This window comes from Methylobacterium phyllostachyos (assembly GCF_900103445.1).
Lineage (GTDB): Bacteria > Pseudomonadota > Alphaproteobacteria > Rhizobiales > Beijerinckiaceae > Methylobacterium > Methylobacterium phyllostachyos.
Map to the genome: position 1 here is coordinate 1 of NZ_FNHS01000001.1, position 113,536 is coordinate 113,536.

101 protein-coding genes (1 of these 101 cut by a window edge) are annotated in these 113,536 nt (G+C 68.9%); 53 read left to right on the top strand and 48 right to left on the bottom strand.

Annotated features, from left to right (window positions below; translation table 11 throughout):
- Window positions 1-16: 16 nt before the first annotated feature.
- From BLQ49_RS00005 to BLQ49_RS00020, 4 genes are all read right to left on the bottom strand, one after another.
- Window positions 17-960, bottom strand: a protein-coding gene (locus tag BLQ49_RS00005; protein WP_091712264.1) for an IS630 family transposase whose coding sequence is annotated in 2 segments (ribosomal slippage) — window positions 17-624 and window positions 624-960 — 945 coding nt in all. Because the reading frame shifts where the segments join, the coding sequence is not laid out codon by codon here.
- Between the two features lie 90 nt (window positions 961-1,050).
- Window positions 1,051-2,649, bottom strand: coding sequence for a bifunctional phosphoribosylaminoimidazolecarboxamide formyltransferase/IMP cyclohydrolase (purH, locus tag BLQ49_RS00010; protein WP_091712267.1), 1,599 nt, complete (start codon window positions 2,647-2,649; stop codon window positions 1,051-1,053).
- Between the two features lie 69 nt (window positions 2,650-2,718).
- Entirely contained in the window at window positions 2,719-4,467 is a 1,749-nt protein-coding gene (locus BLQ49_RS00015) for a heparinase II/III family protein (RefSeq protein WP_091712269.1), read from the bottom strand.
- 155 nt (window positions 4,468-4,622) lie between these two features.
- A complete protein-coding gene (locus BLQ49_RS00020) occupies window positions 4,623-5,570 on the bottom strand; it encodes a metal ABC transporter substrate-binding protein (protein ID WP_091712271.1) in 948 nt (315 codons plus the stop codon).
- A 157-nt stretch (window positions 5,571-5,727) separates the two neighbouring features.
- On the opposite strand from BLQ49_RS00020, the gene BLQ49_RS00025 reads away from it, so the two are divergent.
- From BLQ49_RS00025 to BLQ49_RS00055, 7 genes are all read left to right on the top strand, one after another.
- Window positions 5,728-6,261: a Spy/CpxP family protein refolding chaperone gene (locus BLQ49_RS00025; RefSeq protein WP_091712273.1), complete on the top strand. Its 534-nt coding sequence runs from the start codon at window positions 5,728-5,730 to the stop codon at window positions 6,259-6,261.
- A gap of 94 nt (window positions 6,262-6,355) precedes the next feature.
- Window positions 6,356-8,116, top strand: a complete 1,761-nt coding sequence (locus BLQ49_RS00030; RefSeq protein WP_091712275.1) for an ABC transporter ATP-binding protein — start codon at window positions 6,356-6,358, stop codon at window positions 8,114-8,116.
- A gap of 160 nt (window positions 8,117-8,276) precedes the next feature.
- Entirely contained in the window at window positions 8,277-9,296 is a 1,020-nt protein-coding gene (locus BLQ49_RS00035; protein WP_425283963.1) for a branched-chain amino acid aminotransferase, read from the top strand.
- 258 nt (window positions 9,297-9,554) lie between these two features.
- Window positions 9,555-11,384, top strand: coding sequence for a DEAD/DEAH box helicase family protein (locus tag BLQ49_RS00040; RefSeq protein WP_091712279.1), 1,830 nt, complete (start codon window positions 9,555-9,557; stop codon window positions 11,382-11,384).
- A gap of 242 nt (window positions 11,385-11,626) precedes the next feature.
- Window positions 11,627-12,913, top strand: coding sequence for an oxalate/formate MFS antiporter (gene oxlT / locus BLQ49_RS00045; RefSeq protein ID WP_091712281.1), 1,287 nt, complete (start codon window positions 11,627-11,629; stop codon window positions 12,911-12,913).
- Window positions 12,914-12,959: 46 nt separating this feature from the next.
- Complete coding sequence (gene oxc, locus BLQ49_RS00050; protein ID WP_091712286.1) at window positions 12,960-14,705, top strand: oxalyl-CoA decarboxylase; 1,746 nt, start codon at window positions 12,960-12,962, stop codon at window positions 14,703-14,705.
- A 530-nt stretch (window positions 14,706-15,235) separates the two neighbouring features.
- Window positions 15,236-15,943, top strand: coding sequence for an alpha/beta hydrolase (locus BLQ49_RS00055; protein ID WP_091712287.1), 708 nt, complete (start codon window positions 15,236-15,238; stop codon window positions 15,941-15,943).
- On the opposite strand, the gene BLQ49_RS00060 is transcribed toward BLQ49_RS00055, so the two are convergent.
- The 3 genes from BLQ49_RS00060 to BLQ49_RS00070 form a co-directional block, all read right to left on the bottom strand.
- The gene (locus BLQ49_RS00060) at window positions 15,925-17,103 is read right to left on the bottom strand and encodes an HPP family protein (RefSeq protein WP_091712289.1); all 1,179 of its coding nucleotides are present in this window, start codon (window positions 17,101-17,103) and stop codon (window positions 15,925-15,927) included. The two genes, BLQ49_RS00055 and BLQ49_RS00060, sit on opposite strands and share 19 nt — an antisense overlap.
- An 83-nt stretch (window positions 17,104-17,186) precedes the next feature.
- Window positions 17,187-18,437 (bottom strand): formyl-CoA transferase, encoded by a 1,251-nt coding sequence (gene frc / locus BLQ49_RS00065; protein ID WP_091712291.1) that lies wholly within the window; start codon window positions 18,435-18,437, stop codon window positions 17,187-17,189.
- Window positions 18,438-18,480: 43 nt separating this feature from the next.
- The gene (locus BLQ49_RS00070) at window positions 18,481-18,939 is read right to left on the bottom strand and encodes a PAS domain-containing protein (protein ID WP_244507372.1); all 459 of its coding nucleotides are present in this window, start codon (window positions 18,937-18,939) and stop codon (window positions 18,481-18,483) included.
- Between the two features lie 298 nt (window positions 18,940-19,237).
- On the opposite strand from BLQ49_RS00070, the gene BLQ49_RS00075 reads away from it, so the two are divergent.
- Together BLQ49_RS00075 and BLQ49_RS00080 are read left to right on the top strand one after the other, a co-directional pair.
- Window positions 19,238-19,891, top strand: a complete 654-nt coding sequence (locus tag BLQ49_RS00075) for an ABC transporter ATP-binding protein (protein WP_091712292.1) — start codon at window positions 19,238-19,240, stop codon at window positions 19,889-19,891.
- Window positions 19,892-20,028: 137 nt separating this feature from the next.
- On the top strand, window positions 20,029-21,270 hold the full coding sequence (locus BLQ49_RS00080; protein ID WP_091712295.1) for a KpsE/RkpR family capsule polysaccharide export protein: 1,242 nt from the start codon (window positions 20,029-20,031) through the stop codon (window positions 21,268-21,270).
- Window positions 21,271-21,396: 126 nt separating this feature from the next.
- Here BLQ49_RS00080 and BLQ49_RS00085 read toward each other — a convergent pair whose 3' ends face one another.
- Window positions 21,397-21,999 carry a hypothetical protein gene (locus BLQ49_RS00085; RefSeq protein WP_091712297.1) on the bottom strand — a complete coding sequence of 201 codons (603 nt, stop codon included), beginning with the start codon at window positions 21,997-21,999 and terminating at the stop codon, window positions 21,397-21,399.
- A 244-nt stretch (window positions 22,000-22,243) separates the two neighbouring features.
- Between BLQ49_RS00085 and flhA the strand changes: the two genes are divergently transcribed.
- Window positions 22,244-24,391 carry a flagellar biosynthesis protein FlhA gene (gene flhA / locus BLQ49_RS00090; protein ID WP_091712299.1) on the top strand — a complete coding sequence of 716 codons (2,148 nt, stop codon included), beginning with the start codon at window positions 22,244-22,246 and terminating at the stop codon, window positions 24,389-24,391.
- A gap of 219 nt (window positions 24,392-24,610) precedes the next feature.
- Here flhA and BLQ49_RS00095 read toward each other — a convergent pair whose 3' ends face one another.
- The 3 genes from BLQ49_RS00095 to fliI form a co-directional block, all read right to left on the bottom strand.
- Window positions 24,611-25,678: a lysylphosphatidylglycerol synthase domain-containing protein gene (locus BLQ49_RS00095; RefSeq protein ID WP_091712301.1), complete on the bottom strand. Its 1,068-nt coding sequence runs from the start codon at window positions 25,676-25,678 to the stop codon at window positions 24,611-24,613.
- Between the two features lie 146 nt (window positions 25,679-25,824).
- Window positions 25,825-26,232 (bottom strand): flagellar export protein FliJ, encoded by a 408-nt coding sequence (gene fliJ, locus BLQ49_RS00100; RefSeq protein ID WP_091713051.1) that lies wholly within the window; start codon window positions 26,230-26,232, stop codon window positions 25,825-25,827.
- Between the two features lie 61 nt (window positions 26,233-26,293).
- Window positions 26,294-27,646, bottom strand: a complete 1,353-nt coding sequence (gene fliI, locus BLQ49_RS00105; RefSeq protein WP_091712303.1) for a flagellar protein export ATPase FliI — start codon at window positions 27,644-27,646, stop codon at window positions 26,294-26,296.
- Between the two features lie 418 nt (window positions 27,647-28,064).
- Here fliI and ctrA point away from each other — a divergent pair, with 418 nt between their 5' ends.
- A complete protein-coding gene (gene ctrA / locus BLQ49_RS00110) occupies window positions 28,065-28,766 on the top strand; it encodes a response regulator transcription factor CtrA (RefSeq protein ID WP_091712304.1) in 702 nt (233 codons plus the stop codon).
- 189 nt (window positions 28,767-28,955) lie between these two features.
- Here ctrA and BLQ49_RS00115 read toward each other — a convergent pair whose 3' ends face one another.
- Both BLQ49_RS00115 and cysS read right to left on the bottom strand, forming a co-directional pair.
- Window positions 28,956-29,723 carry a S1 family peptidase gene (locus tag BLQ49_RS00115; RefSeq protein ID WP_091712306.1) on the bottom strand — a complete coding sequence of 256 codons (768 nt, stop codon included), beginning with the start codon at window positions 29,721-29,723 and terminating at the stop codon, window positions 28,956-28,958.
- A gap of 114 nt (window positions 29,724-29,837) precedes the next feature.
- Window positions 29,838-31,232 carry a cysteine--tRNA ligase gene (gene cysS / locus BLQ49_RS00120; protein WP_091712307.1) on the bottom strand — a complete coding sequence of 465 codons (1,395 nt, stop codon included), beginning with the start codon at window positions 31,230-31,232 and terminating at the stop codon, window positions 29,838-29,840.
- A gap of 310 nt (window positions 31,233-31,542) precedes the next feature.
- Between cysS and BLQ49_RS00125 the strand changes: the two genes are divergently transcribed.
- Complete coding sequence (locus BLQ49_RS00125; RefSeq protein ID WP_091712309.1) at window positions 31,543-31,884, top strand: hypothetical protein; 342 nt, start codon at window positions 31,543-31,545, stop codon at window positions 31,882-31,884.
- 30 nt (window positions 31,885-31,914) lie between these two features.
- Here the strand turns inward: BLQ49_RS00125 and BLQ49_RS00130 are convergent, their stop codons facing one another.
- Window positions 31,915-32,430: a CreA family protein gene (locus tag BLQ49_RS00130; RefSeq protein ID WP_091712310.1), complete on the bottom strand. Its 516-nt coding sequence runs from the start codon at window positions 32,428-32,430 to the stop codon at window positions 31,915-31,917.
- A 160-nt stretch (window positions 32,431-32,590) separates the two neighbouring features.
- On the opposite strand from BLQ49_RS00130, the gene BLQ49_RS00135 reads away from it, so the two are divergent.
- From BLQ49_RS00135 to BLQ49_RS00160, 6 genes are all read left to right on the top strand, one after another.
- Complete coding sequence (locus tag BLQ49_RS00135) at window positions 32,591-33,649, top strand: DUF2865 domain-containing protein (RefSeq protein ID WP_091712312.1); 1,059 nt, start codon at window positions 32,591-32,593, stop codon at window positions 33,647-33,649.
- Window positions 33,650-33,728: 79 nt separating this feature from the next.
- A complete protein-coding gene (locus BLQ49_RS00140; protein WP_091712314.1) occupies window positions 33,729-35,786 on the top strand; it encodes an OmpA family protein in 2,058 nt (685 codons plus the stop codon).
- An 88-nt stretch (window positions 35,787-35,874) separates the two neighbouring features.
- Window positions 35,875-36,240: a TetR family transcriptional regulator C-terminal domain-containing protein gene (locus BLQ49_RS00145; RefSeq protein ID WP_208858984.1), complete on the top strand. Its 366-nt coding sequence runs from the start codon at window positions 35,875-35,877 to the stop codon at window positions 36,238-36,240.
- A gap of 128 nt (window positions 36,241-36,368) precedes the next feature.
- Complete coding sequence (locus BLQ49_RS00150; protein ID WP_091712315.1) at window positions 36,369-37,577, top strand: MFS transporter; 1,209 nt, start codon at window positions 36,369-36,371, stop codon at window positions 37,575-37,577.
- Window positions 37,578-37,592: 15 nt separating this feature from the next.
- On the top strand, window positions 37,593-38,360 hold the full coding sequence (locus tag BLQ49_RS00155; protein ID WP_091712317.1) for a class I SAM-dependent methyltransferase: 768 nt from the start codon (window positions 37,593-37,595) through the stop codon (window positions 38,358-38,360).
- 103 nt (window positions 38,361-38,463) lie between these two features.
- Window positions 38,464-39,750 carry a hemolysin family protein gene (locus tag BLQ49_RS00160; RefSeq protein WP_091712318.1) on the top strand — a complete coding sequence of 429 codons (1,287 nt, stop codon included), beginning with the start codon at window positions 38,464-38,466 and terminating at the stop codon, window positions 39,748-39,750.
- A 1-nt stretch (window position 39,751) separates the two neighbouring features.
- On the opposite strand, the gene gltX is transcribed toward BLQ49_RS00160, so the two are convergent.
- Entirely contained in the window at window positions 39,752-41,092 is a 1,341-nt protein-coding gene (gene gltX, locus BLQ49_RS00165; protein ID WP_091713053.1) for a glutamate--tRNA ligase, read from the bottom strand.
- A 154-nt stretch (window positions 41,093-41,246) separates the two neighbouring features.
- On the opposite strand from gltX, the gene BLQ49_RS00170 reads away from it, so the two are divergent.
- Complete coding sequence (locus tag BLQ49_RS00170; protein WP_091712320.1) at window positions 41,247-42,524, top strand: NAD(P)/FAD-dependent oxidoreductase; 1,278 nt, start codon at window positions 41,247-41,249, stop codon at window positions 42,522-42,524.
- A gap of 3 nt (window positions 42,525-42,527) precedes the next feature.
- Here BLQ49_RS00170 and BLQ49_RS00175 read toward each other — a convergent pair whose 3' ends face one another.
- On the bottom strand, window positions 42,528-42,998 hold the full coding sequence (locus BLQ49_RS00175) for a hypothetical protein (RefSeq protein ID WP_091712321.1): 471 nt from the start codon (window positions 42,996-42,998) through the stop codon (window positions 42,528-42,530).
- 7 nt (window positions 42,999-43,005) lie between these two features.
- Entirely contained in the window at window positions 43,006-43,419 is a 414-nt protein-coding gene (locus BLQ49_RS00180; RefSeq protein ID WP_091712323.1) for a hypothetical protein, read from the bottom strand.
- A 32-nt stretch (window positions 43,420-43,451) separates the two neighbouring features.
- Here BLQ49_RS00180 and BLQ49_RS00185 point away from each other — a divergent pair, with 32 nt between their 5' ends.
- The 3 genes from BLQ49_RS00185 to BLQ49_RS00195 are packed head-to-tail and all read left to right on the top strand — an operon-like array spanning window position 43,452 to window position 46,589.
- Complete coding sequence (locus tag BLQ49_RS00185; protein ID WP_244507373.1) at window positions 43,452-44,264, top strand: TadE/TadG family type IV pilus assembly protein; 813 nt, start codon at window positions 43,452-43,454, stop codon at window positions 44,262-44,264.
- Window positions 44,258-44,905: a TadE/TadG family type IV pilus assembly protein gene (locus tag BLQ49_RS00190; RefSeq protein WP_091712326.1), complete on the top strand. Its 648-nt coding sequence runs from the start codon at window positions 44,258-44,260 to the stop codon at window positions 44,903-44,905. The genes BLQ49_RS00185 and BLQ49_RS00190 overlap by 7 nt, the downstream gene beginning before the upstream one ends.
- Entirely contained in the window at window positions 44,889-46,589 is a 1,701-nt protein-coding gene (locus BLQ49_RS00195) for a TadE/TadG family type IV pilus assembly protein (RefSeq protein WP_091712328.1), read from the top strand. Before BLQ49_RS00190 ends, BLQ49_RS00195 begins: the two co-directional genes overlap by 17 nt.
- A gap of 284 nt (window positions 46,590-46,873) precedes the next feature.
- Here the strand turns inward: BLQ49_RS00195 and dksA are convergent, their stop codons facing one another.
- From dksA to BLQ49_RS00215, 4 genes are all read right to left on the bottom strand, one after another.
- Window positions 46,874-47,293, bottom strand: a complete 420-nt coding sequence (gene dksA, locus BLQ49_RS00200) for an RNA polymerase-binding protein DksA (RefSeq protein WP_091712330.1) — start codon at window positions 47,291-47,293, stop codon at window positions 46,874-46,876.
- A gap of 173 nt (window positions 47,294-47,466) precedes the next feature.
- Window positions 47,467-48,483, bottom strand: coding sequence for a hypothetical protein (locus BLQ49_RS00205; protein WP_091712331.1), 1,017 nt, complete (start codon window positions 48,481-48,483; stop codon window positions 47,467-47,469).
- 2 nt (window positions 48,484-48,485) lie between these two features.
- Window positions 48,486-49,859: an MBOAT family O-acyltransferase gene (locus tag BLQ49_RS00210; RefSeq protein WP_091712333.1), complete on the bottom strand. Its 1,374-nt coding sequence runs from the start codon at window positions 49,857-49,859 to the stop codon at window positions 48,486-48,488.
- Window positions 49,860-49,961: 102 nt separating this feature from the next.
- Window positions 49,962-51,209, bottom strand: a complete 1,248-nt coding sequence (locus BLQ49_RS00215) for an Hsp70 family protein (RefSeq protein WP_091712335.1) — start codon at window positions 51,207-51,209, stop codon at window positions 49,962-49,964.
- Window positions 51,210-51,365: 156 nt separating this feature from the next.
- Here BLQ49_RS00215 and BLQ49_RS00220 point away from each other — a divergent pair, with 156 nt between their 5' ends.
- The gene (locus BLQ49_RS00220) at window positions 51,366-52,862 is read left to right on the top strand and encodes a helicase HerA domain-containing protein (protein ID WP_091712337.1); all 1,497 of its coding nucleotides are present in this window, start codon (window positions 51,366-51,368) and stop codon (window positions 52,860-52,862) included.
- A gap of 136 nt (window positions 52,863-52,998) precedes the next feature.
- Here BLQ49_RS00220 and BLQ49_RS00225 read toward each other — a convergent pair whose 3' ends face one another.
- Complete coding sequence (locus tag BLQ49_RS00225) at window positions 52,999-53,427, bottom strand: flagellar assembly protein FliX (protein ID WP_091712339.1); 429 nt, start codon at window positions 53,425-53,427, stop codon at window positions 52,999-53,001.
- 242 nt (window positions 53,428-53,669) lie between these two features.
- On the opposite strand from BLQ49_RS00225, the gene BLQ49_RS00230 reads away from it, so the two are divergent.
- From BLQ49_RS00230 to BLQ49_RS00240, 3 genes are read left to right on the top strand one after another with little or no spacing between them, the layout of a single operon-like run.
- Complete coding sequence (locus tag BLQ49_RS00230) at window positions 53,670-54,794, top strand: flagellar basal body P-ring protein FlgI (protein ID WP_091712341.1); 1,125 nt, start codon at window positions 53,670-53,672, stop codon at window positions 54,792-54,794.
- A gap of 25 nt (window positions 54,795-54,819) precedes the next feature.
- On the top strand, window positions 54,820-55,161 hold the full coding sequence (locus BLQ49_RS00235; RefSeq protein WP_091712343.1) for a rod-binding protein: 342 nt from the start codon (window positions 54,820-54,822) through the stop codon (window positions 55,159-55,161).
- Complete coding sequence (locus BLQ49_RS00240) at window positions 55,148-55,621, top strand: hypothetical protein (RefSeq protein WP_091712345.1); 474 nt, start codon at window positions 55,148-55,150, stop codon at window positions 55,619-55,621. The genes BLQ49_RS00235 and BLQ49_RS00240 overlap by 14 nt, the downstream gene beginning before the upstream one ends.
- Before the next feature lie 6 nt (window positions 55,622-55,627).
- Here BLQ49_RS00240 and BLQ49_RS00245 read toward each other — a convergent pair whose 3' ends face one another.
- The 5 genes from BLQ49_RS00245 to BLQ49_RS00265 all read right to left on the bottom strand — a co-directional run bounded on the left by BLQ49_RS00245 (window position 55,628) and on the right by BLQ49_RS00265 (window position 61,103).
- A complete protein-coding gene (locus tag BLQ49_RS00245) occupies window positions 55,628-55,948 on the bottom strand; it encodes a porin (protein ID WP_091712347.1) in 321 nt (106 codons plus the stop codon).
- Between the two features lies 1 nt (window position 55,949).
- Window positions 55,950-56,210, bottom strand: a complete 261-nt coding sequence (locus tag BLQ49_RS00250; RefSeq protein ID WP_091712349.1) for a hypothetical protein — start codon at window positions 56,208-56,210, stop codon at window positions 55,950-55,952.
- Between the two features lie 147 nt (window positions 56,211-56,357).
- Entirely contained in the window at window positions 56,358-57,923 is a 1,566-nt protein-coding gene (locus BLQ49_RS00255; protein WP_091712350.1) for a flagellin, read from the bottom strand.
- 2 nt (window positions 57,924-57,925) lie between these two features.
- Window positions 57,926-59,779: a flagellar hook-associated protein FlgK gene (gene flgK, locus BLQ49_RS00260; RefSeq protein WP_091712352.1), complete on the bottom strand. Its 1,854-nt coding sequence runs from the start codon at window positions 59,777-59,779 to the stop codon at window positions 57,926-57,928.
- A 34-nt stretch (window positions 59,780-59,813) separates the two neighbouring features.
- Window positions 59,814-61,103, bottom strand: a complete 1,290-nt coding sequence (locus tag BLQ49_RS00265; RefSeq protein ID WP_091712354.1) for a flagellar hook protein FlgE — start codon at window positions 61,101-61,103, stop codon at window positions 59,814-59,816.
- A gap of 300 nt (window positions 61,104-61,403) precedes the next feature.
- Between BLQ49_RS00265 and BLQ49_RS00270 the strand changes: the two genes are divergently transcribed.
- Both BLQ49_RS00270 and BLQ49_RS00275 read left to right on the top strand, forming a co-directional pair.
- Window positions 61,404-61,871 (top strand): BLUF domain-containing protein, encoded by a 468-nt coding sequence (locus tag BLQ49_RS00270; protein WP_091712356.1) that lies wholly within the window; start codon window positions 61,404-61,406, stop codon window positions 61,869-61,871.
- 8 nt (window positions 61,872-61,879) lie between these two features.
- Window positions 61,880-62,338, top strand: coding sequence for a response regulator (locus BLQ49_RS00275; RefSeq protein WP_091712357.1), 459 nt, complete (start codon window positions 61,880-61,882; stop codon window positions 62,336-62,338).
- Between the two features lie 179 nt (window positions 62,339-62,517).
- Here BLQ49_RS00275 and BLQ49_RS00280 read toward each other — a convergent pair whose 3' ends face one another.
- Window positions 62,518-64,131, bottom strand: a complete 1,614-nt coding sequence (locus BLQ49_RS00280) for a peptide chain release factor 3 (protein ID WP_091712359.1) — start codon at window positions 64,129-64,131, stop codon at window positions 62,518-62,520.
- Between the two features lie 179 nt (window positions 64,132-64,310).
- Between BLQ49_RS00280 and BLQ49_RS00285 the strand changes: the two genes are divergently transcribed.
- Together BLQ49_RS00285 and BLQ49_RS00290 are read left to right on the top strand one after the other, a co-directional pair.
- Window positions 64,311-65,840, top strand: coding sequence for a DUF1800 domain-containing protein (locus BLQ49_RS00285; RefSeq protein WP_091712360.1), 1,530 nt, complete (start codon window positions 64,311-64,313; stop codon window positions 65,838-65,840).
- Window positions 65,837-67,024 (top strand): DUF1501 domain-containing protein, encoded by a 1,188-nt coding sequence (locus tag BLQ49_RS00290; protein WP_091712362.1) that lies wholly within the window; start codon window positions 65,837-65,839, stop codon window positions 67,022-67,024. The genes BLQ49_RS00285 and BLQ49_RS00290 overlap by 4 nt, the downstream gene beginning before the upstream one ends.
- 358 nt (window positions 67,025-67,382) lie before the next feature.
- On the opposite strand, the gene BLQ49_RS00295 is transcribed toward BLQ49_RS00290, so the two are convergent.
- Window positions 67,383-68,429, bottom strand: a complete 1,047-nt coding sequence (locus BLQ49_RS00295; protein ID WP_091712363.1) for a threonine aldolase family protein — start codon at window positions 68,427-68,429, stop codon at window positions 67,383-67,385.
- A gap of 221 nt (window positions 68,430-68,650) precedes the next feature.
- Between BLQ49_RS00295 and rpsU the strand changes: the two genes are divergently transcribed.
- Entirely contained in the window at window positions 68,651-68,986 is a 336-nt protein-coding gene (rpsU, locus tag BLQ49_RS00300; RefSeq protein ID WP_091712365.1) for a 30S ribosomal protein S21, read from the top strand.
- A 288-nt stretch (window positions 68,987-69,274) separates the two neighbouring features.
- Here rpsU and BLQ49_RS00305 read toward each other — a convergent pair whose 3' ends face one another.
- Window positions 69,275-69,667 (bottom strand): response regulator, encoded by a 393-nt coding sequence (locus BLQ49_RS00305; protein ID WP_091712367.1) that lies wholly within the window; start codon window positions 69,665-69,667, stop codon window positions 69,275-69,277.
- A gap of 318 nt (window positions 69,668-69,985) precedes the next feature.
- On the opposite strand from BLQ49_RS00305, the gene BLQ49_RS00310 reads away from it, so the two are divergent.
- A complete protein-coding gene (locus BLQ49_RS00310; RefSeq protein WP_091712369.1) occupies window positions 69,986-70,771 on the top strand; it encodes a class II glutamine amidotransferase in 786 nt (261 codons plus the stop codon).
- Window positions 70,772-70,872: 101 nt separating this feature from the next.
- Complete coding sequence (locus BLQ49_RS00315) at window positions 70,873-72,306, top strand: NAD-dependent succinate-semialdehyde dehydrogenase (RefSeq protein WP_091713055.1); 1,434 nt, start codon at window positions 70,873-70,875, stop codon at window positions 72,304-72,306.
- A gap of 7 nt (window positions 72,307-72,313) precedes the next feature.
- Here the strand turns inward: BLQ49_RS00315 and BLQ49_RS00320 are convergent, their stop codons facing one another.
- Complete coding sequence (locus BLQ49_RS00320) at window positions 72,314-72,520, bottom strand: SlyX family protein (RefSeq protein ID WP_091713057.1); 207 nt, start codon at window positions 72,518-72,520, stop codon at window positions 72,314-72,316.
- A gap of 511 nt (window positions 72,521-73,031) precedes the next feature.
- Here BLQ49_RS00320 and BLQ49_RS00325 point away from each other — a divergent pair.
- Window positions 73,032-74,507 (top strand): methyl-accepting chemotaxis protein, encoded by a 1,476-nt coding sequence (locus BLQ49_RS00325; protein ID WP_091712371.1) that lies wholly within the window; start codon window positions 73,032-73,034, stop codon window positions 74,505-74,507.
- A gap of 23 nt (window positions 74,508-74,530) precedes the next feature.
- On the opposite strand, the gene BLQ49_RS00330 is transcribed toward BLQ49_RS00325, so the two are convergent.
- The 3 genes from BLQ49_RS00330 to BLQ49_RS00340 all read right to left on the bottom strand — a co-directional run bounded on the left by BLQ49_RS00330 (window position 74,531) and on the right by BLQ49_RS00340 (window position 80,673).
- On the bottom strand, window positions 74,531-75,682 hold the full coding sequence (locus BLQ49_RS00330; RefSeq protein ID WP_091712373.1) for a GGDEF domain-containing protein: 1,152 nt from the start codon (window positions 75,680-75,682) through the stop codon (window positions 74,531-74,533).
- 221 nt (window positions 75,683-75,903) lie between these two features.
- Window positions 75,904-79,974 carry a Pls/PosA family non-ribosomal peptide synthetase gene (locus tag BLQ49_RS00335; protein WP_091712375.1) on the bottom strand — a complete coding sequence of 1,357 codons (4,071 nt, stop codon included), beginning with the start codon at window positions 79,972-79,974 and terminating at the stop codon, window positions 75,904-75,906.
- Window positions 79,975-80,085: 111 nt separating this feature from the next.
- On the bottom strand, window positions 80,086-80,673 hold the full coding sequence (locus BLQ49_RS00340; protein ID WP_091712376.1) for a histidine phosphatase family protein: 588 nt from the start codon (window positions 80,671-80,673) through the stop codon (window positions 80,086-80,088).
- 96 nt (window positions 80,674-80,769) lie between these two features.
- Here BLQ49_RS00340 and BLQ49_RS00345 point away from each other — a divergent pair, with 96 nt between their 5' ends.
- Both BLQ49_RS00345 and BLQ49_RS00350 read left to right on the top strand, forming a co-directional pair.
- Window positions 80,770-81,744 carry a polyphosphate kinase 2 family protein gene (locus BLQ49_RS00345; RefSeq protein ID WP_091712378.1) on the top strand — a complete coding sequence of 325 codons (975 nt, stop codon included), beginning with the start codon at window positions 80,770-80,772 and terminating at the stop codon, window positions 81,742-81,744.
- 15 nt (window positions 81,745-81,759) lie between these two features.
- On the top strand, window positions 81,760-82,914 hold the full coding sequence (locus tag BLQ49_RS00350) for an AAA family ATPase (RefSeq protein WP_091712379.1): 1,155 nt from the start codon (window positions 81,760-81,762) through the stop codon (window positions 82,912-82,914).
- A 316-nt stretch (window positions 82,915-83,230) separates the two neighbouring features.
- Here the strand turns inward: BLQ49_RS00350 and fabI are convergent, their stop codons facing one another.
- Both fabI and BLQ49_RS00360 read right to left on the bottom strand, forming a co-directional pair.
- Entirely contained in the window at window positions 83,231-84,055 is an 825-nt protein-coding gene (gene fabI, locus BLQ49_RS00355) for an enoyl-ACP reductase FabI (RefSeq protein WP_091712381.1), read from the bottom strand.
- A gap of 105 nt (window positions 84,056-84,160) precedes the next feature.
- Window positions 84,161-85,099: a DnaJ C-terminal domain-containing protein gene (locus BLQ49_RS00360; protein ID WP_091712383.1), complete on the bottom strand. Its 939-nt coding sequence runs from the start codon at window positions 85,097-85,099 to the stop codon at window positions 84,161-84,163.
- Between the two features lie 183 nt (window positions 85,100-85,282).
- Here BLQ49_RS00360 and BLQ49_RS00365 point away from each other — a divergent pair, with 183 nt between their 5' ends.
- Genes BLQ49_RS00365 through BLQ49_RS00380 form a run of 4 tightly spaced genes read left to right on the top strand, consistent with a single transcriptional unit; the run spans window position 85,283 to window position 88,579 of the window.
- Entirely contained in the window at window positions 85,283-85,693 is a 411-nt protein-coding gene (locus BLQ49_RS00365; RefSeq protein WP_425283954.1) for a VOC family protein, read from the top strand.
- On the top strand, window positions 85,690-86,754 hold the full coding sequence (locus BLQ49_RS00370; protein ID WP_091712386.1) for an iron ABC transporter substrate-binding protein: 1,065 nt from the start codon (window positions 85,690-85,692) through the stop codon (window positions 86,752-86,754). The genes BLQ49_RS00365 and BLQ49_RS00370 overlap by 4 nt, the downstream gene beginning before the upstream one ends.
- On the top strand, window positions 86,751-87,806 hold the full coding sequence (locus BLQ49_RS00375; RefSeq protein WP_425283955.1) for a FecCD family ABC transporter permease: 1,056 nt from the start codon (window positions 86,751-86,753) through the stop codon (window positions 87,804-87,806). The genes BLQ49_RS00370 and BLQ49_RS00375 overlap by 4 nt, the downstream gene beginning before the upstream one ends.
- Window positions 87,806-88,579: an ABC transporter ATP-binding protein gene (locus BLQ49_RS00380; protein WP_091713060.1), complete on the top strand. Its 774-nt coding sequence runs from the start codon at window positions 87,806-87,808 to the stop codon at window positions 88,577-88,579. The genes BLQ49_RS00375 and BLQ49_RS00380 overlap by 1 nt, the downstream gene beginning before the upstream one ends.
- A 9-nt stretch (window positions 88,580-88,588) precedes the next feature.
- Here BLQ49_RS00380 and BLQ49_RS00385 read toward each other — a convergent pair whose 3' ends face one another.
- A complete protein-coding gene (locus BLQ49_RS00385) occupies window positions 88,589-89,320 on the bottom strand; it encodes a Crp/Fnr family transcriptional regulator (protein ID WP_091712388.1) in 732 nt (243 codons plus the stop codon).
- A 133-nt stretch (window positions 89,321-89,453) separates the two neighbouring features.
- Complete coding sequence (locus BLQ49_RS00390; protein ID WP_091712389.1) at window positions 89,454-90,338, bottom strand: glycoside hydrolase family 25 protein; 885 nt, start codon at window positions 90,336-90,338, stop codon at window positions 89,454-89,456.
- A gap of 202 nt (window positions 90,339-90,540) precedes the next feature.
- Between BLQ49_RS00390 and BLQ49_RS00395 the strand changes: the two genes are divergently transcribed.
- A complete protein-coding gene (locus BLQ49_RS00395; RefSeq protein ID WP_091712391.1) occupies window positions 90,541-90,978 on the top strand; it encodes a DUF488 domain-containing protein in 438 nt (145 codons plus the stop codon).
- A 267-nt stretch (window positions 90,979-91,245) separates the two neighbouring features.
- Here the strand turns inward: BLQ49_RS00395 and BLQ49_RS00400 are convergent, their stop codons facing one another.
- From BLQ49_RS00400 to BLQ49_RS00415, 4 genes are all read right to left on the bottom strand, one after another.
- Window positions 91,246-91,626, bottom strand: coding sequence for a DUF6894 family protein (locus BLQ49_RS00400; protein ID WP_091712392.1), 381 nt, complete (start codon window positions 91,624-91,626; stop codon window positions 91,246-91,248).
- 47 nt (window positions 91,627-91,673) lie between these two features.
- A complete protein-coding gene (locus BLQ49_RS00405; protein WP_167627591.1) occupies window positions 91,674-91,889 on the bottom strand; it encodes a hypothetical protein in 216 nt (71 codons plus the stop codon).
- A gap of 116 nt (window positions 91,890-92,005) precedes the next feature.
- Window positions 92,006-92,923 (bottom strand): response regulator transcription factor, encoded by a 918-nt coding sequence (locus BLQ49_RS00410; protein ID WP_091712396.1) that lies wholly within the window; start codon window positions 92,921-92,923, stop codon window positions 92,006-92,008.
- On the bottom strand, window positions 92,916-96,281 hold the full coding sequence (locus tag BLQ49_RS00415) for a hybrid sensor histidine kinase/response regulator (protein ID WP_091712398.1): 3,366 nt from the start codon (window positions 96,279-96,281) through the stop codon (window positions 92,916-92,918). The genes BLQ49_RS00410 and BLQ49_RS00415 overlap by 8 nt, the downstream gene beginning before the upstream one ends.
- Before the next feature lie 229 nt (window positions 96,282-96,510).
- On the opposite strand from BLQ49_RS00415, the gene urtA reads away from it, so the two are divergent.
- The 10 genes from urtA (at window position 96,511) to BLQ49_RS00465 (ending at window position 106,391) form a co-directional block, all read left to right on the top strand.
- A complete protein-coding gene (gene urtA / locus BLQ49_RS00420) occupies window positions 96,511-97,782 on the top strand; it encodes an urea ABC transporter substrate-binding protein (RefSeq protein WP_091712400.1) in 1,272 nt (423 codons plus the stop codon).
- 234 nt (window positions 97,783-98,016) lie between these two features.
- Window positions 98,017-98,943, top strand: coding sequence for an urea ABC transporter permease subunit UrtB (gene urtB / locus BLQ49_RS00425; RefSeq protein WP_091712402.1), 927 nt, complete (start codon window positions 98,017-98,019; stop codon window positions 98,941-98,943).
- A 13-nt stretch (window positions 98,944-98,956) separates the two neighbouring features.
- A complete protein-coding gene (gene urtC / locus BLQ49_RS00430) occupies window positions 98,957-100,141 on the top strand; it encodes an urea ABC transporter permease subunit UrtC (RefSeq protein WP_091712404.1) in 1,185 nt (394 codons plus the stop codon).
- Window positions 100,142-100,149: 8 nt separating this feature from the next.
- A complete protein-coding gene (urtD, locus tag BLQ49_RS00435; RefSeq protein ID WP_091712405.1) occupies window positions 100,150-100,935 on the top strand; it encodes an urea ABC transporter ATP-binding protein UrtD in 786 nt (261 codons plus the stop codon).
- A 2-nt stretch (window positions 100,936-100,937) separates the two neighbouring features.
- Window positions 100,938-101,702, top strand: coding sequence for an urea ABC transporter ATP-binding subunit UrtE (gene urtE / locus BLQ49_RS00440; protein WP_167627592.1), 765 nt, complete (start codon window positions 100,938-100,940; stop codon window positions 101,700-101,702).
- Between the two features lie 9 nt (window positions 101,703-101,711).
- Entirely contained in the window at window positions 101,712-102,731 is a 1,020-nt protein-coding gene (locus BLQ49_RS00445; RefSeq protein ID WP_091712407.1) for an alpha/beta fold hydrolase, read from the top strand.
- 62 nt (window positions 102,732-102,793) lie between these two features.
- The gene (gene fmdA, locus BLQ49_RS00450; RefSeq protein WP_050733158.1) at window positions 102,794-104,023 is read left to right on the top strand and encodes a formamidase; all 1,230 of its coding nucleotides are present in this window, start codon (window positions 102,794-102,796) and stop codon (window positions 104,021-104,023) included.
- 182 nt (window positions 104,024-104,205) lie between these two features.
- A complete protein-coding gene (locus BLQ49_RS00455; protein ID WP_091712409.1) occupies window positions 104,206-104,523 on the top strand; it encodes an FmdB family zinc ribbon protein in 318 nt (105 codons plus the stop codon).
- 183 nt (window positions 104,524-104,706) lie between these two features.
- Window positions 104,707-105,762, top strand: a complete 1,056-nt coding sequence (locus tag BLQ49_RS00460; protein WP_091712412.1) for an aliphatic amidase — start codon at window positions 104,707-104,709, stop codon at window positions 105,760-105,762.
- Window positions 105,763-105,821: 59 nt separating this feature from the next.
- Window positions 105,822-106,391, top strand: a complete 570-nt coding sequence (locus BLQ49_RS00465) for an ATP-dependent Clp protease proteolytic subunit (protein ID WP_091712413.1) — start codon at window positions 105,822-105,824, stop codon at window positions 106,389-106,391.
- Window positions 106,392-106,505: 114 nt separating this feature from the next.
- On the opposite strand, the gene BLQ49_RS00470 is transcribed toward BLQ49_RS00465, so the two are convergent.
- The 3 genes from BLQ49_RS00470 to BLQ49_RS00480 all read right to left on the bottom strand — a co-directional run bounded on the left by BLQ49_RS00470 (window position 106,506) and on the right by BLQ49_RS00480 (window position 108,691).
- Window positions 106,506-107,354 (bottom strand): oxidoreductase, encoded by an 849-nt coding sequence (locus tag BLQ49_RS00470; protein ID WP_091712414.1) that lies wholly within the window; start codon window positions 107,352-107,354, stop codon window positions 106,506-106,508.
- Between the two features lie 123 nt (window positions 107,355-107,477).
- Window positions 107,478-107,723: a hypothetical protein gene (locus BLQ49_RS00475; protein WP_244507374.1), complete on the bottom strand. Its 246-nt coding sequence runs from the start codon at window positions 107,721-107,723 to the stop codon at window positions 107,478-107,480.
- A 26-nt stretch (window positions 107,724-107,749) separates the two neighbouring features.
- Window positions 107,750-108,691, bottom strand: coding sequence for a 2-hydroxyacid dehydrogenase (locus BLQ49_RS00480; RefSeq protein ID WP_091712416.1), 942 nt, complete (start codon window positions 108,689-108,691; stop codon window positions 107,750-107,752).
- Window positions 108,692-109,236: 545 nt separating this feature from the next.
- Here BLQ49_RS00480 and BLQ49_RS00490 point away from each other — a divergent pair.
- Window positions 109,237-110,709: an MFS transporter gene (locus BLQ49_RS00490; RefSeq protein ID WP_091712417.1), complete on the top strand. Its 1,473-nt coding sequence runs from the start codon at window positions 109,237-109,239 to the stop codon at window positions 110,707-110,709.
- A gap of 114 nt (window positions 110,710-110,823) precedes the next feature.
- Here the strand turns inward: BLQ49_RS00490 and BLQ49_RS00495 are convergent, their stop codons facing one another.
- From BLQ49_RS00495 to otsB, 3 genes are all read right to left on the bottom strand, one after another.
- Window positions 110,824-111,828 carry a glucokinase gene (locus BLQ49_RS00495; protein ID WP_091712419.1) on the bottom strand — a complete coding sequence of 335 codons (1,005 nt, stop codon included), beginning with the start codon at window positions 111,826-111,828 and terminating at the stop codon, window positions 110,824-110,826.
- Window positions 111,829-111,926: 98 nt separating this feature from the next.
- Window positions 111,927-112,316 carry a DUF4260 domain-containing protein gene (locus BLQ49_RS00500; protein WP_091712421.1) on the bottom strand — a complete coding sequence of 130 codons (390 nt, stop codon included), beginning with the start codon at window positions 112,314-112,316 and terminating at the stop codon, window positions 111,927-111,929.
- A 25-nt stretch (window positions 112,317-112,341) separates the two neighbouring features.
- Window positions 112,342-113,085, bottom strand: a complete 744-nt coding sequence (gene otsB / locus BLQ49_RS00505; RefSeq protein WP_091712422.1) for a trehalose-phosphatase — start codon at window positions 113,083-113,085, stop codon at window positions 112,342-112,344.
- A gap of 132 nt (window positions 113,086-113,217) precedes the next feature.
- Here otsB and BLQ49_RS00510 point away from each other — a divergent pair, with 132 nt between their 5' ends.
- Window positions 113,218-113,536: the 5' portion of a DUF427 domain-containing protein gene (locus BLQ49_RS00510; protein WP_091712424.1), read on the top strand. Its footprint extends 191 nt past the window's final position; only the first 319 of its 510 coding nucleotides appear in the window; it begins with the start codon at window positions 113,218-113,220; its stop codon lies off the right edge, out of view.

The window sequence follows — 113,536 nt, forward strand, 5'->3', positions numbered from 1 at the left end:
CTAGAGCATTTTCGTTTTAATCTGGATCGTAGCCTGCCGCAGCAAAGAAGTTGGCGCACTCGTCTGGGGTGACGGTGTCGATAAGCCGTCCGATGGCTGACCATAGCCCTTCGACGGTGCGCTCGGCGGCCTTGCGCAGCAGCGCCTTGAGCTTGGAGAAAGCCATCTCGATCGGGTTGAAGTCCGGCGAGTAGGGCGGGAGGAACAGCAGTCGCGCGCCCGCTGCCTCGATGGCCGCGCGCGCAGCTGGGCCTTTGTGGCTGCCGAGGTTGTCCATCACGACGATGTCGCCGGGCGTGAGTTCGGGCACCAGCACGCGCTCGACGTAAGTCTGGAAGGCGTCGCGGTTGATCGGCCCGTCCAGCACGAACGGCGCGGCGATCCCGGACAGGCGCAGACCCGCCACCAGGGTGGTGGTCTTCCAATGACCGTGCGGCACGGGTGAGCGCAACCGCTCCCCACGCGGTGAGCGCCCGCGGGTGCGGGCCATATTGGTGGCGGTCCAGGTCTCGTCGAGGAACACGAGGCGGCTGGGATCGAGGTCGGGCTGGCCCTCAAACCACGCCTCGCGGGCGGCCTTCACGTCCGGGCGATCCTGCTCGGTCGCGTGGGCTGTCTTTTTTTGTACGTCAGGCCACGCGCGTCGAGGAAAGCCCACAGGGTGCCCAGCCCGACTGTGAGCGCGTGTTCCTCCCGCAGGCGGACCCGCATCTCCTCCAGGGTGATGTCGTCCCGATCGGCGATCAGGCCGCGCAGGAACGCCTCGTGCGGATCGAGCTTGGAGCGGCGCGCCCGCCCTTGTGGCCGGGCCGCCACTGTGCCGGTCGTGGCCAGTGCCGTCATCCAGCGGACCGCCGTTGCGGCACCGACCCCGAAGCGCTTGGCCGCTTGCCGACGCGAGGTCGCACCTGCCGCGTCCACCACCCGCTCACGCAGATCCTGGCTGTAGGGTCGGCCCATGCTCTGCTCCTCATCTGGAGCGCGCAATGAATCAACTCGACAGCCCGACGTGAACCCCAACTGGCCGATTCAGCTCAAACCGAAAACGCTCTAGTGCCGGAAGTGCCTGTGGCCCGTGAAGACCATAGCGAGACCGGCCGCATCGGCCGCGGCGATCACGTCCGCGTCGCGCATCGAGCCGCCGGGCTGAATCACCGCCGTGGCGCCCGCCTCCGCCGCCGCCATCAGGCCGTCGGCGAAGGGAAAGAACGCGTCCGACGCCACCACCGAGCCGACGGCAAGGCTCTCGGACAGGCCGAGGCGCTGGGCTCCCTCAGCGGCTTTCCAGGCGGCGATACGGGAGGAATCGACCCGTGACATCTGGCCAGCCCCGATTCCCACCGTGGCGCCGCCCTTGGCGTACACGATGGCGTTGGACTTCACGTGCTTGGCGACCCGATAGGCAAAGCGCAGATCGGCGAGTTCCGCCTCGCTCGGCGCGCGCTTGGTGACGACCTTGAGCGGCATGTCGTCGACGACGGCCGCATCCCGGGCCTGGACCAGGAGCCCTCCGGCGAGCGACCGAACGACGTCGCCGGCCGCCCGTGGGTCGGGCAGGCCGCCGGCCAGAAGCAACCGCAGGTTCTTCTTGGACGCCACGATGGCGGCGGCTTCCGGGGTGGCGTCCGGGGCGATGATCACCTCGGTGAAGATCTCGACGATCTTCTCCGCCGCCGCGGCATCCAGGGTCCAGTTGAGCGCCACAATGCCGCCGAAGGCCGATGTCGGATCACAGCTCAAGGCCCGCTCGTAGGCCGCGAGCAGGCTCGTCCCCTCGGCGACGCCGCAGGGATTGGCGTGCTTGATGATCGCCACCGCGGCGGTGCGGGCCGGATCGAACTCGGCGACGCATTCGTAGGCGGCGTCCGTGTCGTTGAAGTTGTTGTAGGACAGCTCCTTGCCCTGGAGCTGGCGGGCGGTCGCCACGCCCGCGCGGGGCTTGCCCGGATTGCGGTAGAAGGCGGCCGTCTGATGCGGATTCTCGCCGTAGCGCAGCCCCTGTCCGAGGCTCCCCCCGAAGGCTCGGAACGGCGCCGGCTCGTCCGCACCGAATCGGCCGGCCATCCAGTTGGCGATGGCGGCGTCGTAGGCCGCCGTGCGGGCGAAGGCCTTCTGCGCCAGGCGTCGACGCAGCTCCGCTCCGGTGGCCCCGTCCTGTGCCTCCAGCGCGGCGAGCACGGCGGCATAGTCCGAGACGTCCGTGACGACGGCCACATCCGCATGGTTCTTGGCTGCCGCCCGAATCATCGCCGGGCCGCCGACATCGATGTTCTCGATGCAATCGGCATCGGGCTTATCGGCCGCGATCGTCGCCTCGAACGGGTAGAGGTTGACCACCAGAAGGTCGATCGCCCCAATCCCGTGGGCGGCGAGCGCGGCCTGATGCTCGGGGTTGTCGCGAATCGCGAGCAGGCCGCCATGCACCGTTGGGTGCAGGGTCTTCACCCGGCCGTCCATCATCTCGGGGAAGCCGGTCAAGTCGGCAACCTCGGTCACCGGCAGTCCGGCTTCCCGCAGCGTCCGGTGCGTGCCCCCCGTGGAGATCAAATCGACACCGCGGGCGTGGAGCGCCCGGGCGAAGTCGACGAGACCGGTCTTGTCGGAGACCGAGAGGAGCGCGCGGGAGACCCGCACCTGATCGTGCGCCATAGCTTCGTGCCGGAGTTCGAGATTTTCGGGCGCGGTAGCATGGAAACGGGGAACCGGGCCAGCCGCGTGTCAGGCTGGCGCTACGCCCCGCAGCGGCGCCGAGGCCAGGCGCTCAAAACTCCAGCGCACCTCGACATCCTCCGATACCCGCAGGTGCAGCACGATCTGATCCGTGCGTCGCGCGCCCGTCAGACCGGAGAAGTAGACGCTCTCCTCCAGGGCGATCTCGGCATTCTCCGCTTGGAACTGCCAGATCTCACCCAGAGCTGAGGCAAGTTCGAGCCCCCCGGGCACCCCGCGCACGGCGATACCGGGATGCAGATGGAAGCGGATCGCCACGTCGTGGGGGCGGCGGCGCACGCGGCTGCCCGCCTTGCCGTGACGCAGGAAGGCATCGCGGCCCTCGACCCGCGCCGTCGCCGGAAAAAGCTGCCAGCGCCGCTCGTGGATGATGCCGAAGTCCGGCGCGAAGCCATCGTGCCGGGCCGCCAGGGTCACGCTATCGGCATCCTCGGCCCGCTCCGCCGCAACCGCGGACGGCCCGCTCAACACCACGGGGCCACGCCGTCGGATCAGCCACTCGGCGAGCTGCCGCTCACCCACCCAGCCGGTCTGGGTCAGGAACCGGCACGAGGAGGCGTGGTCCACGGAGGCGGTGGAGTGGGCCGGCGTCGAGCGGGCCAGCAGACGCAGCTCCGGTCCGCTCGCCGGCAGGCCGCAATTGACGACGATGCGCTGCGGGCCGCTCGACATCTCGAAGGCGAGGCAGCCCGCCCCGGCATGCACCGAGTACGGCAGTGGCGGGCTCGCGCCCACATCGGCCACGATCACGATTCGGCCGCCCTCCAGGCGTTCGTAACCGCTGTTCGGCGCGTGCATCAGCGGCCGGGCGAGTGCCCCATCGTATACCAGCAGTGTCGCGAGGTGGTCGGCGTCGGTGGCGCCCATGCCGTTGAAGTGGCTCAACGAGGCGTCCGGATGGCGCAGCAGGCGCAGCAGTGGCAGCATGCGGTCGACCGCGTGCAGCAGCGCCATCGGCGGTTCGACGCTGCGGCTGAGGTAGCTCTGGCGCAGCGGCAGCAGATCGAGGAGCAGCTCCATGGCGAAGCGCGGATCCCGGGAGCGGTGGCCGCCATCGGGTAGGATCTGCCGTTCGAGTTCCCGCGACAGGATCCGGGTCGCCCGCCGCAGGATCGGCTGAATGCCGTCACAGCACAGGCCGGCGTAGCAGAGCGCCACGGCGGCGTTCAGGCGCCATTGTGGCGGTACGCCCCGCCGCAGGTCGCGTTCGAGCTGCTGCGCGTTGCGCGCGATGGCCTTGAGGAAGCTCTGGTAGAAGGCGTGATCCGCCCCCTCCAGAACCAGAGGGGACTGGCACAGGAACGAGATCAGCCGCCGCGCCGCCACGGGGGTCTGGCGGGCGAGCATCGGGTCACCCCGTCCGGCGATGAAATCCGCCACGAAGGCGCGGGCATTCGCCCGGGCCAGAGCCGTGTCGGCGGCGCGCAGGTGGCGCAGCCAGCCGAAGCCGTAGAGCTCGTCGGCCCATTCCGGCGACGGCGCGGCGTAATCGAAGGGCGAGCCGCCGCTCGCCGCCAGCGACCGACCGGCGAACACGAACAGCCCCGCATAGATGTCGTCGGCGAAGGTCGCGTCGGAGGTCCGCAGATCCTGCGGAGCGATCACCAGCCCGGTCACCCGCATCCGCGCGAGGATGTCGGGCGAGCCGGTCAGGCTGGCGCCGGCCGCGCGGACCGTGCGCGCGGCCTCCCGGGCGAAGAGCCGATAGAAGCGCCAGCGGTCAGGCCCCCAAGCCACGCGATCTCCGAGCTGCGCATTCCGACAAGGCTCCACGGCCCTGAGCCCTCGCGGACGAGGATCGGGTGGCACCCGTGACGTAAGGCTAGAGGGGGCCTCTTAACCGTCGGTTTACGCTATGTCATGCCCGTCGCCATGCAGAGGCGAGGCGGGCATCAACCCGACGCCAGGGCCTTTGCGAAGGCGCGTAGGTTCGCGTGCATCAGATCGAGGTAGGTCGCCGCGGGACCGGCCGGACCCGACAGGGCATCGGAGTACACCTTGCCGCCAATGCGCGCACCGCTCTCCCGGCCGATCTGTTCCATCTGCCGCGGGTCGCTGATGTTCTCCAGGAACACCGCCGGGATGTGATCGCGGCGGATCTGCCGGATGATTTCGGCCACGTCCCGTGGACTGGCCTCACTGTCGGTGGAGACGCCCTGCGGGGCCACGAACGTGAGGCCGTAGGCCGCCGCGAAGTAGCCGAAGGCGTCATGGGTCGTGATGATCTTGCGCCGCTCCGGCGGGATGCCGGCAATCGTCGTGCGCACGTCCCGATCCAGGGCATCGAGCTTGGCGATATAGGCGGTGGCGGCCTCCCGGTAGGCGGCGGCATGGCCCGGATCGACCTTAACGAGACCATCCCGGATGTTGGCGACGTAGATCCGAACGTTGGCGACATTCTGCCAAGCGTGCGGGTCGAGCGCGTGGTCGCCGCGATCGTGGCCGCCGTCTTCGTGCGCATGCTCATCCGCAACGGATAGCGGTGTCACCCCCGCGGAGGCGACAACCACCGGCGCGCGCGTGCCCGAGGCGCGGATCAGCCGGTCGAGCCAGCCCTCGAGCCCGAGGCCGTTGACGAAGACGATATCGGCCCCGGCGAGCTTGCGGGCATCGGCCGGCGTCGGACTGAAACCGTGGGCATCGGAATCCGGCCCGACGAGCGTCGACACGATCACGTGCTCGCCGCCGACAGCCCGGACCAGATCCCCCAGGATCGAGAAGCTCGCCACCGCCCGGACCGGGCTCCCGTCCGGCGCCGCCTGGGCCGGGGTCGCGAGACACAGGGCCTGGAGCGCGAAGCCGAGGACGGCTCCAACCCAGATCCGGATCATTCCCGCCATCCGTGCCACCACGCCACCTCCGCGTCACCAACCGGGGCTGCCAGTAATGTAACATTGTTACATACACAAGCCGGATACAGGCCCGCGCTTCGATAGGCGGCATCGGGTGCCATCGCGGCCGGACCGCGGGCATCGCGAGCGTGAGACGGAGGTTTCCATGTCCCGACGTTTGAGAGCCGCCCTCTTGGTCACCGGTGCCCTCGGCCTGGGGCTGGCGGGCGCTGCGGCGGCACACGAACATGGGCGCGGCGGGTTCCGGGGCCATGGCCGCTGGAGCGCGCTGAGCCCCGAGGACCGGGCGGCCTTCACGGATGCCCGGATCGCCGCCCTCCACGCCGGCCTGAAGCTGAACGCCGATCAGGAGAAACTGTGGCCGCCGGTAGAATCCGCCATCCGCGACATGGCCAAGCTACGCCAGCAGCGGCACGAGGCGATGCGCGACCGGCCGCGGTTCAGCGACGACGCCCCCGCCGCCCTGCGCGCCATGGCGGATGCCGCGACCGCCCGCGGCGAGGCCCTGCGCAAGCTCGCCGACGCGTCGCAGCCGCTCTACGCCAGCCTGGATCAGGACCAGAAGCGGCGCGCCATGATCCTCGCCCGGCCCATGGGACCCATGGGTGGTCACGGGATGCGGGGCGGACGGCATCACGACGAGGGCGACGATCACGGGCCGCACGGCGACGACCACTGACCCAAAAACCTTGATCCGCGGCGGCGGCGGCGGCAAACCCGCTGCCGCCGTGCCTCTTCTACGAGGGCGGCGCTGTTCCGACCCGGTAGGTTTCATGGCGCGCCTTCCCGGCGACACGGCTCCCCTCCTCGCCCGGCTCTGGCGTATCTGGCTCTATCCGCATCGAGCCACCCTCGCGGTGGTGCTGGTGCTGATCGCTCTGGTCGGAGCCTCGACGGGTCTTTACCCGGCACTGATCAAGGCGGCGTTCGACGCCTTCGACCGCAAAGACGCGGCGGCGATCGCCTACGGGCCGCTGGTGGTCATCGTGGTCACCGCCACCCGCGGCTTCGCGCTCTACGGCCAGACGGTGCTCACCAACCGGGTCGTCACCCGGGTCGAGGCCGACATGCAGGCGGCGCTCTACGGCCATCTGATCGATTCCGACCTCGCCCAACTCGGCCGCGAGAGCCCGGCGGCGCTGACCCAGCGCTTCACCACCGACTTCGCCTTCATCAAGGAGGCACTGACCCGCATCTCGACGGTGCTTCTGCGCGACATCGCCATGTTGATCGGCCTCGTGGCGGCGCTGCTCTGGATGGATCCGGTGCTGACCCTCGTGGCCGGCGTCGCGGTGCCGTTCGTCGCCGGTCCGATCGGGCGGATTGGCAAGAAGCTGCGGCGGGTCTCGACCTCGACGCAGGAGCAGATGGGCGCCACCGCCAGCCTGATCTCCGAGAGCCTGCAGGGCGCGCGCGTCGCCAAGACCTACGCGATGGAGGCTTACCTGAAGGGTCGCGCCGCCCAAGCCCTCGACGAGGTGCGCCGCCTCAAGATGAAGGCTGCCAATGCTCGCGGCCGCCTCGACCCACTGCTCGAGATCGGCGGTGGCATCGCAGTGGCGGGCGTGCTGGTGCTGGTTGGGCAGCGGGTGCTGGCGGGAGAGAAGACGGTCGGCGACTTCACCGGCTACGTGGCGGCCCTGCTGCTCGCGGCCCAGCCGGCCCGGGCGCTCGGCAATCTCAACGCCATCCTGCAGGAGGCGGCAGCGGCGCTGCGGCGCTACTTCGACGTGATGGACGAGGCCCCGGCCATCCGCGAGGCGCCCGATGCCCGGCCGCTGACCGTGACCGAAGGAGCGATCCGCTTCGAGGGCGTCCAGTTCCGTTACAGGCCGGATGCGCCGGCGCTGGAGGGCATCGATCTTCACGTCCCGGCCGCGTCGGTCACGGCTCTGGTCGGGCGCTCCGGCTCCGGGAAATCCTCCCTGCTCAACCTCGTGCCCCGGCTCTACGACGTGAATGCGGGCCGGGTGACCATCGACGGCCAGGACGTCCGCGCCGTGACGCTCGCCTCGCTGCGTGCCGCCGTGGCGGTGGTCTCGCAGGAGGTGGTGCTGTTCGACGATACGATTGCCGCCAATATCGGGTTCGGCCGCCCCGAAGCCTCCCGCGCCGAGATCGAGGCAGCGGCCCAGGCCGCCGCGGCGCACGGGTTCGTCTCGGCCCTGGCCGAGGGCTACGACTTCCGGGTCGGCCCCGGCGGCGGACGGCTCTCGGGCGGCGAGCGGCAGCGGGTGGCGCTCGCCCGCGCCTTCCTGAAGGACGCGCCGATCCTGCTCCTCGACGAGGCGACCTCGGCCCTTGATTCCGAATCGGAACGCCTCGTCCAGGAGGCTTTGACCCGGCTGATGCGCGGCCGGACCACCCTGGTGATCGCCCACCGTCTCTCGACCGTGCGGGAGGCCGATCAGATCGCCGTGATGGAAGCCGGCCGCGTCATCGAGATCGGGCGGCACCATGACCTGCTGGCGACCGGCGGCGCCTACGCGCGCCTGCACCGGCTTCAGCTCTCGGAGCCTGCGGCGGCGGAGTGACTCGCGTGTCCGGCATTACCATCATGCGCCGGCTCCGTAGATTCGCGCGCCGGAGCGCGCCATAAGAGCCTCAGTCGATGAGGACCCCACCGTGAGCGACCTGACGTTCGAGATCAAAAGCCACCCGAATCCGCGGAGCGCCGAGGAGCGGGCCGCCGTGATGGCAAATCCCGGCTTCGGCAAGGTGTTCACCGACCACATGGTCGTGGCGCGCTACTCGGCCGGCCGTGGCTGGCACGACGCGCAGATCAAGGCCCGCGAGGCGATTCCCCTCGATCCGGCCGCCGCGGTGCTGCACTACGCGCAGGAGATTTTTGAGGGGCTGAAGGCCTATCGGACCGCCGATGGCGGCGCCGCCCTGTTCCGGCCGGACGCGAACGCGCGCCGCTTCCGCCACTCGGCCGAGCGTCTGGCGATCCCGCCCTTCCCCGAGGACGCCTTCGTCCAGGCGATGCACGAGCTCGTCAAGCTCGACCGCGCCTGGATCCCCGATACGGCGGATGGCAGCCTCTATCTCCGTCCGTTCATGATCGCCACCGAGGCGTTCCTGGGGGTGAAGCCGGCCTCCGAATACCTGTTCCTCACCATCGCGTCAGCGGTGGGCTCGTACTTCAAGGATCCGAACAGCACCGTCACGGTCTGGGTCTCGGAGCACTACACGCGGGCCGCCCCGGGCGGCACCGGCGCGGCCAAGTGCGGCGGCAACTACGCGGCGAGCCTCGCGGCGCAATCGGAGGCGACCGCGCAGGGCTGCGAGCAGGTGGTGTTCCTCGACGCGGTGGAGCGTCGCTACATCGAAGAGCTTGGCGGCATGAACGTGTTCTTCGTGTTCGAGGACGGCACGCTGGTCACGCCGCCGCTCTCGGACAGCATCCTGCACGGCATCACCCGCGACTCGGTGCTCACCCTGGCGAAGGAAGCCGGCCTCACCGTGAAGGAGGAGCCCTACGCGATCGACGCATGGCGCGCCGACGTCCGGGAGGGCCGCCTCACCGAGGCCTTCGCCTGCGGCACCGCCGCGGTCATCACGCCGATCGGCACCGTGAAGGGCCGCGAGGAGAGCTTCACCATCGGGAACGGCAAGGCCGGGCCGGTGGCGCAGAAGCTGCGGAATCTTCTGGTCGATATCCAGCGGGGCAACACGAATGATGCCCATGGCTGGTTCCAGAAGGTTTTTTGAGACTTTTCAGTCACTTGCGTTGGCAGGGAGCGCGGCAGGTTTACCCAGCCTGTTCACTGGCCCTGCCGCGGGCCCTCCCTCCCCCCTTTGCGGGGGAGGGTGGCCCCCGCAGGGGGTCGGGAGAGGGGAACGACGGTGCAGGACCGGGCTCCGCCCTTCATGCCGGTCTCGCTTTTTCCTGAACCCGCGCTCCCCTCTCCCGACCCGGCCTGACGGCCGGCCCACCCTCCCCCGCAGAGGGGGGAGGGAGACGCGCGGATGACCGATCCGGCGGCCACCACATCAGAACTTCCCATCGGCCCCTGGAACCCGGGCGTCCGCTCCGACCTGCCCGCCGCCTTCCTGCCGCTCGTCACCGTTTACCGCCCGGAGCACGTCGAGACGCTGCTGCGTGACGCCCTCGATCTCAGCGACCTGTGCGGCCTGCCGGCCCGTCAGCTCACACGCTTCCGGGCGAGCCGCCTCGTCGTCCACGAGGTGCTGATCCGGGTCATGTCGGATCTCTCCGTGCCGGTGGGCGCGGTCTACGCCGATCTCGGCGTGAATTTTCGCGCGATCGTCGCCACGATCCTGCGCGAGGGCGTCGAGCCCCGCATCGGCGAGGTCGAGGCCGCCCTGACGCGGATCCGCACCGAGGCAGACGCAGTCCTCACCCGCGAGATCGCCGCCATTCTGGACGATCCGCCAGCCCCGCCCCCACCGGAGCCGGGCTGGCTCGACCGGCTGCTCGGCCGGCGCCCGCCCGCGGTCGAAGCGCCGCGCGTGGACCGCGCGACCCGGGCCCTGCTGCACATCGAATCCTGGCAGCGGCGCGCCTCGGAGTCCGGCGACGGCCTTGAGATCGCCGCCTGCGAAGCGCTGCGCACGGTCGTATCGGGCCTCATCGCCCGGCAGAACACGCTGATCCGCGACCCCGGCCTCCTGCGCAGCCTTGCCGGGACGCTGGTCAGCAACGGTTACGGCAGCCGCCGCATCGGCGAGATGATCGAGCCCTGGATCGCCGCCGTGATCGAGGCTCGCGGCTACCGGCGGCTCGCCGCCCAGGCCCATCCGGTGGTGATGAACGTCAAGGGCGCCTCGGCCTCCGGCAAGAGCACGATCCGCCCCTATCAGCTCGGCCTCGCCCGGCGCCTCGGCATGGCGTGGTCCGACTTCGCAGTGATCACCCCGGATGTCTGGCGCAAGTACCTGCTCGATTACGATAGCCTCGGTCCGGCCGCCCGCTATGCGGGAACGCTGACAGGTTACGAGGTCGAGATCATCGACATGAAGCTCGATCGCTACGTCACCCGCAAGGCGGCCGAGCGGCGGATCTCGAACCTGCTGATCGACCGGTTCCGGTTCGACAGCTTCCAGGCCGAGGCCGGCTCGGACGGGGGCGGCCAGCTGCTCACCCGGTTCGGCGATCGGGTCTACATGCAGTTCATGGTCACCCCGCCGGCCGACACCGTGGAGCGCGCCTGGCAGCGCGGCGAGATGTTCGGCCGCTACAAGGCGGTGGAGGACCTGCTGGCCCACAATGTCGAGGCCTATACTGGCATGCCGCGCCTGTTCTTCAACTGGGCGCTGGCGCGCGACAAGCAGGTGGTCTGCGAGTTCCTCGACAACAGCGTGCCACTCGGCGAGCGCCCACGCACCATCGCGTTCTGGGCCGACGGGATTCTCAACATTCTCGACGTGAAGGGGCTGATCGACATCGACCGCTTCCGCAAGGTCGACATCTTTGCGCGCGCGCCCGAAGCGGTTTTCAAGGGCGCCGACCTCGCGGCACCCGCCAATACCGGGTTCCTGCGGGAATGCCTGCGCCGGATGGCGGCGATCCGCTTCGTGCAGGCCGAGACCGGTCGGGCGATCCTGCGGCTCGACCGTGGCCGGCTCACGGGGCTCAACCGCGACGCCTTCGCGGCTCTCGGCGACGGGCCGGACTGGGCGGCCGCTCGGGCGCTGATCGGCGTGCCGGCCGATACGACTGCGATCCCCACCCTAGACGAGACGCTGAATCCGGCCGAGGAGCCCACGCTCGGAGCCTGGGGTCCGCCCGCGGCTTCTGAAGCGGCCTCTCGAACGGTCGGTGCGGATCTGACCTGACGGACACCGCTCGCGCACGCGGTGCCGTGCCCGTGGACGCCGTGCGGTCTACGAGTCAGAGTTGTAGGCTGCGGCGCTGAACACTCGTATTCCGGTCAAGCGGAAAAATATCTCCGGACTGACAGTTCATTCGGACCGTCTCGCTCTGGTATATTGCATGCCTGGAAGGGATGTGCATGATTGAGCCCGCAATCGAGACGCCGCCACCGCAAGGCCGCGCCGCCCAAGAGAGAGGCTTAGGGATGGAACGCCAGGATTCGCCGTCGGCGAAATGGTGGCAGCTCGCCTTCGGCGTGATCTGCATGGCCATGATCGCCAACCTCCAATACGGTTGGACATTGTTCGTCGATCCGATCGATCAGCGCTATCACTGGGGCCGGGCTGCGATCCAGCTCGCCTTTACGCTGTTCGTCGCCACGGAGACCTGGCTGGTCCCGGTCGAGGCGTGGTTCGTGGACCGCTACGGCCCGAAGATCGTGGTCGCCTTCGGCGGCGTGATGATCGCCTTGGCCTGGACGATCGACGCCTATGCCGACAGCCTGTTCATGCTCTACCTCGGGGCGGTGATCGCCGGCATCGGCGCCGGTTCGGTCTACGGCACCTGCGTGGGCAACGCCCTCAAGTGGTTCCCCCATCGGCGCGGCCTCGCGGCTGGTGCCACGGCAGCCGGCTTCGGCGCGGGCGCGGCCATCACGGTGGTGCCGATCGCCCGGATGATCGCCAACAGCGGCTATCAGGACGCATTCCTCTATTTCGGGATCGGCCAGGGCGCCGTCGTGCTGGCCCTCGCCTTCCTGTTGCGTAAGCCGTCGACGATCACCCAGGTTCAGCGCAAGAGCCTGCGCCTGCCTCAGACCAAGGTGGACCGCAGCCCGCGCGAGGCCGTGCGCACCCCGGTCTTCTGGGTCATGTACGCGATGTTCGTGATGGTGGCCTCCGGCGGCCTGATGGCGGCGGCGCAGATCGCCCCGATCGCCCACGACTTCCAGGTGGCGGGCGTGCCGGTGAGCCTGTTCGGCCTCCAGATGGCGGCGCTGACGCTGGCGATCTCGCTCGACCGGATCTTTGATGGGTTCGGGCGGCCGTTCTTCGGCTTCGTCTCCGACCATATCGGCCGCGAGAACACGATGTTCATCGCCTTCTCGACGGCAGCAGCGGCGGTGATCGTGCTGCTCACCTACGGTCACAACCCGATGGTGTTCGTCCTGGCCACGGCCGTGTATTTCGGGGTGTTCGGCGAGATCTACTCGCTGTTCCCGGCGACCTGCGGCGACACGTTCGGCTCGAAGTATGCCGCCAGCAATGCCGGCCTGCTCTACACCGCCAAGGGCACAGCCGCCTTCCTCGTGCCCTTCGCGAGCCTGCTCTCGGCGGCCTACGGCTGGTCGGCGGTGTTCACGCTGATCATCGTGCTCAACGTCACGGCGGCAGCGCTGGCCATGTTCCTGCTTCGCCCGATGCGCGCCCGCTACCTCGCCGCGGATGACGCCCCCACGGCGCTGGCCGCCCAACCGATCCGGGTGGCCTGAACGCCGCCCGCCCCTTCAGACCTGATCCGACCTTCCGGAGACTCCGATGACCGCACTCGCCAAAATCGTCCACCCCGCGCCCGAGGTCGAGGCAGAGCCCGAGCTGACCGATGGCTTCCACCTCGTCATCGACGCGCTCAAGCTCAACGGCATCGAGACGATCTACGGCGTCCCGGGCATCCCGATCACCGATCTCGGCCGCATGGCCCAGGCCGAGGGAATGCGGGTGATCTCGTTCCGTCACGAGCAGCATGCCGGCAACGCCGCGGCGATCGCAGGCTTCCTGACCCAGAAGCCGGGCATCTGCCTCACGGTCTCGGCCCCGGGCTTCCTCAACGGCCTGACCGCGCTCGCCAACGCCACCACCAACTGCTTCCCGATGATCCTCATCTCTGGGTCCTCCGAGCGTGAGATCGTCGACCTGCAGCAGGGCGACTACGAGGAGATGGACCAGCTCGCCATCGCCAAGCCCCTGTGCAAGGCCGCCTTCCGCGTGCTGCACGCGGCCGATATCGGCATCGGCGTCGCCCGTGCGATCCGCGCCGCCTGCTCGGGCCGTCCGGGCGGCGTCTACCTCGATCTGCCCGCTAAGCTGTTCGCCCAGGTGATGGACGCCGAGGCCGGCCAGAAGTCGCTGGTCAAGGTGATCGATCCGGCGCCAGCCCAGCGCCCCGCCCCCGAGGCGATCGCCCGGGCACTCGAGGTGCTGAAATCCGCCAAGCGGCCGCTGATCGTCCTCGGCAAGGGCGCCGCCTACGCGCAGGCCGACGAGGCCATCCGTTCGCTGGTCGAGACCAGCGGCATCCCCTACGTGCCGATGAGCATGGCCAAGGGCCTCCTGCCCGACACCCACCCGCTCTCGGCCGGCGCGGCACGCTCGACGGCGCTGAAGGACTCGGACGTGGTGCTGCTGATCGGCGCCCGGCTGAACTGGCTGCTGTCGCACGGCAAGGGCAAGAGCTGGGGCGAGCCGGGCTCGACCAAGTTCATCCAGATCGACATCGAGCCCCGCGAGATGGACTCGAACGTCGAAATCGTCGCCCCCGTGGTCGGCGATATCGCCTCCTGCGTGCAGGCGCTGCTCGACGGCATGGGCCAGGGCTGGCAGCAGCCCCCGTCCGACTGGATCGAGACGCTCAAGACCAAGCGCGAGGCGAACATCGCCAAGATGGCGCCGAAGCTCATGAGCAACGCCTCGCCCATGACCTTCCACGCCGCGCTCGGGGCGCTTCGCACCATCGTCAAGGAGCGGCCGGACGCGATCCTGGTCAACGAAGGCGCTAACACCCTCGACCTCGCCCGAGGCATCATCGACATGTACCAGCCGCGCAAGCGCCTGGACGTCGGCACCTGGGGCATCATGGGCATCGGGATGGGCTTCGCCGTCGCGGCCGCGGTCGAGACCGGCAAGCCGGTCCTCTGCGTCGAGGGTGACAGCGCCTTCGGCTTCTCCGGCATGGAGGTGGAGACGATCTGCCGGTACGGCCTGCCGGTCTGCATCGTGGTGTTCAACAACAACGGGATCTACCGCGGCACCGACACGGATCCGACCGGGCGTGATCCGGCCACGACGGTGTTCGTGCAGGATTCCCGCTACGACAAGATGATGGAGGCCTTCGGCGGCGTCGGCTACCACGTCACCACGCCGGACGAGCTGACCCGGGCGGTCAACGAGGCGATGAACTCGGGCCGTCCAGCGCTGGTGAACGCCGTGATCGATCCGGCCGCCGGCAGCGAGAGCGGCAATATCGGCAGCCTGAACCCGCAGAGCGGGATCAAGAAGAAGAAGTGAGGGGAGCGGGCGTCTACGCCCGCAACCGTGGTGATGTCTCAGAGTCGGCCGGATCGCTCAGCGGTCCGGCCGTCTTCGGATGCGCGCAGGATGTGCCGGGTACCCCCGCCCCCGCAGAGGCTCGCGGATTCACACATCCTCTTTGGAGATCCAGCCCGGAGGGCAGAGGGTCTCACCTTCCTCCGAGCAGCCACCGGATTCACACATCGTGCGCTCCAATGCGGGCGCAGGATCGAGCGCCGGTCCCCTCTCCCGTGCGGGAGAGGGACAGGGTGAGGGATGCGAACTTTTAGAACGAGGCGCGCCCTGTCGGCGCGTTGATGACGTGCCCTATCCTGCGCCTTCTCGTCCCTCACCCCAACCCTCTCCCGCTCGGGAGAGGGGGCCTGTCGCGCTCTGCCGCCAGCGTCGTTGTCTGCTGGAGATGTGTGCATCCGGTAGCCCGCAGAGGGGGAGGGAGAGAAGCCGATACTACCGCGGGAGTCCTCCCAGCGACGCTTGCATACGAACCCATCCCGCGATGCCCTGATATGATCGATCCCGCCCTCGCCGGCCGCCTGGACTTCCGCCACCGCCTACCCGCTCAGGCCCCCCTCCCGCCGGGAAGGCACAACCTCGACCTGTTCGCCGAGCGTGACGCGGTGCTGGTGGTCCCCGAAGGCGTCGATCCCCACCGCCCCTCCCCGCTCGTGGTGCTGTTCCACGGCGGCGGTGGCAGCGCCGAGCGCATCCTGCCGATGCTGGAGCGCCATGCCCAATCCGAAAAGTTCCTGCTCCTCGTCCCGCAATCGCTGTTCCCAACATGGGACATCGTCATTGCGGGTCACGGTCCGGATCGGGAGCGCGTTGCGGCCGCGCTCGCGCACGTGGCCGACCGGTTCCTGCTCGATCCCGAACATCTCTGCTTCGCCGGCCATTCCGACGGCGGGAGCTACACCCTCTCGCTGGGACTCGCGAACGGCGACGTGGCGAGCCACCTGATCGTCTCGTCGGCGGGCTTCCTGTCGGTGCACCTGCAGGTCGGCGCGCCAAAAATTTTCCTGTCGCACGGGACGCAGGACGAGCAGATCCCGATCGATCGGAGCGCCCGGGTACACGTGCCGGCCCTGCGCGAGGCCGGCTATCCAATCACCTTTGTCGAGTATGACGGGCCGCATGCCCACCAGCCAGCCGTCGTGGCACAGGCTGTGGACTTCTTCCTGAGCGATCGGCTCGCGGATCAGGCCGGAACGGGCTGAGCCGGCGTGTGGATGCGGGCCGGCGCCTCGGGTGCACCGGCTTCGGCCAGGAGCGCTGGGATAAGGTCCGTCTGCGAGACGATCCCGATGAGCCGTCCATCGGCATCAACCACCGGTAGATGATGGAGTCCCGCCTCCGACATCCGGGGCACGAGCACTGCGATCGGCATATCCGGCCCGACAGGCTCGACCGCCGTCATGATGTCGGCGGCGCAGCCATGGGGTGCCCTGCCCCGTTCTGCAGTGAGAAGGAGGCGGCGTCCGAGACCGAGGCGCGGCCCGGACCGGTCCCAGGCAGCCTTGTCGAGGAGGTCGGTCTGCGTCACGATCCCGAGCACCCGGGCGCGCTCGTCGGTGACTGGCAGCGCCTTGATCCGGTGGCGGCGCAGCAGCCGCAGGGCCTCAGACAATGGCGCCTCGGGCGCGACCGCGATCACGTCGCGCGACATGATCGCCGCGCAGGTCATCGGCCCCGAACTGCGGCCGTAGACACGCATCTGCACACGCCGCAGGATCTGCTCCAGATCGCTTCGGTCGACATCGAGGAGTTGGTCGAACTCTTCAAGCGCCGCGTCGAGGTCGGCGGCCCGGAACCCGACCCGGGCGCCGGAGGGCGGGTCGGCTGTCCGCGGTCCGGCCGGGCGATGATGCGGGTAGGTGCGCCCGGTCAGGTTGTTGAACAGCAGGGCGGTGGCGAGCAGGATCAGCGAGTTGGCCCCCACCGGCCAGAGCACGAAGCCGTAGCCGAGCGCGTGGGTTGCCGGGCCACCCAGCACCGCCGTCAACGCCACGGCCCCGCTCGGCGGATGCAGGCAGCGCAGGAGCATCATCAGGGCGATCGCCACCCCGATCGCGCAGGCGGCCGCCACGAACGGGTCGGCGATCCACGCCGCCGCCGTGACGCCGACCAGAGCGGCAACCAGATTGCCGCCGAGGATCGACCAGGGCTGCGCTAAAGGGCTCGCCGGCACGGCGAAGAGCAGTACCGCCGAGGCGCCCATCGGGGCGATGAGGATCGGCAGCGCCTCGGCGGGGACGGAGGCCCGGCAGACGAGACCGGTCGCCAGGATCCCCACCAGGGCACCCGCGGCCGAGCGCAGGCGCTCGCGCTTGCTGACCGGGGTCAGCTCCGGCAGGAAACGACTCAGGAACGTACGCATCGGGTCCGGGGCTCGCACATGAAAAGGACGGCGCCGAGGCGGCGCCGTCCTGTCTCAGGATCGCGGAGGGCGTCCGGTCCCACTCAGACCGCACGGGCCTCGTGCATGGCAAGGATCTGCTCCTGCGAGTAGCCCAGATCTGCCAGCACCTCGTCGGTGTGCTCACCCAGGAGCGGCGAGGCCTTCACCTCGACCTGCATGTCGGAGAACTTGATCGGGCTTCCGACGGTCAGGTACTTGCCGAGCTTCGGGTGCGCCACCTCGACCACGGTGCCGCTCTCGCGCAGGGACTTGTCCTCGGCGATCTCCTTCATCGACAGCACCGGCGCGCAGGGGATGTCGTAGGTGCGCAGGATGTCGACCGCCTCGAACTTGGTCTTATCGGCGAGCCACTCCTCGATCGTCTTGAAGATGTCGAAGATCTTGTCCTGGCGGGCGCGGGGGGTGTTGTAGCCCAGATCGGTGATCCACTCCTCCTTGCCGAGCGCCTTGCAGATCGGTGCCCAGGCATGGCCCTGGATCGTGAAGTAGATGTAGGCGTTCGGGTCGGTCTCCCAGCCCTTGCACTTGAGCACCCAGCCCGGCTGGCCGCCGCCGCCCGCGTTGCCGCCGCGCGGCACCACGTCGGAGAACTCGCCGTGCGGGTATTGCGGGTATTCCTCGAGGTAGCCGAGGGCGTCGAGGCGCTGCTGGTCGCGCAGCTTCACGCGGCAGAGGTTGATGACCGAATCCTGCATCGACACGGCGACCTTCTGGCCCTTGCCGGTCTTGTTCTTCTGGTGGAGCGCCGTGAGGATGCCGATGGCCAGATGCATGCCGGTGTTGGAATCACCGAGCGCGGCGGCGCTGACGGTGGGCGGCCCATCCCAGAAGCCGGTGGTCGAGGCGGCACCGCCCGCGCACTGGGCGACGTTCTCGTAGACCTTCAGATCCTCGTAGTGATGGCCGTCGGAAAAGCCCTTCACCGAGGCGAGGATCATGCCCGGGTTCAGCTCCTGGATGCGCGCCCAGGAGAAGCCCATCCGGTCGAGCGCGCCGGGGCCGAAATTCTCGACCATCACGTCGGAGTCCTTGATGAGCTTCTCAAGGACTTCCTTGCCCGCCTGGGTCTTGGTGTCGAGGGTGAGCGAGCGCTTGTTGGAGTTCAGCATCGTGAAGTAGAGCGCGTCCGCGTCCTCGACGTGGCGCAGCTGGGTCCGGGTCACGTCGCCAGCGCCGGGGCGCTCCACCTTGATCACATCGGCGCCGAACCACGCCAGCAACTGCGTGCAGGCCGGACCGGCCTGGACGTGCGTGAAGTCGATGATCTTGATGCCTTCCAGCGGCTTGCTCATGGGGCGTCCTCCCTTGGAATGATTGGCGTTTCGGTGAAAGGGGTCAGGCCGGCACGGCGGCTTCGAGTTCGGCCACGCGCTGGCGCAGCTGCTTCTCCGCAGTCCAGCGCTCGGTTTCGTCGCGGATCACGGCGACGATTCCGGTCACTTGGTCGGAGGCGTCCCGCACCATTCCCACCGTGAAGGCGATCGAGAGCTGGTGACCGTCCTTGTGGATCGCCGGCACCCTCAGGGTCTCTGCCCCGTAGCGGGTGGTGCCGGTCCGCATCGTCTTGGCGTAGCCGTCCCAATGGCGACGGCGGTGCCGCTCCGGCGTGATCAGGTCCAGCGTCCGGCCGAGCGCCTCCGCGGCAGAGAAGCCGAAGATCCGCTCGGCGGCCGGATTCCAGACGGTGATCGCGCCGTCCGGATCGGCCACCACGACGGCATCCCCGATGGCATCGACGAGTCTCGTGACGTCGGACGTCGATCCCATCTGCGTGCAGGTTTCCCCATCGGTCATGGACGGTCTTTCTCTCCGTATGTGGAGCTAAAGTTCCGACTGAGCGACGTTCAGAAGAGCTATCCTCCGTGGCGTCGCTGGTATTTGGTATGCCATATGCCGATATGCGTCAACGGCGGGGTGGCGAGCTGCACTTTCATTCAGGCTAGCTTTGTATCCCGGAGGTTCCGGATCGGTCGCTCGGGCGGCACGTCCGATCGACCTATCGTGTTCTCAGATTTGCCGCTTTCGGCCGGCAGGAGCACGGCGGCCGACAGCTCGGACCGGCTGTTCGGCACCTCGCCCTGGAGACCATTCGGTGATCCGTTTCGAGAAAGTCAGCAAGGTCTACCGCACGGACGGTCATAAGCGGACCATCCTGGAACAGGCCACGTTCACCCTGAAACCGGGCATTTCCTACGGAATTCTCGGCATCAATGGCGCCGGCAAATCCACCACGATGCGGCTGATCGCCGGCACGGAGGATCCGACGCGCGGCAAGATCCATCGTGGCCTGCGCGTCTCCTGGCCGCTAGGCTTCGCGGGCGGCTTCCACCCGAAGATGACCGGCCGCGACAACGTCGTGTTCGTGGCGCGAATCTACGGGGAGGACCCCCGCAAGGTCCTGGAGTTCGTTGAGGACTTCTCGGAGCTCGGCAGCTACCTCGACGTGCCGATCTATACCTACTCGTCGGGTATGGGCGCGCGTCTCGCCTTCGGCATGAGCATGGCGATCCCGTTCGATTGCTATCTGATCGATGAGATCACCTCGGTTGGCGATGCGCGATTCTCGAAGCGCTGTGACGAGGTCTTCTCCCAGCGCCGCAAGCACGCGGACATCATCATGGTCTCACACTCCATGGAGACGATCCGGCAGTGGTGCACGCAGGGCCTCGTGCTGCTCAACGGCCGCGCGATCATCTACGAGGACGTCAACGACGCCATCGAGGTCTACCGGCGCTTGAACGCGTGAAGCGTCGCCGTCCGCGGCTTTAAGGACATGCTTTTGCCGTCTCCGCGTGGGAGACGACTCGGACGCGGGCGCTGCGCTGCGGTCGAGCGCTTCCGAGCGGATCGACCTTCGAGGCCGGGGAGGCCGGGAATCAAGCCATGAATATGGAGATCCGGAAAGCCGACGGGCAGCCGGTCACGACCGCGGAGCGCCAGCAGGCGGTCACCGAGTCGCTGCGCCAGATCGCGCGGATGTCGCGCTTCGCCGATCGCAAGAAGGGGATCCGGTCCTATCAAAGCCACGTCAAGAACGACCCCTGGATCCCGATCCTGTTCGTGCTCTGCTTTGTGCTGCCGGCCCTCGCCGGCGCCGTCTACTATGGGCTGATCGCGTCGGACCGGTACGTCACCGAGGCGCGGTTCGCGATCCGGCCGGCCATCGGCACAGCCGACAAGGCGAATCCAGATTCGGTGGGGACCAACTCGGGTGTGCCGAGCCAGATGGTGGCTCAGGACACGATGATCACCCGGGAATACATCCTGAGCCGGCCCATGCTGGAGACGCTCGAAGCACAGCTGCCGCTGCGCGAATGGTTCAGCAGCGACTCTATCGACTACGCATCGCGCTTCGATCCGAGCAAGCCGATCGAGAAGTTCCTGCGCTACTGGAAGCGGCGCGTCGATATCGATATCGAGCCCGGCTCCGGGATCATGTCGGTCAGCGTCGAGGCCTTCAGCCCGGACCAATCCCTCGCCATCGCCAAGGCCGTCATGAAGGAGGCCGAGCGGATGGTGAACGACCTCAGCGTCAAGGCGCGTGAGGATGCCGTGGCAGAGAGCACCCGCGAGCTGAAGCTCGCCGAGGAGCGGATGACCAAGATCCGTCTCGCGATGCGCGATCTGCGCAACCGCGAAGGTGTGCTCGACGCGCAGAAGTCGAATGAGGTCAATCTGAAGATGGTGGCCGAGCTGCGTTCGGCCCGGATCAACCTCGCGGTGCAGCTTGCCATCGGTCAGCGCGATCTCGGGCCTGAATCCCGCCGGATCATCGACATCAAGCAGCAGATCAAGGATCTCGACGAGAACATCGCCCGGATCGAGCGGCAATCAGCCAGCCAGGATCCGGAACAGAAGCGCCTGCTCTCGGATGCACTGACGCGGTTCGAAGCGCTCGATAACGATCGCAAGAACGCGGAGAAATACTATCAGCAGGTGCTGGCCGCCTACGAGCGCTCCCGCATCATCGCAACGCGCCAGATCGAGTTCTTCAGCCCGATCGTCGAGCCGGTTCGGGCGGAATCCTCCGTCGAGCCGCGGCGGATCCTGATGATCAGCCTGATTACCGCGGGCTCCGCCGTGCTGTTCGCAGCGGCCATGTTCGCGCGCAAGATGATGGCCTGAGGGTCGGCGAACACCGCGCCTTCGTTCAGGCGCTCGCCGCAGGACCGGATACCGGCTCGACGCAAGCCAGCGCGTCGAGCCAAGGCGTTAGACTGGATTCGGATCGCGATGCGGTCGGGGCCGCTCCTAACGGCTGGTGCCGGTGGGAAGGTCGGATCGGCTTGGCGTCGGTCCGACGGTGCCGCCGGTCCAGCCTTGCGCGCGCCACCCATCGGCGCGCTCGTCGAGGTCGATCGATCCTGCCCGATCCAGGATGGTGAGGACGTGTTCGGCCCGAGCATCCTCGGCGCGGACCGTCACCAACGTCCCACCCCGGCGCACGCCCTCGGCGTAGGTCTCGGCCTCGCCCTCGCTCAAGCCCGCCCCAGTCAGGCCACCGATCAGCCCACCGGCAGCCGCCCCGACGCCCGCCGCCGTCACGGCCGCCACGAGCCAGCCCGCCGCCACGACGGGGCCGAGCCCGGGGATTGCGAGGAGGCCCAACCCCGCAAGCAGGCCCGCACCGCCACCGAGAACCGTACCAACCGTAGCACCCGTGCCGGCGGAATCGATCGCCTCATCCGGCTGCTCCGCCTTGTCGATGGGCGGTAGCGCAGAGGCGCCGGGCTCCGTCCGGTTCGAGATGATGCTGATCTCGCTGTGGGGAATGCCGGCCGCTTCGAGCTGGTCCACCGCCCGGGCGGCGGCCTCGTAATCGTCGAACAAAGCGGTCAGGGCGCGCGCGGCCATGGCAATCTCCCGAAACTTCGGGCCTCACGCCCGGATCCGTGGCGACGGCGCCCCCGGTTGCAGCGGGAAACGGGACGGCTGTGACCGGGTCAAGCGATCGCCGACCGGTCAAGCGATGGATCCGCGACGGGTTCCCGTCCGCTCATGCCGGCGTTCTTAACGAGCCGCTAACCATCCACCCGGCAGATCTTGCCGGGTTCGCCATCGGGGACGCCCCCGCTGCGGACCACGACGGGTGGGATCGATGGCGGAGACGGCAAGCGCGCCGGCACGGATGGGCGCTGCGGCGCTCCTGGGACAGCTCGCGTTGCCGACCCGCAGCGACGTGCAGGCGCTGTCGAAGCGGTCCGATCTGCTGTTCGCCACCGGCGTGCTCGGGATCCTCGCGGTCCTGATCTTCCCGCTGCCGGCGATGCTGCTGGACCTGCTGCTGGCGGTGTCGATCATCATCTCGGTGCTGATCATGATGACCGGGCTGTCGATCGACAACCCGCTCGAATTCACCGTCTTCCCGACGTTGCTGCTCATCGCCACGATGTTGCGGCTGGCCCTCAACCTCGCCTCGACCCGCCTGATCCTTGGACACGGCCACGAGGGCACGGCGGCGGCCGGCCATGTGATCGAGGCCTTCGGTCACTTCGTGATGGGCGGCAACTTCGTGATCGGGATCATCGTATTCGCGATCCTGATCATCGTGAATTTCGTGGTGATCACGAAGGGCTCGGGCCGTATCGCCGAGGTGGCGGCCCGCTTCACCCTCGACGCCATGCCGGGCAAGCAGATGGCAATCGATGCCGATCTCTCCGCCGGCCTCATCGACGAGAAGGCCGCCAAGGCCCGGCGCGCGGCTCTTGAGGAAGAATCGTCCTTCTTCGGCGCCATGGACGGCGCCTCGAAATTCGTGCGCGGCGACGCGGTGGCAGCGCTGCTGATCACCTTCATCAACGTCGTCGGCGGCATCATCATCGGTGTCGCCCAGCAGGGCCTGAGCTTCGGCGATGCGGCCAAGAGCTACACGTTGCTCACCATCGGCGATGGCCTCGCGAGCCAAGTTCCCGCCCTGATCGTCTCCACGGCCGCTGGCCTTCTGGTCTCGAAGGCCGGCGTTAAGGGTGCGGCCGATAAGGCGCTTGGCAAGCAGCTCGCCCATTATCCGAAGGCGCTCGGCATGTCGGCGGCGGTGATGCTGCTGATCGCGCTCCTGCCCGGCATGCCGATGCTGCCGTTCCTGCTGCTGGGCGGCGGCGCCGGCTACGCCGCGTGGCGGATCAACAAGACCAATCTGGAGGCCCCGCCGCTCGACGCGCAGGGCGCCCCGATGGACGCCAAGGCCGTCGCGGCGGCGGCGGCTGCCAAGGAGGAGACGGTCACCGATCTGCTCAAGCTCGATGATCTGAAGCTCGAGATGGGCTACGCCCTGCTCGCCCTCGTCAACGGCGAGGGTCAGGACCGGCTCACGGATCAGATCAAGGCCCTGCGCCGGCAGCTCGCGGCGGAGCTCGGCTTCGTGATGCCTTCGGTGCGGATCCTCGACAACGTCCAGCTCGACGCCAACACCTACGTGGTGCGGGTGAAGGAGATCGAGGCCGGCACCGGCCGGATCTTCCCCGGCCAGTTCATGGCGATGGACCCGATGGGTGGGCAGGTCCAACTGCCGGGCCAGCACATGCTGGAGCCGACCTTCGGCCTGCCGGCCACCTGGATCGACGCGGCGCTCCGTGATCAGGCGCAACTCAAGGGCTACACGGTGGTGGACGCCGCCACCGTGGTCTCGACCCACCTCACCGAGGTGATCAAGGCGCATGTCTCCGAACTCCTCAACCACGTCGAGGTCTCGAAGCTGCTGCGCGAGCTATCGAAGGAGCACACCGACCTGCTCAAGGAGATCGTTCCGTCGCAGATCGCCACCACGGGCATTCAGAGGGTGCTGCAGTTCCTCCTGGCCGAGCGCGTCTCGATACGCGACCTCGGGGCGATCGTAGAGGCGATCGCTGAGGTGGCGGGCAGCGTCAAGAACCCGCGCGACGTGGTCGAGCACGTCCGCGCCCGGCTCGGCCGGCAGATCTGTGCGCAGTACCAGGACCAGAATGGCAGCCTGCCGATCATCACCCTGTCGCCGGCCTGGGAGCAGGCCTTCCTGGAGTCGATCGTCGGCGAGCGGGAGGAGCGCTACCTCGCGATGCAACCCTCGAAGCTCAGCGAGTTCGTCACGGCCGTGCGCGATCGGTTCGAGGCGGCGGCGCGGCAGGGCGAGATGCCGGTGCTGGTGACTTCGGCCCAGACCCGGCCATTCGTGCGCTCGATCATCGAGCGCTTCCGGCGGGAGACGCCGGTGATGAGCCAGGCCGAGATCCACCCGCGGGCGCGGCTGCGGACGGTGAGTTCGATCTGAGGGCATTGAGGATACGGCGTTGCCGACCCATTGCGCATCCGCCTGCAGCGGGTGGCACGACCACCTGTCTGAGTCGAACACCGCCGCTGACGATCGAGCGCGAGGCGCTCCCTCTCCCGCACGGGGGACCCGCGCCACGTCCTGCGGACATTTGGCAGCCCACGCTGTGCGTGTCCGCAAGCCTCTGCGGGGCGGGTGCGAAACGCCCCCTTACCCGCCTCAGATCGCCTTCTGCTTGAGCTCCCGCTCCAGCTCGTGCGGGTCGAGCCCGGGGGCGACGACAGGCGGATCCGGGACCACCGCCACCGTCGGACCGCGCGCGGCCGAGTCGATCGCTGCCGCAAGCCTGGACCGCTCGAAGACGACCACCACAACCACCGAGATCAAGGCCGGGATCCAAAAGTAGAAAATCCGGAAGATGATCACCGCCGCGATGATTGCGTCCTTCTGGGCCTCATCGGTGATGTGCATCGCCGTGATGAAGACGATCTCGAAGACGCCGAGACCGCCCGGGGCGTGCGAAGCTAGGGCCACCGAGAACGAGGCCAGAAAGATCGCCAGCACCGGGATGAAACCCGGGTTCATCGCCTCGGGAAGCGCGAAGTAGATGATGCCGGCCGCGCCCAGCAACTCCAGCGGAGCCGCCAGAAGCTGGCGGCCCATGATGCCCGGCCGGGGATATTCGAGCTTGAACGAGCGGATGTGCAGCGGGCGCAGGTGCAGGATCGAGCCGATCACGTACAGGCCGACGAAGGCCAGCATCCCGATCCCGACAATCAGCGCTATTTTGGGGTCGGTGAGGAAGCCCGGCAGCCTGCCTTCGAGCCGGCTCAGCAGATGCGGATCCACCACCAGCGTGAAGCCGCCGAGCAGCACCGTGCCAAGGAAGAAGGTGAAGGAGCACAGGGCCACCAGCACGGCGACCTGCGCCGCGGTCAGGCCCTTGGCGGTGTAGGCCCGGTAGCGCACCAGGGCGCCCGAGAAGACCGAGGCGCCGATATTGTGCGAGAGCGCGTAGGTCGTGAAGGAGCAGAGCGAGACGAACAGCCACGAGATGTGGCGGATGCCCAGGTGCAGCAGCGCGATTCGGTCGTACCACGCGAGGGCCGAGTAGGCGACAAGGGTCGAGAGGGCCGCCAGCAGGATCCGGTGCGGCGGGATCGCCAGGATCGCGGCCCAGATCGCCGCGAGCGAGGTCGTCTTTAATTCCTGGTAGAGAAAATAGCCCGATACGACGACGGCGGCCAGGCCGATGAGCGGCCAGATGAACTCGCTGATCTTCTTCATGAACACCGACGCCCCGGGGAGAGCCCCTGATGCGCCGTCACGCGGCGCCCTGCAAGCGGCGTGACGCCACCAAGGGCCCCCTTGTCAGGTGATCATGACGGTTTCGTGCCGCGCGCCCGGTGGAGCCGGCCTCCGCACCCGCCGTCTCAGCCCCGGGCGCGGTTCAGCCCGATCCCGTCCATCGCAGCCTGTTCGCGGACCGATTCGGCAGCCCGTTCGGCGGTGCGCTCCCGATCGTTCAGGATCTCGACCTTCTTCAGCTCCTCGAAGGCCTCGCCCAGCTCGGCCTTGGCCTCGGCAAGCTGCCCCTCCAACGCCTGTGCGGATTGGCGCATGTTGTCCCGGCGGGTGGCCGCCGCACGGGCATAAGTCGGGTAGGCGAAGTGACCGACATCGGTGATGCCGGCGCGGGCCTCCTCGACGGCGACCTCCCGGTCCAACTCCACCGCCATGCGCTGGAAGTCGGCCATCATCATCTCGATTTGAGTCACGCGCCGGCGCTTCTCATCGACCTGGAAGCGGCGCAGGCGGATCAGCGTGTCACGCGATTTCATCAGGACGCTCACTCCACGCAACGCTCAAGGCCGTGCCGAGGATCGCGCCTGGCCCGTGCCCCTAGGCCCCGCCGACGATCTGACCGAGCCGTGCGTAACCATCGCTGATGGACGTTGCTTCTTCCTTACCCTGCCCAAGAAAAGCCTCAAGATGCGGCATGAGCGCCACGGCCTCGTCGACCTCCTGCGATGAGCCCGCGCGGTAGGCGCCGAGCCGGATCAGCTCCTCCATGTCGGCGTAGGTGGAGAGCACACGCCGTGCCCTTCGCACCACCGGCAGAAAGGCCGGATCGCAGGATCGCGGCATCGTCCGCGAGACCGAGCGCAAGACGTTGATCGCTGGGTAGCGCCCGCGCTCGGCGATGGCGCGCTCCATCACGATGTGGCCGTCGAGGATGCCGCGCACCGCGTCGGCCACCGGCTCGTTGTGGTCATCTCCCTCGACCAGAACCGTGAACAAAGCCGAGATCGTCCCCTGTCCGACCCCGGGTCCCGCCCGTTCCAGCAGGCGCGGCAATTCCGAGAAGACGGTGGGCGTGTAGCCCTTGGCGGTGGGTGGCTCGCCGGCGGCAAGGCCGATGTCGCGCTGGGCCATCGCGAAGCGCGTGATCGAATCGATCATGCACAGCACCTTGGCGCCCTGATCGCGAAAATGCTCGGCGACCGACAAAGTCACGTAGGCGGCGTTGCGGCGCATGAGGGCCGGCTCGTCCGAGGTCGCCACCACCACCACCGAGCGGGCGAGGCCTGCTGCGCCCAGATCATCCTGCAGGAACTCCTGCACCTCGCGCCCGCGCTCGCCGACGAGGCCGATCACCGCCACGTCGGCTGCGGTGTAGCGGGCCAACATAGAGAGCAGCACGGACTTGCCGACGCCCGAGCCCGCGAAGATCCCCATCCGCTGGCCGGCGCACATGGTCAGGAAGGTGTTGATACACCGGACCCCGAGATCCAGCGGTCCGCCGACCCGGCTGCGCGCATGGGCCGGCGGGGGGTCGGCTCGGAGGGGATAGACGTCCGGACCCTGTGGCAGGATCCCAAGCCCGTCCACGGGACGGCCCAATGCGTCGATGACCCGGCCGAGCCATGCCGCAGACGGGCGGATCGCGCCGGCAGCCTCATCGCGGACATAGGCCGGACAGCCGCGGCGGACCCCCTCCAGCGAGCCGAAGGGCATGGCCAGCGCCCGGTCGCCTTGGAAGCCGATGATCTCGCAGGGTACCCGCCCCCGGCCGTCCGCACCCTCGACATCGATCCGGCCGCCGAGCCGCATTGCCGCCACGGGCCCCGCAATCTCCACCAGCAGGCCCCGGATCGCCACGACCCGGCCGTAGGTCTCCAGAACCTCGACGCGGTCCAGAGCCGCCTGTGCCGCCGCCAGGGAGGAAACGGATCTTGCCGAATCCTGTGTCATGAGCCGCGCTCTCAACGCTTCGTTTACCGGCCTCCTTAACACTGCGATCCACGGTCACGTAGCGCCCCGATCCGGCGCGGTTGGCGGTCAAGCTCGATGAAGTCGGGCCTCTGTGTCCGGTGAACCACAGGTCGGATCGAAGCATTGCGTGAGAGGTACTTAGTCCGCCGGGGTGGATGCTCGGGCCGCGAGAGAAGCGGAATCACGGAGCCGGTCGGGGCCGGAGGAGCGTTATTCCTCCAGTCAAGCTCGCGGTTTCGCGAACGAAGCGCTTGCGGGTAGGAATCAGGTTTTGTTAACGATTAATCCATAGCGTCCCACGTCAAGAGCGACGAGGCGCCCGTCCACAGGCCGGTGGCGGGCGAACGATAGGGACGTGTCTGCGCGCTGATGCGGCCGGCTGGGCTGGGGACCGACGATGCGGGTACTTTTGATCGAGGACGACAGCGCGACAGCGCAGAGCATCGAGTTGATGCTCAAGTCCGAGAACTTCAACACCTACACCACCGACCTTGGTGAAGAGGGCATCGATCTCGGTAAGCTCTACGATTACGACATCATCCTCCTCGACCTGAACCTGCCCGACATGTCGGGCTACGAGGTGCTTCGCAACCTGCGCGTGGCGAAGGTTAAGACCCCGATCCTGATCCTGTCCGGCATGGCCGGCATCGAGGACAAGGTTAAGGGCCTCGGCTTCGGCGCCGACGACTACCTCACCAAGCCGTTCCACAAGGACGAGTTGGTGGCGCGCATCCACGCCATCGTGCGCCGCTCGAAGGGTCACGCCCAGTCGGTCATCACCACTGGCGACCTAATCGTGAACCTCGACCAGAAGACCGTCGAGGTCGGTGGTGCCCGGGTGCATCTGACCGGCAAGGAGTACCAGATGCTGGAGCTCCTCTCGCTCCGGAAGGGCACGACGCTCACCAAGGAGATGTTCCTCAACCATCTCTACGGCGGCATGGACGAGCCCGAGCTGAAGATCATCGACGTGTTCATCTGCAAGCTGCGCAAGAAGCTCGCCAACGCCAGCTCGGGCAAGAACTACATCGAGACCGTCTGGGGCCGCGGCTACGTGCTGCGCGAGCCGATGGACGGCGAGGAGCGCATGGCGGTCTGATCCGTCGGGACCCGATCTCGAAAAACCCCGTGCGGTCCGGCCGCGCGGGGTTTTTGCTGTCTGGTTCAGCGCATCGTCACCGCGTGCGCAGCGAAGCGATCCCGGGCAGCGCAACGGGGATCAGCGTGGCACCGCAGGGTTGCTTCGCTGTACAGGCAAAAACGGAGGCGCCATCGGCGACCGGGGGGATCAGCGCGCCCCGGAGCCCGAAAAGACCTGAGCCGCCGGCGCGATGACCACGTAGCGTCCGCAGGGTGCGGCCCGGCTGATCACCGCGCTCGCGACGCCCCACACGTAGGTCCCGTTGCGATCCTGCGCGACCACCGGTCCGCCGGAATCGCCGAAGCAGACCTGGGCGCCCCGGGCCTGGGCGATGGTCAATCCGGTGCTGCTGGCCACGAGCGGCGTGAGCGTCGCCGTGCGCAACCGGCCGACGCTGCCCCTGGACAAACCGGCCCCGGCGATTCGCAGGCGCTTCGGGACCCGCTTGGGATCGGCCGCAAGCGCGATCGGGCGGCGATCCGTCACCGGCTCGGTGAGGCGGAGCACCGCGAGGTCGAGGGAGAGATCCGCGAGGCTCACGTCGGGCGCGGCGTTGGGCAACATCTCCCCCGGATCCGGACTGTAGCGGGCGGCGACCCGCGCCGCGCGGACCGGACGCGCCGGCTCTGTACCGCGAAAGAAGATCACCAGCGCGCCCAACGGGTCGCCATTGACGCAATGCGCCGCCGTCAGCACGAGGTCCGGCGCGATCAGGACGCCGGTGCAGCGGGTCAGCTTCAGGGCTTCCTCGGGCTGGGTGATCGTGCCGATCGCGACGGTGGCCCGCGCCAGCGCATCCCGTCCGGCCGGTGCGCCGCCCTCGATGGCCGCGGCCGGCCCGGCGAGGCCAAACCCGATCGCCAAGGCCGATCCCACGCGGGCTAGGCGCCCCCCGAAGGTCCCGAAGATGCTCACGTGCGGATCTCTTTCCCGGCGAAACGTCCCGGTCCACAGATGCCGCCCGGGACGCCCGGCGCAAGCGGGCGAGAGGACGCGGCGGCCGTTACTGCCGCGTCCTCGGCTCCGATGTCAGCGCGCCACCGTCCAGGTGGTGGTACCGTCCTTGTTGTCCTTCACGGCGACACCCATCGCGGCGAGCGCATCACGGGCCCGGTCGGAGGCCGCCCAGTCCTTCGCGGCCCGGGCGGTGCGGCGATCGGCGATCAGCGCCTCGACGGCGGCGACATCGAGTCCGGATGCGGCGACCGCCTCCTGTTCGCGGCTGCTCCGGGTGCGGGTGAGGAGGCCGAACAGATGGGCTCCGGCCCGCAACGCCCCGGGCTGCGCCTCCGCGCCGCCGAGCCGATGGAGCTCGTTGATCGCTGCTGGCGTGTTCAGGTCGTCGCACAGCGCGTCGACCACCGGCTCGGGGATATCGTGTGCGGCGGGCGCGTCCCCAGCGACGTTGTACCAGCGGTCGAGCACGCGGCTCGACTCCTCCAGGCCCCGCAGGGTCCAGTCGATCGGCTGCCGGTAATGGGTCTTGAGCATGGTGAGGCGCACCACCTCCCCCGGCCAGTCCTTCAGCACGTCCCGGATGGTGATGAAGTTGCCGAGCGACTTCGACATCTTCTCCCCCTCCACCTGGAGGAAGCCGTTGTGCAGCCAGACATTGGCCATCACGGGTGTCCCGAAGCAGCAGCGGGATTGCGCCACCTCGTTCTCGTGGTGGGGGAAGATCAGGTCGATGCCGCCCGCATGGATGTCGAAGGTCTGGCCCAGGTGCTTGGCCGACATGGCCGAGCACTCGATGTGCCAGCCCGGTCGCCCCGGCGCGGCGATCCCGGCCGGCGATGGCCAGGACGGCTCGCCGGGCTTGGCGGGCTTCCACAAGACGAAATCGAGTGGCGAGCGCTTGTAGGGCGCCACCTCCACTCGGGCGCCGGCCTCCATCTCGTCGAGGGGGCGCTTCGACAGGCCGCCGTAATCCGGCATCGATGGCACGTCGAACAGGACATGGTCCTCGGCCACGTAAGCGTGGCCGGAGCGGACCAGCGCGTCGATCATCGCGACCATCTCGGCGATGTGGTCGGTGGCGCGGGGCTCGACGAAGCGGGGCCGCTCGCCCGCGACGTTCACGTCCTCCGGCATCAGCACGCCGAGGTCGCGCACGTCGCGGTGGAACTGCGCCAGCGTCCCGTCGGTGAGTTCGCGGATGGTGATGCCCCGCTCGGCCGCCCGGGCGTTGATCTTGTCGTCCACGTCCGTGACGTTGCGGGCGTACGTGACGTGCTCCGGCCCATAGAGGCGGCGCAACAGCCGGAACAGCAGGTCGAAGACGATGATCGGGCGGGCGTTGCCGATATGCGCGGCGTCGTAGACGGTCGGGCCGCAGGCGTAGATGCGGACATGCTCCGGATCGATCGGCGCGAAGGTCTCCTTGGCACCGGTCAACGTGTTGTAGAGCCGCAACATCGGCGCCATGAAACCCATCCTCCTCCCGACAGAGCGGCCGGCTCGTGCCCACCGGCTGGCGTCGGCAAATCGATCCTGCCCTCAGGGACCTACGGGCGGCACGCGACGAAGAGCGGCCGAACCGTGGCGCGGCGCGTAACGCCGCCACGGAAACCTGTTGCATCGCCGCGACGGCGCAGGCCGTCCGATGGGGCTAACGCAAAAGCGTGAGGAATTCGAGAAGGCCTTCGCGCGATGCGGGTAAGGCTTCCTTAACCGCGCCGGCGGACCGTCCGGGCGACGCTCCTCACGTCACAGATCCTGTGCCCAAGGACCCTCTATGCGACGCACGGCAGCCGGTTTCCTCGCCATCGCCTTCGCCACCGCCGGACTCGCGCATGCCGCGCTCGCGGGCAGTGACGGCGAGACGCCCGCCAAGGCACCGAGCCATGTCGAGAAGACCTTCCTGCTCCCGTCGAGCGACGGGTACGGCGTCGGCGAATGCCTGACGACCCCGGGCAGCAGCTGCGGTCAGGTCGTGGCCAACGCATGGTGCGAGGCGCAGGGCTACGCGGCTGCCAATTCCTATGGCGTCGCCGCGGCCGACGAATATACCGGTGCCATCAGCCAGCCGACCCCGGCCCCGACCGAACGTCCGATCCGCATCACCTGCCAGGACTGAACGGATCGGTCGGGGCGGCTTTCGCGCCCTTCAGCCCTTCAAGGCATCCGCGCATTTCGGTGCCGGCTCGGTACCCCAGGGGGCGAGCGGCACCGCCGAGGTCGAGTTCTTCGGCGAGCCCTGGATCACCTTGTCGGAATACACCATGTAGATCAGCGTGTTGCGCCGCGTATCGCAACCGCGCACGATCTGCATCGACTTGAAGATCAGCGAGCGGCGCTCGCTGAACACCACCTCGCCCTGGCTGAGCTTGCCCTTGAAGGCGATCGGCCCGGTCTGGCGGCAGGCCAGCGAGATGTCAGAGACATCCTCGGCCAAGCCTAGCGTTCCCTTGATCCCGCCCTTCTCGGGCTGCGTGTACCAGCAGGCGACGCCGGACACCGCCGGATCGTCGATGCCGTAGACCACCAGCTTGTCGTTCGGCGTCAGCGGACGCCAGACCGTCGATTTGTCGAAGATCCGGTCCGGCTCCTGGGCCACTGCGGAACCGGCGGCAGCGAGCCCCACAACAAGAAGCCCAACATAGGTGAGACTCCGATACCACATCGCCCGTCAATCCCCGCTCAAGCTTGCCGGGTGGATGTAGGAGGGGTGTCGTCGTCTTGCGAGGGGGCGTAGGATCCCGGTGCTTCGGCCCCGAAGCGCGGATGCACGCACGCCCGGACTTTTCCGGAGCGCCACGCAACCGGCCAACGCGATGCAGCCAATGCCTCACCGTCCGATCGTCCGTTCGCTCGGCCGCCTCATCATGAGCGCGGTCCTCACCCTCGGACTGTCCGGCACGCTCCTCGTCCCGGCAACCGCGCAGGAGACGTCGCCGGACCCGGGGGCCGCCGACGCGCGGCCGGTGCCACAGGTGGCCTCGCCCCAGTGCCGGCGGTACCGGGCCGAACTCGCGGCGCTGCACACCGGCGCCAGCACCACGCGGGCGCTCAACGACGAGATCGGGCGGCTGGAGGCCTATTACAGAGGCCTCAACTGCACGGAGAAGTTCCTGTTCTTCGACACGAGGCCGCCGCAATGCGGCGCCGTGGAGCAGCGCATCCGGGCTCTGAAGGCGACCTATGGCGGTGCGGTCTTTGACGACGACGGGACGCGCCGGCGCGAACTTCAGAACCTCGTGGCCGCCACCTGCCCGGTGCGGGAAACCTATGTGGCGATCGGCGAAGCCTACGCCCGAGGCGGTCCCCAGATGGTCTGCGTGCGCACCTGCGACGGCGGCTTCTTCCCGATGCGAAACTTGCCGGAGGGGCGCGGCGGCGCGGACGAGATGTGCCAGGCGCTCTGCCCGGGGACGGAGGCGCAAGCCTATTCCATGCCTTACGGCGACGACGCCCTGAAGCACGCCGCTACGGTGAAGGGCAGCCGCGCCTATACGAGCCTCGCGAACGCCTTCAAGTTCCGCAAGGAATTCGTCCCGAACTGTTCCTGCAAGCCCGAGGGCAAGACGTGGGCACAATCCCTCGTGAAGGCCGAGAGCATGCTGGTCCGGCACAAGGGCGACATCTTCGTGACGCCGATGCAGGCCGAGGCGCTCTCCCGCCCGAAGGTCAGGTTGACCCTGGTCGGCCGCGCCGACCGGACCGCCGCGGAACTGGCCGCAGACGCCGCCGGGCGTGCGGGGGTCGATCTGAAGGCCGACCCGGCCACGGGCGCCGACGCCAAGCCGGGGGATGCAAAGCCCGCGGATGCGAGACCGGATCACGTTGCCGTGCGCATCATCGCGCCCAACGTGATCGCAGTGCCCCAGCGCCTCACCCCCTGAGCCTGCGACCGCGCCGATCGGTGCGGAACCAAGTGTGGCGTCCCGTGTTCGGCTCGTCCGGAACCGACACGAGACCGCGATGCGCCTGCTCCGCCTGATCCTCCTCACCGGCACGGTGTTGCCGGGCCTCACGCTCGTGCAGCCCGCCAGTGCCGCGCCGGGCCGGATCCTGCTGGCACAGGGCGGACCGGACGAGCGCGGGCCCCGCGGCGGCGAGCCCCCGCATGGCGGCCCGCGTCCGGAGCGTCCGCCGCAGGAGCGCCCCGGCCCGCCCCCCGGCCCGCCGGCCGCGCGCGAGCGACCCGAGCCCCGGTCGGAACACGCCGCACCGCCGGCGCGCGAGCGGCCTGAGCCCCCGGCCCAGCGCCCGACGCCGAGCGAGCCGCCGCCGCGCGAGCGCGCACCCGAGCGCCGTCCAGAACCGGCAGCACCGCGACCCCCTACCCAAGAGCGACCGGAGCAGCGACCGGAGCGTCAGCAGGACCGGCGGGACCAGCAGCCCGATCGTCCGGATCGCATCCCCCCGGGGCGGTCGGCGCCAACTCGGCCCGGCCCTGATCAGCCACCTGCGCCGGATCGGGATCACGCGCCCCAGACGCGACCCAATCCCGAGCGTCCGCCGGCGGCCCAGCAGCGCCAGGCGCCGGATCGGGATCGCCCGGGTCCGGACGCCCAGCCGAACCGTCCTGTCCAGCGCGATGCCGTGCCAGACCGAACGCCCCCGGATCGTGGCCCGCCGGGCCAGCGCCCGGATGGCCCCGGGGCGCCTGGGGATCGCCGGCCGCCGCCCGATGCGGCCCCCGGTGGACCGGGCCAGCGCCCGGATGGTGCGCGCGAGAACCGGCAATTCGAGACTCGGCCGCAGCCGAATGCCGGCCCGGCCACGGAACCGGGTCGACCGGCACCGCCCAACGTGGCCCCCGGCATTCCGGGACGCCCGTTCCAGCCCCAGAACGCGCAGCCTGACGCGCATCCACCGGCTCGGCCGAACGGCACGCCCGGCGCCGAGCCCGGTCGGCCGCTGCCGCCCAACATGGCTCCGGGCATCCCGGGACGGCCGTTCGTGCCGCCCGGCCAAGCGCCTGGTCAGGCGCCGCCCGGCGGGTCACAGCCAGGACTCCCGCCGGCGGGCGGCCCGGGCGTTTCACCCGGACCCGGCGCCTTCAACCGGCCAGGTCAGCCCGGCTACGTGCCTGGCGGCTTCCGCCAGAACGACGCCGTCCGCGATTTCGAGCAGGTCCGCACGGATCGCCGCGAATTCACCGACAACGGCCGGACCTATTATCGGGAACCGGGCCGCATCATCGTGCAGGACCGGGACGGGTATCTGATCCGCCACGACGAGAACGAGCGTTTCCGATACCTCGACCCGCGCGGCTACCGCTTCGAGCGGCAGGGCGCCGATTTCTACAGCTACCTCGATCGGCCGGGCGGCGAGCAAGTCGTCACCGTGACGGACGATGAGGGCCGGCTGCTGCGCCGCTATCTCCGCTACAGCGACGGTCGCGAGATCGTGCTGATCGACAACAGCTATGCCGGCCCACTCCGCCCGGTCTACGACGACGTGGTGGTGCTGCCGCCTCCGGAGATCCGGATCCCGCGGGACCGGTATGTCTTGGATTACGCGCAGGCCGACGAGGGCGAGGTCTACGAGGCGCTGACCGCGCCGCCGGTGGTCGCCGTCGATCGCCGCTACACGCTTGACCAGATCCGCTACAGCCCGGATCTCCGGGCCCGGCTGCGCTCGGTCGACATCAACACGATCACGTTCGATACGGGCTCGTTCACCGTCACGCCGGATCAGGCGGCGAAGCTCTCGGTGATCGCCGCCGCGATGAACAGGGCCATCCAGGCCAACCCGCGCGAGGTCTTCCTGATCGAGGGCTTCACCGATGCGGTCGGCTCCGCGATCGACAACCTGTCCCTGTCAGACCGGCGCGCGCAGTCGGTGGCGACCGTGCTCACCCAGCAGTTCCAGGTGCCACCCGAGAACCTGACCACACAGGGTTACGGCGAGCAGTACCTCAAGGTGAACACGCAAGGCCCGTCGCGGGAGAACCGCCGCGTTGTGGTCCAGCGGATCACCCCGCTGCTGCAGCAGGGCCAAGGTCAGGCTGCGCCACCGCCTCCGCGCTGAGGGACGGCCGCGTGGTCAGATCCGGCGGGCGCTGCGGGGAGCGAGGCTGATCAGGCCGAGGACGGCCAGCCCGGCGCCGATCCGGGCCTTGGAGGCGGCACCAACCGCACGGGACGGGCTGCGCGCATTGCTTGCGGGCAGCATCGACGTGGCGCTCTCGACCAAGCCGGGCGGTTGCCTGCTGATTCTGGGGGCCGTGGCCAGCCTGCCTGCCAGCGAGATCCCGCGGGCGCGTCTCCAGGGCGCCCGCCGCGGGACCGTGGCGCTGATCCAGGCGCGGCTCCAGCGCGGCGTCGACGACGGGGACCTACCGCCAGGGACCGATGCGGGGGCGCTCGCGGCGTTCTTCCACGGGATCCTGCAGGCGATCTCGTTCCAGGCACGCGACGGCGCCACGCGCGAGGCACTGCGCGCCCTGATCGACCCGGCCCTTGCGGCTCTCGGGGCCGCATGACCGCGTCACACCCGTCCCTGGCCGTCGGCAAGCGGAAGTCCGATTGGACAACCGGGAGCGCGCGCTGCGATTGACGGCGGCGGTCGAGGACCGCACCAGAGCATGACAATCAGCGGTATGGGACGGCGATGGACAGCGAAGCGGACGGGCGGCTGATCCGGTCGGGGACACCGGTCTTCCGCCGCACGGCTCTGGCACTCGCGGCCGCCGGGTTCTCGACCTTCGCGGTGCTCTACGCGGTGCAGCCCCTGCTGCCGATCTACGCCGAGGACTTTTCCGTGTCGCCGGCCGAGAGCAGCCTCGCCTTGTCGCTGCCCTGCGGGCTGCTGGCGCTGGCGCTGCTGGTGGTCAGCCCCCTGTCCGAGATCTGGGGCCGCAAGCCGGTGATGCTGGCCTCGCTCCTGGCCTCCGCGCTGCTCACCATCGTGGCATCCGTCATCCCGGGCTGGCACGGCTTCCTGGCCTTGCGCGCCCTGACCGGGCTGACGGCGAGCGGCCTGCCCGCAGTCGCCATGGCCTACCTTGCGGAGGAGATGGACGCGCAGGCCATCGGCCTGTCCATGGGCCTTCTCGTCGGCGGCAACGCGCTCGGCGGCATGTCCGGGCGCCTCATCAGCGGGGTCATGGCCGACCATGTCGGCTGGCGGATCGGGCTCGCCACCATCGGTGCGCTGGCGCTGGCGGCGGCCTTCGCGTTCTGGCGCTGGCTGCCACCCTCGCGCAGCTTCGTCGCGCGCCGGATGGCGTGGCGCGAGGTTCCGGGCAGCTTCGGCCACCATTTCCGCGATGCCGGCCTGCCATGGCTCTTCGTCGAAGCGTTCCTGCTGATGGGCGGCTTCGTCTGCATCTACAACTACATCGGCTTCCGCCTGCTGGACCCGCCCTTCTCCCTCAGCCAGACGGTGATCGGCCTGATCTTCTCGGTCTACCTCGCCGGCATGGTGAGCAGCCCGGTCGCGGGCGAGTTGGCCAGCCGATACGGCCGGCGGCGGGTGCTCTGGCTTGCCACGGCCCTCGGGCTCGCCGGGATCATCATGACCCTCACCGACCACATCCTGCTGATTGTCCTCGGCATCGTGGTGACGACGGTGGGCTTCTTCGGGGCGCATTCGGTGGCGAGCAGCTGGGTCGGCCGGCGCGCGCGGCGCGACCGGGCGCAGGCCTCCTCGATCTACCTGTGCCTCTACTATCTGGGCTCCTCGGTGCTCGGCACGGCCGGCGGCTGGTTCTTCGCCCATTCCGGCTGGACCGGCGTGGTGATCTTCGTCGGCGGGCTCTACGGGCTGGCGCTGGTCGTAGCGCTGCGTCTATCCCGCCTGGAACCCTTGGGAGCCTGATTCGAGGACAGAAGCATGACCGGGCGCAACCATGCCAGCCACGTTGTCGATCAGTTCGGTGCGCAGGCCGCCGCCTACGTCACGAGCGCGGTCCACGCCGGCGGCGACGATCTCGACCGGATCGGCGCCCTGATCCGCGCGCGGCCGGGTGTCCAGGCGCTCGATCTCGGCAGCGGCGGCGGCCACGTCGCCTTCGCGGCGGCGGCGGCAGGCGCGGCTGTCACCGCCTACGACCTCTCCTCCGAGATGCTGGCCGCCGTCACGCAGGAGGCTTCGCGGCGCGGGCTCGACCGGATCGAAACGCGGCAGGGCGCAGCCGAGGCGCTGCCCTTCGCGGACGCGACCTTCGACGCCGTGCTGACCCGCTTCAGCGCGCACCATTGGCGCGACGTTCCGGCAGCGTTGGCGGAGGCCCGGCGGGTTCTGAAGCCCAACGGACTGCTCGTCGCCTGCGATGCGGTGGCCCCCGAGGATCCGCTGCTCGACACCCATCTCCAGGCTGTGGAGCTGTTGCGGGATCCCTCGCATGTGCGCGACTACCGGGTATCGGAATGGCGCGCCATGCTGGAGGCGGCTGGTTTCGCGCCCGGCGCCGTCATGACGAGCCGGCCGCGCATGGAGTTCGCGAGCTGGATCGCCCGGATGCGCACGCCGCCGGTTCATGTCGCGGCGATCCGCGCCCTCCAGGCTTCGGCCGCCGCAGAGGTCGCGGCGCATTTCGGGATCGAGCCGGATGGCAGCTTCCTCCTCGATTCGGCGTTGATCGAAGCCGACCCGCGCTGAGCGACGGCTTGGCCGTTGCGGAGGCAGCGCCGGGCTCCCATGTTCCTTGTCCGCGCAACCAGAGGGAGCCGACCCCGCCCGGGACGCGGCTCGATGATCCGGCCTGATCGAGCTCGTCACCGTCGTCCTGCTGATCGTGCTGAACGGCGTGTTCTCCCTCTCGGAGCTGGCCCTCGTCTCGGCGCGCAAGAGCCGGCTGCGCGCGCTGGCCGACGAGCGCCGGGCCGGCGCGAAAGCCGCCCTGTTGCTGGCAGAGGAGCCCGGCCGGTTCCTGTCGACCGTGCAGATCGGCATCACGCTGATCGGGATCCTGTCGGGTGTCGTTTCGGGCGCGGCCCTCGGCGACCGTTTCGCCCTGGTGCTGATCGATCTCGGTCTTCCCCGCGGCTGGGCCGACACGTTGGGCTACGGCCTCGTCATCGGCGTGATCACCTACCTGTCGGTGATCATCGGCGAGTTGGTGCCCAAGCACCTCGCCCTGCGCAATCCCGAGCGCATCGCCTGCACGGTGGCCCCCGGCATGCGCGTGGTCTCGAAGGTGGCGCTCCCCGCCGTGTGGCTGCTCGACGCCTCGACCCGGGCGGTTTTCCGCCTGATCGGACAGGAGACCGAAAGCGCCAGCGCCGTCACCGAGGAAGAGATCCGCAGCCTTGTGGCCGAGGCCGAGACGGCCGGCGTGATCGAAGGTGACGAGCGCGCCATGATTTCCGGGGTGCTGCGGCTCGGCGACCGGCTCGTGCGCGGCGTCATGACCCCGCGCACCGACGTGGTCTGGATCGACCTCACCGACGATCCCGATGTCATCCGGGCGCGGGTCCTCGCGAGCCCCTACGCCCGACTCCCGGTTGCCGATGGCGGCCCGGACGCGATGATCGGCGTCCTGCAGGTGCGCGACCTGATCGGCCCGCTGTCGCGGGGCGAGCCCCTCGACCTGCGCGCGCATCTGCGCCGGGCCCCGGTGGTGCCGGACACGTTGGACGCTCTCGACGCCCTCAATGCCCTGCGCAACGCCGCCGTGCCGATGGCGCTGGTCCATGACGAATACGGCCATTTCGATGGGCTGGTGACGCCGGCCGACATCCTCGACGCCATCGCGGGCGCCTTCCCCTCCGAGCAGATCGAGCCGGACGCGGTGCGCCGCCCGGACGGCTCCTGGCTGATCGCGGGCTCGATGCCGGCCGACGAGCTGGCCGACCAGCTGGGCCTGCGGCTCCCGACCTCGCGCGATTACGCCACCGCTGCCGGCCTCGTCATCGCCACGCTCCAGCGCCTGCCGGAGACCGGCGAGACCTGCGAGATCGCAGGCTGGCGCTTCGAGGTGGTGGATCTCGACGGACGCCGGGTCGACAAGCTGCTGGCGACCAAGCTGGAAGCGGCCGAGGCGGAATAGCTCAGTTCGCCTCCCCGGCAAGCCGCCGTGCTGCCCGGTCCCGCCCGATCAGGGGCAATAAGCCCGCGAGGTCCGGCCCGTGCTCCAGCCCGGTCAGCGCGAGGCGCAGGGGCATGAACAGGCCCCGGCCCTTGGCGCCGGTGCGGGTCCGGATCTCGGTGGTCCAGGCCTTCCAGGTCTGGAGGTCGAACGGCTCCGGCGGCAGGCTCTCCCGGGCGGCGGCGATCACGGCCGGCTCGGTGAGCACGGGCTCCACCGGGCCCGCGACCACCCGCCACCAATCGGCTGCGTCCGCGACCCGGCCGAGATTGGCCCGCACCGCCAGCCAGAACGCCTCCGCGCGATCGTCGGGGATTGCGAGATCCACAAGCCGGTCAGCCACCTCGGCATACGGCATGGCGTGGACGAGGCGCGCGTTGAGACCGTCGAGTTCCGCCGTATCGAAGCGGGCCGGCGCCCGGGAGATCTCGGTGAGATCGACGAGTTCCGCCAGCGTGTCGAGGTCGGGCACGGCCCGCACCGATTCGGCCGAGCCGGTGAGCACGGCCAGTGAGCGCACGGCGGCGGGCTCGTAGCCGGCCTCGCGCAGGCCGCGCAGCGACAGATGGCCGAGCCGCTTCGACAGCCCCTCCCCCTCCGCGGTGGTCAACAGGTTGTGGTGGCCGAACACCGGGACAGCGGCGCCCAGCGCCTCGAAGAGCTGCACCTGCACGCCGGTATTGGTGACGTGATCCTCGCCGCGGATAACGTGGGTGATGCCAAGATCGGCGTCATCCACCACGGAGGGCAAGGTATAGAGGTAGCTGCCGTCGGCGCGGATCAGCACCGGATCGGACAGGGACGCGCAATCGACATGGGCCGGGCCGCGGACGAGGTCGTCCCAGGTGACCGTCCGTCCTTCCAACAGGAAGCGCCAGTGCGGCCGGCGCCCCTCGGCCTCCAGGGCGGCGCGCTCCTCCGGCGAGAGGCGCAGGGCCGCCCGGTCGTAGATCGGTGGCTGGCCGCGGCCGAGCTGGCGCCTGCGGCGGCGCTCCAGCTCCTCCTGGGTATCATAGCAGGGATAGAGCCGGCCGGCGGCGCGCAGGCGGTCGGCGGCGGCGTCGTGCTGCGCCTTCCGGTCGCTCTGCCGGGCGAACAGGTCGGGCTCGATCCCGAGCCAGGCCAGATCCTCCTGGATCGCCTGGGCGAAGGCCTCGGTGGAGCGTTCCGCGTCGGTATCGTCGAGGCGCAACAGGAAGCGCCCGCCGGTTCTGCGGGCGAACAGCGCGTTCAGCAGGGCCGGCCGGGCATTGCCGATGTGGAGGTAGCCGGTTGGCGACGGGGCGAAGCGGACGAGAGTCATGACCCGCTCCATAACCGATCTCGCGCCGGATTGGCGCGGGACTTCTCACGGATCGCCCCCCGCTCACCTCATGGCACGCCGCTTCGGCAGCGCTACCCAGGGTGGTCGAAACCCGTCAAAAGGCTCCGCTTGGTGCGACGCGGGACGAGACGCAATGGCGAGCGACGAGACGGCCGATATCGTGGTGGTCGGCGGCGGGATGGTCGGCCTCGCCAGCGCCATCGCGCTGAAGGACCGCGGGCTCGACGTGGCCCTGTGCGATCCCGGCGAGGCCCGAGCCCGGACCTCCTACGGCAATGCCGGCGTGGTCAGCCGCGGCTCGATCCTGCCGATGTCGAGCCCGGCCCTCTGGGGCAAGCTGCCGGCCTACCTGCGCAACGCCGACCGGAGCTTGCGCCTGAACCACGCGCACCTGCCGCGGGTCTTGCCTTACGCGGCGCATTTTCTGGCGAGCGCCCGCGCCGCGCGCTGGCGGCGGGCCGCCGAGGCGCTGCTGCCGCTCACGAGCGCGGCTTACCCGGCACACGAGCGCCTCGCCGCCCGCGCCGGGACGGGTGACCGGCTGCAGCGGACCGGTTGGCTGAAGGCCTACCGCACCGAGGACGCCTTCACGGCTGCCGCCCTGGAGCGTGAGATCCTGGCCGGGCACGGCGTGGCCTTCGAGATCTTGGATGGAGCGGCCGTACAAGAGGCGGAGCCGGCCCTGGTGCGGCCCTACGCCCGGGCGATGCTGCTGACCGAGACCGGCTCGGTGCGCGAGCCAGGCCGCCTCATCGAGGCCTGCGAGGCACTGTTTGCCGGCCTCGGCGGACGGCGCCTGCGCGGGAGCGTCACGCGCCTGGCGCGGGAAGCCGAGGGCTGGCGCATCGATCTCGAAGCCGGCACGGTCCGGGCCCGACAGGTGGTTCTCGCGGCGGGCGCCGCCTCGGGGGCGATCGCCCGGACTCTCGGCTATCGCTTCGCGGTGGCAGCCGAGCGTGGATACCATCGCCACTACGCCCTGCATCCGGAGAGCCCGCCCCTGACGCGGCCGGTGCTCGACACGGGCGCGGGCTCGATCCTGTCGCCGATGGGGGATCGCCGGGTGCGGGTGCTGTCGGGCGTGGAACTCAACGCCCGCGACGCCGCCCCGGATCATACCCAGATCGAGGCGGCCTCCCGGGAAGCCGCCGGAACGCTGCGGCTTGGCGGCCCCCTCGACAACGAGCCTTGGCTCGGCTCCCGCCCCTCCACGCCGGACGGGATGCCGGTGATCGGGAAGGCGCCGCGCCACGATGGGCTGATCTTTGCCTTCGGACACGGCCATATCGGCCTCTCGACCGGACCGATCACCGGCGAGATCGTGGCCGACCTCGCCACCGGGCGGACTCCAGCTGTGCCGGTGGCGGCCTTCGCGCCGGACCGGCTGCTGCGCTGGCCGCGGTTGTTCTAGATCTCAGCGCCAATCGTAGGGATCGTACGGATCCAGCGCCGCCCGGATCTTCCGCAGGATCTCCGGCTGCCGCTGGAGATCCGCATCCCGGGCGAGCGCCCGCAGGAAGGCTTTCGGCCCGTGCTCGAGGTCGCGGGTCAGGCCGTCGTAGCGGTCGGCCGGCTCCACATGGGGCGGGTTGACGGCGACCCGGTAGGCGAGCCCGCAGGTCGGTGGATCGATCCCCAGACGATAGCAGATCCGCACCCGCGCGAAGGGTGCCTCGGGGCGGTAGTCGACGCGATAGGCGCCGAGCCTGAACGCCCCGCCGGTCACGCGCTCGGCATAGGCCAGGGTCTGCGCCACGGTGGCGAAGCCTTCGGTGCGCCGGCCGCGCACGAGGTCGATCGCCGCGGTCTCCGTGGGCACGACCGACTGCGCGCAGGAGGCGGTGGCGATCAGTGCGAGCGCGAAAGCGGGGAGCAGGGCTCTCATGGGACCTTCACGGCTTCTTCATGCAGACGGCGACGGGCTCGGCATCCTTGGCGGCCTTCGCGGTCATGTCGAGGCAGCCCACCGTGGCAACGCCGTCCGTGACGGTCACCGACGGCAACACCGCCATGCCGCGGCAATAGGCTCCGATCAACGTCTCGTCGCGTTGGCAGGCCACGTCGAGCCGGATCTGGCTGTTCATCGCTGGACCCGGTGCCCCGGCGGGGCCGGCCGGGCCACGTTCGCCCGTGGGGCCGCGTTCGCCCGTCGCCCCGTTGAGGCCCGCCGGTCCCTGTGGGCCGGCCGGGCCCGCATCGCCCTTCGGGCCGGGTGGACCGGCCGGTCCCGGCTTCGCCGCATCGCAGCCGGCCAGCGCAAGCGCAGCGATCGTGGCGGCCACGAACGCGATCAGGGGGGCTTTCATGCGGTTCCCGGGCCAAGCTCGCTGTGCCCGAAATGGCGCAGAGCGCCGGGGCGTCAATCGCCTCCGGGATTAGAAACAATCCGCACCAATTCCACATGAAACGATCAGGATTCGCCGGCGGGAGGATCAACCGGCTGGTCCAGCTTAAGTCTTTCGTAAAAGATCTATCTTACGCCGGACATAATGCTTGTCATCTGCTGAACAACTGGCGAATGCCGCAGCGACCATCATCGTTTCCCGATAAAGGCAGTCCGTCAGGTTGTCGTCTGGCACGGTTTCGAGGCGATGCCGACGGGGCGGCAGCGGTCGAATTCGCGCTGGTGGCGCTGCCGTTCCTGGCGCTGTGCGGCGCGATTTTTCAGATCGCCTTTCAGATCTGGGCGGCACAGAATTTTGATCGCGCCCTGCAGAATGCGGTCCGCACGATCTTCACCGGACAGTTCCAGCAGGCCAATGCCGGGCAGACCGACGCCACCAAGTTACTCGCTGCGCTGAAGACGACGATGTGCGGACCGGCCAATGCCACCATCGTCAACATCTTCAACTGCCAGAACGTCAAGATCGACGTCGCGACGGCGGGGACGTTCTCGAGTGCCAAGCCCTCGACCCCGGTCGACACCGCGACCGGCACGTGGAACGCCAGCTTCGGCACGAACTACGCCTGCGCGATGCCGGGCACGATCGTGATCGTCACGGCGGCGGTCCAGTTCCCGACCTTCTTCAACCTCATGGGGCTGCGCACCAAGCAATTCACGACCGGCAGCGGTGCCGGATCGAGCCTGCTGGTCTCGACGGCCGTCTTCCGCACGGAACCCTACCAGACCGTCGGGGCGAGCCCGTGCTGAAGCGTCTCGCCCGCACAGCCAAGGGCCTGCGGCGCGACCGGCGCGGCGCCGCCGCGGTGGAGTTCGCCGTCATCCTGCCGGTCCTGCTGGCCATCTGGGCCGGCATGACCGAACTGGCGCACGCCATCGACGAATGGCGCAAGCTGACCCTGTTTGCCCGGACAGTCGCCGACCTGACCGCACAGGGCGACACGAAGAATCCCATCAGCACGACCTTGATGGGCGACATCTTCGCGTCCGCCACGACGGTCATGCGTCCGTTCAACGCCACGAATGCGAAAATCGTGGTCAGCGCGATGGGCGTCAGCCTGAAGAATGGCATCCTGATCCCGTCGGTCTGCTCCAGCCTGGCCAATGGCAATGCCACCGCCCGCGGCACCGGCCCGGCGAGCGACCTCACCGTACCGCCGGGCTATCAGACGGCCGGCATGCGCTACGTCCTCGCAGAAGTCAGCATCAGCTATACGCCGATGATCGGGACCGCCCTGGTGAATCTCGTCAAGGGCGTCGGCAACACGATCACCTTCTCCGGCGTGGTGCCGTGGCCGACGCGGGGCGGAAAGACCTACGGAACCAACACATACACCGAAGTGGTGTTGCCCGGTACCAATGCGACGGCGTGCGATGGCTCGACTCCCTGACGGACCCCGCCACTTCCTGCCGCATCGCGGCGGCAACGTCGCGCTTCTGTTCGCCTTCCTCAGCGTGCCAATGCTGATGTTCGGTGGCGCGGCGGTCGATTACGGCTTCGCGACCCGGCTGGAGACGAAGTTGCAGGCGGCGACCGACGCGACCGCGCTGCTCTTGTGCCAGACGCCGCTCACCACCAGCTCAGCCGACCTCAACATCCTGGCTCAGACGGCGATGAACGGTGCCATGGGGGCAACGAACCTCGTCGTCGACCCCCTGGGCATCACGAGCAACCCGCGCCAGATCACCCTGACGGCGCACAAGCTGTCGACGACCTTCTTCGGCAAGCTCACCGGGACGACGCGCATCAATCCCGGGGCCACATCGCAATGCGCTACACCCCTGCCGAAAACCTTCGAGATCGCCCTGGTGCTCGACAACACTGGATCGATGGCATCGTCGAGCGGTGGCCAGTCGAAGCTGCAGGCGGTGCAGACCGCGGCGACGAACTTCGTCAACTACGTCTCCACCAACAGCGCCTTCTCAAGCGCGACACGGATCGCGATTGTGCCCTTCGCGGGCGCGGTGGCGGTCGATCCGACAGCCTACCGATATGCCCCCTGGATCGATGTGAACGGCCAGTCGAGCTATCACTGGCTCAACGTGGGGTCGCTCAGCGGGACGGGCTTTACCAGTCGATTCGATATCTTCAACAAGCTCCAGAATGCCAGCGCGAACTGGGGCTGGGCCGGGTGCCTGGAGACGCTGCCCTATCCGCTGAACGTTCAGGACGGGTCACCCACGTCGGGAAACAAAGACTCGCTCTATGTCCCGCTCTTCGCGCCCGACGAGCCAGGCGACGGCAGCAGCGGATATGCGAGCTACACATATAACAGCACTCAAAACATAAGCTTCAACAGTTACATCGACGACTATACGGGCGTCGGAAGCTGCACCAAATGGTCGTCGAATCCGAGCTTTCAAACCGCGGAAGGGCGCGCCTGCAAATACTCCAACCCTCGCGACGCGGCGCCGACATTGTCGAATCCCTATACCAAAATTCCGAATGGACCGAATTTCGGCTGCACGACACAGCCGCTTCAGCGGCTCACCAAAGACACGACCGCTCTGAAAAACGTTATCAACAAGATGGCGCCGTTGGGATCAACCAATATTCATGAAGGTTTCATGTGGGGCTGGCGGACGCTCTCTCCTCTGAGCGTCTTCGCAGACGGCGCCCCCTACTCTTCAAGCTCCAATACTACTAATGCAAACACGATCAATAAAATCATTATTCTGATGACAGATGGGGAGAACAGTTGGCCGGATAATCCATATACAAACTACAATGGCTCCATGTATTTCGCGGCAGGGTATTTTAGAAACATGGACGGATCCAGTCCCAACAGCAGGCTCCCGTCAACCAATCAGGACATCTCGGATGCGGGGAGCGCCCGCAACGCTCTCGACGCGCTCACCGCTACCGCCTGTAAAAACGCGAAGGCCGTCAACATCTCGATCTACACGATCGGATTCAGCATTGCCTCCGATCCGATCGACGCCGCGGGCCAGACGCTTCTGAAGAACTGTGCCTCGTCGGCGGATCAGTACTTCCTCGCCAACGACTCGGATGGGCTGCTCGACGCCTTCCAGAAGATCCAGTCCAGCATCGGGAAATTGCGGCTGACGCAGTAACGGATCCCTGCGGAACGGATGAGCTATGCAGGGCCCTCCTTCCCGGACGACAGCCCCCTTTTCCTGCGCACGCGGCGAAACGATCCGACGTTTCGCCACCGCTACCGATGCCGCGCCGGGCTGCCGGACACGGGCGTAACGGCAGGATCCGCCGTTCGGAACCGGTCCTATGATGCCGATCATCCGGGACGTCAGCGACAGCCAGGGCCCTGTCCCCTCACGCAAAGGGGATAGCTCGCGGCGCCTGAAACGGCTGGCTCGTACATCGCCGCCGGTTATCGACCTCAATCGTCCCGGTAGACCCGCTCGCGCCGCTCGTGTCGCTCCTGCGCTTCCAGCGACAGGGTGGCGATCGGCCGGGCGTCGAGGCGGCGCAGGGAGATCGGCTCGCCGGTCTCCTCACAGAAGCCGTAGGAGCCGTCCTCCAGCCGGGCGAGCGCGGCGTCGATCTTGCCGGTGAGCTTGCGCTGGCGGTCCCGCGCCCGCAATTCGATCGACCGGTCGGTCTCCGAGGAGGCGCGGTCGGCGAGATCGGGATGGTTCTCGTTCTCGCTCTGCAGCGCGACCAGGGTATCCTGCGCCTCGCGCAGGATGTCGGTCTTCCAGCTCAAAAGCTTGCGCCGGAAATACTCGCGCTGCCGCTCGTTCATGAAGGGCTCGTCGTCGGACGGGACGTAGCCGTCCTCCAGCGTCACCTTCGCCATGCGTCACCCTCGCTGGAATCGAGCCGCCCACCAGGGGATGGCCGGTGCGCGGCGATAACGTGAGGTGCCGTATAGTCGAGGTGCTTAATCGCGACAACGCGCACAGGACCGGCGTCTTTAAAGCGTCGTCATTGCACCGCCGCGTGCGGCAATCCGGTCACGGTACAGATGTTTTACTCTGTCATCTGTGTCCGCAACCGGACGATCGCGTCGGCGATCTCTGTCGTCAAGGTTCGCCCCAGGGGCAGCCTGTAATGCGTCTGGTCGAAGAACAGGTCTGGATCGGTTGATCCGGGGCGTCCGTCGCGCCAATCCACCACCGCGCTCGACGGGTGCGTCGCCAGGGCGGTGCGGACCTCCGATCGGCAGGCCGCTTCAACCCTTGCCCGGGGGCTGCCGGGCGGCGGCTCGGCGCGGGCGTAGACCGGAGGGAAGACGACCACCACCGGCGTCCGCCCGGGGATCCGGGCGAGTTCGGCCCGAAACCTCTTGGCGATCGGGAACGGGCCGCCGTGATGCGGCTCCGGCTCGGGACCGACCGGCTTCTCGAGCGCCGCCTTCTTGGCCGGATCGACGCCGAAGCCCTGGCTCAGATAGTTGCGCTCGTAATCCCACCAGCCGTCGGCGGCGGCGGTCTTGTGATGCGGATTCAGGAGCCAGCCCAGGCGATTGACCGTCTCCTGGGCCGCCGGGAAACGGATCAGGCCACCGAGATAGTCGGGCCAGCCGCCGAGCAGCCAGTAGGGAAACCCGTGCTCACTCGGGAAGGCGGGATCGTCCGCGCACCAGAACGAATCGGCCGAGAGCACGAGGGCGGCGGGCCGGGCGTGGTGCTGGAGGTACCAATCCAGCACCGCGAACTGCTCGGCCGGTCCGGTCGCCGGTACCGAGAGCTGGACGAACGGGATGCCGGTGAGCCGGGTCAGCGCCGCCGGCTCGATGAGCTGGATGTGCGAGTTACCGATCACCGCCCCCGTATAGGCCGGATCGCGTCCCCGCACGGCCGAGGCGGTCCGCGGCCCCTGCGGCCGGACGGCGCCGCGCGACAGCAGGGTCGAGCGGCCGGTATCATAGGGATCGATCAGCACCGCGAGCGCCAGGTAGCCGACGAACACGCCGGCCACCGACAGCAGCAGGAAACGGGCGAAGCTCAGCCAGTTCCGGTCGGCGCTCTGTGGGGTCACCGCCATGCTCAGAACTGGAAGTAGATGAACTCGTAGTTCGCATCGTCGCCGATCTTCAGCAGGACGAGGACGAACAGGAGCGCGAAGCCGAAGGCGAGCAGACGCCGCGGCGGCAGCCGGTGGACGGCGTCCCAGGCGGTGGGCCCCACCGTGGCGACGAGGGCGGCGACCGCGATGGTCCGCCACTTGAAGCCCGAGCCCTTCGGTGCCAGCCCGAACAGTCCCTTGAACAGGATGAGCGCGGCCTCAAAACTCGTCGCCCGGAACAGGACCCAGGTCAGCATCACGAAGAGGCTTGTCAGCAGCCAGCCGGCGGGGACCGGGATCGCGATCCGGGCGCGCCGCGCCAGCACGCCGATGCCGAGGCCGATCCCGTGCAATGCCCCCCAGGCCAGGAAGGTCAGGCCCGCCCCGTGCCAGAGACCGCCCAGCGTCATGGTGGCGGCGAGAGCCCCGACCTGCCGCGGCAACCCGTGCCGGTTCCCGCCCAGCGGAATGTAGAGGTAGTCGCGCAGGAACCGCGACAGGGTCATGTGCCAGCGCCGCCAGAAGTCACGCAGCGAGGTTGCGCGATAGGGCGCGTCGAAGTTCTGCGGCAACACGAGGCCGAACAGCAGCGCGATGCCGAGCGCCATGTCGGTGTAGCCGGAGAAGTCGAAATAGATCTGGAAGGTGAAGCCGAGCGTCGCCTGCCACGCCTCCGCGACGGTGACGGCCTTCCCCGCGGCGGCCGCCTGGAACACAGGGTTCACGTAGGCTGCGAGCGGATCGCCGAGGAACACCTTTTTGGCCAGGCCGACGGTCAGCAGCATCAGGCCGCGGCTGAAACGCTCGGCGGCGTCGGGCCGTGCATAGGGCTGCGCGTCGAACTGGTGCATGATCTCGCTCCAGCGCACGAGCGGGCCGGCGAGAACCTGCGGGAAGAAGGCGATGTAGAGCGCGTATTTCACGAGCCCGAAGCCCGGCGCCCGTCCGGCCCGCAGGTCGGCGAGATACATGATGTGGTGGAAGGTGAAGAACGAGATGCCGAGCGGCAGGGCGAGCCCCATCCGCGGCGCCTCCAGGCCGGGGATCAGGTTGGCGAGATCGGCGAAGAAGTCGAGGTACTTGAACACCCCGAGGAGCGCGAGGTTGGCGGCGATGGCGGTTGGGATCAGCCAGCGGCCGGGCCAGCGGCGGTAGAGACGCGCCACGCACCAGTTCGCCAGGATCGAGCCGGCCAGCAGCGGCACGAAGCGGATGTCCCACCAGCCGTAGAACACGAAGGACAGGCCGACGAGGAGCGGCAGCCGCCAGCCCGGCGCGGCCCGCGCCACGAGGGCGTGCAGGATCAGGGCGGCGGGCAGGAAGGCGAGGAGGAAGACGAAGGAGTTGAACAGCATCGGGCGAGGCGGCACAGCGAACCCGATGGGCCGCCAATGTCTCCGAGCGGAAACGGGCCGCCTTGTCGGGGATCGGGTGCGGCCCGTCAATCACGCGGCAACTTAAACCCCGCGTCGGGCCGCCTCGATGGTGAGCCCCAGGCCGACCGAGCCGAAGATGTCACCCTCCACCACCCGGGCGGACGGCAGGGCTGCCGTCAGCGCGGCGCGCAGATGCGGCAGGCCGGTGGAGCCGCCGGTAAGGAACAGGGCGTCGATCTGATCCGCCGCCAATTCGGCCTGTGCGAGGCAGCGACCGATCCGCGCCGCCACCGCCCGGGCGAGGTCGCCCGTCTGATCGGACAGCGTCCCGCGATCGAGCCGGGCCGCCAAGCCGCGCTCGATCAGGCCGAGATCGAGCTCCGTATCGCCCCGCTCGGAGGCGGCGATCTTGGCGCCTTCCACCGCCCCCGCCAGGGCATGGCCGCGCTCGCCCTCCACCGCTGCGTGCAGCCGTCTGACGAGATCGGGCCGGGCGCAGTCGCGGATCACCTCGTCGATCTCGCGCAGGGTCTTCGCGTTGTAGAGGCGGTTGATCGCCGACCACGTGGCCAGGTCGTGGTAGTAGGCGTTCGGCACCGCGAGGTCGCCCCGGCGCATGGGGCTGCCGAGGCCCAGGAGCGGCATGACCGTGCCGAGGCTGAGCTGCCGGTCGAAATCGGTGCCGCCGATGCGCACGCCGTCATTGGCCAGGATGTCGCCGGCCCGGTCCACCCGGCCCCTTCGCTCCGGCGAGAGGCGCACGATGGAGAAATCCGAGGTGCCGCCGCCGATATCGGCCACCAGGGCGATTTCTTCCGACGCGACCTGCCGCTCATAGTCGAGGGCGGCCGCGATCGGCTCGTACTGGAACGAGACTGTGCTGAACCCGACATCGCGGGCGATCTCCCGCAGCGTCTCCTCGGCTCGTCGGTCGGCCTCCGGGTCGCCGTCCACGAAATGGACCGGGCGTCCGTGGACCACCGTGTCGAGGGAATCGCCGCAAGCCGCCTCGGCCCGCGCCTTCACCTCCATCAGGTAGCGGGCAATCACGTCGCGCAGGCGCAGGCGCTGACGGCCGACCGGGGTGGCCTCGTCCATCAGGGGCGTGCCGAGCACGGATTTGAGGCCGCGCATCAGCCGTCCGGACCGACCCTCGACATAGGCGGCCGTCGCGGCGCGGCCGATCATCGGCTCGCGGCCGAGCTCGAAGAAGATCGCGCTCGGGATCGTCCGGTGCGATCCCTCCAGCGGCAGCAGGGTCGGTCCCTCGGGGCCGAGATGCCCGAGTGTGGTGTTCGACGTTCCGAAATCGAGGCCGCAAGCCGCCATCGTGTCGTGGATCCGGGTTCTGTCTGGGAGGGGCGTGGCCGTACAGGGCCGGAGCGTCCCGGTCCAGGCCGGAAACGGCGGGGCTGGTATCGCGGGAAGCGTGGACAGCGCCCCGACGGACCGCCCGAAGGCGCCATCGGCATGCTATGAGACACCATGCGTTCCGACATCGACCTCGGCCTGACCGGCGAGCGCCCCGCGCTCCTCGACCTCACCGAACTGCTCGCCACGCGGCTTCTGGTCCAGGGCAATTCGGGCTCCGGCAAATCGCATCTGCTGCGGCGCCTGCTGGAGCAGAGCGCCGGCCTCGTGCAGCAGGCGATCATCGATCCCGAGGGCGATTTCGCCAGCCTTTCCGACCGCTACGGCCACGTGGTGGTGGAGGCGGATGGCGACGACGTCGCGCTGCAGCGGATTGCCGCCCGGGTGCGCACGCACCGGGTCTCGGTGGTGCTGTCCCTCGAGAATCTGGACGCCGACGGTCAGATGCGCGCGGCCGCCGCGTTCCTCGGCGGCCTGTTCGATGCCGACCGCGACCATTGGTATCCGATGCTGGTGGCGGTGGACGAGGCGCAGCTCTTCGCCCCGGCCGCCGCCGGCGAGGTGTCGGACGAGGCAAGGCGCCTCTCGCTCGGCGCGATGACCAATCTCATGTGCCGCGGCCGCAAGCGGGGGCTGGCTGGGATCATCGCCACGCAGCGGCTGGCCAAGCTCGCCAAGAACGTCGCGGCGGAAGCCTCGAACTTCCTGATGGGCCGGACCTTCCTCGACATCGACATGGCCCGCGCCGCCGACCTCCTGGGCCTGGAACGCCGCCAGGCCGAGACGTTTCGCGACCTGCCGCGGGGGCATTTCGTGGCGTTGGGGCCGGCTTTGTCGCGGCGCCCACTCACCATCGCAGTCGGGCCGACCGTGACCGTGAGCCGCAGTTCCTCGCCGGTGCTGGTCCCGCTGCCGGAGGCGACCGAGGATGCCCGGGCGCTGATCCTCACGGCGAGCCCGCAGGAGAGTCTGGCCCCGCTCGCGCCCCGCCCCAAGCCCCGACCCGCGCCGACACCGGACGTGCTCGTCCAGCTGGCGAATTACCGCCCCCCGGCCCCCGTGGAGGAGCCCGACGAGGAGCCGATGGATCCGGAGGCGCGCGAAGCGGCGCTGGCCGAGGTGTTGGCCTCGGTCCTGGCGGATGCGGATGCGGCGGCCTGCACGCCCGCCACCCTCTATCAGGACTTCACGGTCCGCTGCCGGATCCGGCGCCTGCGCGGCGACACGATGGGCCTGCCCGAATTCAAGCGCCGGCTCGCGGTGGCCCGGGCCGAGGCCGGTGGCGCCGTCGCGGACGATTCCGGCTGGGCGCGGGCTCAGGAGATCGCAGCCGGCTTGCCCGACGACCTCGCCGGCCTGTTCCTGGTGGTGGCCCGGGCGGCGATCGAAGGGGCCCCCTGCCCCACCGACACGATGCTGGCCGAGGCCTACGGCACCAGCTCGGGTGGTCGGGCCAGGCGGATGCTCGCCTACCTTGAGGAGCGCGGTGCGATCGTCACCCGCAAGGATCTGCGCGGCGCACCGATCATCGCGGTGCCGGATCTCGGGGTTGAGACGGGGCCGGGCGAGCCGCAATTGCTGCCGACCGGGCCGAAGCGCCGAGCGGGATAGCGGGATCGCGCGGCTGGCCGATCACCGCGTGTCCTCACCGGCGCAGCGAAGAGACCCAGGGCGGCGCGACCCGCGCGGGGCGTAGCGCCAAGGTTTTGCCTCGCGGCCTTCACGAAAAACGCCGGCGCCGGCCCGATCAAACGCCGCGTCGCACTTCCAGCTTGGCGAGTTCCACCGCAGCCCGCAGCTCGATCTCGGCCATCAGCCCGTCGAGCCGTGGGTCGCCCGACGGACCGGAACGCTCGGCCAACCGGCCCGCAATGGCACGCAGCTCCAGGGGCGCAACCCGGCCGCCCAGCAGTGCGGCCTTCAGGCGATCGAGGCCGTCGAGAAGATCCTGGCCGCGCTTGGCCGAGCGACGGCGGCGCTCCTGCGGGGTCTCGCTCTCGGCCTGAAGGAGCAGCACCGCGTCGAGCCCGGCCAGGGTTGCGGCCGCCGCGGGGGCACCGGCGCCGGAGGCGGAACCCGAAGCCGCGCCGAGACTGAAGCCTCCGCCGCCCTCGGGCCGCCGGGCCGGGCCGACGCCGCCTGCGTTCTGGATCGGCTGACGGGTCTCGACGCGCATGATCCGGTTCGCGTTGCTCCTGGCGCTCCTGCGCCGGGCCTGAAACTCGGCCGACAGGGTTAAGCGGACGTAAACAGGGCGGCAGAACCTGCCGGGTCGGCAGCTTCGGTGCCCGTGCCGCCGGGCGGCATCGACCGGCGGTGCCGACGGAAAGCGTGGCGTGTCAGAGCCTTAGCATCAGGAACCGCTTGGCACGGCGCTGGCAGGAAGGCGGAAGGTCCGTTCACCCGCGAAATTCCGGCATGCGCCCGCGTCCCGCGTCCAGCCTTCTCCACGCTCTCATCAGTGCCTTGCTGCTCGTCGCCCTGGCGAGCCCGGCCCTCGCCCTGTCGCGGGTCAAGGACCTCGCCTCCATCGAGGGCGTGCGCCAGAACCAGCTGGTGGGTTACGGCATCGTCGTTGGCCTCAATGGCACCGGCGACACGCTGAACAACATCCCGTTCACCAAGCAATCCCTCCAGGCGATGCTGGAGCGGCTCGGCGTCAACACCCGGGGCGCAACGATGCGGACGCAGAACCTCGCCGCCGTGATGGTAACGGCGAGCCTGCCGCCCTTCGCTGCCCAGGGCACCCGGATCGACGTGACAGTCTCCTCGCTCGGTGACGCCAAGTCCCTCCAGGGCGGCACCCTGCTGGTGACCCCGCTCCTCGGCGCCGACGGGGAGGTCTACGCCCTGGCACAGGGCTCGGTGGCGATCGCGGGCTTCGCCGCTGAGGGCGCCGCCGCCAAGATCACCCGGGGCGTGCCGACCAACGGGCGCATCTCCAACGGCGCCAATATCGAGCGCGAGATCGCCTTCAAGCTGAATGACGCCAAGTCCCTGCGCCTGTCCCTGCGCAACCCGGACTTCACCACGTCGAAGCGCATCGCGGCGGCGATCAACGACTTCATGGGCGCCGACACGGCCGAGCCCACGGACCCCGCCACCGTCACGATCCAGATCCCGGCCCGCTACAACGGCAACATGATCCGGCTGATCACCGAAGTTGAACAACTCAAGGTTGAGCCCGACCAGACCGCCCGGGTCATCGTCGACGAGCGCTCGGGCATCATCGTGATGGGCCGGGATGTGCACGTCTCCACGGTGGCGATCGCACAGGGCAACCTGACCATCACGATCACCGAGCAGCCGCAGGTCAGCCAGCCGGCCCCGCTGTCCAACGGCCGGACCGTCGTGGCGCCGCGCACCGGCGTGAAGGTCGATACCGGCGAGGGCAACAAGCTGGCCCTGGTCAAGGAGGGCGTGAGTCTGCGCGAGCTGGTCGATGGCCTCAACGCCCTCGGCGTCGGGCCCCGCGACCTGATCTCGATCCTGCAGGCGATCAAGGCGGCCGGCGCCCTGCAGGCCGAAATCGAGTTGATGTAACAAAAACCTAGGGAAGCGCGCGACCATGCAGGGCATCACCACCGCGACCAACGTCGCCGCCAGCCTCGGCACCGCAGCGGACGGCCTGATCGGCTCCGCCAGCAAGGCCAAGGCCTGGAAGACGGCCACCGAGTTCGAATCGATGTTCCTCGAATCCAGCCTCGACCGGCTGACCCAGTCCGAGGGGACCGACGGTCCGCTCGGCGAGAACGGCACGGGCGGCGGTATCTACCGTTCGATGCTGACCAAGGAATATGCGGGACAGATCGTGAAGAGCGGCGGCGTCGGCATCGCGGATTCGATCTTCCGTGAGATCATGAAGATGCAGGGTGCGACTAACAATGGAGCGGGCCATGCACAAGGCTGAGCCGCTGCGCGTCGCCGACCGGATCACTGCGGAGGCGCTGGTCGCGGGAGTACTCGGGAACATGGCTGCCCTGGAGTCCCTGCTCGCCGAGGAGGCGGACCATGTCCGCGCCGGGCGGCTGCGGGAGGGGATCGCGGTCTCCGAGCCGAAGGCCGCGCTGGCCGCCGCCTACATGCAGGGGCTGGAGGTCGCCAAGGCGAACGCCGTGGCGCTGAAGCGCTTTCATCCCGAAGGTGTCGAGCGGCTGCGGGCGGCGCATCGGCGTTTCACCGCCGCCGTGGAGGCGAACCAGACAGTGCTGGCCAGCGCCCGAACCGTTTCGGAGGGGCTGATCAAGTCCCTCGCCGAGGAGATCGGGCGGGCGCAGATGCCGTCGGGCTACGGAAAGCAGGCCCCGGCGCCCTCTCCATACGGACGCGGCGTGCGCAGCGGGCCTCTGATCCTGTCGCGGAACCTGTAGCGGGTCTCAGCGGCGGCCGTTGCCGATTCGAACGTAGGTCCGCACCTCGCCGAGATCGGTGTCGGTGCGGTTGTCGATGGCGAGCCGGCCGGCGACGAGCGGAGCCGTCGCGGCGCCGTGCCCGGCGCGCACATCCATGCCCGCCGCGACGCGGCCCGATACGCGGACGCAGCTCTCGCTGCCCGGCAGGCGGACGAAGCCCTGACCCTTGGACGGACACGGCACTGCGCCGGGGGTGACCGGCGCCTTTGGAAGATCACCGGCCATCGCAGGGCTCAGGGCGACCACGGCCGCAACGGCGATGAGCGGCAGGACTCGCCCGCCCATCTCAGGCAGCCTGGCGCGACAGGTGCCGGTGCAGCAGATCGATGTAGCCCTCGACCTCGCTGATGAAGGCGTCGAACTCCGGGGCCTGAAAGCGCAGGCGGGCCAGATCGCGCAGCAGGATATCCAGGGCGATGCCGCGATCCTCCATCCGCGTGTAGCCGGTGAGGTATGTGTCGATCGCCTGCTCGGCCAGGACGATTGCGCCGATCCGCGGTGTGCTGCCGAGACGGCGGACGAACTCGACGGGTTCGGACAGCGACATGCAGACCTCTCCTCAGGATGAACGGCGGCGCCTCCGCTTGCCGACGGTTCACTGCGGGAAAGCGGCAGCACTATGGTCGCCACCATCGATTAAGATTCGGCTCACCACAACAAGGCGTGATCTGTTTCAGGCAAGCCCGAGCCGGGCTCAGCTGATGTAGTTGACCAGCGAGAGCTTCGAGAGCGTCGCGGTGATCTGATAGCTGGCCTGCAGCCGGTTCTGGACGTCGAGGAGCTTGGCGATGACTTCCTCGGTGGGCGCCTGCTCGATCCCGTCCAGGGTGTTCTGAACGGTGTTCTGCGTGGCCGTGTTGGTGGTGCTGGCGCTGGAGAGACGTGCGGACGCGAGCGAGAGCTGTGTGACCGTGTCTTGGACGCTGGGGTTCGTCGTATCGGCGGAGGACAGCAACGCCCCCGCCTGATCGACCACCGCCTGGTAGGTGGCGGTGGTGCTGTTGTCGCTCGTCGTGGGCAGGGCGTAGGCCATCGTGGCGAGGCCGGCCAGGACGTTCCGGATCGCGCCGTCATTGGCCCGCGCGCCCGTACCGACCTTGGCGCTCGCGCCGATCTGGACGGACTGGGTATCGATCGCGGAGGTACCGGAATCCTCACCCTGGTACCACAGCACCGTGTTGGCCTTCGTTCCAGGCACGTAGACGGGGTTGCCGGTCGAATCCGTTCCGACGCGCTGGGGGATGACTCCGCCATTCGCCGACCCGGAGAAGAAGTTCTTCGCGGCGACCGCCGCGGAATTGACCGCCAGGGTACTGCCCGCGGCTGCCGTGAGGACGCCCTGGAGGGCCGTATTGAGGTTGGTGGCGGTGGCCGTGGTGTCGGCACCGATCGCGAAGGTCGCACCGGAGCTCGACGACGTCGACGCGGTGGTTCCGGAGACGGCGGTGAGCGTGAGCATCGTCGACGTGCCGTCGTGCATCTTCAGCGTGACCGTGACGCTGTCGCCCACGGCAGGCTGGCTATTCACGCCGATGGTCATCGTGCCGGCGGCGGTGGGCGTGCCAGCAACGGTGTCCGCCGAGATTGCCGAGGTCGTCGAGGAGGATCCGCCCAGGATGAAGCCGAAGCTCGCCCGGGTCGCGGGATCCGCTTCCTCCTTCACCTTGATCGAGGTGGCCGTGGGGGTGGTGGTACTCAGCCGGCCCGAGCCCGATCCGAGATCCGCCGCGGTCTGCTCCTCGATCAGCTGCGTCAGGCCCGCCTTCGGCGTCCCATCGCTGTTGGTCGTGCCGTTCAGGATCGTGTCGGCGTCGAGGACCGGCTGCGTGCTGGCATCGCTGCCCCCGAACAGGTAATTGCCCGCCGCCGACTGGTTGAGCGTATCGAGCACCGTCTGCAGGTTGCCGAGGGCGATCGAGCGGCCCGCGACCGAGCTGGTCGCCACGCTCTGCAGGCCGTTGTCCAGCGTCTGGCGGGCGCTCGTCCCGAGGCTCGCGACCTGGGTCAGGCTGGTGACCGCGAGGCTGGTCCGCGTCTGGCCGGCCGTGATGGCGGCGGCGTAGCCCCCGAGCGCGCTCAGCGTGGCCTGGGCGCTGAGTGCCGTAGACCGCCCGGCGCCGAGACCGCCATAGGTCTGGGATACCTGCCCGCTGGAAACCTGGTTGGACAGGTCGTTGAGCTGGTTCTTCAGCGTCGTGAGCTGCGCGGCGTTCCGGGTCGTCAGATAGGAGCCGGCCGCGAAGGGCGTGATCGTCGTCATGATCAGATCTGCAGCAGCTGGTTGAGCATGTCGCGGGCCGCCGTCAGCACCCGGGCGTTGGCGCCGTAGGCGGTCTGCAAGGCGATCAGGTTGGACATTTCCTGATCGATATTGACGCCGGCCCCGGCGGCGAACCGGCTCTGCGCTGTGGCGAGCGCAGTCTGCTGCGTGCCGTCGAGCGCCGTGGCGTTCGAGGACGCGGCGCCCTGGGCCGAGATGATGTCCTGCGCGAAGCCCGCGACGGTGGCTTGGTAGGGCGCCGAGATGCCGCCGATGCCGCTGGACGACGAGAAGGTCTGCTGCGTGGAGGTCAACGCCGCGTAGAGCTGCTGTGCGCGCGTCCCGGAGGCGTTGGTGTTCGTGGCGCTGGTCGAGCTGGCCGCGGCCGAGAGCGCCGCCGTATCGCCGGACAGGTTGGTGTTGACCGCGATTCGCTGCGCGAACCCGGTGAGCTGCGAGCCGCCGTCGAAGGTGCCGGTGTAGAGCTTGTTGTTCGTGCCGTCGACGAACAGGGCGAGCGACGGGTTGCCGGCGTAGAGGTCGCTGGCGGAAGCGACCGTGACGTTGGCGGTAGCGCCCGTCGCCTTGGTCTGGCTCCCGGCCGTCGGCGCGATCGAGACCGCGCTGCCGCTCATCGTGGCGGTCAACCCCACACCGAGATTGCCGAGCGCCGCGTTGATCGTGTCGGCGAACGTCTCGGGCGCGGTGGGGAGCTTGAAGGTCTGAACCAGGGCGGTCGAATCGTTCGTCTGGCTCGCCGGGACCGACGTGGCAGCGGCGCTGGACGCAATCAAGATGACGTTGCGCGTCGTGTTGCCCACGGTCACCGGGATGGTGATCGTGTTGCCCGCCTTCATCCCGGTCGGGTCGATCGTCGCCGTCGTCCCGTCCGAGGTGCCGGTGACCTGCTTGTCGGTCAGCGAACTCGAAAGACCCGCGGCGAGGTCGTCGAGCTGGCGCTGGGCCTGCGGCAAGGTCTGGTCGCGCAGTTCGAGCTGGGCCGCGAGGCTGCCGGAGCGCAGCACCCCGGGCTCGCCGAGGTCGATCTTGCCGCCGCCCGGCAACGTCGCCGTGATCGTGCCGACGGAGCGCGGCGTTGACGTGAGGGACGAATTCGCACTGAGCGTGCCGCGCCCATCAAAGCTCAGGGTCGCCGCGTTGCCACGATCAACCAGGGTCGCGCCCGACTGGGTGAGGACGGTGACCGTCCCATCGCTCTGCGTCGTCGTCTTGACGTCCATGTAGCTCGACAGGCCGTTGATCGCCTGGTCGCGCTGGTCCTGCAGGTCGGCGAGCGATGTGCCGTCCGTGGTGTTCTGGATCTTGGTGTTGAGGTTGGCGATGCTCGACAGCAGCGCGCTGGCCGAGCCCGTGTCGGTGCCGAGCTGCTGTTCGATCCCGGTGCGCAGGGTCTGCACCGTGTTGGCGGCGCTGTTGATCTGGCTGGCCAGGGCCGAGGCGTTGCTCAGCACCGTCGTCCGGGCGGCCGCGGAGATCGGGTTGGCGGAGAGCTGCTGCAGCGACTGCGTGAAGGTGTTCAGCGTGCCGTCGAGCGCCGTCGAGCTGCCCGGCGTGCCGTAGAGGGCATCGAGCTGGGAGATGATCCCGGCTTTGGTGCTGGTGTAGGCGGCTCCCGAGGTCTCCAAGCGGAGCTGGTTCAGGGCGGCCGCGTCGAAGCTGCGGGTAACCGTGCCGGCCGCGACGCCCAGATTGTTGATCCCGGTGGCGACCGGGGTCAGCGTCCGCTTGACGTATCCGGCCGTGCCGGCGTTGGCGACGTTCTGCGAGACAACGTTGATCGCCGCCTGCGTGGCGGCGAGACCGGCGGTCGCATTGGAGAGCGCGTTCAGCGACACCTGTGAGCCTCCTCGGCGACCCCCTCGAAATCAGCTACCGGATCACGTTGAGCAGATCGGACATCATCGTCTGGGCTGTCGACATGACGCGCGTATTCGCAGAGTAGGCCTGCTGGGTTACGATCATCTTAGAGAACTCGGTCGCAATGTCGGTATTGGATTGCTCGAGGCTGGCACCCGTGATGGTGCTGCCGTTGAGGCCCGCCTGCGGGGGCCCGGAATCAGCCGTCTGCAGGTAGTTGCCGTTGGTATCGGCCTTGAGCCCGTCGGGATTGGCAAATTGGGCGATCCCGACATTGGCGAGCGCCTTCACGGCCCCGTTCGAGAAGGTGCCGTTGATCTTGCCGTCGGTACCGACCGCGACGCTCGTCAGCGTGCCGGAGGTGCTGCCGTCCTGGCTCAGCGTGTTGGTGGTCGCGGCGCCGCTTGCGTCGGCGTATTGGGTCAGGCCGCCGGAGAGATCCAGCGTCAGACTCGGGAAGGTGTAGCCGGAGAATGTATCACCGCTCAGATCGACGGTGATCTGATTCGGATCGCTCGTTGTGCTGGTCGGAGTTGTCAGCTTGCCCGTCGAATCGAATGCAAACGTCGGGGTCTTCACATCCGCCCAGGTCGGGTTGCCCGTCGTCGCATCGGTCCCATCCTGGTAGGATAGTTTCCACGTCGAACCCGTCGTGGTGCTCGTGAGCTGGGTCCAGCGCATGTTGATCGTGACCGGCGCCCCAGACGACGTGTAGGCCGTGAGCGACGGGCCGGCGATGCTGCCGGCCGGCTGCGCCGAAGCGCTCGTCGAGGGCGTCGCCGGCAGGTTGGCCGCGTAGGTGATCGTGGTGGTCGGCTGCGCCGGGAGGGTCGGATTCCCGATGACGATCGGGCCCGTGGATTTGACCTGCCCCGTGGTCGGATCGAGGTTGGTCCCGATGAGGTAGCCGCCGGCTCCGTTCATCAGGTAGCCGTCCGCGGTCGGCGCGAAGTCGCCCCGGCGGGTATAGGCGTTCGTGCCGGTGAAGGTCGGGCTGCCACTGGCGTCACCGGTCTTCTGCACCACCGTGAAGAAGCCGGTGCCGGTGATCGACATGTTGGTCGGCACGCTCGACGAGACGACGTTGCCGGCGATCGTGTTGGTCAGCTGCGACTGAGCCAGGACCGAACCGGCGACCTCGCGCTTGGGTGTCGTCTCAGTCATCAGATCGACGAAGCTGGTGTCGACCCGCTTGTAGCCGGTGGTCTGCGAGTTCGCGATGTTCCCGGAGATGTTGCTGATGGCGTAGGACTGCGCCTGCAATCCGGAGACCGAGGTCTGCAGGGCGGAAAAAAGATCCATGGCGAGCGATCCCGATACGCGCCGTCACGGCCCGCAGGTCCTGTCGGCCGCAACCGCCGTGCCAGCGCCAAGCCCTTGAAAAGACTGACTCTGGCCTGCCTCGACCCGGCAGGCTTGGCAGCCTGATCGTCCGTCAGTCGGCAAATTCTGCCCGGGGTGGTCTCCCCGCCCGCCGCAGCCAGTCGCTCGCGTTTACGCCACGTTATCCGGCCGCATGCGAAGCTCGGGTCGGGCTAGGATCGGGGGCGGCGCGTCCTGGCCGGAAGCGCCGGACCGATCGGGATTTCGGATCACGGGATCATGCGGGCGAAACGGACGAGCCTCGTCCACATCATCTACTTCTCACGCCTGAACCTGTCGTCGGACCCGGGCAAGCGATCCGAGCAGATCGGCGAGATCGGCCGCATCGCCCAGAAGAAGAACGAGTTCGCGGTGATCACCAGCTTTCTGGTGATCGAGGGCAACTTCGCCTGTCAGGTGATCGAGGGCGAGCGTTCGTCGGTGCACGAGACCTTCGACCGGGTGAGCGCGGACAGCCGCCACCGGGACGTGCAGATCAGCGAGTGGCGCGAGATCGCCAAGCGCGAGTTCGTCCACTCCTTCAAGAGCGCCCAGCGCACGCCCGGCAACGAGACGCTGTTCGCCAAGGCCAACCTGCTGCCGATGCTCCAGCGCGGCACGCCGAAGGCCTCGGCGATCCACGGGCTGTGCCTCGCCCTTCAATCCGACACGATGTCCCGCCAGGGCATCGATCATCTCTTCGTCTGAGCCGCGCGATGTCTGAGAGCGATTCGAACCCGATCCTCATCGTCGACGACCAGGAGAAGCTTCTCCGGCTGATCGTGATGCTGATGACCCGCATCGGCTTTCCGGACGTCGAGGGCGTCACCAGCGCGACCGAGGCTCTGGAACGCCTCCGGCAGCGCCGCTACGCCCTCGTGATCTCCGACCTCGACATGGAGCCGATGGACGGGCTCAGCCTGCTGCGCGAGATCCGTGCCGACGACGCGCTGATGAACACGCCCTTCATGCTGACCGAATCGTCCTTCGATTTCGAGGACATCAACCTCGCCCACCAGGCGGGCGCGGATGCCTTCATCCTCAAGCCGTTCGACATGGCGGTGCTGAAGACCAAGCTGAAGCAGGTGCTCAACCGCAAGCCGCGCAAGCGCGAGGCGCCGATGGCGGCGGAATCGAGCTTGAGCGTGGAATTCCCGATGCTGGGGAAGTTCTGAGGGGCGGCTGAACGGCAAGACCTCCCACCCATCACCCTCATCCTGAGGTGCCGCTGCGGAGCGGAGGCCTCGAAGGAGCCCTCCAGGGATCGCGCGGCTGGCTGGAGCCCTCCTTCGAGGCCCGCTGACGCGGTCACCTCAGGATGAGGGCGTGGATTGGATCAGTGGTCTTGGACCGCTCACGCCGCCCGCTTCTGATAGTCCTTTACATCGGTGAAGCGCACCGCTGGGTAGCGCTCCTCTTCGTAGCGAAGCGAGAACGCCGTCGTCGCCATGAAGACCGGCGCCCCGTCGAGGTCCTTCGCCATGGCCGAACCGTGCGAGTCGATGAACTTGTCGAGCTCGACCTCGGAGTCCGATTCGATCCAGCGGCAGACCGAGAAGCGCGAGGTCTCGTAATCCACCGGCAGGCCGTACTCGGCCTGAAGCCGCTCCTTCAGCACGTCGAGCTGCAGCGCGCCGACCACGCCGACGATCGCCTGGCTGCCGTCCTGCGGCACGAACACCTGGACCACGCCCTCCTCGCCCATCTGCTGGAGCGCTTCGCGCAGCTTCTTGGCCTTCATGGCATCGGTGAGCTTGATCCGGCGCAGGATCTCCGGCGCGAAGCTCGGCACACCGCGGAACACGATGTCCTCGCCCTCGGTGAGGGTATCGCCGATCCGGAGCGTCCCATGGTTCGGGATGCCGACCACGTCGCCGGCATAGGCCTCGTCCGCGATGGCGCGGTCCTGGGCGAAGAAGAATTGCGGCGCCGAGAGCGAGATCGGCTTGCCGGTCCGCACGAGCCGGGCCTTCATGCCCCGGTTGAGCTTGCCCGAGCAGACCCGCATGAAGGCGATCCGGTCCCGGTGGTTCGGGTCCATATTCGCCTGGATCTTGAACACGAAGCCGGTCATGCGCGGCTCGGTCGGCTCCACGAGGCGCTTGTCGGCATCCTGGCCCCGGGGCGGCGGCGCCACCTGGGCGAGACCGTCGATCAGGTCGCGCACGCCGAAATTGCGGAGCGCCGAGCCGAAGAACACCGGCGTCAGGTGGCCCTCGCGGAACGCGTCGAGGTCGAACGGCTTCAGCCCGCCCTCGGCGAGTTCGACCTCCTCGCGCCACGCATCGGCCGCGCCGTTCTCGGTGAGGAGTTCGTCGAACAGCGGATCGTCGGGGCCTGAAACCGCGACCATCCCGGCATCCTCGGCGGCGTCGAGCCGGCGCACGCGCTTGCCGCCGAGTTCGTAGGTCCCGGAGAAGTTGCGGCCCGTGCCGATCGGCCACGTGACCGGGGCGACGTCGAGCGCCAGCGTCTTCTCGATCTCGTCCAAGAGTTCGAACGGGTCGCGGGCCTCGCGGTCGAGCTTGTTGACGAAGGTGACGATCGGGATGTCGCGCAGCCGGCAGACCTCGAACAGCTTGCGCGTGCGCGCCTCGATGCCCTTTGCGGCGTCGATCACCATCACTGCCGAATCGACCGCGGTCAGGGTCCGATAGGTGTCTTCCGAGAAGTCCTCGTGGCCGGGCGTGTCGAGGAGGTTGAAGACGCAGTCGCCGTACTCGAAGGTCATCACCGAGGTGACCACCGAGATGCCGCGCTCCTTCTCGATCCCCATCCAGTCGGAGCGGGTCGAGACGCGGTTGCGCTTGGCCTTCACCTCGCCCGCGAGCTGGATCGCGCCCCCGAACAGCAGCAGCTTCTCGGTCAGCGTGGTCTTGCCGGCGTCCGGGTGGGAGATGATCGCGAAGGTGCGCCGCCGCGACACCGGATCGGCCGGTCTCGCCTCGGTCTTGGTCTGCATCAGCATGGAGCGAACGCTCTGGGTCGGCGGAACGTGAGGGTGCGCGTCGGGCGCGGTCTCGGGATCGTGTAGCGGGATGCCCCGATATTGGCAAAGACGCGGGGCTGATCGGGGCGTCCCTTCAGGGACCGTACAGGGACCCGGCAACAGGCTCCGTCGACCGATTCACGCTTCGCGAGGCTGCCATGTCGCGCGCCGCACCACGCTGTCTCCTGATCACCGTCCTGCTCGTATCCCCGGCGGGGCCCGGACCATGGGCGGCCGGCCCGCCCGCCCCCTCCGCGGCGGCCGATGTCGCCTTCCTCGATGCCCTGACCTGGGGCGCCACGCCCTCCGCCTTCGCGCAGCTCGAGGCCGAGGGGCGCGCCCGTTGGCTGCACGGGCAGCTTCATCCGCCCGCCGAGCCGCGCCTGCCGCCAGAGGCGCAGGCCGCCATCGACGCGCTGACCCCGCCGGGTAGCCTGTTCGAGCGGGCCCAGGCGCTCGACGCGCAGGCGAAGGCGTTCAAGGACATCCAGGATCCCGAGGCCAAGAAGGCCGGGCAGCACGCCTTCCAGACGGCGCTCAACAATGCGGCCCGGAACGCCGCCTCCGCCTGGGTGCTGCGCGCCCTCTACAGCCCGGACCAGCTGCGCGAGCGGCTCACATGGTTCTGGTTCAACCGGTTCAACGTGCACCAGGGCAAGTCGACGCTCCGCGCCGCCGTGGGCGACTATGTCGACACGGCGATCCGTCCGCACGCGCTCGGGCGCTTCCGCGACCTGCTGATGGCGAGCCTGCGCCACCCGGCGATGCTGCATTACCTCGACAACGACGCCAACGCCGCCGGCCGCATCAACGAGAATTACGCCCGGGAGATCATGGAGCTGCACACGATGGGTGTCGGCTCCGGCTACACGCAAGCAGACGTGGAGGCGCTGGCGCGGATCCTGACCGGGGTCGGCATCGACCTGAAGCCCGAGGATCCGAAACTCCGGCCCGAGCACGCCGCCGATTTCCGCCGCGACGGGCTGTTCGCGTTCAACCCGAACCGCCACGACTACGGCGACAAGGTCTTCCTCGGCACGCGCATCCAGGGCCGCGGCTGGCCGGAGGTCGAGCAGGCCGTGGACCTCATCGCCCACCATCCCGCCACCGCGACGAACGTCTCCCGGGCGCTCGCCACCTACATCCTCGGGCAGGCGCCGGACGACGTGCTGGTGGCCCGGCTCGCTTCCGTCTTCACCCGCACGGACGGCGACATCGCGGCCGTGATGGAGGCGCTGGTGCGCGAGCCGGCCTTCGCGGCCGAGCGCGGCGGCGGCTTCAAGGATCCGGTGCGCTACGTCTTCTCGGCCGTGCGCATGGCCTATGATCAGCGCGTGATCCTCAATCCCGGCCCGGTGCTCGGCTGGCTGAACCGGCTCGGCGAGGGCCTGTTCAACCGGTCGACGCCGGACGGATACCCGCTCGATTCGGCGGCCTGGAGCGGGCCGGGGCAGCTCGCGACGCGGTTCGAGATCGCCCGGCAGATCGGCTCCGGCTCGGCCGGGCTGTTCAAGCCGCCGACGCCGGACCAGCCCGAGCAGCCGGCCTTCCCGGTGCTGGCCAACGGGCTCTACTACACGGCCTTGTCGGGCACCCTCTCAGCCTCGACGCGGGCCGCGCTCGCGCAGGCGGTCTCGCCCCAGGACTGGAACACCCTCTACCTCGCCTCGCCGGAGTTCATGCGATGAACCGTCGCGACCTCATCCGCGGCTCGGCGGCGCTCGGCCTGTCCACGGTGGCGGGGCGCGTCTGGGCCGCCCCGAAAGCCGATGCGCGCCTCCTCGTGGTGTTCCTGCGCGGCGCCTACGACGCTGCCAACGTAGTCATCCCGACCGGCAGCGAGTTCTATTACCGGTCACGGCCGAACCTCGCGATCGCCAAGCCCGACGCATCGGACCCGAAGGCGGGGCTGGCGCTTGACGCCGACTGGAGCCTGCATCCGGCTTTGTGCGAGACGATCCTGCCCCTCTTCGCCAAGGGACAGGCGGCCTTCGTGCCGTTCGCCGGCACCGACGACCTGACACGCAGCCATTTCGAGACCCAGGACACGATCGAGATGGGCCAGACCATCGGGACCGTGCGCGACTACAATTCCGGCTTCATGGCGCGGCTGGCCGCGGAGCTGACCCGGGTCCGGCCGATCGCCTTCACCGAGCAGATGCCGCTGATCTTCCGGGGCGGCGAGACAGTGCCGAACATCGCCATCAACGGCGTCGGCAAGCCCGGCATCGACGACCGACAGGCGAAGCTCATCGCCGCCATGTACAGCGGGACCAAGCTCGCCGGGGCGGTGACCGAGGGCTTTCGCGTGCGCGACGAGGTCTACCGCTCGATCTCCGAGCACGCGGCGCAGGCCGACCGCGGCGCGGTCTCGCCGAAGGGGTTCGAGCTGTCGGCCCGGCGCATCGGCCGCCTGATGCGCGACTCGTTCAACCTCGGCTTCGTGGATGTCGGCGGCTGGGACACGCACGTGAACCAGGGCGCGGGCACCGGCTACCTCGCCGACCGGCTGGGCGAGCTGGGACGCGGTCTGTCGGGCTTCGCGGAGGAGATCGGGCCCGGCTGGTCCGACACCGTGGTGGTGGTGCTGTCGGAGTTCGGCCGCACCTTCCGCGAGAACGGCAACCGCGGGACCGACCACGGCCACGGCAGCGTCTACTGGATCCTCGGCGGCGGCGTACGGGGCGGCCGGATCGCCGGGCCGCAGGTCCGGGCCGACGAGGCGAACCTGTTCCAGAACCGGGACTATCCGGTCCTGACCAATTACCGCGGCCTGCTGGGCGGCCTGTTCCAGCGCCTCTACGGCCTCGATCAGGCGAGCCTGCGCCGGATCTTTCCGAGCGCGGATCCGGCCGATCTGGCGCTGCTGTAGAACAGACTTGCGGTGGCACGCCCGGGCCACACAACAGGAACGCCGCCGTTGCCGGATCTGTCGCGGGTCCCCTCTCCCGTGCGGGAGAGGGATAGGGTGAGGGATGAGAATTCTCCGGAAGAGTCTCTGCCTGACTGCGCTTCGACGGCGTGCCTTATCCTGAACGTTCTCGTCCCTCACCCCAACCCTCTCCCGCACGGGAGAGGGGGTTAGGTCGCGCTTGCCAACCCTGTCGATAGGTGCCTGTCGTGCACCGTGCGCACGCCAACACGGTGTTGGCGTAGATTTTTGTATGGCCGCAGGTTTCCGCCGCAGGACAGGGGGGCACTCTTACGAGACCAGCTGTGCCGGCCCGGCCTCAGGCCGCCTCGGCCGACAGAGCGCGCAGGTCGCCGATCAGTTGCTCGACCCGCTCGGGCCTTGCATCCCAGGCGAACATGAAGCGCGCCCCGCCGCCGATGAAGGTGTAGAAGCGCCAGCCCCGGGCGCGCAGGCCGTCCATGGTGGCGGGCGGCAGCGTCAGGAAGACGGCGTTCGCCTCCACGGGAAACAGGGTCCGCACGCCCGGCAGCCCGGAGACGGCCTCGGCGAACAGCCGGGCGCAGGCATTGCCGTGGACCGCGTTACGGAGCCAGGCGCCGCTCTCCAGCATGCCGACCCAGGGGGCCGCGAGGAAGCGCATCTTCGAGGCGAGCTGGCCGGCCTGCTTACAGCGATAGCCGAAATCCTCGGCGAGCTTCCGATCGAAGAACACCACCGCCTCGCCGGCATGCATGCCGTTCTTGGTGCCGCCGAAACACAGGACGTCGACACCCACACGCCACGTCATGTCGGCGGGGCTGCAGCCGAGGCTCGCGCAGGCATTGGCGAAGCGCGAACCGTCCATGTGCAGGGCAAGGCCGAGCTCCCGGCAGGTCGCCGACAGGGCCTGGAGTTCGGCGAGGCTGTAGACCTGACCCGTCTCGGTCGGCTGGGTGATGGTGACCACCCGGGGCCGCGGGAAGTGGATGTCGTTCCGGTTCTGGGCGAGCCCGCGGATCGCCTCCGGCGTGAGCTTGCCGCCCTCGGTGCGGACGGTCAGCAGCTTCGAGCCGTTGGAGAAGAATTCCGGCGCACCGCACTCGTCGGTCTCCACATGGGCCGAGTCGGCGCAGATCACGCTGTGGTAGGATTGGCAGAGCGCCGCGAGCGCGAGGGCGTTGGCTGCGGTGCCGTTGAACGCGAAGAACACATCGCATTCGGTCTCGAACCGGGTCCGGAACGCGTCCGCGGCCCGCTGCGTCCAGACATCCTCGCCGTAGGCCGGGGCGTGGCCACGATTGGCCATCTCCATGGCGGCCCAGGCCTCCGGGCAGATGCCGGAATAGTTGTCGCTGGCGAATTGCTGCGAGTCGTCGTGTCTCATCCCGGCAACCTAGCACGGCGGTCGCGAAGATCGATCGTGCGAACAGGTTGGAACTGGTGCGCGCTTGGTGTAGAAGCCCCGCCAAGGCGTGGGCTCCACGCCGATTCGGAAACCGACGTTCCCGTCCCTCCCGGGTACATCCCGGGCGAGGGACGTTGCCGGTTTCCAGATCGGCGGCGGGCTGCGCGAGCCCCAAATCCAGGTCCAGAGGATCAAGTCCGTTGCAGGTACTCGTTCGCGACAACAACGTCGATCAGGCGCTCCGCGTCCTCAAGAAGAAGATGCAGCGCGAGGGCATCTTCCGCGAGATGAAGCAGCGCAAGGCTTATGAGAAGCCGTCCGTGCGCAAGGCTCGCGAGAAGGCCGAGGCCGTCCGCCGCGCCCGCAAGCAGGCCCGCAAGACCGCGATCCGCGAGGGCCTGATCGCCGCGCCGAAGCCGAAGCCCCGTTTCCCCGCCGGCAGCCGCCGTCCGGGCTTCCCGTCGCCGTCGGCCGCACAGGGTCAGGGCGGCAACGCCTCGGGTCAGGTGCCGGTGAGCCCCGCTCCCGCCGCCTGAGCGACGATACTGCGTTTGGAAAAACCCGGCCCGCGCAAGCGGCCGGGTTTTTTCGTTTGTGGTGGTGCTGTCGCGCTTCTGTTAGCCCGCCGCTCGCTCGGCGGCTCGCAGGCTCATGCGTTGCGGTTACGCACCAACATATTGAAAAAAGAGCATTTTCCCCTCCCGCTTGTGGGGAGGGGCCAGGGGTGGGGGTGGTGCAGAAGGCACCGTAACGATCCATCCTGCTTCACCCCCACCTCCAACTCCTCCCCACAAGGGGGAGGAGAGAAGCCCTGTGCCGTCCGCTCAAGCCGCCTTGGCGGCCATCGTGGCGTAATCCGCCTGGACCAGTACGTCGAGCGCCCGCCAGGGCTTCTGCATGTAGACCGCCTGATCCGGCAGGCGCGCGTCACGGCCCGCCCCGGAGGTCACGACCACGCGGACATCCGGCCAGCGGCGGCCCACCGCCTGCGCCAGGGAGACGCCGTCCATGGCACCCGGCAGGCGCACGTCGGCGAAGAGCAGCGCCACGGTGACGTCGGAACGCTCCAGCACCGAGAGCGCCGCCTCGGCGCTCTCGCAGGCGATCACGCCGAGATCCGTCTCTTCCAGCACCGCGGTGGCAAGGTCTCGAACCGCCGCGTCGTCCTCGACGACGAGGGCTACCGGGTTGGAACACTCGGGCTGTGCGCGATCCATTGATGTCTCCTGAGCTGGGTGCGTCGCCCCACGTCGGGTCATGGCCTTCAAAACAGGCTTCTGATTCCCCGATTCGGCCATGCTGACCTGTCAAGAGCCGGCTCACAAGAGTCGGCGCCATCCGGGACAGCATGCCCGCGTTGCAATCAGGCCGCGCCAAATTCGAGCGTCGAGCCCGAATTTGGCGCATCGGCCCTGCGGTTAAGAAACTGTTCACCCGTGTGGACCGACTGTTAACATCCTGCGACGGAACGTACCCAACGCGCACGAAGCCCTGTCGGCTTCACGCGGGTCAGAGCTGAAGGATCGCTGTCCGACATGTGCCGTTTCCTCGCCTACAGCGGTGAGCCGGTCTTCCTCTCCGACCTCGTCTGCGCGCCGACCCACTCGCTGGTGCACCAGTCGCTGCACGCCGACGAGGGGAAAACCGAGACCAACGGCGACGGGTTCGGCATCGGCTGGTACGCGGAGCGGCCCGAGCCAGGGGTCTATCGCGACATCTCGCCGGCCTGGTCGGACGAGAATCTGGTCAACCTCTGCGGGCAGGTTCGGGCGCGGACCTTCTTCGCCCATGTCCGGGCCTCGACCGGCACCGCCACGGCGCGGGCCAATTGCCATCCGTTCGTCCACGGCCGGCACCTGTTCATGCACAACGGCCAGATCGGCGGCTATCACCGGATCAAGCGCCGGCTCGAGGCGCTGATTCCGGATGCGCTTTACGATAACCGCCGCGGCAGCACCGATTCCGAGGCGATCTTCCTCCTGGCACTGGCCAACGGGCTGGAGCAGGACCCCGTGGGCGCGATGGCGCGGACCATGAAGATCATCCGCGGGCTGATGGACGAGGCCGCAATCTGCGAGCCGGTCCGCTTCACGGCGCTGCTCACCGACGGCGAGACGCTGACCGCCTACCGTTGGGCTTGCGACGGGCGCCCGCCGAGCCTGTACTTCCGCGAGGGACCGGGTGGCATCGTCGTAGTGTCCGAGCCAATCGACGGCTGCCGCGAGGGATGGAAGGTCGTACCGAAGGACGCAACGCTCCGCGCCCGGCATGGAACCGCGACCATCGTGGAGCTCCCCGAGCGCACCCGCGCCGCCGCCTGAGTGACAACCGTCCGAGCCATGCCGCTGCGGGGATTGCCTGCGCGTGCGAGATGGCCACACTCGGCGCGCGGTCGATGCTGCGGCCGGACGGGAATCGATCGATGTATCCGGATACCGAGTTGCATATCGCCGGGCGCTGGCGCGCGGGCGCCGGACAAGACACGCTGCCGGTCCTGAACCCCGCGACGGGCGAGACGATCGGCCAGTGCGCGGTCGCCAGCACGGCGGATCTCGACGAGGCGCTGGCGGCGGCGGCCCGGGCCTTCCCGGCCTGGCGGAAGGTGGCGCCGTTCGAGCGCGCCAAGGTGATGCGCAAGGCCGCCGACCTGATGCGCGAACGCGCCGAAGATATCGCCCGGATCATGACCCAGGAGCAGGGCAAGCCGCTCGCCGAGGCGCGGATCGAGACGCTCGCGGCCGCCGACATCATCGACTGGTTCGCCGAGGAAGGGAAGCGCGCCTACGGCCGTGTCATCCCCGGCCGGGCCGACGGGGTGCTCCAGGCCGTGATCCGCGAGCCGGTGGGCCCGGTGGCCTGCTTCACGCCCTGGAACTTCCCGATCAACCAGGCGGTCCGCAAGATCTCGGCGGCCCTCTGCACCGGCTGCACGGTGATCCTCAAGGGTCCCGAGGACACGCCAGCGAGCTGCGCCGCCCTGGTGCGCGCCTTCCTGGATGCCGGCATCCCGGGGGACGCGCTCTCCCTCGTTTACGGCGATCCGGCGACGATCTCGTCCTATCTGATCGCCCACCCGGTGATCCGGAAGATCTCGTTCACTGGCTCCACGGTGGTCGGCAAGAAGCTCGCGGCGCTCGCGGGCGAGCACATGAAGCGAGCCACGATGGAACTTGGCGGCCACGCTCCGGCGATCGTGTTCGGCGACGCAGATGTCGAGAAGGCCGTCTCGATCCTGGCCCCCTCCAAGTTCCGGAACGCCGGACAGGTCTGCGTCTCGCCGACCCGCTTCCTGGTCCACGATTCCGTGTTCGACCGGTTCGTCGAGGGCTTTTCGACCTTCGCCAAGAACCTCAAGGTGGGCGACGGGCTCGATCCCGACACCAAGATGGGTCCGCTGATCCACAGCCGGCGCCTCGAAGCCGTCGAGGCGCTGACGGCGGATGCCGAATCCGGCGGCGCGACGCTCCGCACCGGGGGCAAGCGGATCGGCAACCGAGGCAATTTCTTCGAGCCGACGGTTCTCACCGAGGTGCCGCTCTCCATGCGGATCATGAACGAGGAGCCGTTCGGCCCGCTCGCGATCATCAACCGGTTCTCGGAGGACGAGGAGGCCCTCAGCGAGGCGAACCGCCTGCCCTACGGTCTGGCGGCCTACGCCTACACCCGCTCGGCCGAGCGGGCCGCACGGGTGTCGAACGGTGTCGAGAGCGGCATGATCTCGATCAACCACCACGGCCTCGCCCTGCCGGAGACACCGTTCGGCGGCGTCAAGGATTCCGGCTACGGCAGCGAGGGCGGCCCGGAGGCGCTCGACGCCTACCTGGTCACCAAATTCGTCACGCAGGCGAATTTCTGATGGATCGTCAGTAATGCGGAGGCGGCGGTTCGGGGGCCCGCGGGGCGGCCCGGGCAGCCGCCTCCTCCATCTGCTCGCGCAGGCCTTCGACCTGTCGGGACAACCGGTCGATCAGCCGCCACTGCTCGGTGACGATTCGGTTGAGATCCTCGACCGTCGCCTCCTGCTCGGTGAGGCGCATCTCCAGGCGGTCCATCCGGTTCGGCTCATCCATCTGTGATCCCCCTTGGCCCAGCGTCAGGCCGGCCATGCTTACGGATCGTCGTTCCATAATGGCGTCAGACCCATCCGCCGAGCGGGACGGAGCGGCGCGAGCAAGACCCTGAATCCATAGCGCGCTGTCGGTGGCGGAGTCCGATGGATGGCGGGGGAACAGAGCGCGGGCCCCTGCCCCGGAGCGCGCGCCGAACCGATCCGAGGCGATCCAGAACGCACACCTCGATACCAAGGTTTCGAACGCCGGAACCCACGGGCAGTTCTGTTTTGCCGGCTTTCGATGCCGCCCCTCGACAAGACCACCGCGCAGCTCTGCGCAGATTGGAATCAAGCAGTGGCCGGCGCGCCTAGCGATCGGACATTGTAACCCGTGCGGCGCGTCCGGCAGAGTTACGACGTCCTACTGGGCGAGATGCGGCACGATCAACCATCGTTAGCAAACTTATCAGTTTTTAAACCATCCTGTGGCGCCTGTTTAGCTTCACGGCAAATTACGTTCGGGGTCGTCGATGGCACTCTTTGGTTCACGTTCGGATGTCCCCCTGTCGGCACTCGATCGGACCATGGGGCGGATCGAATTCGATCCCGCGGGCCACATCACGGACGCCAACGCGATCTTCCTCGATCTTGTCGGCTACAGCCTCACGGAGGTACGCGGGCGCCACCACAGCCTGTTCGTGCCGGAATCTGAGCGTGCGAGCCCGGACTATGCCACGTTCTGGGACCGGCTGCGCGCCGGTCAGCCCCAGGTTCGCGAGTTCGCCCGCCTGACCAAGGATGGACGGATCGTGTGGGTGAAGGGCTCCTACAACCCGATCCTCGACCGCAACGGCAAGACGACCAAGGTCGTGAAGATCGCCACGGATGTGACCGAGGAACGGGCGCGCAACGCCCTGTATGCGGGTCAGATCGCGGCCATCAACCGCTCGCAGGCGATGATCTGCTTCGCTCTCGATGGCACCATCACGGATGCCAACGCGAATTTCCTTTCGACCCTGGGCTACACCCTCGACGAGATTCGTGGCCGTCATCACCGCATGTTCATGCCGCCCGCCGATGCGGCGAGCCCGGACTACGCGGCGTTCTGGGCGGCCCTGGCGGCGGGTCGGTACCAAGCCGGCGAGTTTCAGCGGATCGGCAAGGGCGGGCGGGTCGTCTGGATCTTCGGCGCCTACAATCCGATCCTCGACGCGGAGGGCAAGCCCTGCGCAGTCGTCAAGTTCGCCACCGACGTGACCCAGCAGGTCGAGGACCGGCAGCGCCGGGCTGCGGGGCAGCGCGCGATCGAGGGGGACATCGCGGCGATCCGCGACTCCATGAGCCGCGTCGTCCAGCAGGCCGATGAGACCGCGGAGGCGTCGAACCAGACGGCCCGCAACGTCCAGGCGGTCGCGGCCGGCTCGGAGGAGTTCGCCGCCTCCATCGAGGAGCTGAGCCGTCACGCCCTGGGCGCCAAGGCCTCGGTCGATCAGGTGGTCACGCGCGCCGAGGAGGCCGGAGCGATCGTGGTCGGGCTGACCGGTGCCGCCGACCGGATCGGCGCCGCCGTGAACCTGATCCGCTCCATCGCCGACCAGACGAACCTTCTGGCCCTCAATGCCACGATCGAGGCCGCACGGGCCGGTGCGGCCGGCAAGGGGTTTGCGGTCGTGGCCGCCGAGGTGAAGGCGCTCGCCGAGCAGACCGCCCGGGCGACCGGCGAGATCGGCAGCCAGATCGCCGCCGTTCAGATGGAGACCGCCAAGGCCGTCTCCGCCATCGACGGGATCGGTTCGACCATCGAGCAGCTGAGTGCGATCACGCTGAGCGTCTCGTCCGCCGTGACCGAGCAGGCGGCGGTGACCCGCGACCTGACCGAGAATATGCAATCGGCCGCCCACAGCGTCGACACGGCGCGCGCCGCGATGGCCGAGATCGCAGCCTCGGCGGCCCATGTCGATGAATCGGTTCGCAAGGTCTCGGAGGCGGCGCGCGCCCTGGCCTGACCAGCCGGAACGCCCCGTCGGATTCAGGCGGCCCGGGCGGTGGCCCCGGCCACCGCAACCCGGTCGCGGCCGTTGTTCTTGGCGGCATAGAGTGCGGCATCCGCCCGCCGCATCAGCGTATCGAACGCAATCCCGTGGTGCGTCTGGGCGATGCCGATGCTGACGCTCACGCGCAGGTCCGGCAACTCCGGAACGTTGAGCTGCGCGAAGGTCCGGCGCAGCTCCTCGGCTCGGCCCAGCGCTTCCGCGGGCGAGACCTCCGGCAGGAAGCAGGCGAATTCCTCACCGCCCAGGCGCCCCAGCAGCGCATCGCGCGGCAGCAGGGACGCCGCCATGGCGCAGAAGCCCACCAGCACCGCATCCCCGACCGCATGCCCGTGGACATCGTTGACGGCCTTGAACCGGTCGAGGTCGAAAAGCAGCAGCGCCCCGTCCGCGTGCTTGACCAGCGCCCGCCCGGCGGCATCCACGAAGGCGCGGCGGTTTCGCACGCCCGTCAGCGCATCGGTCGATGCGGCGATGCGCTGCTCGCGCTCGGCCCGCTCCTTCACCAGGGCCATGAAGGTGAACGCCGCGGCGATGGAGAACAGGATCGTCGCGAAGCACAGGATCGCCACCCAGGGCGAGGCGAGCGGATTCGGGGCGATCTGCGGCGGAGCGAGCAGCGTCAAGGGGATGCGCACGCCGTAGAAGGCCCCGTGCAGCCCGAGCACGGCAGCCGCCGTGAGCCGGGACGCCAGTCGTTCCGCGCGGCCGTGCCAGATCTCAGCGGTCGCAGCGCCGCAATAGATCATGGTCACCGCGGAGGCATACACGATGCGCAGCGTCACCGATCCATAGAAGGTCGGGATGAGGCACAGGGCGCACCAGACGAGCGCACCCACCATCGCCAGCCCCACACGAGGCCGGCGCCGTTCGAACGAGCGGACGCCGCTCCAGATCAGGCCGTAGGCGCAGAGAATGACCGCATTCGACAGCACGATCGAAATCGCGTCGGGGATCTGGCCCCGGAGCGCGAGCCCGGCGGTACCGACCGCGCCGACCAGGTGGGCCCCACCCCAGTAGGCCAGGGTCCGCTCCTCGGGCGCCTGCCGCCACGACGTGAGGAACAGCGTTCCGGCCAGCAGGGTGACCGTCGAATTGACGATGAGCAGCGTGGGGGGATCAAGGTGCACGGTCGACCATCCACCTCCCATGCGAAGACGCCGCTGCGGCACCCATCCGTGGCCATTGATTACGTTCGTCGACGAATCAGGCTAGACAGCTATCAGTAGGGCCTAGACCGACATATAGCCACATCGGGTTGAGATATTTCTACGTATTTAGACACGGCACAGTCAAGGGCGCGGGCTGAGACGCAGGTACCTGCGCCTCAGCCACGATCCATCACGCATGCTCAGGCGGCGTGGATCACCGGGACCGCGGGAGCCCCTTCCCATTCGGTATTGCCGGGAATCGACTCGCCCTTCATCACGATGGTGAGCGGGCGCAGCCGCGCGTAGTCGCCGACCTTGGTGTCGTACAGAACCGTCGAGAAGGCGCCGACCGACACGCCCTTGCCCACGACCACCCGGCCGATCTTCATGATCCGGTCCTCGTAGAGGTGGGTCTGAAGCGCCGAGACGCGGTTGATCGTGGCGTAGTCGCCGATCGTCACGCAGTCGAACTCGGTGATGTCGGTGGTGAGCATGCAGACGCCCCGGCCGATCTTCACGCCGAACAGGCGCAGCACCCAGGGCAGGAACGGCGTGCCCTGGAGGTGCTCCAGCAGCACCTTGCCGGCGAGCCCCCAATAGGCCACCGCGATGGCCTCGGTGCGCATGGCCCACCACGACCACATCGGCTGCATGCCGGGCCGGTAGACGCCCATCAGCAGCCACTTCATCGCGATGACCGCCGAGGACTGGATCAGCGCGATCGCAACGCTCGCCGTGACGAAGCTGATTGCCAGCCCGATCCAATCCTTCTCCAGGATCGCCGGGTAGAAGTACCAGTCGATCACGGTGATCGCGAGGGTGATGTAGAGCATCGGCGAGAACGAGGTCGCGAAGGCCTCGAACACGCCGCGCCGGACCTTCGGCCACATCCCGGGTTCGTAGGTCTGGGCGTTCGATCCCAGATCGACCTTCTGGCGGGCGGGCAGCCGGATCGGCGGCGAGCCGAACCACGTCTCGCCGGGGCTCATCGCCTCGTTGGCCGGCGGCTTCGACTTGATGCCGATCAGCACGTCGTCGGGGATGACGGCGCCGGGTGGCACCACGGCGTCGTTGCCGACGAAGACCCGGGCACCGGTCTGGGTCGGTTCGAGGTGCATCCAGCCGCGCCGGATCTCCTCCTCGCCGTACACCACCTCGTCGGCGACGAAGTTCTTCGCCCCGATATCGGCGAGGTCGTAGCGGCCACCGAGATTCGTCGAGATCTCGGCGCCGTGGCCCATATTGGCGCCCATCAGCCGGTACCACGCCCGCATGTAGACGGTGGCGAACAGCGAGGAGAGCGTCTCCAGCGTCACCTCGACGGCGAGCGCCAGCGACCACTTCCGCAAATAGAACAGCGAGTGGACCGAGTAGGTGCCGGTGCGCGTCCGGGGCAGCACGACCCAGCGGATGCCGGCGATCAGCAGCACCGTGCCGGCGGTCATCAGCATGGCGGTCGGCCATGTGAGGATCGGCAGGTACCAGTGGTAGTCGACGTCCGTGATGTCGGAGAGCGAGTCCGAGATCTGGTCGAAGATGAAGAAGGCCGGGAAGATCGGCAGCAGGCCCACCGCCGGGATCACGGCGAGGAGCAGCGTGTAGGCGACCATGAAGGCAGCCCGGCGCTCCCACGAGGCGTCGGCCGGCGCGGGCAATGCGGTGGGATCGGCCATTCCGACCTTGCGGCCGGGCGAACCGTCCCAGCGCTCGGCGGCCCCGACCCGCGAGCCGGCCGGGATCGTGGTGAGATCGCCGATCTCGGCCTGCGGGCCGATCACCGTGTCGTGGCTGATCACGCAGGAGGTGCCGACCGCCGCATCCGCGCCGATCTCCACGCGGCCGATGACCAGCTCGTTGCCGGTGATCTCGGCGTTGGCGATCACGAGGCGCCCGCCGAGCGACGCGCCGTCGCCGATCGTGAGGAGATCGGGGGCGCCGACCTCAATGTCGGAGATCACCGTATCGCGGCCGATCTTCGCGCCCATCAGGCGCAGGTAGATCGCGATGGCCGGCGAGCCCTGGAGCCATTTCACGTGGACGAGGGGCGCCAGCCGCTGCGCCAGCCACCAGCGGTAGTAATAGGCCCCCCAGAGCGGATAGCGGCCGGGCTTGGTCCGCCCCAGGATCAGCCACTTGCCGGCCACGGCGATGACCGCCGTCACGCCGTTGATCGCCACGTAGACGAGGAGCAGCACCCCGAGTTCGGCGAAGAAGCTCAAGCCGCCGCCGGTGAGCAGCAGGTAGGTCACGAACATGCCGAGCCACTGGGCGGTGGCGAGCGCGATCACGACGGGCAGAGCCACGAGCTGAGCGAGGCCGCAGAGCGCGCGGCGCAGCAGGGGCGGCGGCGCGAAGCTGAGGTCGCGGGTCGCAGCCGCCGCGCCCATGCCGCCGGTGCGGGCGATCAGCGCGTCGGCCATCGCCCGCATTGTGCGGAGCGCGTAGACATCCGGCAGGGTGATGCCGGCGAGCGGCGGGTTCTCGCGCACCGCCGACACGAAGCGGGCGGCGAGCAGCGAGTGGCCGCCCAGATCGGCGAAGAAATCGCCCTCGAGCGGGATCGGCTGGTTGCCGAAGATCTGCTTGGCCGCGGCCACGAGCGCGGCCTCGGTCTCGTTGGCCGGGGGCTCCTGCTCGCCGTCCGCCGCCACCACGGTGAGCGGCGCGATCTTGAGGGCCTTCCGGTCGACCTTGCCCGAGGTGAGGCGCGGCAGCGTCTCGGCCACCTCGAAATGGCCGGGTACCATGTAGGGCGGCATCTGCCCGGCGAGCGTCTTGCGCAGGGCGGCGGTGTCGACGGTCCGGCCGCGCTCCGGGATCAGGAAGGCGACCAAGCGATCGACGCCGTCATCCTGCCGCAGCACCACGGCCGCCTGGTTGATCTCGGGCACTGCGCGGATGCGCGCCTCGATCTCGCCGAGCTCCACGCGAAAACCGCGGATCTTGACCTGATCGTCGATGCGGCCGTGGAACACGATCCGCCCGGCGGCATCGAGGGAGACGGCATCGCCCGAGCGGTAGAGCACGGGGTCGGTCCCGTCCGAGCCGAAGGGGTTGGCGATGAACTTTTCCGCCGTCAGCTCGGGGCGCGCGAGGTAGCCCCGGGCGACACCGGGACCACCAATCAGCAGTTCGCCCTGCTGGTCGCGCCCGAGCAGGCTCAGATCCTCACCCGCCACGTAGACGGAATAGTTCGGGATCGGCCCGCCGATCGTGACCGGCTCACCGGGCCGCATCTCGGCGGCGGTGGCGACCACGGTCGCCTCGGTCGGCCCGTAGGTGTTGAACAGCTGGCGCGTACCCGTGGCCCAGCGGGCGACCAGCGGCTCCGGCAGCGCCTCGCCGCCGAGCAGCACGAGCCGAACGGTCGGCAGGTCGCCGGAGATCATCGCCAGCAGGGTCGGCACGGTGTCGAGCACCGTGATCCGCTCGGCCTCCAGGATGCCGGGCAGGGATTCGACGTCGCCCATCATGGCCGGGCTCGCGACGAACAGCGTGGCGCCGACGAGATACGGAACCCAGATCTCCTCCATGGAGAGGTCGAAGGCGACCGAGGCGCCCTGGAACACCACGTCGTCGGCGCGCATGCCGTAGAGCGCGTTCCCCGAGCGCAGGAAGTGGCAGATGTTGGCGTGGCTGATGACGATGCCCTTCGGCACGCCGGTCGAGCCCGAGGTGTAGATCAGGTAGGCGGGGTGCTCGGGTGTGAGACCCAGCGCGCGGGCATCCGGAACTGGAGCCCCGGCCGGGGTGGCGGCATCGAGATCGGCCGGGGTCAGGGCCGGCGCGGCGTCGGGGGCGGCGGGCTTCAGCGCCGGTGAGACGAGGAGCGCCTTTGCGGCGGCGTCGGTCAGGCACACGCCCACCCGGTCGGCCGGCGCCTCGGCGTCGAAGGGCAGCCACGCGGCGCCCGACATCGTGATGCCGATCTGCGCCACGAGGAGTTCGGGACCCCGGGCCATCCACAGGCCGACCACGTCGCCCGGCCCGATGCCGCGATGGCTAAGCCCGGCGGCGATCCGACCGGCGCGGGCGGCGACCTCGGCATAGGTCAGGTGCGGATGGACGCCGCCCGCCTGCACGGTCGCGCCGTCGATCAGGCAAGGATGGTCTGGCCTGGACCGGGCCGAGTCCAAAAAAATCTCGGCCAGGACCTCGTCGCGGATCAGGTCGGGCCGGTGGGCGCCCTGCAGGATCGCCGCTCCGGCATCGTGACGTCCGCTGGCCCCGGCAGCCGGTCCGGGCCGGGTCTTCTCGGCGACGTCACTCATCCGCTGCTCCGCTGGCCGGCCGCGCAGGCCGACGCCTCCCGTGGCGGTTGCCCTATAGCCCACCGATCGTGCCGTTAGCGAGGCGGCTTTGCACTGCGCCCGCGCACATGATCAAGCCCAGCGCCAGCCTTCGGGCTCCAGAATCAGCACCTCGCCCTGGCGAATGCCGAGGCGGGGCGCTGCGTAGATATCGAGGTGGCCCAGCGCCACGAGGACCGCACGGGCAACGCCGCCATGGGCGACGACGACGGTGTCCCGCTCCAGCTCGGCAAGCAGCGGTGCGACGCGCTCGACCAGGGCGGCGTAGCTTTCAGCCCCGCTGCCCGGCGGACGGTGATGCCAGCGGTCCCGATCGCGGCCCGCGGCACCGGCCGGATCGCGGCGTCGGATCTCCGCCCAGGTCGAACCCTCCCAGCTGCCGAACCCGATCTCCCGCAACCGCGCGTCGGCCCGGTAGGCGTCCGCCGGCAGGCCGAGATTCGCCCGCAGGATCTCCATGGTGCGCCGGGTCCGCTTGAGCGGGCTCGCCATGAAATCCGCCTCCGCCAGCTTCGGGCCGGCCACGGCGGCCAAGCGCTGCGCAACGGCGGCGGCCTGACGCTCGCCCTGCGCGTTCAGGTCGATGTCGCGGCCGCCCTGAAGGCGGCCCTCGGCATTCCAGTCGGTCTGGCCGTGGCGGATGAAGTAGATGCTGACCAACCGTCTCAACCCCGTCCTGCACCGGCGCCCGGAACGGCTCGGAGCGCCACCCGTTCTCGCCGACGGTCGGCAACGTCCGAGAACAGGTCCTGCCCCATGTCGAAGAAGCACGGCAAGCATCATCGCGGCCAGAAGCGCGATGACGGCGTGACAGAGAGCGCCGACCTGCACGGATCAGGCCGGCCGTCGACCGCCCGCTGGGCCGGTGGCGTCGCGGAGACCGCGCCGGACGTGCTGGGCGGCCCGCCGCCGATCCCCGTCCGCGCGGCCCCGGGCATCGTCACGGTCGCGCCGGGCACCCGCTTCGACCTCGCCGCCGTGGATACCGGCGCCGACGGCGGCCTCGACAAGGCCTGGGCGAAGGACGCCCTGGCCAAGGAGCGCGAGCGCATCATCGCCCTTCAGGAACGCCTCTATGCCGAGCGGGCGCGCAGCCTGCTGCTGGTTTTTCAGGCGATCGACACGGGCGGCAAGGACGGGACGATCCGATCGGTGCTCAAGGGCGTGAACCCGCAGGGCTGCACCGTCACCTCCTTCAAGGTGCCGTCGAGCGACGAGCGCGATCACGATTTCCTCTGGCGCTACCATGCCCGGACGCCGGGCCGCGGCATGATCGGCGTGTTCAACCGCAGCCACTACGAGGACGTGCTGGTGGTGCGCGTGAAGGGCCTCGTCCCGGAGGCGGTCTGGCAGAGCCGCTACGGCCAGATCAACGATTTCGAGCGCCTGCTCACCGAGTCGGGCACGACGCTCATCAAATTCTTCCTGCACATCTCCAAAGCCGAGCAGAAGAAGCGCCTGGAGGCCCGCATCGCCGACCCGGAGAAACACTGGAAGTTCGATCCGGCCGACTTGGTGGAGCGCAAGTCCTGGGATGCCTACCAGCAGGCCTTCGCGGACGCGCTCACCCGCTGCTCGACCCCGGATGCCCCGTGGCTGGTGGTGCCGGCCGATCACAAATGGTTCCGCAACTACGTGATCGCGCGGACCGTCGCGGATACGCTGGAGGCGATGGACCCGCGATTCCCGGAGGCCCCGAAGGGCATCGCGGAGCTGACGGTCCCGGACTGACAAGGGGAAGCCGGCATGCTGGTGGTGCGCGACGTCACGGTGTCGGGCTACCGGTCGCTCCGGCGGATCAGCGTCCCGGTCGACGACCTGTCGGTCTTCGTCGGCGGCAACGGCACAGGCAAGACCAACCTCTACCGGGCCCTCGAACTGCTCCAGGCGGCCGCCCGCGGCACCCTGACCCGCGACCTCGCCGCCGAGGGCGGGATGGATTCAGCGCTCTGGGCCGGCCGACGGCGGCAGAGGGAACCGGCCCGGATCAGCCTGTCGGTCATGCTGCGCCACGAGACCTCCGGGCAGGACTTCACCTACGCGGTGGAGATCGGCCTCGTGCCGCAGGCCGGCGCGGAGATCTATGGCGCGGCCTTCCGCCGGGAACCGCAGGTCAAGGCCGAGCGCCTGACCGTCCGGACCGGCAGCCGCACGGCCGTGATCCTCGACCGCGACGGCCGCACCGGCTTCGTCCGCGATGCCGACGGGCGCAAGCAATCCCTCGGATCGGACCTGCTCGCCACCGAGACGGCGCTCGGCAGCCTGCTCGACGCGACCGGCCAGCCGGAAATCGCCCTCGCGCGCCAGGCGATGACGGCGTGGCGTTTCCATCACGGCTTCCGCACCGACGCGGATTCGCCGCTTCGGCGCCCCTGCCTCGCCGTGACGACGCCGACGCTGGCCTCCGACGGGTCGGATCTGGCGGCGGTCTTCGCCACCCTCGCGCATATCCGGCAGGATACGGCCGACCTCGACGCGGCCGTGGACGGCGCCTTCCCCGGGGCGCGGCTCGTCGTGCCGGAGCCGGAGCGGGAAGCGAGCTTCGGCCTGATGGCCCCGGACTTCGCCGGTCGGGTCTTCGCCGCCCCCGAACTGTCGGACGGGACCCTGCGCTACCTCGCCCTCGCCGGGGCCCTCCTCGGCTACCGGCTGCCGCCGTTCATCGCGCTGAACGAGCCGGAGGCCAGCCTGCATCCGGACCTCATGGACCCGCTGGCCCGGCTGATCGCCCGGGCGGCCGAGCGCACGCAGGTCTGGCTGGTGACGCATTCCGAACGGCTGGCAGCGGGCATCGCGGCGCACGGGCGCGCGCAGACGCGCACCGTCATCAAGCGCGACGGTGCGACGTGGATCGCCGGGTTGAAGCTGTCGGGGGCGTTCGATGAGGTAGAAGACGAGTGAGACGGTGGCGGGCTGCTGCGGACGCACTCCCGCAGACGGGTTACGCGCTACACAGGTTTGGCGCGTGGCTGATGACGGACCGCCACAGGCCCCCTCTCTCGTGCGGGAGAGGGTTGGGGTGAGGGACGAGAACCCACAGGATCAATCGCGCCGTTGCTGCGCGTGCGGGCGGAGACTTTTCCGGAGAGCTCTCATCCCTCACCCTGTCCCTCTCCCGCACGGGAGAGGGGATCCGCGCCCTTCCAAGGTGACGGGTTAGCTCACCGAGACCGGAAACTTGTGTCGCCGCAAAAGGAAGAGGGAGACGCGCCGCTCCTCAATCCTTGTCGAGGGTCAGATCCGGCGCGTCCGGGTTCTTCATGCCGACGACGTGGTAGCCCGCATCGACGTGCAGGATCTCGCCCGTCATGCCGGCGGACATATCGGAGACCAGATAGGCGGCGGTCTCGCCGACCTCCCCGATGGTCACCGTCCGGCGCAGGGGCGCGTTGTACTCGTTCCACTTCAGGATGTAGCGGAAATCGCCGATCCCCGAGGCGGCCAGCGTCTTGATCGGGCCGGCCGAGATCGCGTTGACGCGGATGTTCTTCGGGCCGAGATCGGCCGCGAGATAGCGCACCGACGCTTCGAGTGCCGCCTTGGCGACGCCCATCACGTTGTAGTGCGGCATCCACTTCTCGGCGCCGTAATAGGTCAGCGTCACGAGGGAGCCGCCCGGCCGCAGGATCTTCTCCGCGCGCTGGGCGACTGCCGTGAACGAGTAGCACGAGACGAGGAGCGACTTCGTGAAGTTCTCCTCCGAGGTCTCGATGTAGCGGCCGGTCAGCTCGTCCTTGTCCGAGAAGGCGATGCAGTGAACCACGAAGTCGATGCCGTCGGGAAAGACCCGGGCGGCCTCCTCGAACACCGCGTCGATCGTGGACGACTCGGTCACGTCGCAATGGCCGATGACGTGGGCGTCGAGTTCCTTGGCCAGGGGCTCGACACGCTTGCGCAGCGCATCGCCCTGATAGGTGAAGGCGAGTTCCGCCCCATGAGCGCGGGCGCTCCGGGCGATGCCCCAGGCGATCGAGCGGTTGTTGGCGACACCCAGGACGATGCCCCGCTTGCCCGCCAGAAGGCCCTGCCCGTATTCCGCCATGATCGATCCCGAAGCCGCGCGGCCCCTCTCGAGGCCGGGGGGCCTCCTTAGCGGAGGCAGCCCGGCGACGGAAGTCCGGGCCGTTCCGGCTTCGACAGTGGTCGATCAGGCGGCCTTGGCGCCGCGCCGGTTCCGGGCGAATTCGATCAGCGCCGCATCCTCGCCCTCAGGGAGCACGATGGCGGTCGTGGCGAACAGGTCGCCGGCGTTTCCGTCCTTCCGCGGCAGGCCCTTGCCGCGCAGGCGGAAGGTGCGGCCCGAGCTCGTCATCGCCGGAATCTTCATTTCCACCGCTCCGGTCAGCGTCGGCACGCGGATCGTGCCGCCGAGCACGGCATCCTCCAAGGGGACATCGACCGTTGTGCGCAGGTCCGAGCCATCGACGGTGAAGTGCGGGTGCGGCCGGATCCGGATTGTCAGCAGCGCGTCGCCGGGCTCGCCACGCGGGCCGGCGCTCTGGCCGAGGCCACGCAGCCGGATGGTCTGCCCGTCAACCACGCCCCGCGGGATGACCACATCCACCTCCCGCCCGGTGGGCAGGTACAGGCGTAGTTTCTCCTCGCTGGCGACCTGCTCGAGCGTCACGGACAATTCGGCCGCGACATCCTCGCCCCTGGGCGCTCCGCGCTGGGCGCCGGGGCCTGCGCCGCCCGCCCGGAAGGCTTCGCCGAAGATGTGCGAGAAGATGTCCTCGCCCATCCCTCCGCCCATGCCTCCACCCATGCCGCCCTGGCGGCTGCGGGCCATGTTCTCGAAGTCGAACCCGCCGGGCCGCCCGCCGCCGAAGCCGCCGCCGAATCCCTCGAAGCCGCTGGCGCGCGGCTTGCCCTCGGCGTCGATCTCGCCGCGATCGAACTGCTTGCGCTTCTCGGCGTCGCCCAGGATCTCGTAGGCCGCGTTCGCTTCGGCGAACCGGTCCTTGGCCTTCACGTCGTTCTTGTTGCGGTCGGGGTGGAAGTCCTTGGCGAGCTTGCGATAGGCCTTCTTGATGTCGGCCTCGCTCGCTCCCTTGGCCACGCCCAGCACGTCGTAGGGATTGCGCATGGAACTCTTGGCTGTGCGGTGTGGGTTTTCCACCCGGATGTGGGAAGGCTGTTGCATAGCTGCAACGGTCCGGATCGCGAAAGTCTGCGGGTTCGCGCGGGACGTCAAGCGGGTGCCCTCGTCCCGGGCGGCATGTGGGCATAACTTCCGTTCGCCACAGCGCTGGACGTCCTGAGCCAGCCCATGCCGACGACGAATCGTGAGAGGCCGATGCAGTATGCCTGCGACCACGTCCATCTGCGCAGCCGCGACGCCTTGCGGGCCGCCGCGTTCTACGTCGAGACCTTCGGCGCCCGGGAGGTGAAGCGCGTCGGGAGCGACCCCGTGCAGCGGGTCGTCCTCGATCTCGGCGGCCTCACGGTGTTCATCGAGCAGGCCCCGGCCGAGACGACGCCCGCGGGACCGACGCCCTGCCTCGGCATCGAGCATATCGGCCTCCGGGTCGCCGACATCGAGGCCGCCATGGCCGATCTGACCGGCCGCGGGGTCAAGGTCCGGACCGGGATCACCGAGCGGGGCCCCGGCTTGCGAATCGCCTTCGTGGAGGGCCCGGACGGGGCGCTGATCGAGATCCTCGAGCGCTCGTCCGCATGATGGCGCGCGCGTCCGGAAGGCGATCCCTCGCCGGAGCGCTGGCCGTGCTCCTGACGCTTGATGCCGCCACCGCGGCACGGCCCTTCACCGACGCGGCCGGCCGGACCGTCGAGCTGCCCGACCGGATCGAGCGGGTGCTGGCCGCCGGCCCGCCGGCCGCCGTGCTGCTCTACACCCTGGCGCCCGATTCGATGGCCGGCTGGGTGAGCGCCTTCCGGCCCGAGGCCCTGCCCTATCTCGAACCCCGCTCCCGGACGCTCCCGGCCTATGGCCGGCTGACCGGGCGCGGCGGCACCGCCAACGTGGAGGGCGTGCTCGCCGCCAGACCCGACCTGATCGTCGATTCGGGCAGCCTCGGGCCGACCTTCGCGTCCCTGGCCGACCGGGTCCAGGCGCAGACCGGCATCCCCTACATCCTGCTCGACGGCAGCTTCGCCCGAATGCCGGAGACCTACCGGCAGCTCGGCGCGGCACTGGGCCGGCAGGACGCAGCCGATGCCCTCGCGGCCTCCGTCGCGGCGCTGACCGGCGCGGTGGCGAAGGCGGTGGGGTCCGTGCCTGAGGACAAGCGGCCCCGCGTCTACTACGCCCGCGGCCCGCGCGGGCTGGAGACGGGGTTCGCGGGCTCGATCAACACCGAGCTGCTTGAGGCGGCCGGCGGCCGCAACGTGGCGCAGGGCGGGGACGGGCGCCTCGGCGCCGTCTCCCCGGAGCAGATCCTCGCCTGGAACCCGGAAGTGATCGTCACCCTCGATCCGGCCTTCGCGGCCGCAGTGCGGAGCGACCCGCTCTGGCGGGATGTGCGGGCCGTCCAGACCGGCCGGATCTACGTGGCGCCGCTTCAGCCCTTCCCGTGGTTCGACGCGCCGCCGGGGGTCAACCGGGTGATCGGCCTGCGCTGGCTGGCAGGGCTGCTCCACCCGGATCTGTTCCCGCAGCCGATGACGGAGGTCGTGCGGGACTTCTACCACCGCTTCTACCATGTCGATCTCGACGCCGCGCAGGCCGCCGCTCTGCTCGACCCCGCAGCGTCGGGCACGCGGCCGGGTGCGCCCCGTTGAGTCGGGAGCCGGCCGTCGCCGCCGGGGCAGCGCGGACGCAGCGAAGCCTGCGGGTGTCGGCGGCCCTGCTGGCTGGGGCTGCCCTCCTGATGCTGTCCGTGCTCGCCCTCGCGGTCGGCCGATATCCGGTCCCCCTTGCCGATCTGGCGAATGTGCTCGGCCATCGGCTGTTCGGCTTGCCCGGCCGGGTGCCCGCGCCCGTGGAGACGGTGGTGATGCAGGTGCGCCTGCCACGGGTCGTCGCCGCCCTGGTGGTGGGCGCGGCCCTGTCGGCTGCGGGGGCGACCTACCAGGGCCTGTTCCGCAACCCGCTGGTCTCGCCCGACATCCTCGGTGTCTCCGCGGGTGCCGGCCTCGGGGCGGTGCTGGGGATCTATCTCGGACTGCCGGTCGCGCCCATCCAGGCCCTGGCCTTCCTGGGGGGCCTCGGGGCAGTCGCGGCCGTGTACGGCGTCGGCCTCGCGGTGCGGCGCCACGATCCGGTCCTGACGCTGGTCCTCGCAGGCGTCGCGGTCGGTGCGGTGCTGGGCGCGGGCATCTCGCTCCTGAAGGTTATGGCGGATCCGTACAACCAGCTGCCGGCGATCACCTTCTGGCTGCTCGGCAGCCTGAGTTCAGTCACGCTCGGCGATGTCGGCGCGGTGCTGCCGATGATGCTGCTGGGCCTCGCACCCCTGGTCCTGCTGCGGTGGCGGATGAACCTGATGAGCCTCGGGGACGAGGAGGCCCGCGCGCTGGGCGTCGAGACGCGGATCCTGCGGCCGGTCCTGATCGCGGGCGCGACGCTGGTGACGGCGGCTGCCGTCTCGATGACCGGCGTGATCGGGTGGATCGGGCTGATCGTGCCCCACATCGCCCGCCTGCTCGTCGGACCGGATTATCGCCGGCTGCTTCCGGCATCCCTGATCCTCGGGGCGGGCTATCTCCTCACCGTCGATCTGATCGCGCGGACGGCCGGAACGATCGAGGTGCCGTTGGGCATCCTCACGGCCCTCGTCGGCGCGCCGTTCTTCCTGTGGCTGTTGGCGGCCGGGCGCGGCAGGGTCGGCTGATGCTGCTCCAGGTCGAGGCTCTGGCCTACGGATACGGCGACCGCATCGTCGGCTCGGGCGTGTCATTCGACGTCGCGGCAGGCGAGGTTCTGTGCCTGCTCGGGCCCAATGGCGGCGGCAAGACCACCCTGTTCAAGACGATGCTGGGGCTGCTTCCGGCCCGGGCCGGGCGGATTCGGCTTGACGGCTCGGACCTGGGCCGCCTGTCACGAACCGAAATCGCCCGGGCGATGGCCGCCGTGTCGCAGGCGCACGCGGCCTACTTCCCGTTCACGGTCCGCGAAATGGTGGTGATGGGACGGGCGAGCCGGCTCGGGCCCTTCGCGGCGCCCGGCCGCGCCGACATGGCAGCCGCCGAGCGGGCGCTCGCCACGCTGGGCATCGGGCACCTGGCGGGGGCGGTCTACACGGAGATCAGCGGCGGCGAGCGGCAGCTCGCCCTGATCGCGCGGGCGCTCTCCGGCGAACCCCGGTTCCTGATCATGGACGAGCCCACCGCGAGCCTTGATTTCGGCAACCAAGCCCGCGTCCTCGGTCAGATCCGCCGGCTGGCGCGGGCCGGTATCGCCGTGCTGTTCTCGACCCACGATCCCGGCCATGCCCTGCTCTGCGCCGACCGCGTGATCGCCCTGCACGACGGCCGCCTCGCCGCCTGCGGACCCGCCGCCGAGACGGTGACGCCGGCACTGCTGCGCCAGATCTACGGGGTCGACGTCGTGGTGGCGCCGGTACCCGGAATCGCTGCGCCGATCTGCGCGCCGGTCATCGATTGATCGGCCGCCTCAGTCGCCCGCGCCGTACACCGGCCCGAGCACGGCCTCGCAATAACGCCGAACTCGGCCGTGGCACTCGCAAGCGGTGGCCAAGACGGCGGGGCGATCCAGGATGATGATGCGACCGCGTCCGACCCGGATCAGCCCCTGATCCTGAAGTTCACGCAGGATACGGGTCAGGTAGGTGCGTTGGACGCCGAGCATCGCGGCCAGCACTTCGTGAGTGACCGGAAGCGTATCGCCGACGATCCGGTCCTGGAGGGTCAGGAGCCAGCGGAGGCAGCGCTGCTCGATCGCATGCAGCGCGTTGCAGGCAGCCGTCTGAAGGAGTTGTGCCACGAGGCAGTCGGCATAGCGGATGAAGAGGTCGCGCAGCGCGGCGGATTGGTCGGCCGCCGCCTCCAGCCGCCGCGCATCCAGGCGCAGCATCGGACCGCCGATCTGCACCATCACGCTGGCGAACGCCGGCAGGTGACCCAGGCCCACCAATCTGCCGGCCATGCCATCGTGACCGATGGTGGCGGTCTCGGCGGTTCGCCCGTCGCGGGTGGTGACGACCAGAGCCAGCACCGTGTAGTTGCAGGGAAAGGTGACATGCGTCACCTCCGCCCCAGCCTCCAAGATGATCTGGCCTTTGGCATAGGTGACCCGCTCCAGATCGGGCGCCAGCAGCGCGCGATCTGGATCCGAGAGCGCATCGAGGAGCAGGTTGCCCGTGGGGCCGACACTGTCGATTGGCATCGCGCGGTGGAGAGATGGAGAAGAGGCTCCCGACAGGATCCTCTCAAAAACGTCCGGCCTCGGCCGGACTCTCCACGCATACCCTTCGCCGCGACGGGCTGAACCAACCTAGGTTTGTATGCTTAGACCGAAACTACTTGTCAGTGCAAAGTCCCTGTTCAGACAGGTGTTTATGCTCGCGCGGATCGCAGTCGGTCGATAGGAACGAGGCCCAGTCGGACGGCGTGCCGTAGAAGGCGTTGCGATCGACGTCGCCCTGTACGCCGGGGACGCGGCCCGTGGAGGTGAACTGCCACAGCATCCACTTCCGGTTGACGAACCGCTGCTCCGGCTCGGCCGCCGTGGAACGCAACCAATGCGGGTAATCCGGCAGCTCGCCCTCAAGGACATCCTTGTGGAAGGTGATGTCGGTGTAGATGATCGGGCGCTTGCCGGTGTAGCGCTCCATCTCTTCCAGCATCTCGGTGACCATCGCCAGGGCCTGCGCCTTGGGCAGCTTCTTCGGGCAGGTCTGAGAATGGCCATTCCACTCGACATCGAGCACCGGCGGAAGCGCAGCGGGGTCGTTCGGGACGTTTCTCTTGAACCAGTCCATCTGCTCCTTGGCGGAGCGGCACCAGAACACGAAGTGGTAGGCACCCCGCGGAACGCCCGCCCGGGCCGCCCCCTCCCAGTTGGCGCGGAAGCGCTCGTCGACGTGGTCGCCACCCTCGGTCGCCTTGATGAAGGCGAACTGCGTGCCCGCCGCCCGGACCGACGCCCAATCGACGTTGCCCTGCCACTTCGAGATGTCGATGCCCTGGATCGGGTGCAGCTTGGCCTTGGCCACCCCCGGATGGGGCTTGGCGTCGCCCTTGGTCGGGTAGAAGTCGTGGTTGGAGGCGCAGGCCGCCAGACCGGCGAGAATCACCGTCGCGGCGAACCGGCCGGCAACCCGGCTCAGGGTTCTCAGGCGGCCACTCACGCCCCGAGCTTGGCCACAGGGAAAAGCGTGCGAGATCTGGTCGTTCCGCGACATCAGTGTTGAGCCCGCCACCGGATGAGCGCCACAGACAGGCGTATTCGATGGCCCTGGCGCAGTTAACGGACCTTTGCGATCATTGCGGCGGAATTCCGAGATGCGTTGCGCGGCCGCGACATACGCAGGGGATCCCCGGGTGTTGCACAGGGTGATGTCCGGCTAAGTGCCAGTCCTGAAACGCGAGTCCGGTCACACCGCCGTGAGCAAGCAAATCTTTACCATAGGGTACGAAGGCCTCGATTCAGAGCAGCTCGCCGGCATCCTGCACGAAGCGGGCGTGAGCCTGCTGGCGGATGTCCGGGCGGTGGCGAATTCACGCAAGCGCGGCTTCTCCAAGGGCGCGCTCGGCGCATCTCTGCGGGAGGCCGGTCTCGGCTACGCGCATCTGCGCAGCCTCGGAACGCCGAAAGCCGGACGGCAGGCCGCCCGGGCGGGTGACGCAGCGTTGATGCGCCGGATCTACTGCGAGGAGGTGCTGGACACCGCCGACGGGCAGAGGGCCCTCGACGACCTCGCCGCGATGGCCGCGGCGGCGCCCCTCTGCCTGCTCTGCTTCGAGCGCGATCCGGCGCTCTGCCACCGGCGCGTGCTGGCCGAGCGGCTCGCGTCCAGGGGGTTTTCGGTCGCCGATCTTTGAGCGGTTACTACGACGGTGGAGGCGATGGACCCTCGCTCCGGGGCGGGCCTGCGGATCCAGACCTCGTCATCGGGCAGGGCTCACGGGTGGCCGCGCCTCCGCCTCCCCGTTGCGGGGCAGGGAATGGGGCTCAGCCTCGGCGGGAACGGAGCCGCTGCCCTGACCGCGAGCGGCCCGACCCTTCAATGGTCCAGACCTCCGGGCAGAACGTGATCCATCGCGGCAGACGCGACGACCGCCGCGGCGCGTCCCGCCAGCCCTGTAGGGCTAGCTTCCAGGACCCAGCAGCGGCTGCATCTTTGCGCCGAGCACGCTGGCGAGCCGCCGGACCGGGCCCAGGGCGCCGCTGAGGCGCGCCGGCGCGGCCTTGCGTGGTGCGCGGGGGCGGCGACGCTCCGGGTCGGCCACCGGCTCGACCGGCATGTAGAGGGCGTCGGAGAACGATAGCTCCATAAGCGTCGCCCCGTCATCGTCGGAGATGACGATGGCGGCGTCGAGAAGCCGGGGATCGCCGCCGTACTGGCGCATCAGGCCCTGGACGATCGTGCGCGCTGCCGCCCTGGCGGCATCGGCATCGGCGACCCACTGAGCCGCGGACGCAGGCAGGCAGGACTTGCCGAATCGAATGGTGAAGTGGGCGCGAACCATGAAAGCGCTCCTGGAGGAGCCCGGCGCGGCCGGGCCGGCAAAGGGTGTCAGGCGGCTTGCGCGTCGGCGGCCTGCGCGTCGGCGGCGGGCTCGGCGGCCGATTTGGGATCGAAGGCGTCGGCCAGCAGGCCGAGGCGCCGGGCCATGTCGCGCACCTCGTTGAGCGCGATGGACTTCTGACCCTCCTTCACCGCGCGGGTGATGTCGCTGACCTGCGTGGTGGCGATCCGCTTCAGTTCCTCGGCGAGTTGCTGGCTGGTCATCATCCTGTCCCCGCTCGGCTGTTCGGTTCGAACCGGGACCGTGGTGTATCGGCGCTTACCAAGATGTTGCGTCGGGCCGCGTCTCCTGTGGACAAGCTGGGGAGCGGCGCGCCGGCTCAATCCTGAAGGTGGCGCGCCGCGATGATCGAGGCCGCGGTGCGGTTCTCCACGCCGAGCTTGGCGTAGATCCCTTCGAGATGCTTGGTCACAGTCCGGTGGCTCAGGCCCAGGATCTCGCCGATGTCGCGGCTCGATTTGCCGCGGGACAGCCAGAGCAGCACCTCCGCCTCCCGGCCCGTGATGGGCAGGCGCGCCCGCAGCCGCTCGATCCCCCCGGTCGGCGCCTCCCGCGACAGGCGCAGCAGGATCTCGTCCGGCGTCCGGCCGATGAAGCTCAGCACGAAGGCCACACCGTCGCGATCCGTCAAAGTCAGCGAGCCGGCCGACCCCGCAAGGCAGCCCCGCAGCCAGTCCCGGGCCCGGGCCGGCAGGACGAAGGCACCCGAGGGGTCGGCACCGAGCCCCACAAGCAACCGACCGGCCTGCGGCGTCGACCAGAGCACGGTCCCATCCTCCGCGACGGCGAACAGGGTCCGCCCCGCCGTGTCGAGGGCCGCCCGGGCGCTCTGCGCGGCGCGGGCACTCGCCAGATGCACGCGGATCCGCGCCAGGATCTCGTCGGGGGCGATCGGCTTGGTGACGTAGTCGATACCGCCGGCGCTCAAGCCCTCCACGATGTGCTCGGTCTCGCTCAGGCCCGTCATGAAGATCACCGGCACATGCGCGAGCTGCGGCTTGGCCTTGAGCCGGCGGCAGGTCTCGAATCCGTCCATGCCGGGCATCACGGCGTCGAGCAGGATCACGTCGGGGGTGATCTCGTCCACGAGCGCCAGGGCGAGGTCGCCGCCCACCGCCACCAGCACGGTGGCGCCGGACCGCTCGATCGCCTCCGTAAGGAAGCTCAGCGTGTCGGGGGAATCGTCGACCACCAGGACGACGTCCCGGTTCGGCCGGCCCCCGGCGGGCTCAACCATTGCGGGCCAGCCCCTGGAGCACCGACAGGTAGCGGCGCAGGTCGTAGCCCTCCACGAGCCCGCGCATCTGCGCCACGAAAGCGGGCGGCGCCGTGGCCTCCGCCTCCATCCGTTTGAGCGTCGCTTCGATGGCCCGGATATGACCGATCCGCCCGAGACGCAGGAGTTCGCCGATCTGCTCCGAGCCGGGTCCCGGCGTTTCCGGGGATTCGATGGCATCGGGCGGAAGGCTGGCCGGACCCGTCCATTCCAGGCGCAGCAGCTTGCCGACGCGCTCCATCACGTCGCGCAGGTCGAAGGGCTTGGCGAAGATCGCGTCGTGGGGCGCGTCGTCGCCGCGCACCGGGCTGATCTCGTGGACGTTGGCCGACATCATGGCGATCGGGCCGGCATGGCCGGCGGCGCGCAGGGCAGCGGCGACCGCCCAGCCGCTCATGCCCGGCATGGCGATGTCGAGCAGGATCAGGTCGATCCCGCCGGCCGCCACCGCCGCCAGGCAGTCCGGTCCCGAGCCGGCCTCCAGCACGGCGATGCCGTGCGGCTCCAGGATCGCCCGCATCAGGGCCCGGTGGGCGCTGTCGTCGTCGGCGACCAAGACGATGCGGCGGGCGCCGGCATAGGCTCGCTCCGGGGCCTCCGCGGGGGCAGGCAGGACGATCGGCGCGGGCTCGGCCACCGAGGCCAGCATCAGGCGCAGCCGCGCCTGCGTACCCCCACCCGGGGCCGCCGCGATGGTGATCTCGCCGCCCAGCAGCTGTGCCAGCAGGTTGGCGATGGTGAGCCCCAGCCCCGTTCCGGGCGTGCTGCGGGCGGCCGGCGTCGAGCCGCGCTCGAATGGCTCGAAGATCCGCCCGCGATCCGCCTCCGGGATGCCCGGCCCGGTGTCGCGGATCGTGAACACGGCGATCTGGCTGCGATAGCTCAGGTCCAGCGAGACCGTGCCGGTTTCCGTGAACTTGATCGCGTTCGACAGGAGGTTGAGCAGCACCTGCCGCAGGCGCTTCTCGTCCGTGGCGACGACGGCGGGCAGGATCTCCGGCCGCGCGAAGCGGAATTCCAGCCCGGCCTCCCGGGCCTGGAGGCGGACCATGTCGACGAGCTGATCGAGGAAATCAGCGAGCCGCACCTCATCGCGATGGATCTGGAGGCGGCCGGCCTCCATGCGGGAGATGTCGAGGAGCCCGTCGATCAGGCCGGACAGGTGCTGGCCGCTGCGCCGGATCACCCGGATGGCATTGAGCCGGTGCGCCGGGATCGCGGGATCGGATTCGAGCAGCTGCGCGTAGCCGAGCACGGTGGAGAGCGGCGTGCGCAATTCGTGGCTGATCCCGATCACGTAGCGGCTCTTGGCCTGATTGGCGGCTTCCGCCCGCTCCTTGGCCTCCTGCAATTTGGCATCCGTGACCTTGTGGGCGGCGATTTCCGCCTCATACAGGGTGGTCTGGCGCATGGTTTCGGCTTGCGCGACCCGGCGGCTCTCCTGCGCGAGCACGAACAGCCACGCCACGACGCCGAGGATCACCACCAAGGTGAAGAACACGCTGGTCAGCGCGGCCCGCAGGAATTCCCGGTGCTCCGGATGCGCGATGGTTGCACTCGCGTGGACGATGCCGAGGATCAGGCCGATCACCGCGCAGAGCGTCAGCATCACGGCGAGGTAACGGCCGAGCGGCGCGCCGATCCAGGCGGCGGTGCGGCCCGGCAGGATCCGGGCGACCGCCGCCTGCGCCTGCACCTCCAGCCGGCCGTGCGGCTTGCACAGGTCACCGCAGCGGGCGTCCAGCGAGCAGCAGAGGGAGCAGATCGGCGCGTCGTAGGCCGGGCAATGGGCCATGTCCTCGCCCTCGAAGGGCAATTCGCAGACCCGGCAGACGATCTCGTCCGCGGGCCAGTCGGTCTTCGGTTGGCGGGCGAGGTACCAGCGCCCCACCGTGGCCCAGGCGATCGCCGGGGCGGCGCAGAAGGCGGTGGCAAGCGTCAGCAGCGGCGCGAAGGGCTGGAGCGTGTGGCCGAGGAGCCCGGTATAGGCGAGCCCGCCGAGGCCGAGGGCCAGCACCATCGCGCCGGTGCCCACCGGGTTCACCGCGTAGAGATGGGCGCGCTTGAACTCGATGCCGGGGGGCGAGAGGCCCAGCCGCTTGTTCACCGCGAGGTCGGCGGCGAGCGCCCCGACCCAGGCCGACACCACCGACGCGTAGAGCGGCAGCGTGCTCTCGATGGTCTTGTCGATGCCGAGCTCCATCAGGAGCAGCGCGATGGCGACATTGAAGACCAGCCACACGACCCGGCCCGGATGGCTGTGGGTCAGCCGCGAGAAGAAATTCGACCAGGCGATCGAGCCGGCATAGGCGTTGGTCAGGTTGATCTTGAGCTGCGAGACCAGCACGAACAGCCCGGTGAGCAACAACGCCGCCCGCCCCCCCTCCCCGGTCAGGTAGCCGAACGCCACCGCGTACATGCGGGTCGGCTCGGCGGCGTGCTCGGGCGGCACGCCGTGGCCGAGCGCCAGCACCGCCAGCGCGGCGCCCAGCAGGATCTTGAGCATCCCCGGCAGGATCCAGCCGGCACCACCGGCCAGCACCGGCAACCACCAGCGCAGGTCGCGCTCACCCTTCGGCTCGGGAACGAACCGCAAGAAGTCGACCTGCTCGCCGACCTGGGCGAGGAGCGCCAGCAGGACGCCGGTGGCGAGCCCGAACCGTGCGAGATCGAAGCCCGTGCCACCATCCAGGCCCGGGAAGCGCACCAGCGCGCGCAGCGGCACCGCCCCCTGCGCGGCCACGAAGACGAGCGGCAGCAGGCTCAAGCCGATCCAGAGCGGCTGCGACCAGATCTGGAACCGGCTGATCAACCGGATGCCGTAGACGACGAGCGGGATCACCGCCCCCGCACAGAGCAGGTAGCCGATCCCGAGCGGCAGCCCGAAGCAGAGCTGCAGCGCCAGCGCCATGATCGCCGCCTCAATGGCGAAGAACAGGAACGTGAAGCTCGCGTAGATCAGCGACGTGACGGTGGAGCCGAGATAGCCGAACCCGGCGCCGCGGGTCAGCAGGTCCATGTCGACCCCGTAGCGGGCGGCGTAGACGGTGATCGGGATCGCCGTGGCGAAGATGATCAGGCCGACGAACAGCACCGCCACCACGGTGTTGGGGAAGCCCGCGGTCAGGGCCAGCGTGCCGCCGATCGCCTCCAGGGCGAGGAAGGAGACCGAACCGAGCGCCGTCTGCGCCACCTCGAAGCCGGACCAGCGCCGCGCCTTCTTGGCGGTGAAGCGGAGCGCGTAATCCTCCAGGGTCTCATCGGCGACGAAGCGGTTGTAGTCCCGGCGGATCGGGATGATGCGCTGCACACCGGTCATGACACCGCAAGCCCGCGCGCGCGCGAACGTTTCAGTATTCGGACGGCGCCCAGTTTACTCGCGCCCACGACCGACATGACCTCACACGATTTCGTCGCGATGGTGCAGCGCATGCAAAGGTACGGCCATACGCAAAATCGCGTATAGGCCGCAGCGCGACATCAGACCTAGCCTGCGCTCGTCGATCCGGGCCGCCTCTCGAAGCCCGGACGCCAACAGGGTCAGGCAGATGGCAGACGACACCGATACCGGCGCCGATCACGGTTTGCGCTCGCCGCTGCGGCGCAGGCTGCTCATGGGGCTGGCCGGCGCCCCGGCGCTGGCGCTGATGCCGCGCGGCGCCTGGGCGGCAGCCCCGCCGACCGCGTCGGTCAACACCACCGGCCTGGCGGTGACGGACACGGAAGTGACGGTCGGCATCCTGCACTCGATCACCGGCACGATGGCGATTTCCGAGACCGGCGCGCAGGAGGCGGAAAAGCTCGCGATCCAGCAGATCAACGACGCCGGCGGCGTGCTCGGCCGGAAGATCAAGATCATCCAGGAGGACGGCGCCTCCGACTGGCCGACCTTCGCCGAGAAGGCCAAGAAGCTCCTCGTCAACGACCATTGCGCGGCCGTGATGGGCTGCTGGACATCGGCCTCGCGCAAGGCGGTGCTGCCGGTCTTCGAGCAGTATAACGGCCTGCTCTATTACCCGACCTTCTACGAGGGCCTGGAGCAGTCGAAGAACGTCTTCTACACCGGCCAGGAGGCCACGCAGCAGATCCTCGCCGGGCTCGACTGGGTCCACAAGGAGAAGGGCGGCGACAGCTTCTACTTCATCGGCTCGGACTACATCTGGCCGCGCACCTCCAACAAGATCGCCCGCAAGCACGTCGAGAACGTGCTCAAGGGCAAGGTCGTCGGCGAGGAGTACTTCCCGCTCGGCCACACGCAGTTCAACTCGGTGATCAACAAGATCAAGCTGACCAAGCCGAAGGTGATCTTCGCCGACGTCGTCGGCGGCTCGAATGTGGCCTTCTACAAGCAGCTCAAGGCGGCGGGCATCGACCTGTCGAAGCAGGTGCTGATGACGATCTCGGTCACCGAGGACGAGATCGACGGCATCGGCGGCGAGAACATCGCCGGGGCCTATGCCTGCATGAAGTACTTCCAGTCGATCGACAACGAGAACAACAAGGCGTTTGTCGCCGCCTTCAAGAAGATGTGGGGCGAGAAGACCGTCATCGGCGACGTGACGCAGGCGGCCTATCTCGGCCCGTTCCTGTGGAAGATGGCCTGCGAGAAGGCCGGCTCCTTCGACGTCGACAAGGTGGTGGCGGCCTCGCCCGGGATCGAATTCAAGGCTGCGCCGGAAGGCTACGTCAAGATCGACCCGAACCATCACCTCTGGTCGAAGACCCGGGTCGGCCGGGCCAAGACCGACGGCCAGTTCGAGATCGTCTACACGAGCCCCGAGCTGATCAAGCCGGATCCGTTCCCGAAGGGATATCAGTAGCCGCACCGCTTCTTCCCTCCCCCCTCTGCGGGGGAGGGTGGCCCCCGAAGGGGGTCGGGAGAGGGGAACCCGGCTCCCGAAAGAGGCGCAGCCTTCATGAAGGCCATAGCCTCGTCCTGCACCGTCGCTCCCCTCTCCCGACCCCCGCTGACGCAGGGGCCACCCTCCCCCGCAGAGGGGGGAGGGAGAGCGGCGCGGAAGTCCATCGTCCTGCCCTCGCGCGGAGACCGACACATGCTCGGCGACTACTCCCTCGGCGACCTCGGCGCGATCTTCGCCATGCAGGGCTTCGCCGGCCTGATCCTGTTCTCCGTCTACCTGCTGATGGCGCTCGGGCTCGCGATCATCTTCGGCCAGATGGGCGTGATCAACATGGCCCACGGGGAGTTCATGATCCTCGGCGCCTACGTCACCTATCTCTGCTCGACCTTCTTCCAGACCTACCTGCCGGCGCTGTTCCCGATCTATTTCTTCATCGCGATGGGGCTGGCGTTCCTCGCCTCCGGGGCCTTGGGCATGCTGGTGGAATGGGGCCTGATCCGGTTCCTCTACAAGCGCCCGCTCGACACGCTGCTCGCCACCTGGGGCCTCTCGCTGATCCTCCAGCAGGCCTACCGGTCGATCTTCGGCGCTCGCGAGGTCGGCGTCGAGCTGCCGTCCTGGCTGATCGGCTCGGTCCAGGTCACCGACACGATCGAGATCCCGATCAACGGCCTGTTCGTCATGGCCGTCACCATCCTGATCACCGTCAGCGTCGCGCTGCTGATCTACCGCTCGCGCTTCGGCCAGCAGGTCCGCGCCGTCATGTCGAACCGCGCCATGGCGGGGGCGGTCGGCATCGATACCGAGAAGGTCGACCGCTACACGTTCGGCCTCGGCTGCGGCATCGCGGGCGTCGCCGGCGCGGCCTTCACGATGATCGGCTCGACCGGGCCGACCTCGGGCCAGCTCTACATCGTCGACACCTTCCTGATCGTCGTTTTCGGCGGCGCCGCGAGCCTCCTCGGCACCATCGCGTCTGCCTTCTCGATCTCTCAGACCCAGTCGACCCTGGAATTCTTCCTCTCCGGCTCGATGGCCAAGGTCATCACCCTGCTCGCGGTGGTCGGCATCCTGATGTTGAGGCCCCAGGGCCTCTTCACCCTCAAGGTTCGGCGCTGAGGATCTTTTCGCGATGACGAACCCCGTCCAGACCCTCACCAAATCCGTCACCGTCAACGACAACCCGTTCATGAAGCCGGTGGAGTGGCTGAGCCTCCTCCTCCTGGCCGGGGTGATCCTGGTCGTCCTGCCGCTGATGCTCGACAGCTTCCGCCTCAACCTCGTCGGCAAGTACCTCACCTACGCCTTCGTGGCGCTTGGGCTGGTGATCTGCTGGGGCTACGCGGGCATCCTGTCGTTGGGCCAGGGCGTGTTCTTCGGGCTGGGCGGCTACGGCATGGCGATGTACTTGAAGCTGGAGGCTTCGAGCGTCGCCAACACCAAGATCCAGTCCACCCCCGGCATCCCGGACTTCATGGACTGGAACCAGATCACGGCGCTGCCCTGGTTCTGGCAGCCGTTCAAGAGCCTGCCGCTGACGCTGATCCTGACGGTCGCGGTCCCGGTCCTGTTCGCGATGCTGATCTCCTTCGCGATGTTCAAGCGCCGGGTCGGCGGCACCTACTTCGCCATCATCACCCAGGCGATCGCCGCGATCCTGACGATCCTGATCGTCGGCCAGCAGGGCTACACCGGCGGCATCAACGGCATCACCGACCTGCGCACGCTCCACGGTTGGGATATCCGCACCGACGGCGCCAAGACCATCCTGTACTTCCTCAACGGCAGCCTGCTGATCGCCTGCATCCTGGCGGCGCAATATGTGAAGAAGTCGAAGCTCGGGCGCATCCTCGTCGCCATGCGCGACAAGGAGGACCGGGTCCGCTTCTCCGGCTACTCGGTGGCGGGCTTCAAGGTCTTCGCCTTCTGCTTCGCCGCCGGATTGGCGGCGATCGGCGGGGCGATGTTCACCCTGCAGGTCGGGTTCATGTCGCCCTCCTTCGTGGGCATCGTCCCCTCGATCGAGATGGTGATCTACGCCGCGGTCGGCGGGCGCATGTCGCTGTTCGGCGCGGTCTGGGGCACGCTGCTCGTCAACTGGGCCAAGACCAGCTTCTCCGAGAGCTTTCCGGATCTATGGCTGTTCGGCCTCGGCGCCCTGTTCATCGCGGTGGTGCTGGCCTTCCCGAACGGCCTCGCGGGGATCTGGCGGGAGCATATCGAGCCGCGCCTCACCCGCCGGGTGAAGGGCCTGCGCGCCCCGCCGTCCGCGATCGTCCCGCCCGAAAGTGCGCCCGTTGGCGCCCCGGCCGAGTGAGTCGAACCATGAACGCCGCGATCCTCTCCTCCCCCGTGGTCGGCGCCGAGGCGGCCCCGCCCGATCACCTCCTCGCCGTTGAGGCGCTGACGGTCTCGTTCGACGGGTTCAAGGCGGTGAACGACGTGTCGTTCTACGTCGAGCCCGACGAGATCCGGGTAATCATCGGCCCGAACGGCGCCGGCAAGACCACGGTCCTCGACCTGATCTGCGGGCGCACCCGGGCCAGCGCCGGCTCGATCAAGTACAAGGGCCAGGAGCTGACCAAGCTCTCCGAGAGCGCGATCGTGCAGGCCGGCGTCGGCCGCAAGTTCCAGACGCCGTCGATCTACGACGACCTCACGGTGTTCGAGAACCTGGAGATCTCGTTCCCCCGCGGGCGCTCGGTTTTCGGCGCGCTGACGTTCAAGCGCGACGCCGAGGTCCGCGACCGCATCCACGCCATCGCCGAGACGATCTTCCTGAAGGACCAGCTGAAGGAGCGGGCCGAGTTCCTGAGCCACGGCCAGAAGCAATGGCTGGAGATCGGCATGCTGCTGATCCAGGACCCGGAGCTGCTGATGCTCGACGAGCCGGTGGCGGGGATGAGCGTCGGCGAGCGGATAAAGACCGCCGAACTGCTCAACCAGATCATCAAGGGCCGCTCGGTGCTGGTGATCGAGCACGACATGAAGTTCGTCGAGGACATCGCCCACCGGGTGACCGTCCTGCACCAGGGCAAGGTGCTGTCTGAGGGTTCGATGGAGCGGGTTAAGAACGACCCGAAGGTCATCGAAGTGTATTTGGGACATTGACGATGGGCTCGCTTCAGACCGCGCATCCGCCCCTGGTCCAGGCGCCGCCCCTCGCCACGATCCCCTCCGCCACGCCGGCGCTCGCCGTCGAGGACCTACACGCCGCCTACGGCCAGAGCGAGGTCCTGCACGGGCTCACCTTCTCGGTGGCGCCGGGCGAGATCGTCGCCGTGATGGGCCGCAACGGCATGGGCAAGACCACGCTGATGAAGACCCTGATGGGCCTCGTGCCCGTCAAGGCCGGGTCGATCCAGGTCGAGGGTGCGGACATCGCCGGGCTCAAGAGCCACGCCCGGGTCGCCAAGGGCCTCGCCTACGTGCCGCAGGGCCGCATGATCTTCTCGACCATGACGGTTCAGGAGAACATCGAGACCGGCCTCACGGTCACCGGCACCCGCAAGGTGCCCCAGGACCTCTACGACATGTTCCCGGTCCTGCTGGAGATGAAGGGACGGCGCGGCGGCAACCTCTCGGGCGGACAGCAGCAGCAACTCGCCATCGCCCGGGCGCTGGCGAGCCGGCCGAAAGTCCTACTCCTCGACGAGCCCACCGAGGGCATCCAGCCCTCGATCATTCGGGAGATGGGCCGGACGCTCAAGAAGATCCGCGACGCGCGCGGCCTCTCCATCGTGGTGTCCGAGCAGGTCCTGAGCTTCGCCCTCGACGTCGCGGACCGGGTGATTGTGCTGGAGAACGGCGCCATCGTCCACGAGGCCCCGCGCGACGGGATCGACGAGGCCGCCGTCGCCCGGTTCCTGTCGGTCTAGGGGCGCAGCATGGCCGATCACGAGATCTTCGAACTCGGCGACTTCGTGCTCCAGTGCGGCAAGACGCTGCGCGGGGCCAAGCTCGCCTTCAAGACCTTCGGGACGCTGAGCCCGGCCAAGGACAACGCCATCGTCTACCCGACCTGGTACTCGGGCCAGCACACTGAGAACGAGTGGCTGATCGGCCCCGGCAAGGCGCTCGACCCGGACAAGTACTTCACCATCATCCCGAACATGTTCGGCAACGGGCTCTCATCCTCGCCGAGCAACACGCCCGCGCCCTGGAACGGGCCGCGCTTCCCCAACGTCACCGCCTACGACAACGTCCGCGCCCAGCACCGCCTCGTCACCGAGCATTTCGGCATCGAGAAGCTGGTTCTCGTCACCGGCTGGTCGATGGGCGCGCTCCAGACCTACCACTGGGCGTCGATGTACCCCGACATGGTGCCGAAGATCCTGCCGTTTCAGGGCTCGGCCAAGTGCTCCCGGCACAATTACGTGTTCCTGGAGGGCGCCAAGGCCGCGCTCCAGGCCGACGCCGCCTGGGCGGAAGGCTGGTACACGAGCCCGCCGACGCGGGGCCTGCGGGCCTTCGGCCGGGTCTACGCCGGCTGGGGCCTGTCGCAGACCTTCTACCGGCTCGAAGCCGACATCACCCACATGGGCTACGCCTCGCTGGAGGACTTCCTGATCGGGTTCTGGGAAGGCCTGTTCTACGAGCGCGACGCCAACAACCTGCTCGCCATGCTGTGGACCTGGCAGCACGGCGACATCAGCGCCAACGACACCTTCAGAGGCGACTTCAAGGCCGCGCTCGGCGCCATCCGCGCCAGGGCGATCCTGATGCCCGCCTCGACCGACCTGTATTTCCCGCCCGAGGACAACGCCATCGAGGCGGCCGCCATGCCGAACGCGGAGCTGCGCGTGATCGACACGTGGTGGGGCCACTTCGCGGGCGGGCCCGGTACCAGCCCGGACGACATCAAGGTCCTCGACGACGCGCTCAAGGAGCTGCTCGCGAGCGGGTGAGAGACGCGCAAAGGCGCGCGAACGGGGCCTGCCCCGGAGAGTCAGGGAGCTGGAGAGACGAGATGCCCGAGACGCTGATCAAGGTCGATCTCACGCAGTCGGCCTACGACAACGACATGGTGCACAACCGCTGGCACCCCGACATCCCGATGGTGGCGTACGTGAAGCCGGGCGCGGACTTCATCGTCGAGACCTACGACTGGACCGGCGGCTTCATCAAGAACAACGATTCCGCCGACGACGTGCGCGACATCGATCTGTCGATCGTGCACTTCCTCTCAGGGCCCATCGGCGTCGAGGGCGCCGAGCCCGGCGACCTGCTGGTGGTCGATCTCCTCGACATCGGCGCCAAGCCCGAGAGCCAGTGGGGCTTCAACGGCTTCTTCTCCAAGAAGAACGGCGGTGGCTTCCTGGACGAGCACTTCCCGCAGGCCCAGAAGTCGATCTGGGACTTCGAGGGGATGTTCACCAAGTCGCGCCACGTCCCGGGCGTGCGCTTCCCCGGCCTGATCCATCCCGGCCTGATCGGCTGCCTGCCCGATCCCAAGATGCTGGAGACCTGGAACACCCGCGAGAAGGCGCTCTACGACACCAATCCCGAGCGCGTGCCGGCGCTCGCCACGCTGCCCTTCGGCCCGACGGCCCATATGGGCCGCCTCAAGGGCGACGCGAAGGACGCGGCCGCCGCCACCGGTGCCCGCACGGTCCCGCCCCGCGAGCACGGCGGCAATTGCGACATCAAGGACCTGTCGCGCGGCTCGAAGATCTACTTCCCGGTCTACGTGCCTGGCGCCGGCCTCTCGATGGGCGACCTGCATTTCAGCCAGGGCGACGGCGAGATCACCTTCTGCGGCGCCATCGAGATGGCCGGCTGGGTGCATCTCAAGGTCGAGCTGATCAAGGACGGCATGGCCAAGTACGGGATCAAGAACCCGATCTTCAAGCCGTCGCCGATCACGCCGAAATTCGACGACCACCTGATCTTCGAGGGCATCTCGGTCGACGAGCACGGCGGCCAGCATTACCTCGACGTGCACATCGCCTACCGGCAGGCCTGCCTGAACGCGATCGAGTATCTGAAGAAGTTCGGCTACTCGGGCGCGCAGGCCTACTCGATCCTCGGCACGGCGCCGGTCCAGGGCCACATCTCGGGCGTCGTCGACATCCCGAACGCCTGTGCGACGCTCTGGATACCGACCAAGATCTTCGAGTTCGACATCAACCCGGGCGCCGACGGACCGACCAAGTTCCTCGACGGCTCGATCCAGATGCCGCTCTCGCCGGATCTCTAAATGATCCCTCGTCCGGCGGGCACCTCGGTCCAGCCGGACACGACCTACCCCCTCTCCCGTGCGGGAGAGGGTTGGGGTGAGGGATGCGACCTCTCCGGAAAGTTCTCGCCCCTCACCCTGTCCCTCTCCCGCACGGGAGAGGGGACCCGCGCTTGACCCGGCAGCCTTTCTGGAAGCACCCCATGCCCGTCTACGACTACGCCTGCGAGGCCTGCGGTCCCTTCACGGTGATGCGGCCGATGGCCGAGTTCCGCGATCCGCACGCCTGCCCGGATTGCGGGGGCACGAGCCAGCGCGCCTTCCTCACCGCGCCGCGCATCGCCGGCATGGATGCGGGCCTCAGAACCGCCCACGCCACCAACGAGCGCAGCCGCCATGCACCCAAGCGCTCGGGCAGTCACGGGGCGGGCTGCGGCTGCTGCTCACCCAAGAAGGCGACCGCCGCCCCGGCCGCCGCCAAGAGCTTCCCGAAGGCAAGGCCCTGGATGATCAGCCACTGAGCCGGACAGGCGGACTGCGCGCACCATCGTTCCCCTCCCCCCTGTGGGGAGGGGTTAGGGGTGGGGGTGGTGCAGAAGGCACCGCAGCGCTCGATCCTGCTCAACCCCCACCTCCAACTCCTCCCCACAGGGGGAGGAGAGCGCGTCAGCGCTGGAAATCCGCGATCAGGAGGACATCACGCCATGATGCACGGAGACATCTCGTCCAGTCAGGACAGCGTCGGCGTCGCCGTCGTGAACTACAAGATGCCGCGCCTGCACACCCGCGCGGAGGTGCTCGAGAACGCCAAGGCGATCGGCAAGATGATCGTCGGGATGAAGACCGGCCTGCCCGGCCTCGACCTCGTGATCTTCCCGGAATACTCGACCCACGGCATCATGTATGACGCCGCCGAGATGTACGAGACTGCTTCCACGGTCCCGGGCGCCGAGACCGAGGTGTTCGCCGCCGCCTGCCGCGAAGCCAAGGTCTGGGGCGTGTTCTCGCTCACCGGCGAACGCCACGAGGAGCACCCGCACAAGGCGCCCTACAACACCCTGATCCTGATGAACGACCAGGGCGAGATCGTTCAGAAGTACCGCAAGATCATGCCCTGGACCCCGATCGAGGGCTGGTATCCGGGCGACCGCACCTACGTGTCGGACGGGCCGAAGGGGCTGAAGATCAGCCTGATCATCTGCGACGACGGCAATTATCCCGAGATCTGGCGCGACTGCGCCATGCGCGGCGCAGAGCTGATCATCCGCTGCCAGGGCTACATGTATCCGGCCAAGGAGCAGCAGGTCGTCATCTCGAAGGCGATGGCTTTCGCCAACAACGTCTACGTTGCCGTCTCGAATGCTGCCGGCTTCGACGGCGTCTACACCTATTTCGGCCACTCGGCGATCATCGGCTTCGACGGTCGGACGCTGGGCGAGTGCGGCGAGGAGGAGATGGGCATCCAGTACGCGGCCCTGTCGAAGTTTCTGATCCGGGATTTCCGCGCCCACGGCCAGTCGGAGAACCACCTCTTCAAGCTGCTGCACCGCGGCTATACCGGCATGATCAACTCCAAGGAGAACCGGCACGGGATGTCGGAATGCCCCTACGAGTTCTACCGGCGCTGGATCGAGGATCCCGACGGAACCCGCGACGCCGTCCGGGCCATTACCCGGCAGAGCGTCGGCACGGAGGAATGCCCGATCAAGGGCATCCCCTTCGTGGGCAAGGGCGCGGGCGCGCCGGACCCGGTACGCTGAGGTCACGGGTTCGGGGCCGCGGGGGCGGTTCCGGACCGATCTTACGACGAGGAAGCCCCTTGGACACCACTCCGCTCGGCCCCACCGCCTTCCGGGCCCCGGCCGTCCTGCTCTCGGGATCGGTCGATTACGACATGTACAAGGATTTCCGCCGCCAGCTCGGCGCGGCGGAGCAGCGTGAGATCGTCGTGATCGAGCTGACGACGCTGGGCGGCGATCCCGAGGTCGCCCGAATGATGGGCGAGGACATCCGCTTCAACAGCGCAATGGCCCCGAACCGGCGGTTCGACTTCCTCGGCAAGGCGGCGATCTACTCGGCCGGCACCACCTTCATGAGCTTCTTCGCGAAGCCGAACCGCTACCTGACCCGCGGGACGCGGCTGATGATCCACGAGCGTAAGATGAACAAGCAGCTCCACGTTCAGGGGCCGCTCACGACCTGCGTCGCCGCCGTGAAGGCGACGCTGAACGAGATCCTGTGCTCGATCGAGATCCAGAACGAGGGGTTTTCGAACCTCATTCAGGGCTCCGACGTGACCCTGGACGAGGTGCTCGAGAAGGCTCCGGCCAATTGGTATCTGAATGCGGAAGAGGCCAAGCGGCGGGGTTTGATCGAGGGGATCATTTAAACCGCGTCTTTGCGAACGGAATGAAGCAACCTAGGGAAGCGCGACATCTGCGCATGTCGGGCTCCCAGGTCGCTTCGCTCCGCTCGCACAGACGGCGTCGTAACGCCGGAAACTCTATGCCTGCGGGTAATCGGCCCCCAAGCTGATCTCCCGCGAAGCCTCGATCTCGGCGAGAGCCTGCTTCAACCGGTTCGTGACGGCGTCGTAGCCCCAGGCGCCGAGCACGAGGTGGCGTGGCGGATCCTCCATCTCGGTCACCCGGATCATCGCTTCGCCGGCCCGCACCGGATCGCCAATCTGCGTGCCGCTCTTCTCCGACGTGGCCTTCAGGCGTGCGCCGGCGGTGTCGGCGTAGTCGGGAATCGCGTTCGGCGTCTGGACGAGGGAGCGCCCGGCCCAGTCGGTGCGGAACGGGCCTGGCTCGATGCAGGTCACCCGGATTCCGAGCGGCCCGGCCTCGGCGGCGAGGGAATCCGAAAACCCCTCCACGGCGTGCTTGGTCGCGGCGTAGTAGCCGGAGGCCGGAAAGCCCACGAAGCCCGCCACCGAGGTGATGTTGAGGATGTGGCCGGCCTTCTGCGCCCGCATCACCGGCAACACCGCGCGGGTGAGTGCGAACAGCCCGAACACGTTGGCGTCGAACTGGGCGCGGATTTTGTCCTCCTCGCCCTCCTCGATCGAGGATTGGTAGCCGTAGCCCGCATTGTTCACGAGCACGTCGATCCGCCCGAATTTTTCCGTGGCGGCGCGCACGCAGTCGGTGATTGGGCCGGTCTCGGTCACATCGAGCGACAGGGGCAGGACGCGATCCTCAACGCCCCGCGCGAGGTCGGCCACCTTGGCCCGGTCCCGGGCCGTGATCACCGCGCGCCAGCCGCGCGCGACGACGAGCTTGGCGAGTTCCCGACCGAAGCCAGTGGAGCAGCCGGTGATCAACCAGACCGGGTTCGTGTTCTGCGTCATGATGGCGTCCGTGATCCGCGCGTCGTGGTCGGGGCGTTGCAGCCGGCTTCGTGAGGCGATCGACGCCGTCTGCTCCGCCGGCGAGACGCGCGTGCCGGCATCGGCCCAGAAGGCGTGCCCCGTTCAAGTAACTCGGGCGATCCGCGCCGTATCCGAAGCCGCGTTCGCGGCCGCCATCCTGGCGCGCAGATCCCGATCGACCAGGGCCCGGAGGGCGTTGGCCGGATCGGGAGGAATCCCCTTGTAGAGCAAGCCCGGCACACCGAGCTGGGTTCCGGCATCGAGCCCCAGGGTGAGGCCGGCATCGTGCCGACAGGGCGCCGTCCAGGCGAGGCCGACGAGGTTCGGCACCTTACTGCTCAGGTTCAAGGCCACCCGCGAGCCCGGGTGGCGCGTCAGTAGCCCCGGCCCGCGTCGATGCCCTCCGGCACCTGCCCGGTCCTCCGGTAGGCCCGCACATTCGCCGCCACCGTGGCCGCGGCCGAGTCCATATCGGTCGGGCCCGAGATATGCGGCAGCACGGTTACGCCGGGATGGGACCAGAGGGGCGAATCCGACGGCAGCGGCTCAATCTCGAACACGTCGAGCACGGCATGCGACAGGTGCCCGGAATCGAGGGCGGCGATCAGGTCGTCCGTCACGACGATCGGCCCCCGGGCGAAGTTGATCAGCGCCGCCCCCGCTTTCAGGGCCGACAGGCGCTCGGCGTTCATCAGGCCGCGCGTCTGCGCCGTGAGGGGGACGAGGCAGACGACGACATCGCTGCGGCCGAGCATAACGGGGAGTCCCTCCGGCCCGTGGACCGTTTCGATGCCTGCTGCATCGCGCGGGGTGCGGCTCCAGCCGACCACGTTAAAACCCGCCTCGACGAGGCGCTGTGCCGCCGCGGTGCCGAGCGCCCCCAGGCCGAGCAGGCCGACCGTGACGTCGGCCGGCTTGCGATAGGGATGCGCCCGCCAGACCCGCTCGCGCTGCTGCCGGGCATAGGCCGGCATGTCGCGCTGGAGGTAGTAGGTCCAGGCCAGCACCGCCTCGGCCATGGTGCGCGCCATCTCCCGGTCAACCAGCCGGACGATCGGCAGGGGCCGGTCGAAGGCGCCGACGAGCTTCTCGACGCCGGCCCACAGGCTCTGCACCCAGACGAGCCCGGGCAGCGCCGCGACCTCCGCCGGGTCGGGATTGGCCACGATGGCGATGCGCGCCGCCGCGCGGGCCGCATCATCCAGCGCCCGGAACGGGACGATTCGCTCCTCGGGCATCGCCTCCGACAGGATCCGCAGGTACTCCGCCTCCTGCGCCGGGCTCTTGCACCCGATCAGGGCGACCGCCTCGACCATCCGCCATCTCCATACCGGCTAAAAGCCCTTCGTCCGCGTCGGGCGATGCAGGCCCTGTGCCCGAGCGGGTTCGGATCGCCAAGCCCGGAGGCGGCGCTCAGCGCACCTCGATCAGCGGCGGATAAACCAGGCGGACGGCGCGACGGCTCTCGGGGATCGGCATCTCGGGACGCCGGCCGATGCTACCGGTCGTGCTCGGCATCACCGGCTCCGCGGGCCGCAGCCGCCAGCGCTCGGCAGCCGGGACTTGAACCCGCGGCCTGGGCCGTTCGAGGGGATGGACGTCGGCACCCTGCGTCGGGACGATCGCAAGCCCCGCCAAGCTCATCGTGGCGAGCATTGCGAGTCGGAAAGGCCGGCGACGGGACCGGGCGGAATGGGAGGGCATGACAGGGCACCGCGTGGACGCCCCAGTTCTGCGCACGCAGCGTGAAGGCCAGATCGAACCGAATCGTTTCCCAGGTCGTTGCCAACACTTGCCTGGAGTCGCGGTAAATGCCCGCTGTTCAGGCATAGTAAACGGTAGCTGGGGAGGAGATGCGGGAATGACGAGCAGGGTCGAGGGGAGTGCCGGGACGCCGGAGCGGGCGGAGATCGGCCGCGTCATCGACACCGACATTGCGGCGCGCCTCGACCGGTTGCCCTGGGGCCGATTCCATGTCCTCGTCATCGTGGCGCTGGGCATCACCTGGGTGCTCGACGGCCTGGAGGTGACGCTGGCCGGCTCCCTGGTGGGCGCCCTGCGCAAACCGCCGATGTCGTTCTCCGAGTTCGACGTCGGGCTCGCCGCCTCCTGCTACCTCGTGGGCGCGGTCACCGGGGCGCTCGGCTTCGGCTGGCTCACCGACCGGATCGGTCGCAAGAAGCTGTTCTTCATCACACTGGCCCTCTACCTCGTCGCCACGGCGGCGACCGGCCTGTCGTGGAGCATCTGGAGCTTCTGCCTCTTTCGCTTCCTCACGGGCGCGGGAATCGGCGGCGAGTACACGGCGATCAACTCGACCATCCAGGAGCTGGTCCCGGCCCGGGTTCGCGGCTGGACCAACCTCGTCATCAACGGCTCGTTCTGGATCGGCGCAGCGCTCGGCTCGTTCATGTCGATCGTGCTGCTGAAACCCGAGGTGATCGATCCGGCCTGGGGCTGGCGCGTCGCCTTCTTCACCGGCGGCGCCATCGGCCTCGTGATCCTGCTCCTGCGGACCTGGATCCCCGAGAGCCCGCGCTGGCTCGCCACCCATGGCTACGCGGCGGAGGCCGACCGCGTCGTCACCGGGATCGAGAAGCGCTTCACCGACGCGGGCGTCACCCTGCCGCCGGTGGACGAGAGCAAGCGCATGAAGGTTCGCACCCGCGACCACACTCCGCTGTCGGAGGTGTTCAAGGCGCTGTTCGTGACGAGCCGGAAGGCCACCATGGTCGGTCTCGCGCTCATGATCGCGCAGGCCTTCTTCTACAACGCCCTGTTCTTCACCTACGCGCTGGTACTGGAGCAGTTCTACGCTGTGCCGGGAAACAGCGTCGGCTGGTATCTACTGCCCTTCGCGTTGGGCTCGTTCCTGGGCCCGCTGCTCCTCGGACGCCTGTTCGACACGATCGGCCGGCGGGTGATGATCGCCTTCACGTACGGTATCTCGGCCCTTCTGCTGGCCGGCGTCGGTCTTCTGTTCCGCCTCGACGTGCTCGGGCCGGTCGGCCAGACCGGGGCCTGGATGGTGGTGTTCTTCTTCGCCTCGGCGGCGGCGAGTTCGGCCTATCTCACCGTCTCGGAGACCTTCCCGCTGGAGATCCGGGCGCTTGCCATCGCGGCGTTCTACGCGGTCGGCACGGGGATTGGCGGCGTCTCTGGCCCACTCCTGTTCGGCACCCTGGTCGAGACCGGCTCCCGGGATTGGGTGCTGTTCGGCTACGGTCTCGGCGCGGTGCTGATGCTGGTCGCGGCCGTCGTCGGCGGCATCTGGGGCACGGCCGCGGAGGGCAAGTCGCTGGAGGAGGTGTCGCAACCGCTGGCCGCGGCGTAACTCCGGCGCGGCCGCATTCGTCTCCGTGCGATGCGAAACACCCCGGCAGCGCCACGTCCGAAAACCAAGCGTTGGCCCAGTCCGCTCCACCCTGAACGCCGGTGGAGCGGACCGTCACTCCGCCTTCCGCCACACCTGCCCGTGATAGACGAACTTTCGTCCCTCGTTGGCGAGGGCCGCGAGGCCCTGGAAGGCGGGGTCGTGGACGGTGATCACGCTGGTCGGGATCTGGCGCATCATGGCGGCGAAGGGCGCCTTGCGCTCGAAGGCCTCGCGAAACCCGCTCTCCTGCAGCACCTTGACGATCCGTGGGGCGATGCCGCCGCCGATATAGACGCCGCTGGTTGCCAGGAAGGTGAGCGCGAGGTCGCCGCAGACGCGGCCGAGCAGCCGGCCGAACAGGTCCAGCGTCTCGGCCGCATGGGGATCGGACGCCGTGAGGCCAGCCTCGGTCACGGCCGCGGGATCGATCTTCTCGTGCGGCTTGCCGGTGCGGACATGGGCCACGGCCGCGTGCAGCCGCGAGAGCCCAGGACCGGACAGAACCGCCTCCACGGTGATCCGGTCCTCGACCCGCTCCAGCGCGTGCCAGACCTGCTCCTCGAACGCGTCGGCCGGACCGAAATCGGTGTGGCCGGCCTCGGTGGACACGATCGCGAGATGCGCGGCGTACGGCACCAGGGCAGCGGCGCCGAAGCCGGTGCCCGGCCCGAGCACGACACGGGCGCCCCCCGGAACCGGCGGGCAGGGGCCGACCGGCGTAAGGTCGTGCGGTTCGATGCCGGCGGCGCCGGCCGCCACCGGCACGTAGTCATTCACCACCACAGCGGAGGACAGGCCGAAATCCTCGGCGATGCGCTGGCCGGCGATCTTCCAATGGGCGTTCGTGAGCCGGACCTCCGGCCCATCGATCCGGCCGGCGATCGCCAGGATGGCCGAGCGCGGCGGTTTCACATCGCGGCCCTTGGCGAGCGACGCCTTGATGGCGCTCGATGGATCGGGGTGATCCGCGGTGGCCTCGTGCGAGAGGAGCCGGGGCATTGCGCCCTGTGCCTCGATCAAGCCGAAGCGCGCATTCGTACCACCGATGTCGCCGACCAGGACCGGAAACTCGAACATCGCGAGGTGCCTCTGCTAGCTGGACCGGGACATTCCATCGTCCTGCGATGCTGGATGAGCAAGCCCCCCAGGACCAGTCGCGCGCAATCGGGGGGTAATCACGTGCGCGCACCTCGGCCGATCACACCAAGATGCGTATTGCCGAAGCCGCTGCCGTACTTGAGGCCGTAGCCGAGCATCCGATCGAGGCCGATATGGGCGAGCCAGATCAGCGCCAGCCCGACCAGCCAGGGCTGACCGAGAATGATCGCCGCGCTCAGGCCGATCAGCGGTGGCGTCACCGTGTGGAGGGCGTTGTACAGGATGGCGCCGGCGCCGGGTCCCGCGATGTAGCCCAGGACGCTGAGATCGGGGGCGAGCAGGAGGACGGCGAAGACCCACCAGGGCTGCCCGAACCAGGCATAAGCCGCCGTCGCACAGGCGAGCAGGGCCGCGCCCTCGATCCGCAGGAACACCCGTGGCGCGCCGCCCACGATTCCGTCGGACATAAGCCCCCCCCTTGGAATGATCGAGTCAGGCCGGCGGCAGGGCCGCCGGATCGATAACATCCCCTTCGGCCCAGCCTCGCAACAGGGCACGGACGGCGGCGGGATCAGGCAGGCGACGCTTCGCGACGGTCTCGCCGTCGCCGACCCGCACCGCGATCCCGCCATCCGCGTTGACCGACGAGAAGGCGATCTCGTCCGTGCGGTCATCCCCGAAGAAGACCGGGATGCGCCCGCGATAGGGCGCCTCCTCCATGAAGGCGCGGATCGCGTGGGCCTTGGTGGCCTGGGCCGGGACGATCTCGCCGACCGCCTTACCGAGTTGCAGCCGGTACTCTGCGCCAAGGGCCTCAGCTACGGCCTTCACCAGCGTTTCCGCCCGGCTGGCATCCTCGGCGCTGGCAAGCCGCCAGTGCACCGCCACCGACGCGCCCTTGTCCTCGATCAGCACGTGCGGCAGCGCCGCGCTCTCGGCGTGGAGCCGCGCGACCTGCCGGCGCAGGTTCGGGTGGTCCTCGGCGCGGCCGCCGCTGAGCACGCCGGCGAGCCGCCGCTCGACGCCGTGTAGCCCGGCCGCATCGAGGCGAGAGGGCTCCAGGAAGCCGTCGATCACCGAGACGGGACGACCGGTGACGATCGCCAGGGCGCCGCCGAGGCGCCCGCGCAACCGCTCCAGGGTTTCCACGAGGCCGGGTTCGACCACCACCGCGTCCGGCCGCGGCGCGATCTCGGCAAGCGTGCCGTCGAAGTCGAGGAAGAGGGCGATGTCCATCGCAGCAGTCCTGGGCTCGTATCTCGCCCCCGGGCTACCGCATCGTCCCGGAAAGCGGAACCGGGGCGGGGCACCGATAAGGCTTCTGCGCCGCCCTATATCGAGCGCTCGGCGCCTCGCACGGAGATCCGCATGACATGGCTACAGGGTCGCCCCACACCGGATCCGGTCGGGCCGGGGGAGGAGAGCGTCTGGGATTACCCCCGTCCACCGCGGCTGGAGCCGGTGCGCCAGCGGCTGCGCGTGGTGCTGGGCGGCGCTGTGATCGCCGAGACGGAGGCCGGCTTCCGGGTGCTGGAGACATCCCATCCGCCGACCTACTACCTGCCGCCCGGCGCCCTCGCGGCGGGCGTCCTCGCCAACCCGCGGCGCGGCGGCATCTGCGAGTGGAAGGGTCAGGCTGTGCTGTTCGACGTCCGGGACGGCGACCGGACCATCCCGGCGGCCGCCT

Bases quoted from the DNA above. Each gene is read 5' to 3' on its own strand.
- BLQ49_RS00380 (WP_091713060.1), top strand. From the start codon at position 87,806: ATGCTGCTCCAGGTCGAGGCTCTGGCCTACGGATACGGCGACCGCATC.
- cysS (WP_091712307.1), bottom strand. From the start codon at position 31,232: ATGGCGCCGATGTTGCGGCTCTACAACACGTTGACCGGTGCCAAGGAG.
- BLQ49_RS00385 (WP_091712388.1), bottom strand. From the start codon at position 89,320: ATGCCAATCGACAGTGTCGGCCCCACGGGCAACCTGCTCCTCGATGCG.
- BLQ49_RS00365 (WP_425283954.1), top strand. From the start codon at position 85,283: ATGCCGACGACGAATCGTGAGAGGCCGATGCAGTATGCCTGCGACCAC.
- BLQ49_RS00085 (WP_091712297.1), bottom strand. From the start codon at position 21,999: ATGGCCGCGCGCGCCCTGACCGCTTTGTTCGACGATTACGAGGCCGCC.
- BLQ49_RS00455 (WP_091712409.1), top strand. From the start codon at position 104,206: ATGCCCGTCTACGACTACGCCTGCGAGGCCTGCGGTCCCTTCACGGTG.
- BLQ49_RS00415 (WP_091712398.1), bottom strand. From the start codon at position 96,281: ATGACCGGTGTGCAGCGCATCATCCCGATCCGCCGGGACTACAACCGC.
- BLQ49_RS00080 (WP_091712295.1), top strand. From the start codon at position 20,029: ATGAATATGGAGATCCGGAAAGCCGACGGGCAGCCGGTCACGACCGCG.
- BLQ49_RS00390 (WP_091712389.1), bottom strand. From the start codon at position 90,338: ATGTCGCGGAACGACCAGATCTCGCACGCTTTTCCCTGTGGCCAAGCT.
- oxlT (WP_091712281.1), top strand. From the start codon at position 11,627: ATGGAACGCCAGGATTCGCCGTCGGCGAAATGGTGGCAGCTCGCCTTC.
- BLQ49_RS00210 (WP_091712333.1), bottom strand. From the start codon at position 49,859: ATGCTGTTCAACTCCTTCGTCTTCCTCCTCGCCTTCCTGCCCGCCGCC.
- BLQ49_RS00335 (WP_091712375.1), bottom strand. From the start codon at position 79,974: ATGAGTGACGTCGCCGAGAAGACCCGGCCCGGACCGGCTGCCGGGGCC.
- BLQ49_RS00480 (WP_091712416.1), bottom strand. From the start codon at position 108,691: ATGGTCGAGGCGGTCGCCCTGATCGGGTGCAAGAGCCCGGCGCAGGAG.
- urtB (WP_091712402.1), top strand. From the start codon at position 98,017: ATGCTCGGCGACTACTCCCTCGGCGACCTCGGCGCGATCTTCGCCATG.
- otsB (WP_091712422.1), bottom strand. From the start codon at position 113,085: ATGGACATCGCCCTCTTCCTCGACTTCGACGGCACGCTTGCCGAGATC.
- BLQ49_RS00500 (WP_091712421.1), bottom strand. From the start codon at position 112,316: ATGTCCGACGGAATCGTGGGCGGCGCGCCACGGGTGTTCCTGCGGATC.
- BLQ49_RS00405 (WP_167627591.1), bottom strand. From the start codon at position 91,889: ATGACCAGCCAGCAACTCGCCGAGGAACTGAAGCGGATCGCCACCACG.
- BLQ49_RS00345 (WP_091712378.1), top strand. From the start codon at position 80,770: ATGTCGAAGAAGCACGGCAAGCATCATCGCGGCCAGAAGCGCGATGAC.
- BLQ49_RS00305 (WP_091712367.1), bottom strand. From the start codon at position 69,667: ATGGATCGCGCACAGCCCGAGTGTTCCAACCCGGTAGCCCTCGTCGTC.
- BLQ49_RS00270 (WP_091712356.1), top strand. From the start codon at position 61,404: ATGCGGGCGAAACGGACGAGCCTCGTCCACATCATCTACTTCTCACGC.
- BLQ49_RS00185 (WP_244507373.1), top strand. From the start codon at position 43,452: ATGGCGCAGAGCGCCGGGGCGTCAATCGCCTCCGGGATTAGAAACAAT.
- BLQ49_RS00030 (WP_091712275.1), top strand. From the start codon at position 6,356: ATGGCGCGCCTTCCCGGCGACACGGCTCCCCTCCTCGCCCGGCTCTGG.
- BLQ49_RS00230 (WP_091712341.1), top strand. From the start codon at position 53,670: ATGCGCCCGCGTCCCGCGTCCAGCCTTCTCCACGCTCTCATCAGTGCC.
- BLQ49_RS00205 (WP_091712331.1), bottom strand. From the start codon at position 48,483: ATGGCGGTGACCCCACAGAGCGCCGACCGGAACTGGCTGAGCTTCGCC.
- frc (WP_091712291.1), bottom strand. From the start codon at position 18,437: ATGAGCAAGCCGCTGGAAGGCATCAAGATCATCGACTTCACGCACGTC.
- flhA (WP_091712299.1), top strand. From the start codon at position 22,244: ATGGCGGAGACGGCAAGCGCGCCGGCACGGATGGGCGCTGCGGCGCTC.
- BLQ49_RS00255 (WP_091712350.1), bottom strand. From the start codon at position 57,923: ATGACGACGATCACGCCCTTCGCGGCCGGCTCCTATCTGACGACCCGG.
- BLQ49_RS00325 (WP_091712371.1), top strand. From the start codon at position 73,032: ATGGCACTCTTTGGTTCACGTTCGGATGTCCCCCTGTCGGCACTCGAT.
- BLQ49_RS00095 (WP_091712301.1), bottom strand. From the start codon at position 25,678: ATGAAGAAGATCAGCGAGTTCATCTGGCCGCTCATCGGCCTGGCCGCC.
- BLQ49_RS00250 (WP_091712349.1), bottom strand. From the start codon at position 56,210: ATGTCGCTGTCCGAACCCGTCGAGTTCGTCCGCCGTCTCGGCAGCACA.
- BLQ49_RS00180 (WP_091712323.1), bottom strand. From the start codon at position 43,419: ATGAAAGCCCCCCTGATCGCGTTCGTGGCCGCCACGATCGCTGCGCTT.
- BLQ49_RS00215 (WP_091712335.1), bottom strand. From the start codon at position 51,209: ATGGCGGCTTGCGGCCTCGATTTCGGAACGTCGAACACCACACTCGGG.
- fabI (WP_091712381.1), bottom strand. From the start codon at position 84,055: ATGGCGGAATACGGGCAGGGCCTTCTGGCGGGCAAGCGGGGCATCGTC.
- BLQ49_RS00055 (WP_091712287.1), top strand. From the start codon at position 15,236: ATGATCGATCCCGCCCTCGCCGGCCGCCTGGACTTCCGCCACCGCCTA.
- BLQ49_RS00025 (WP_091712273.1), top strand. From the start codon at position 5,728: ATGTCCCGACGTTTGAGAGCCGCCCTCTTGGTCACCGGTGCCCTCGGC.
- BLQ49_RS00155 (WP_091712317.1), top strand. From the start codon at position 37,593: ATGACCGGGCGCAACCATGCCAGCCACGTTGTCGATCAGTTCGGTGCG.
- urtE (WP_167627592.1), top strand. From the start codon at position 100,938: ATGGGCTCGCTTCAGACCGCGCATCCGCCCCTGGTCCAGGCGCCGCCC.
- BLQ49_RS00140 (WP_091712314.1), top strand. From the start codon at position 33,729: ATGCGCCTGCTCCGCCTGATCCTCCTCACCGGCACGGTGTTGCCGGGC.
- urtC (WP_091712404.1), top strand. From the start codon at position 98,957: ATGACGAACCCCGTCCAGACCCTCACCAAATCCGTCACCGTCAACGAC.
- BLQ49_RS00170 (WP_091712320.1), top strand. From the start codon at position 41,247: ATGGCGAGCGACGAGACGGCCGATATCGTGGTGGTCGGCGGCGGGATG.
- BLQ49_RS00460 (WP_091712412.1), top strand. From the start codon at position 104,707: ATGATGCACGGAGACATCTCGTCCAGTCAGGACAGCGTCGGCGTCGCC.
- BLQ49_RS00040 (WP_091712279.1), top strand. From the start codon at position 9,555: ATGACCGATCCGGCGGCCACCACATCAGAACTTCCCATCGGCCCCTGG.
- BLQ49_RS00285 (WP_091712360.1), top strand. From the start codon at position 64,311: ATGTCGCGCGCCGCACCACGCTGTCTCCTGATCACCGTCCTGCTCGTA.
- BLQ49_RS00290 (WP_091712362.1), top strand. From the start codon at position 65,837: ATGAACCGTCGCGACCTCATCCGCGGCTCGGCGGCGCTCGGCCTGTCC.
- BLQ49_RS00275 (WP_091712357.1), top strand. From the start codon at position 61,880: ATGTCTGAGAGCGATTCGAACCCGATCCTCATCGTCGACGACCAGGAG.
- BLQ49_RS00225 (WP_091712339.1), bottom strand. From the start codon at position 53,427: ATGCGCGTCGAGACCCGTCAGCCGATCCAGAACGCAGGCGGCGTCGGC.
- BLQ49_RS00265 (WP_091712354.1), bottom strand. From the start codon at position 61,103: ATGGATCTTTTTTCCGCCCTGCAGACCTCGGTCTCCGGATTGCAGGCG.
- urtD (WP_091712405.1), top strand. From the start codon at position 100,150: ATGAACGCCGCGATCCTCTCCTCCCCCGTGGTCGGCGCCGAGGCGGCC.
- BLQ49_RS00195 (WP_091712328.1), top strand. From the start codon at position 44,889: ATGGCTCGACTCCCTGACGGACCCCGCCACTTCCTGCCGCATCGCGGC.
- ctrA (WP_091712304.1), top strand. From the start codon at position 28,065: ATGCGGGTACTTTTGATCGAGGACGACAGCGCGACAGCGCAGAGCATC.
- fmdA (WP_050733158.1), top strand. From the start codon at position 102,794: ATGCCCGAGACGCTGATCAAGGTCGATCTCACGCAGTCGGCCTACGAC.
- BLQ49_RS00125 (WP_091712309.1), top strand. From the start codon at position 31,543: ATGCGACGCACGGCAGCCGGTTTCCTCGCCATCGCCTTCGCCACCGCC.
- BLQ49_RS00035 (WP_425283963.1), top strand. From the start codon at position 8,277: ATGGCAAATCCCGGCTTCGGCAAGGTGTTCACCGACCACATGGTCGTG.
- BLQ49_RS00150 (WP_091712315.1), top strand. From the start codon at position 36,369: ATGGACAGCGAAGCGGACGGGCGGCTGATCCGGTCGGGGACACCGGTC.
- BLQ49_RS00410 (WP_091712396.1), bottom strand. From the start codon at position 92,923: ATGGTTGAGCCCGCCGGGGGCCGGCCGAACCGGGACGTCGTCCTGGTG.
- BLQ49_RS00060 (WP_091712289.1), bottom strand. From the start codon at position 17,103: ATGCGTACGTTCCTGAGTCGTTTCCTGCCGGAGCTGACCCCGGTCAGC.
- purH (WP_091712267.1), bottom strand. From the start codon at position 2,649: ATGGCGCACGATCAGGTGCGGGTCTCCCGCGCGCTCCTCTCGGTCTCC.
- fliI (WP_091712303.1), bottom strand. From the start codon at position 27,646: ATGACACAGGATTCGGCAAGATCCGTTTCCTCCCTGGCGGCGGCACAG.
- BLQ49_RS00130 (WP_091712310.1), bottom strand. From the start codon at position 32,430: ATGTGGTATCGGAGTCTCACCTATGTTGGGCTTCTTGTTGTGGGGCTC.
- BLQ49_RS00350 (WP_091712379.1), top strand. From the start codon at position 81,760: ATGCTGGTGGTGCGCGACGTCACGGTGTCGGGCTACCGGTCGCTCCGG.
- BLQ49_RS00310 (WP_091712369.1), top strand. From the start codon at position 69,986: ATGTGCCGTTTCCTCGCCTACAGCGGTGAGCCGGTCTTCCTCTCCGAC.
- BLQ49_RS00315 (WP_091713055.1), top strand. From the start codon at position 70,873: ATGTATCCGGATACCGAGTTGCATATCGCCGGGCGCTGGCGCGCGGGC.
- BLQ49_RS00295 (WP_091712363.1), bottom strand. From the start codon at position 68,429: ATGAGACACGACGACTCGCAGCAATTCGCCAGCGACAACTATTCCGGC.
- BLQ49_RS00245 (WP_091712347.1), bottom strand. From the start codon at position 55,948: ATGGGCGGGCGAGTCCTGCCGCTCATCGCCGTTGCGGCCGTGGTCGCC.
- BLQ49_RS00070 (WP_244507372.1), bottom strand. From the start codon at position 18,939: ATGACCGATGGGGAAACCTGCACGCAGATGGGATCGACGTCCGACGTC.
- BLQ49_RS00370 (WP_091712386.1), top strand. From the start codon at position 85,690: ATGATGGCGCGCGCGTCCGGAAGGCGATCCCTCGCCGGAGCGCTGGCC.
- BLQ49_RS00400 (WP_091712392.1), bottom strand. From the start codon at position 91,626: ATGGTTCGCGCCCACTTCACCATTCGATTCGGCAAGTCCTGCCTGCCT.
- BLQ49_RS00470 (WP_091712414.1), bottom strand. From the start codon at position 107,354: ATGACGCAGAACACGAACCCGGTCTGGTTGATCACCGGCTGCTCCACT.
- BLQ49_RS00020 (WP_091712271.1), bottom strand. From the start codon at position 5,570: ATGGCGGGAATGATCCGGATCTGGGTTGGAGCCGTCCTCGGCTTCGCG.
- BLQ49_RS00320 (WP_091713057.1), bottom strand. From the start codon at position 72,520: ATGGATGAGCCGAACCGGATGGACCGCCTGGAGATGCGCCTCACCGAG.
- gltX (WP_091713053.1), bottom strand. From the start codon at position 41,092: ATGACTCTCGTCCGCTTCGCCCCGTCGCCAACCGGCTACCTCCACATC.
- BLQ49_RS00175 (WP_091712321.1), bottom strand. From the start codon at position 42,998: ATGAGAGCCCTGCTCCCCGCTTTCGCGCTCGCACTGATCGCCACCGCC.
- oxc (WP_091712286.1), top strand. From the start codon at position 12,960: ATGACCGCACTCGCCAAAATCGTCCACCCCGCGCCCGAGGTCGAGGCA.
- BLQ49_RS00280 (WP_091712359.1), bottom strand. From the start codon at position 64,131: ATGCTGATGCAGACCAAGACCGAGGCGAGACCGGCCGATCCGGTGTCG.
- BLQ49_RS00135 (WP_091712312.1), top strand. From the start codon at position 32,591: ATGCCTCACCGTCCGATCGTCCGTTCGCTCGGCCGCCTCATCATGAGC.
- BLQ49_RS00360 (WP_091712383.1), bottom strand. From the start codon at position 85,099: ATGCGCAATCCCTACGACGTGCTGGGCGTGGCCAAGGGAGCGAGCGAG.
- BLQ49_RS00235 (WP_091712343.1), top strand. From the start codon at position 54,820: ATGCAGGGCATCACCACCGCGACCAACGTCGCCGCCAGCCTCGGCACC.
- urtA (WP_091712400.1), top strand. From the start codon at position 96,511: ATGGCAGACGACACCGATACCGGCGCCGATCACGGTTTGCGCTCGCCG.
- BLQ49_RS00445 (WP_091712407.1), top strand. From the start codon at position 101,712: ATGGCCGATCACGAGATCTTCGAACTCGGCGACTTCGTGCTCCAGTGC.
- dksA (WP_091712330.1), bottom strand. From the start codon at position 47,293: ATGGCGAAGGTGACGCTGGAGGACGGCTACGTCCCGTCCGACGACGAG.
- BLQ49_RS00495 (WP_091712419.1), bottom strand. From the start codon at position 111,828: ATGTTCGAGTTTCCGGTCCTGGTCGGCGACATCGGTGGTACGAATGCG.
- BLQ49_RS00240 (WP_091712345.1), top strand. From the start codon at position 55,148: ATGCACAAGGCTGAGCCGCTGCGCGTCGCCGACCGGATCACTGCGGAG.
- BLQ49_RS00490 (WP_091712417.1), top strand. From the start codon at position 109,237: ATGACGAGCAGGGTCGAGGGGAGTGCCGGGACGCCGGAGCGGGCGGAG.
- BLQ49_RS00220 (WP_091712337.1), top strand. From the start codon at position 51,366: ATGCGTTCCGACATCGACCTCGGCCTGACCGGCGAGCGCCCCGCGCTC.
- fliJ (WP_091713051.1), bottom strand. From the start codon at position 26,232: ATGAAATCGCGTGACACGCTGATCCGCCTGCGCCGCTTCCAGGTCGAT.